The 109871-nt window shown below is 67.0% G+C and carries 110 protein-coding genes and 1 riboswitch (2 of these 111 running past the window's edge); of the genes, 51 read left to right on the forward strand and 59 right to left on the reverse strand.

The genetic code is table 11. The features are described from left to right. The 3 genes from sucC to mdh form a co-directional block, all read right to left on the reverse strand. Nucleotides 1–921 carry the 5' portion of an ADP-forming succinate--CoA ligase subunit beta gene (sucC, locus tag ACFO5X_RS21480; RefSeq protein WP_380721207.1) on the reverse strand. 273 nt of this gene lie to the left of the window's left edge, so 921 of the gene's 1194 nt are visible here — the first part of the coding sequence; the start codon lies at nucleotides 919–921; its stop codon lies beyond the left edge, outside the window. A 172-nt stretch (nucleotides 922–1093) separates the two neighbouring features. Beyond that, nucleotides 1094–2287: a hypothetical protein gene (locus ACFO5X_RS21485; protein ID WP_380721210.1), complete on the reverse strand. Its 1194-nt coding sequence runs from the start codon at nucleotides 2285–2287 to the stop codon at nucleotides 1094–1096. 75 nt (nucleotides 2288–2362) lie between these two features. Next, a complete protein-coding gene (gene mdh / locus ACFO5X_RS21490) occupies nucleotides 2363–3325 on the reverse strand; it encodes a malate dehydrogenase (RefSeq protein ID WP_380721213.1) in 963 nt (320 codons plus the stop codon). A gap of 171 nt (nucleotides 3326–3496) precedes the next feature. On the opposite strand from mdh, the gene ACFO5X_RS21495 reads away from it, so the two are divergent. Beyond that, the gene (locus tag ACFO5X_RS21495) at nucleotides 3497–4252 is read left to right on the forward strand and encodes a sulfite exporter TauE/SafE family protein (RefSeq protein WP_380721215.1); all 756 of its coding nucleotides are present in this window, start codon (nucleotides 3497–3499) and stop codon (nucleotides 4250–4252) included. A 12-nt stretch (nucleotides 4253–4264) separates the two neighbouring features. On the opposite strand, the gene ACFO5X_RS21500 is transcribed toward ACFO5X_RS21495, so the two are convergent. Next, nucleotides 4265–4582 (reverse strand): hypothetical protein, encoded by a 318-nt coding sequence (locus tag ACFO5X_RS21500; RefSeq protein WP_380721218.1) that lies wholly within the window; start codon nucleotides 4580–4582, stop codon nucleotides 4265–4267. Nucleotides 4583–4901: 319 nt separating this feature from the next. Between ACFO5X_RS21500 and ACFO5X_RS21505 the strand changes: the two genes are divergently transcribed. From ACFO5X_RS21505 to ACFO5X_RS21575, 15 genes are all read left to right on the forward strand, one after another. Continuing rightward, nucleotides 4902–5759 (forward strand): HpcH/HpaI aldolase/citrate lyase family protein, encoded by an 858-nt coding sequence (locus tag ACFO5X_RS21505; RefSeq protein ID WP_380721221.1) that lies wholly within the window; start codon nucleotides 4902–4904, stop codon nucleotides 5757–5759. A 6-nt stretch (nucleotides 5760–5765) separates the two neighbouring features. Further along, nucleotides 5766–6329 (forward strand): NnrU family protein, encoded by a 564-nt coding sequence (locus ACFO5X_RS21510; RefSeq protein ID WP_380721224.1) that lies wholly within the window; start codon nucleotides 5766–5768, stop codon nucleotides 6327–6329. Further along, entirely contained in the window at nucleotides 6326–6532 is a 207-nt protein-coding gene (locus ACFO5X_RS21515) for a DUF1737 domain-containing protein (protein WP_380721227.1), read from the forward strand. The genes ACFO5X_RS21510 and ACFO5X_RS21515 overlap by 4 nt, the downstream gene beginning before the upstream one ends. A gap of 1 nt (nucleotide 6533) precedes the next feature. Further along, a complete protein-coding gene (locus ACFO5X_RS21520; RefSeq protein ID WP_380721230.1) occupies nucleotides 6534–7565 on the forward strand; it encodes a MaoC family dehydratase in 1032 nt (343 codons plus the stop codon). A gap of 180 nt (nucleotides 7566–7745) precedes the next feature. Beyond that, on the forward strand, nucleotides 7746–8387 hold the full coding sequence (locus tag ACFO5X_RS21525; protein WP_380721233.1) for a TorF family putative porin: 642 nt from the start codon (nucleotides 7746–7748) through the stop codon (nucleotides 8385–8387). Between the two features lie 328 nt (nucleotides 8388–8715). Beyond that, the gene (sdhC, locus tag ACFO5X_RS21530; RefSeq protein ID WP_380721236.1) at nucleotides 8716–9105 is read left to right on the forward strand and encodes a succinate dehydrogenase, cytochrome b556 subunit; all 390 of its coding nucleotides are present in this window, start codon (nucleotides 8716–8718) and stop codon (nucleotides 9103–9105) included. Between the two features lie 11 nt (nucleotides 9106–9116). Continuing rightward, the gene (sdhD, locus tag ACFO5X_RS21535) at nucleotides 9117–9488 is read left to right on the forward strand and encodes a succinate dehydrogenase, hydrophobic membrane anchor protein (RefSeq protein WP_380721239.1); all 372 of its coding nucleotides are present in this window, start codon (nucleotides 9117–9119) and stop codon (nucleotides 9486–9488) included. A 17-nt stretch (nucleotides 9489–9505) separates the two neighbouring features. Next, nucleotides 9506–11311 carry a succinate dehydrogenase flavoprotein subunit gene (sdhA, locus tag ACFO5X_RS21540; protein ID WP_380721242.1) on the forward strand — a complete coding sequence of 602 codons (1806 nt, stop codon included), beginning with the start codon at nucleotides 9506–9508 and terminating at the stop codon, nucleotides 11309–11311. After that, nucleotides 11311–11640: a hypothetical protein gene (locus ACFO5X_RS21545; protein ID WP_380721245.1), complete on the forward strand. Its 330-nt coding sequence runs from the start codon at nucleotides 11311–11313 to the stop codon at nucleotides 11638–11640. The genes sdhA and ACFO5X_RS21545 overlap by 1 nt, the downstream gene beginning before the upstream one ends. A 10-nt stretch (nucleotides 11641–11650) precedes the next feature. Continuing rightward, on the forward strand, nucleotides 11651–12430 hold the full coding sequence (locus ACFO5X_RS21550) for a succinate dehydrogenase iron-sulfur subunit (protein WP_380721247.1): 780 nt from the start codon (nucleotides 11651–11653) through the stop codon (nucleotides 12428–12430). Further along, entirely contained in the window at nucleotides 12427–12948 is a 522-nt protein-coding gene (locus ACFO5X_RS21555) for a hypothetical protein (protein WP_380721250.1), read from the forward strand. Before ACFO5X_RS21550 ends, ACFO5X_RS21555 begins: the two co-directional genes overlap by 4 nt. A gap of 55 nt (nucleotides 12949–13003) precedes the next feature. Continuing rightward, nucleotides 13004–13444 (forward strand): hypothetical protein, encoded by a 441-nt coding sequence (locus ACFO5X_RS21560; protein ID WP_380721253.1) that lies wholly within the window; start codon nucleotides 13004–13006, stop codon nucleotides 13442–13444. A gap of 89 nt (nucleotides 13445–13533) precedes the next feature. Continuing rightward, nucleotides 13534–14682, forward strand: a complete 1149-nt coding sequence (locus ACFO5X_RS21565) for a WD40/YVTN/BNR-like repeat-containing protein (RefSeq protein ID WP_380721255.1) — start codon at nucleotides 13534–13536, stop codon at nucleotides 14680–14682. 60 nt (nucleotides 14683–14742) lie between these two features. Next, entirely contained in the window at nucleotides 14743–15588 is an 846-nt protein-coding gene (locus ACFO5X_RS21570) for an urea carboxylase-associated family protein (RefSeq protein ID WP_380721257.1), read from the forward strand. A gap of 242 nt (nucleotides 15589–15830) precedes the next feature. Beyond that, nucleotides 15831–16616, forward strand: a complete 786-nt coding sequence (locus ACFO5X_RS21575; RefSeq protein WP_380721260.1) for a VWA domain-containing protein — start codon at nucleotides 15831–15833, stop codon at nucleotides 16614–16616. A 55-nt stretch (nucleotides 16617–16671) separates the two neighbouring features. Here the strand turns inward: ACFO5X_RS21575 and ACFO5X_RS21580 are convergent, their stop codons facing one another. The 4 genes from ACFO5X_RS21580 to ACFO5X_RS21595 all read right to left on the reverse strand — a co-directional run bounded on the left by ACFO5X_RS21580 (nucleotide 16672) and on the right by ACFO5X_RS21595 (nucleotide 20223). Further along, the gene (locus ACFO5X_RS21580) at nucleotides 16672–17010 is read right to left on the reverse strand and encodes a hypothetical protein (RefSeq protein WP_380721263.1); all 339 of its coding nucleotides are present in this window, start codon (nucleotides 17008–17010) and stop codon (nucleotides 16672–16674) included. Between the two features lie 83 nt (nucleotides 17011–17093). Further along, nucleotides 17094–17798, reverse strand: coding sequence for a purine-nucleoside phosphorylase (gene deoD, locus ACFO5X_RS21585; RefSeq protein ID WP_380721265.1), 705 nt, complete (start codon nucleotides 17796–17798; stop codon nucleotides 17094–17096). A 13-nt stretch (nucleotides 17799–17811) separates the two neighbouring features. Beyond that, entirely contained in the window at nucleotides 17812–18141 is a 330-nt protein-coding gene (locus ACFO5X_RS21590) for an H-NS histone family protein (RefSeq protein ID WP_380722346.1), read from the reverse strand. A gap of 117 nt (nucleotides 18142–18258) precedes the next feature. Beyond that, the gene (locus ACFO5X_RS21595) at nucleotides 18259–20223 is read right to left on the reverse strand and encodes a methylmalonyl-CoA mutase family protein (protein ID WP_380721268.1); all 1965 of its coding nucleotides are present in this window, start codon (nucleotides 20221–20223) and stop codon (nucleotides 18259–18261) included. Between the two features lie 166 nt (nucleotides 20224–20389). On the opposite strand from ACFO5X_RS21595, the gene ACFO5X_RS21600 reads away from it, so the two are divergent. The 5 genes from ACFO5X_RS21600 to ACFO5X_RS21620 all read left to right on the forward strand — a co-directional run bounded on the left by ACFO5X_RS21600 (nucleotide 20390) and on the right by ACFO5X_RS21620 (nucleotide 26578). Further along, a complete protein-coding gene (locus ACFO5X_RS21600) occupies nucleotides 20390–21799 on the forward strand; it encodes a 1-acyl-sn-glycerol-3-phosphate acyltransferase (RefSeq protein ID WP_380721271.1) in 1410 nt (469 codons plus the stop codon). Nucleotides 21800–21911: 112 nt separating this feature from the next. Continuing rightward, nucleotides 21912–23198 (forward strand): crotonyl-CoA carboxylase/reductase, encoded by a 1287-nt coding sequence (gene ccrA, locus ACFO5X_RS21605; protein ID WP_380721274.1) that lies wholly within the window; start codon nucleotides 21912–21914, stop codon nucleotides 23196–23198. Between the two features lie 357 nt (nucleotides 23199–23555). Next, complete coding sequence (locus ACFO5X_RS21610) at nucleotides 23556–24275, forward strand: helix-turn-helix transcriptional regulator (RefSeq protein ID WP_380721277.1); 720 nt, start codon at nucleotides 23556–23558, stop codon at nucleotides 24273–24275. A gap of 93 nt (nucleotides 24276–24368) precedes the next feature. Next, nucleotides 24369–25004 carry an acyl-homoserine-lactone synthase gene (locus ACFO5X_RS21615; RefSeq protein ID WP_380721280.1) on the forward strand — a complete coding sequence of 212 codons (636 nt, stop codon included), beginning with the start codon at nucleotides 24369–24371 and terminating at the stop codon, nucleotides 25002–25004. Between the two features lie 47 nt (nucleotides 25005–25051). After that, complete coding sequence (locus ACFO5X_RS21620; protein WP_380721283.1) at nucleotides 25052–26578, forward strand: ATP-dependent DNA helicase; 1527 nt, start codon at nucleotides 25052–25054, stop codon at nucleotides 26576–26578. 9 nt (nucleotides 26579–26587) lie between these two features. On the opposite strand, the gene ACFO5X_RS21625 is transcribed toward ACFO5X_RS21620, so the two are convergent. The 9 genes from ACFO5X_RS21625 to ACFO5X_RS21665 all read right to left on the reverse strand — a co-directional run bounded on the left by ACFO5X_RS21625 (nucleotide 26588) and on the right by ACFO5X_RS21665 (nucleotide 34924). Beyond that, on the reverse strand, nucleotides 26588–27352 hold the full coding sequence (locus ACFO5X_RS21625; protein WP_380721285.1) for a TIGR02186 family protein: 765 nt from the start codon (nucleotides 27350–27352) through the stop codon (nucleotides 26588–26590). A 3-nt stretch (nucleotides 27353–27355) separates the two neighbouring features. Then, entirely contained in the window at nucleotides 27356–28282 is a 927-nt protein-coding gene (locus tag ACFO5X_RS21630) for a sulfite exporter TauE/SafE family protein (protein WP_380721288.1), read from the reverse strand. 105 nt (nucleotides 28283–28387) lie between these two features. Then, entirely contained in the window at nucleotides 28388–29353 is a 966-nt protein-coding gene (locus ACFO5X_RS21635) for an ABC transporter permease (RefSeq protein ID WP_380721291.1), read from the reverse strand. Beyond that, entirely contained in the window at nucleotides 29353–30447 is a 1095-nt protein-coding gene (locus tag ACFO5X_RS21640; RefSeq protein WP_380721294.1) for an ABC transporter permease, read from the reverse strand. The genes ACFO5X_RS21635 and ACFO5X_RS21640 overlap by 1 nt, the downstream gene beginning before the upstream one ends. 229 nt (nucleotides 30448–30676) lie before the next feature. Then, nucleotides 30677–32230, reverse strand: coding sequence for an ABC transporter ATP-binding protein (locus ACFO5X_RS21645; RefSeq protein ID WP_380721297.1), 1554 nt, complete (start codon nucleotides 32228–32230; stop codon nucleotides 30677–30679). A 2-nt stretch (nucleotides 32231–32232) separates the two neighbouring features. Next, complete coding sequence (locus tag ACFO5X_RS21650; protein WP_380721300.1) at nucleotides 32233–33231, reverse strand: BMP family lipoprotein; 999 nt, start codon at nucleotides 33229–33231, stop codon at nucleotides 32233–32235. A 139-nt stretch (nucleotides 33232–33370) separates the two neighbouring features. Further along, nucleotides 33371–33784 (reverse strand): GNAT family N-acetyltransferase, encoded by a 414-nt coding sequence (locus tag ACFO5X_RS21655; protein ID WP_380721303.1) that lies wholly within the window; start codon nucleotides 33782–33784, stop codon nucleotides 33371–33373. A 14-nt stretch (nucleotides 33785–33798) separates the two neighbouring features. Next, nucleotides 33799–34371, reverse strand: a complete 573-nt coding sequence (gene tsaB, locus ACFO5X_RS21660) for a tRNA (adenosine(37)-N6)-threonylcarbamoyltransferase complex dimerization subunit type 1 TsaB (protein ID WP_380721306.1) — start codon at nucleotides 34369–34371, stop codon at nucleotides 33799–33801. After that, a complete protein-coding gene (locus ACFO5X_RS21665) occupies nucleotides 34361–34924 on the reverse strand; it encodes a NifU family protein (RefSeq protein ID WP_380721309.1) in 564 nt (187 codons plus the stop codon). The genes tsaB and ACFO5X_RS21665 overlap by 11 nt, the downstream gene beginning before the upstream one ends. 118 nt (nucleotides 34925–35042) lie before the next feature. On the opposite strand from ACFO5X_RS21665, the gene ACFO5X_RS21670 reads away from it, so the two are divergent. Then, nucleotides 35043–35825, forward strand: coding sequence for a 2-keto-4-pentenoate hydratase (locus tag ACFO5X_RS21670; RefSeq protein WP_380721312.1), 783 nt, complete (start codon nucleotides 35043–35045; stop codon nucleotides 35823–35825). An 8-nt stretch (nucleotides 35826–35833) separates the two neighbouring features. Here the strand turns inward: ACFO5X_RS21670 and ACFO5X_RS21675 are convergent, their stop codons facing one another. The 6 genes from ACFO5X_RS21675 to gcvT all read right to left on the reverse strand — a co-directional run bounded on the left by ACFO5X_RS21675 (nucleotide 35834) and on the right by gcvT (nucleotide 42208). Beyond that, a complete protein-coding gene (locus tag ACFO5X_RS21675) occupies nucleotides 35834–36289 on the reverse strand; it encodes a universal stress protein (RefSeq protein WP_380721315.1) in 456 nt (151 codons plus the stop codon). 66 nt (nucleotides 36290–36355) lie between these two features. Beyond that, complete coding sequence (locus ACFO5X_RS21680) at nucleotides 36356–37396, reverse strand: hypothetical protein (RefSeq protein ID WP_380721318.1); 1041 nt, start codon at nucleotides 37394–37396, stop codon at nucleotides 36356–36358. Next, nucleotides 37397–40246, reverse strand: a complete 2850-nt coding sequence (gene gcvP, locus ACFO5X_RS21685; RefSeq protein ID WP_380721321.1) for an aminomethyl-transferring glycine dehydrogenase — start codon at nucleotides 40244–40246, stop codon at nucleotides 37397–37399. It abuts the gene before it with no gap. A gap of 102 nt (nucleotides 40247–40348) precedes the next feature. Further along, nucleotides 40349–40696: a VOC family protein gene (locus ACFO5X_RS21690; protein ID WP_380721324.1), complete on the reverse strand. Its 348-nt coding sequence runs from the start codon at nucleotides 40694–40696 to the stop codon at nucleotides 40349–40351. 4 nt (nucleotides 40697–40700) lie between these two features. Continuing rightward, the gene (gene gcvH / locus ACFO5X_RS21695) at nucleotides 40701–41063 is read right to left on the reverse strand and encodes a glycine cleavage system protein GcvH (protein WP_380721327.1); all 363 of its coding nucleotides are present in this window, start codon (nucleotides 41061–41063) and stop codon (nucleotides 40701–40703) included. A gap of 20 nt (nucleotides 41064–41083) precedes the next feature. Then, on the reverse strand, nucleotides 41084–42208 hold the full coding sequence (gcvT, locus tag ACFO5X_RS21700; RefSeq protein ID WP_380721330.1) for a glycine cleavage system aminomethyltransferase GcvT: 1125 nt from the start codon (nucleotides 42206–42208) through the stop codon (nucleotides 41084–41086). A gap of 158 nt (nucleotides 42209–42366) precedes the next feature. Then, a riboswitch (glycine riboswitch) is annotated at nucleotides 42367–42455 on the reverse strand. 179 nt (nucleotides 42456–42634) lie between these two features. Here gcvT and ACFO5X_RS21705 point away from each other — a divergent pair. From ACFO5X_RS21705 to ACFO5X_RS21715, 3 genes are all read left to right on the forward strand, one after another. Further along, the gene (locus ACFO5X_RS21705; RefSeq protein WP_380721333.1) at nucleotides 42635–44452 is read left to right on the forward strand and encodes an ABC transporter transmembrane domain-containing protein; all 1818 of its coding nucleotides are present in this window, start codon (nucleotides 42635–42637) and stop codon (nucleotides 44450–44452) included. A 102-nt stretch (nucleotides 44453–44554) separates the two neighbouring features. After that, nucleotides 44555–46435: an acyl-CoA synthetase gene (locus ACFO5X_RS21710; RefSeq protein WP_380721336.1), complete on the forward strand. Its 1881-nt coding sequence runs from the start codon at nucleotides 44555–44557 to the stop codon at nucleotides 46433–46435. Nucleotides 46436–46446: 11 nt separating this feature from the next. Continuing rightward, nucleotides 46447–47373 (forward strand): alpha/beta hydrolase, encoded by a 927-nt coding sequence (locus ACFO5X_RS21715; protein ID WP_380721339.1) that lies wholly within the window; start codon nucleotides 46447–46449, stop codon nucleotides 47371–47373. A gap of 148 nt (nucleotides 47374–47521) precedes the next feature. Here the strand turns inward: ACFO5X_RS21715 and ACFO5X_RS21720 are convergent, their stop codons facing one another. From ACFO5X_RS21720 to ACFO5X_RS21780, 13 genes are all read right to left on the reverse strand, one after another. Beyond that, nucleotides 47522–49867, reverse strand: coding sequence for a methyl-accepting chemotaxis protein (locus tag ACFO5X_RS21720; RefSeq protein ID WP_380721341.1), 2346 nt, complete (start codon nucleotides 49865–49867; stop codon nucleotides 47522–47524). Between the two features lie 70 nt (nucleotides 49868–49937). Further along, nucleotides 49938–50774: an alkaline phosphatase family protein gene (locus ACFO5X_RS21725; protein ID WP_380721344.1), complete on the reverse strand. Its 837-nt coding sequence runs from the start codon at nucleotides 50772–50774 to the stop codon at nucleotides 49938–49940. A 63-nt stretch (nucleotides 50775–50837) separates the two neighbouring features. Further along, a complete protein-coding gene (locus ACFO5X_RS21730; protein WP_380721347.1) occupies nucleotides 50838–51626 on the reverse strand; it encodes a DODA-type extradiol aromatic ring-opening family dioxygenase in 789 nt (262 codons plus the stop codon). Nucleotides 51627–51733: 107 nt separating this feature from the next. After that, a complete protein-coding gene (locus tag ACFO5X_RS21735; RefSeq protein ID WP_380721350.1) occupies nucleotides 51734–53371 on the reverse strand; it encodes an ABC transporter ATP-binding protein in 1638 nt (545 codons plus the stop codon). Then, nucleotides 53368–54186: an ABC transporter permease gene (locus ACFO5X_RS21740; RefSeq protein ID WP_380721353.1), complete on the reverse strand. Its 819-nt coding sequence runs from the start codon at nucleotides 54184–54186 to the stop codon at nucleotides 53368–53370. The genes ACFO5X_RS21735 and ACFO5X_RS21740 overlap by 4 nt, the downstream gene beginning before the upstream one ends. Before the next feature lie 145 nt (nucleotides 54187–54331). Beyond that, a complete protein-coding gene (locus ACFO5X_RS21745) occupies nucleotides 54332–55288 on the reverse strand; it encodes an ABC transporter permease (protein ID WP_380721356.1) in 957 nt (318 codons plus the stop codon). A 16-nt stretch (nucleotides 55289–55304) separates the two neighbouring features. After that, entirely contained in the window at nucleotides 55305–56894 is a 1590-nt protein-coding gene (locus tag ACFO5X_RS21750; RefSeq protein ID WP_380721358.1) for an ABC transporter substrate-binding protein, read from the reverse strand. A gap of 127 nt (nucleotides 56895–57021) precedes the next feature. Continuing rightward, on the reverse strand, nucleotides 57022–59010 hold the full coding sequence (locus tag ACFO5X_RS21755; protein ID WP_380721361.1) for a CocE/NonD family hydrolase: 1989 nt from the start codon (nucleotides 59008–59010) through the stop codon (nucleotides 57022–57024). Nucleotides 59011–59013: 3 nt separating this feature from the next. Further along, a complete protein-coding gene (locus ACFO5X_RS21760; RefSeq protein WP_380721364.1) occupies nucleotides 59014–60114 on the reverse strand; it encodes a DUF4147 domain-containing protein in 1101 nt (366 codons plus the stop codon). Continuing rightward, the gene (gene dtd / locus ACFO5X_RS21765) at nucleotides 60111–60548 is read right to left on the reverse strand and encodes a D-aminoacyl-tRNA deacylase (protein WP_380721367.1); all 438 of its coding nucleotides are present in this window, start codon (nucleotides 60546–60548) and stop codon (nucleotides 60111–60113) included. Before dtd ends, ACFO5X_RS21760 begins: the two co-directional genes overlap by 4 nt. Continuing rightward, nucleotides 60548–61216: a nitroreductase gene (locus tag ACFO5X_RS21770; RefSeq protein WP_380721370.1), complete on the reverse strand. Its 669-nt coding sequence runs from the start codon at nucleotides 61214–61216 to the stop codon at nucleotides 60548–60550. Before ACFO5X_RS21770 ends, dtd begins: the two co-directional genes overlap by 1 nt. A 57-nt stretch (nucleotides 61217–61273) precedes the next feature. Next, on the reverse strand, nucleotides 61274–62005 hold the full coding sequence (locus ACFO5X_RS21775; protein ID WP_380721373.1) for a metallophosphoesterase: 732 nt from the start codon (nucleotides 62003–62005) through the stop codon (nucleotides 61274–61276). Then, a complete protein-coding gene (locus ACFO5X_RS21780) occupies nucleotides 62002–63027 on the reverse strand; it encodes a LysR family transcriptional regulator (protein WP_380721376.1) in 1026 nt (341 codons plus the stop codon). The genes ACFO5X_RS21775 and ACFO5X_RS21780 overlap by 4 nt, the downstream gene beginning before the upstream one ends. A 138-nt stretch (nucleotides 63028–63165) precedes the next feature. On the opposite strand from ACFO5X_RS21780, the gene ACFO5X_RS21785 reads away from it, so the two are divergent. Together ACFO5X_RS21785 and ACFO5X_RS21790 are read left to right on the forward strand one after the other, a co-directional pair. Further along, entirely contained in the window at nucleotides 63166–63630 is a 465-nt protein-coding gene (locus ACFO5X_RS21785; RefSeq protein WP_380721379.1) for a dimethylsulfonioproprionate lyase family protein, read from the forward strand. Between the two features lie 29 nt (nucleotides 63631–63659). Continuing rightward, complete coding sequence (locus ACFO5X_RS21790; protein ID WP_380721382.1) at nucleotides 63660–64031, forward strand: hypothetical protein; 372 nt, start codon at nucleotides 63660–63662, stop codon at nucleotides 64029–64031. Nucleotides 64032–64072: 41 nt separating this feature from the next. On the opposite strand, the gene serA is transcribed toward ACFO5X_RS21790, so the two are convergent. From serA to ACFO5X_RS21805, 3 genes are all read right to left on the reverse strand, one after another. Beyond that, a complete protein-coding gene (gene serA / locus ACFO5X_RS21795; RefSeq protein ID WP_380721385.1) occupies nucleotides 64073–65671 on the reverse strand; it encodes a phosphoglycerate dehydrogenase in 1599 nt (532 codons plus the stop codon). Between the two features lie 94 nt (nucleotides 65672–65765). Beyond that, the gene (locus tag ACFO5X_RS21800; protein ID WP_380721389.1) at nucleotides 65766–66920 is read right to left on the reverse strand and encodes a phosphoserine transaminase; all 1155 of its coding nucleotides are present in this window, start codon (nucleotides 66918–66920) and stop codon (nucleotides 65766–65768) included. 222 nt (nucleotides 66921–67142) lie between these two features. Then, nucleotides 67143–68318, reverse strand: coding sequence for a MalY/PatB family protein (locus tag ACFO5X_RS21805; protein ID WP_380721392.1), 1176 nt, complete (start codon nucleotides 68316–68318; stop codon nucleotides 67143–67145). 103 nt (nucleotides 68319–68421) lie between these two features. On the opposite strand from ACFO5X_RS21805, the gene def (ACFO5X_RS21810) reads away from it, so the two are divergent. From def (ACFO5X_RS21810) to ACFO5X_RS21835, 6 genes are read left to right on the forward strand one after another with little or no spacing between them, the layout of a single operon-like run. Then, a complete protein-coding gene (gene def / locus ACFO5X_RS21810) occupies nucleotides 68422–68940 on the forward strand; it encodes a peptide deformylase (protein WP_380721394.1) in 519 nt (172 codons plus the stop codon). Between the two features lies 1 nt (nucleotide 68941). Then, nucleotides 68942–69439, forward strand: a complete 498-nt coding sequence (def, locus tag ACFO5X_RS21815; protein WP_380721397.1) for a peptide deformylase — start codon at nucleotides 68942–68944, stop codon at nucleotides 69437–69439. Continuing rightward, nucleotides 69436–69930 (forward strand): peptide deformylase, encoded by a 495-nt coding sequence (def, locus tag ACFO5X_RS21820; RefSeq protein WP_380721400.1) that lies wholly within the window; start codon nucleotides 69436–69438, stop codon nucleotides 69928–69930. Before def (ACFO5X_RS21815) ends, def (ACFO5X_RS21820) begins: the two co-directional genes overlap by 4 nt. Further along, nucleotides 69931–70836, forward strand: a complete 906-nt coding sequence (gene fmt, locus ACFO5X_RS21825; RefSeq protein ID WP_380721403.1) for a methionyl-tRNA formyltransferase — start codon at nucleotides 69931–69933, stop codon at nucleotides 70834–70836. It begins immediately after the preceding gene. A gap of 10 nt (nucleotides 70837–70846) precedes the next feature. Then, entirely contained in the window at nucleotides 70847–71083 is a 237-nt protein-coding gene (locus ACFO5X_RS21830) for a hypothetical protein (RefSeq protein WP_380721406.1), read from the forward strand. 10 nt (nucleotides 71084–71093) lie between these two features. Further along, nucleotides 71094–71333 (forward strand): GlsB/YeaQ/YmgE family stress response membrane protein, encoded by a 240-nt coding sequence (locus ACFO5X_RS21835; protein ID WP_380721408.1) that lies wholly within the window; start codon nucleotides 71094–71096, stop codon nucleotides 71331–71333. Between the two features lie 13 nt (nucleotides 71334–71346). Here the strand turns inward: ACFO5X_RS21835 and rnhA are convergent, their stop codons facing one another. From rnhA to ACFO5X_RS21860, 5 genes are all read right to left on the reverse strand, one after another. Continuing rightward, nucleotides 71347–71799, reverse strand: coding sequence for a ribonuclease HI (gene rnhA, locus ACFO5X_RS21840; protein ID WP_380721411.1), 453 nt, complete (start codon nucleotides 71797–71799; stop codon nucleotides 71347–71349). Further along, a complete protein-coding gene (locus ACFO5X_RS21845; RefSeq protein ID WP_380721414.1) occupies nucleotides 71792–72391 on the reverse strand; it encodes a class I SAM-dependent DNA methyltransferase in 600 nt (199 codons plus the stop codon). The genes rnhA and ACFO5X_RS21845 overlap by 8 nt, the downstream gene beginning before the upstream one ends. 4 nt (nucleotides 72392–72395) lie before the next feature. Beyond that, nucleotides 72396–73013 (reverse strand): LysE family translocator, encoded by a 618-nt coding sequence (locus tag ACFO5X_RS21850; RefSeq protein ID WP_380721416.1) that lies wholly within the window; start codon nucleotides 73011–73013, stop codon nucleotides 72396–72398. 167 nt (nucleotides 73014–73180) lie between these two features. After that, nucleotides 73181–74131 carry a 4-hydroxy-3-methylbut-2-enyl diphosphate reductase gene (ispH, locus tag ACFO5X_RS21855; RefSeq protein ID WP_380721419.1) on the reverse strand — a complete coding sequence of 317 codons (951 nt, stop codon included), beginning with the start codon at nucleotides 74129–74131 and terminating at the stop codon, nucleotides 73181–73183. A gap of 126 nt (nucleotides 74132–74257) precedes the next feature. After that, nucleotides 74258–74830 (reverse strand): LabA-like NYN domain-containing protein, encoded by a 573-nt coding sequence (locus ACFO5X_RS21860; protein WP_189681034.1) that lies wholly within the window; start codon nucleotides 74828–74830, stop codon nucleotides 74258–74260. Between the two features lie 120 nt (nucleotides 74831–74950). Here ACFO5X_RS21860 and folK point away from each other — a divergent pair, with 120 nt between their 5' ends. From folK to ACFO5X_RS21880, 4 genes are all read left to right on the forward strand, one after another. After that, nucleotides 74951–75532 carry a 2-amino-4-hydroxy-6-hydroxymethyldihydropteridine diphosphokinase gene (gene folK / locus ACFO5X_RS21865; RefSeq protein WP_380721422.1) on the forward strand — a complete coding sequence of 194 codons (582 nt, stop codon included), beginning with the start codon at nucleotides 74951–74953 and terminating at the stop codon, nucleotides 75530–75532. An 85-nt stretch (nucleotides 75533–75617) separates the two neighbouring features. Beyond that, nucleotides 75618–75971, forward strand: coding sequence for a DNA-directed RNA polymerase subunit omega (rpoZ, locus tag ACFO5X_RS21870; RefSeq protein WP_380721425.1), 354 nt, complete (start codon nucleotides 75618–75620; stop codon nucleotides 75969–75971). A gap of 28 nt (nucleotides 75972–75999) precedes the next feature. After that, nucleotides 76000–78132, forward strand: coding sequence for a RelA/SpoT family protein (locus tag ACFO5X_RS21875; protein WP_380721428.1), 2133 nt, complete (start codon nucleotides 76000–76002; stop codon nucleotides 78130–78132). A gap of 31 nt (nucleotides 78133–78163) precedes the next feature. Next, on the forward strand, nucleotides 78164–78817 hold the full coding sequence (locus ACFO5X_RS21880) for a DUF2062 domain-containing protein (protein WP_380721431.1): 654 nt from the start codon (nucleotides 78164–78166) through the stop codon (nucleotides 78815–78817). A gap of 7 nt (nucleotides 78818–78824) precedes the next feature. On the opposite strand, the gene rnc is transcribed toward ACFO5X_RS21880, so the two are convergent. From rnc to ACFO5X_RS21915, 7 genes are all read right to left on the reverse strand, one after another. Then, nucleotides 78825–79505, reverse strand: coding sequence for a ribonuclease III (gene rnc / locus ACFO5X_RS21885; RefSeq protein ID WP_380721434.1), 681 nt, complete (start codon nucleotides 79503–79505; stop codon nucleotides 78825–78827). Further along, entirely contained in the window at nucleotides 79502–80611 is a 1110-nt protein-coding gene (lepB, locus tag ACFO5X_RS21890; protein WP_380721437.1) for a signal peptidase I, read from the reverse strand. The genes rnc and lepB (ACFO5X_RS21890) overlap by 4 nt, the downstream gene beginning before the upstream one ends. Continuing rightward, the gene (gene lepB, locus ACFO5X_RS21895) at nucleotides 80608–81423 is read right to left on the reverse strand and encodes a signal peptidase I (RefSeq protein ID WP_380721439.1); all 816 of its coding nucleotides are present in this window, start codon (nucleotides 81421–81423) and stop codon (nucleotides 80608–80610) included. The genes lepB (ACFO5X_RS21890) and lepB (ACFO5X_RS21895) overlap by 4 nt, the downstream gene beginning before the upstream one ends. A gap of 80 nt (nucleotides 81424–81503) precedes the next feature. Further along, the gene (gene acpS, locus ACFO5X_RS21900) at nucleotides 81504–81911 is read right to left on the reverse strand and encodes a holo-ACP synthase (protein WP_380721442.1); all 408 of its coding nucleotides are present in this window, start codon (nucleotides 81909–81911) and stop codon (nucleotides 81504–81506) included. Nucleotides 81912–81922: 11 nt separating this feature from the next. Further along, nucleotides 81923–82558, reverse strand: a complete 636-nt coding sequence (locus ACFO5X_RS21905; protein ID WP_380721445.1) for a LysE family translocator — start codon at nucleotides 82556–82558, stop codon at nucleotides 81923–81925. Nucleotides 82559–82631: 73 nt separating this feature from the next. Then, nucleotides 82632–83381 (reverse strand): pyridoxine 5'-phosphate synthase, encoded by a 750-nt coding sequence (locus ACFO5X_RS21910; protein WP_380721448.1) that lies wholly within the window; start codon nucleotides 83379–83381, stop codon nucleotides 82632–82634. Between the two features lie 79 nt (nucleotides 83382–83460). Further along, nucleotides 83461–83808, reverse strand: coding sequence for a hypothetical protein (locus tag ACFO5X_RS21915; RefSeq protein ID WP_380721450.1), 348 nt, complete (start codon nucleotides 83806–83808; stop codon nucleotides 83461–83463). A 217-nt stretch (nucleotides 83809–84025) separates the two neighbouring features. On the opposite strand from ACFO5X_RS21915, the gene ACFO5X_RS21920 reads away from it, so the two are divergent. Continuing rightward, a complete protein-coding gene (locus ACFO5X_RS21920) occupies nucleotides 84026–85000 on the forward strand; it encodes a glutathione S-transferase family protein (protein ID WP_380721453.1) in 975 nt (324 codons plus the stop codon). On the opposite strand, the gene ACFO5X_RS21925 is transcribed toward ACFO5X_RS21920, so the two are convergent. Beyond that, the gene (locus ACFO5X_RS21925) at nucleotides 84997–85359 is read right to left on the reverse strand and encodes a response regulator transcription factor (protein ID WP_380721458.1); all 363 of its coding nucleotides are present in this window, start codon (nucleotides 85357–85359) and stop codon (nucleotides 84997–84999) included. The two genes, ACFO5X_RS21920 and ACFO5X_RS21925, sit on opposite strands and share 4 nt — an antisense overlap. Before the next feature lie 189 nt (nucleotides 85360–85548). Here ACFO5X_RS21925 and ACFO5X_RS21930 point away from each other — a divergent pair, with 189 nt between their 5' ends. From ACFO5X_RS21930 to ACFO5X_RS21945, 4 genes are read left to right on the forward strand one after another with little or no spacing between them, the layout of a single operon-like run. Then, nucleotides 85549–86511 (forward strand): threonine-phosphate decarboxylase, encoded by a 963-nt coding sequence (locus ACFO5X_RS21930; protein ID WP_380721462.1) that lies wholly within the window; start codon nucleotides 85549–85551, stop codon nucleotides 86509–86511. Then, nucleotides 86508–87434, forward strand: a complete 927-nt coding sequence (cbiB, locus tag ACFO5X_RS21935) for an adenosylcobinamide-phosphate synthase CbiB (protein WP_380721465.1) — start codon at nucleotides 86508–86510, stop codon at nucleotides 87432–87434. The genes ACFO5X_RS21930 and cbiB overlap by 4 nt, the downstream gene beginning before the upstream one ends. Before the next feature lie 23 nt (nucleotides 87435–87457). Beyond that, nucleotides 87458–88624, forward strand: a complete 1167-nt coding sequence (locus ACFO5X_RS21940; protein WP_380721468.1) for a lytic murein transglycosylase — start codon at nucleotides 87458–87460, stop codon at nucleotides 88622–88624. Nucleotides 88625–88645: 21 nt separating this feature from the next. After that, nucleotides 88646–89818: an MFS transporter gene (locus tag ACFO5X_RS21945; RefSeq protein WP_380721471.1), complete on the forward strand. Its 1173-nt coding sequence runs from the start codon at nucleotides 88646–88648 to the stop codon at nucleotides 89816–89818. A gap of 2 nt (nucleotides 89819–89820) precedes the next feature. On the opposite strand, the gene ACFO5X_RS21950 is transcribed toward ACFO5X_RS21945, so the two are convergent. Together ACFO5X_RS21950 and ACFO5X_RS21955 are read right to left on the reverse strand one after the other, a co-directional pair. Then, the gene (locus ACFO5X_RS21950; protein WP_380721474.1) at nucleotides 89821–93276 is read right to left on the reverse strand and encodes a chromosome segregation SMC family protein; all 3456 of its coding nucleotides are present in this window, start codon (nucleotides 93274–93276) and stop codon (nucleotides 89821–89823) included. 126 nt (nucleotides 93277–93402) lie between these two features. After that, nucleotides 93403–93807 (reverse strand): hypothetical protein, encoded by a 405-nt coding sequence (locus tag ACFO5X_RS21955; protein WP_380721477.1) that lies wholly within the window; start codon nucleotides 93805–93807, stop codon nucleotides 93403–93405. A gap of 104 nt (nucleotides 93808–93911) precedes the next feature. Here ACFO5X_RS21955 and ACFO5X_RS21960 point away from each other — a divergent pair, with 104 nt between their 5' ends. After that, nucleotides 93912–94682, forward strand: coding sequence for a FadR/GntR family transcriptional regulator (locus tag ACFO5X_RS21960; protein ID WP_380721483.1), 771 nt, complete (start codon nucleotides 93912–93914; stop codon nucleotides 94680–94682). A 27-nt stretch (nucleotides 94683–94709) separates the two neighbouring features. Here ACFO5X_RS21960 and prpE read toward each other — a convergent pair whose 3' ends face one another. Both prpE and ACFO5X_RS21970 read right to left on the reverse strand, forming a co-directional pair. Continuing rightward, nucleotides 94710–96602: a propionate-CoA ligase PrpE gene (gene prpE, locus ACFO5X_RS21965; protein ID WP_380721486.1), complete on the reverse strand. Its 1893-nt coding sequence runs from the start codon at nucleotides 96600–96602 to the stop codon at nucleotides 94710–94712. 385 nt (nucleotides 96603–96987) lie between these two features. Then, entirely contained in the window at nucleotides 96988–99225 is a 2238-nt protein-coding gene (locus ACFO5X_RS21970) for an NADP-dependent malic enzyme (RefSeq protein WP_380722348.1), read from the reverse strand. A 186-nt stretch (nucleotides 99226–99411) separates the two neighbouring features. Between ACFO5X_RS21970 and ACFO5X_RS21975 the strand changes: the two genes are divergently transcribed. The 6 genes from ACFO5X_RS21975 (at nucleotide 99412) to ACFO5X_RS22000 (ending at nucleotide 105122) form a co-directional block, all read left to right on the forward strand. Next, a complete protein-coding gene (locus ACFO5X_RS21975; RefSeq protein ID WP_380721489.1) occupies nucleotides 99412–100503 on the forward strand; it encodes a cupin domain-containing protein in 1092 nt (363 codons plus the stop codon). After that, a complete protein-coding gene (locus ACFO5X_RS21980) occupies nucleotides 100500–100892 on the forward strand; it encodes a cytidine deaminase (protein ID WP_380721492.1) in 393 nt (130 codons plus the stop codon). The genes ACFO5X_RS21975 and ACFO5X_RS21980 overlap by 4 nt, the downstream gene beginning before the upstream one ends. A 3-nt stretch (nucleotides 100893–100895) precedes the next feature. Further along, nucleotides 100896–102200 carry a thymidine phosphorylase gene (locus ACFO5X_RS21985; protein WP_380721495.1) on the forward strand — a complete coding sequence of 435 codons (1305 nt, stop codon included), beginning with the start codon at nucleotides 100896–100898 and terminating at the stop codon, nucleotides 102198–102200. After that, the gene (locus ACFO5X_RS21990; protein WP_380721498.1) at nucleotides 102200–103408 is read left to right on the forward strand and encodes a phosphopentomutase; all 1209 of its coding nucleotides are present in this window, start codon (nucleotides 102200–102202) and stop codon (nucleotides 103406–103408) included. The genes ACFO5X_RS21985 and ACFO5X_RS21990 overlap by 1 nt, the downstream gene beginning before the upstream one ends. A 73-nt stretch (nucleotides 103409–103481) precedes the next feature. Beyond that, nucleotides 103482–104114 (forward strand): uracil phosphoribosyltransferase, encoded by a 633-nt coding sequence (gene upp, locus ACFO5X_RS21995; protein ID WP_380721503.1) that lies wholly within the window; start codon nucleotides 103482–103484, stop codon nucleotides 104112–104114. A 66-nt stretch (nucleotides 104115–104180) separates the two neighbouring features. After that, nucleotides 104181–105122 (forward strand): hypothetical protein, encoded by a 942-nt coding sequence (locus ACFO5X_RS22000; RefSeq protein ID WP_380721508.1) that lies wholly within the window; start codon nucleotides 104181–104183, stop codon nucleotides 105120–105122. Nucleotides 105123–105126: 4 nt separating this feature from the next. Here ACFO5X_RS22000 and ACFO5X_RS22005 read toward each other — a convergent pair whose 3' ends face one another. Both ACFO5X_RS22005 and ACFO5X_RS22010 read right to left on the reverse strand, forming a co-directional pair. Then, a complete protein-coding gene (locus ACFO5X_RS22005) occupies nucleotides 105127–106140 on the reverse strand; it encodes a hypothetical protein (RefSeq protein WP_380721512.1) in 1014 nt (337 codons plus the stop codon). A gap of 181 nt (nucleotides 106141–106321) precedes the next feature. Continuing rightward, nucleotides 106322–106543, reverse strand: coding sequence for a hypothetical protein (locus ACFO5X_RS22010; RefSeq protein ID WP_380721514.1), 222 nt, complete (start codon nucleotides 106541–106543; stop codon nucleotides 106322–106324). Nucleotides 106544–106699: 156 nt separating this feature from the next. Here ACFO5X_RS22010 and ACFO5X_RS22015 point away from each other — a divergent pair, with 156 nt between their 5' ends. Further along, entirely contained in the window at nucleotides 106700–107650 is a 951-nt protein-coding gene (locus tag ACFO5X_RS22015; protein WP_380721517.1) for a LysR family transcriptional regulator, read from the forward strand. Here the strand turns inward: ACFO5X_RS22015 and ACFO5X_RS22020 are convergent. Further along, nucleotides 107625–109250: an AMP-binding protein gene (locus ACFO5X_RS22020; RefSeq protein ID WP_380721520.1), complete on the reverse strand. Its 1626-nt coding sequence runs from the start codon at nucleotides 109248–109250 to the stop codon at nucleotides 107625–107627. The two genes, ACFO5X_RS22015 and ACFO5X_RS22020, sit on opposite strands and share 26 nt — an antisense overlap. Before the next feature lie 75 nt (nucleotides 109251–109325). Between ACFO5X_RS22020 and ACFO5X_RS22025 the strand changes: the two genes are divergently transcribed. Continuing rightward, nucleotides 109326–109871 carry the 5' portion of a DMT family transporter gene (locus ACFO5X_RS22025; RefSeq protein WP_380721523.1) on the forward strand. 363 nt of this gene lie beyond the right edge of the window, so the window shows 546 of its 909 coding nt (coding positions 1–546); it begins with the start codon at nucleotides 109326–109328; its stop codon lies beyond the right edge, outside the window.

Raw genomic sequence — 109871 nt, forward strand, 5'->3', positions numbered from 1 at the left:
CTTCTCTTTGGTGGCGCCGCCGCCGACGTCGAGGAAGTTGGCGGGTTCGGCGCCGTAGAGCTTGATGATGTCCATCGTCGCCATCGCGAGGCCCGCGCCGTTGACCATGCAGCCGATCTCGCCATCGAGCGCGATGTAGTTCAGGTCATACTTGGAGGCTTCGAGTTCCTTCGGATCCTCTTCGGTGGTGTCGCGCAGCTCGGCGATGTCGGCGTGGCGATACATCGCGTTGCCGTCGAAGCTGACCTTGGCGTCGAGCACCTTGAGATCGCCGCCGTCGGTGACGATCAGCGGGTTGATCTCGAGCATCTCCATGTCTTTTTCCAGGAAGGCCTTGTAGAGCAGACCCATCAGCGTGACGCACTGCTTGACCTGCTTGCCGTCGAGGCCCAGCGAAAAGGCGATGCGGCGGCCGTGGAAGGGCTGGTAGCCGGTGGCCGGATCGACCGAGAAGGACAGGATTTTCTCGGGGGTCGAATGGGCCACGTCCTCGATATCCATGCCGCCCTCGGTGGAGGCGACGAAGGAGACGCGGCTGGTCTGGCGGTCAACGAGGAGGGCGAGGTAGAGTTCGCGTTCGATCCCCGAGCCGTCCTCGATGTAGATGCGGTTGACCTGCTTGCCGGCCGGGCCGGTCTGCTTGGTCACCAGGGTGCGGCCGAGCATCTTCTTGGCCTCTTCGGCGGCTTCCTCGACGGAGCGGGCCAGGCGCACGCCGCCCTTCTCGCCGGCGTCGGCCTCCTTGAAGGTGCCCTTGCCGCGGCCACCGGCGTGAATCTGCGCCTTGACCACCCAGAGCGGCCCGTCGAGCGCACCTGCGGCCGTCTTGGCCTCTTCCGCCTTCAGCACAACGCGGCCGTCCGAAACCGGAGCGCCGTAGCTGCGCAGAAGCGCTTTCGCCTGATATTCGTGGATGTTCATGAATTTTGGTCCCGTCGCAGTTGCGTTCGCCAGGGCTATAGCCACCCCGTTGACCGCTGGTTAAAGCAAAAAATGTCGAAAGTCAGGCGTTGCGCCAGAAAAACCCGGTTTTGTGATCACGGCCAGAAATGGTGTGATCACAAAGCCCGGAATTTGGCGGAATCGCGCCATCTCAGTTGAGCAGGAGCACATACAGCATTGATTCGCCGCGCATCAGAGAGGTGAACTCGCGCCAGTTCCAAGCGTTGGCGCGGGTGCCGCGTTCGGCGTAGGGGAGCAGGTCCTTGCCCTGGGCCCAGCCGACCAGATCGACCGGGATCGGCTCTTCCAGCAGCTTCTTCAGGTTGAGGCCCGCGCCACTTTTAAGGCGCCAGTAGGGAATCAGCTTGCGCCCTTCGAGCAGGTCTTCGGCGTCGGCCAGAACGGCCTGCCAGGCGGTCGCCACTTCGGCCGGGAGCGCGATGCCGAGCGCCGAGGTCTGGCGGGCGTTCGGGATCCATTCGGATTCGTTGTCGGTCTCGGCGTCGAGCCGGGCCCAGAACAGCCGGTTCAGGCGGATGGTTTCCAGCGCGTGGGCGCGGGTGGCGCGGGTGTGGTCGGCCTTGGGTTCCTGCCGCAGGGCGAGGAGCAGCGCGGCGACGGCGTCGACCTCATCCTCGAACATATAGGCCAGCGCGTTGACCGGGGGCGCGTCGCCCGCCACCTCCTGCATCGCCCTGGCAGCCTGGCCGACCTCGGCCACCGCGTCGCCGGGCGGGTAGGCCAGCACCAGTTCGGCGGCGGTGGAGAGCATGTGGGTATAGGCGTTGAGCCAGGCCGCGTCGGCGGTGTCGAAGCGGATGACGGGCGCGGCGGTCTGGTCGTTGTTGAAGCGGCGGGGCAGGACGGTGCCGGCGGCGATCTCGATCACGCCCTCGCCGGTGTCGCGCGCGCCGTTCATGTTCACGTCGAACCAGAGGTCGGCGAGATCGATGCGCAGGGCCACGGCGTCGCTGTCGGTGATGGTGTCGAGCGGGGTGCCGGCGGCTTCCATCCGGGCCAGCAGGTCGGCGGCGAGGGTTTCGACGAAATGCGGGTCGAAGGGTTCGGGTGTCGGGTTTTCGGCGACGGGCAGGCGCAGCACGGGCAGGTCCATGGTGCGGCCCGAGAGGCCGAGGCGCCAACGCAGTTGCAGCGCGGCCTCGATGGCGCCGAGGAAGCGGACGCCGCCGAGGGCGAAGCGCTGGGTGGCATCGGGCGCGGGCAAAGCAGCGAGGTCGGCCTCGACGGCGGCCAGGCCGCGGGAGGCGATGCTGGCCGAGATATCGTCCTGGGCCTGCGCCAGGCCGGGCAGCAGCAGGGCGATCATGCAGAGCAGACGGGTCATTCGGTCCTCCGGAAACGAAACAGGGCGCCCGTGGGGGGCGCCCTGCAATCCTAACCGGTTATGCCGGTGCGGTCATCAGGCCAGGGAGGAATCGATGCCCTTGCAGGCCTCGACAAGACCCTTCACCGCGTTGACCGAATGGTCGAACATCGCCTGTTCGTCCTTGGAGAGCTTGATGTCGATGACCTTTTCGACACCGCCGGCGCCGATCACGGTTGGCACGCCGACATACATGCCCTTGAGGCCCAGGGCGCCGTCGACATAGGCCGCACAGGGCAGGACGCGCTTCTGGTCCTTGAGATAGGCCTCGGCCATCTCGATCGCGCTGGTGGCGGGGGCGTAGAAGGCCGAGCCGGTCTTGAGCAGGCCGACGATCTCGGCGCCGCCGTCGCGGGTGCGCTGGATGATCGCGTCGAGCTTGTCCTGTGTGGTCCAGCCCATGCTGACCAAGTCGGGCAGCGGGATGCCGCCGACGGTGGAGTAGCGCGCAAGCGGCACCATCGTGTCGCCGTGGCCGCCGAGCACGAAGGCGGTGACGTCGCGCATCGAAACGCCGAATTCGACGGCGAGGAAGTGGCGGAAGCGGGCCGAGTCGAGCACGCCGGCCATGCCGCAGACCTTTTCGTGCGGCAGGCCCGAGAATTCGCGCAGCGCCCAGACCATCGCGTCGAGCGGGTTGGTGATGCAGATGACGAAGGCGTCGGGCGCGTGATCGCGGATGCCCTCGCCCACCGACTTCATGACCTTGAGGTTGATGCCCAGCAGGTCGTCCCGGCTCATCCCCGGCTTGCGCGGCACGCCGGCGGTGACGATGCAGACATCCGCGCCGGCGATGTCGGCGTAGGAGTTGGTGCCCTTGAGCACGGCGTCGAAGCCTTCCGCAGGGCCGGACTCGGCGATGTCGAGCGCCTTGCCCTGGGGGGTGCCTTCGGCGATGTCGAAGAGAACGACGTCGCCGAGTTCCTTGATCGCTGCGAGGTGCGCGAGCGTTCCGCCGATCTGTCCGGCGCCGATCAGGGCAATTTTGGGTCTGGCCATGGAATTTTCTCCGTCCCGATGAAATCCGCGCGTTGCGTAGATCGTTCCGACCCGGTGTGCAAGGGCGGGGTGCAGGCTTCTGCGGTGCAGCATAGGTCTGCACAGTCTCTGTCGCAAGTGCTGCAACTTCGTTAATGCTGCCCGAGGAAAATTCAAAAGCGGGGCGCGCGGGTGCTGGAACTGACCTGGAGCTTTTTTGCCGTCGCGGGCCCGGCGGTGGTTTTCGCGGGCATGTCCAAGGGTGGTTTCGGTGGCGGGGCGGGGTTTGTCGCCTCGCTGATTCTGGCGCTGCTTGTGGCGCCGGGGCTGGCGCTGGGCATCATGCTGCCGCTGCTGATGCTGATGGATCTGGCGACCATGCGGGCCTATTGGCGCAAGTGGAACAGCGGGGCGGCCCTGCTGCTGATCCTGGGCGCGCTGCCCGGGCTGGCGCTGGGAGGGTGGCTGTATCGCGTCGCCTCGCCCGATCTGTTCAAGCTGCTTATCGGAGTGATCGCCCTGGCCTTCGTGGCCTGGCAGGGAGCGCGCAAATACGGGCTGGTCCGCCCCGCGGCGCGGCCGATGCCGGCCTGGGGCGGGGCGATTGCAGGGGCCTTCGCGGGATTCACCAGCTTTGTGAGCCACGCGGGCGGACCGCCGGTGGCGATCTATCTTCTGTCGCGGCGGCTGCCCAAGACAGAGTTCCAGGCGACCACGGTGCTGGTGTTCTGGATCATAAATATCGTGAAGTTTCCGCCGTACCTTTATCTCGGGCTTTTCACCGCCGAGACGGCGAAGGCCAACCTGCTGCTGGCGCCCTTCGCCCTGCTCGGGGTCTGGCTGGGGGTGGTGGCCCATCGGCGGGTGCCGGAGCGGCTGTTCTTCGCGATCACCTATGTGCTGCTGACGCTGACCGGGACCAAGCTGATCTGGGACGCGCTGAGCTGAGCGCGCCCCGGTTCAGGCGTCGTTGCCCTTGGGCGGCGGACCTTCGGCCAGCGCCTCGAAGGACTGGCCCGAGGCGACGAGGCAGGTCAGCCCGGCGGGGGTGGTGACGGTGATCGTCCAGGTGCCGGTGTCGGTGGAAGCGAAGACCTCGACCACGGCGCCCTGGGCGCCGATGCCGATGCTCTGGCGCGACTCGCCATAGCCGTCGGCCAGGCGTTCGACCACGACGTCGCGCGGCGCGCAGTTTTGGGTCTGCTGGGCGCTGGACGGTGCGGCGGTCAGGGCCAGCAGGGTCAGCGCGATCGTGCTGTGGAACAGTGCTGTTTTCATGGGTCATACCCTTTTGCGAGGCTGTCCGCCCGGTCAGGCCCGCCGGAAACCCGGTGCGCCAGGGGACAGGCCGATGTTCACTCACGTCGAATCCGCTGTCCGTTTGCCCGCTGGCCTGAGCGGGCCGGCCCTTGAAGGTGGATACGGCGCGCCAAGCTTGCCCCTGCCATGCTGAGGAACGGTTAACGCCGCGCGCGACGCCGCGAATTTTATCCACTATCCGGTCTTGCAGGCGCGGGACGATTGCGACCATGCTGCGGCGCGGCGGATTCGGGGCAGGGCCCCGCCCGCCGGACGTCGCACAATCTGAGGAGCCCCGATGGACCCCCGCACCCGCCCCTGCCGTTCCGTTCTGTATATCCCCGGCTCGAAAGAGCGCGCGCTTGAGAAGGCCCGCAGCCTGGCCGCCGATGCGATCATCTTCGATCTGGAAGACGCGGTGACGCCCGAGGAGAAGGTGAATGCGCGGGCGACGCTGAAGGCCGAGCTGGAGAAGGGCGGGTTTGGCAACCGGCTGCGGATCGTGCGGATCAACGGGTTCGACACCGAATGGGGCCGCGACGATGCCGAGGCCGTGGCGGGGATGTCCGCCGACGCGGTGTTGCTGCCCAAGGTGGGGGGAACCGCCGATCTGGACGCGCTGGCCGAGATCACCGGCGATCTGCCGATCTGGGCGATGATGGAGACGCCTCGGGGGATGCTGAACGCCGCCGCCATCGCGGCGCATCCGATGCTGCAGGGCATGGTCATGGGCACCAACGACCTGGCCAAGGAACTGCAGACCCGGTTCCGCGCCGACCGCGAGCCGATGCTGACCGCGCTGGGCCTGTGCCTGCTGGCCGCCAAGGCCGAGGGGCGGGTCATCGTGGACGGGGTGTATAACGCGTATCTCGATGAAGAGGGCCTGAAGGCCGAGTGCGATCAGGGCCGCGACATGGGGTTCGACGGCAAGACGCTGATCCATCCGGCGCAGATCGCCGTAGCCAATGCGGCCTATTCGCCGTCCGAGGCCGAGGTCGATCTGGCCCGCCGCCAGATCGCCGCCTATGAGGAAACCCGCGCCTCGGGGCAGGGGGTTGCGGTGGTGGATGGACGCATCGTCGAAAACCTTCATGTTGCCACGGCCCGTGAAGTGCTGGCAAAAGCGGAGGCAATCGAGGCGATGCAAGCGGGGTAGGCCAGCATGGGGTTCGCACTTCTGATCATCGGGATCGCGCTCTGGTGGGGCGCGCATCTGTTCAAACGGCTGGCGCCGGCGCGCCGGGCCGCGATGGGCGACAAGGGGCGCGGGCCCGTGGCGCTGGCGCTGCTGGTGGCGCTGGTGTTGATCGTGCTGGGCTATCGCTGGGCCGATCTGATCCACCTGTGGTTCCCGCCGACCTGGCTGTGGCACGTCAACAACCTGCTGATGCTGCTTGCGGTCTGGACCTTCGGATCGAGCCAGATCCGGGGCGGCAAGGTCTGGCCAGCGACGAAGATCCGGCATCCGCAGCTGACTTCGGTCAAGATCTGGGCGGTGGCGCACCTGCTGGTGAACGGCGATCTGGCCTCGGTCGTGCTGTTCGGGGCGATGCTGGCCTGGGCGGTGGTCGAGGTGATCGCCATTAACCGCGCCGAACCGGTCTGGACGCCGCCACCGCCGGCGCCTGCGCGCAAGATCGTCGTGCTGGCGGTGATCACGGTGGTGGTCTATGCGCTGGTTGTCGGCATCCACATCTGGCTTGGAGTGAAACCTTTCCCGTCATGACCACGATCTATCGCCTGCTGACCGAGGACGATACCTCGGCCTTTTGCCACAAGGTGTCGGACGCCCTGTCGAAGGGGTGGACGCTGTATGGCACGCCGACCTATGCCTTCGATGCCGCGCGGGGCGTGATGCGCTGCGGGCAGGCGGTGACCAAGGATATCGACGCGCCCTACAGCCCCGAGATGAAACTGGGACAGCAGTAGAATGGCCAAGACGAACCCAGGACGTTTCTTCGAGGATTACCGCGTTGGGCAGGTGCTGACCCATGCCGTGCCGCGCACGGTGTCGGGGGGCGAGCGGGCGCTGTATCATGCGCTCTATCCGGCGCGGCATGCGCTGTATTCCTCGGACGCGTTCGCCCGGTCCTGCGGGCTGGCGGCGTCGCCGCTGGACGATCTGGCGGCCTTTCACATCGTCTTTGGCAAGACGGTCCCGGATGTATCGCTGAACGCCGTGGCCAATCTGGGCTATGCCGAGGGGCGCTGGCGGCTGCCGGTGATGGCGGGGGATACGCTGAATTCGGTGTCCGAGGTGATCGGGCTGAAGGAGAATTCGAACGGCAAGACCGGGGTGGTCTATGTGCGCACACGCGGGCTGAACCAGCGCGGCGAGACGGTGATGGACTATGTGCGCTGGGTGATGGTGCGCAAGAACGACCTGGACGCGCCCGCGCCCGAGGCGGTGGTGCCCGAGCTGGCCAAGGTCGTCGGGCCCGAGACGCTGGCGGTGCCCGAGGGGCTGGATTTCAGCGGCTACGATTTCGCGCTGGCGGGCGAGCCGCACCGGCTGGGCGATTATGCGGTGGGCGAGGTGATCGACCACGTGGACGGCGTGACCATCGAGGAAGCCGAGCACATGATCGCCACGCGGCTGTGGCAGAACACCGCCAAGGTGCATTTCGACGCCACCTTCCGCGAGGACGGCAAGCGGCTGATCTATGGCGGGCACGTGATCTCGATGGCGCGGGCGCTGTCGTTCAACGGGCTGGCCAATGCTCAGATGATCGTCGGGCTGAACGGCGGGGCCCATGCCAACCCCTGTTTCGCCGGGACGACGGTCAAGGCCTGGTCGGAGGTGCTGGATACCGCCGAAACCTCGGCCCCCGGTGTGGGCGCGATCCGGCTGCGCCTGGTCGCCACCTCGGACGGGTCGGTGGGGCAGCTGAAAGACGCGGGCGGGAAGTATCTGCCGGGCGTTCTGCTGGATCTCGATTACTGGGCGCTGATTCCGGTCTGAGACGATTCAATTGCTGTGACATTCTTGTCGCGGGTCGGGGGAAGTGTCGCAAAAACAGGCGATTGTCCCGCGTTTCCGGTATATTTTATCTCGCGGATGCCACCGCCGCACGTAGCCTCTTTCGCCAATGCCGGGCCGGCAGCTATTCCGAAACATACGCTACATATGAATGGGGAAAAAATGCGTAAATTTCTTGCGGCTTCCGTGCTGGCTTCCGGCCTCGCGGCGCCCGGTCTGGCGTCGGCCCAGGACCTGACCATCACCGGCGGTTTCAGCCTTGTGAGCCGCTATGTCTCGTCAGGCGTGGAGCAGACCACCGGCGCGGCCTTCCAGCCCTGGCTCGAAGCCGAATACCGCGGCCTGTATCTGAACCTCTGGGCCTCGAACACCGATGACCTGATCACCGGCAGCGACATCGAAGTCGACGTCACCATCGGCTATCGCGGCGAGGTCGGCAAGTTCAGCTATGACCTGGGCTATGTCCGCTATTACTACCGCAATCCGAGCGTGGACTGCTGCGGCGAGGCGTTTGTGTCCTTCGGCTATGCGGTCACCGACAGCCTGGCTCTGGGCCTGGCCTTCGCGCATGATCCGGTGGCGGATTACGTCGATAGCAGCTTCAACTTCGAATATGCGATCAACGACAAGTTCGGCGTGGCGGGCGAATACGGGTCGATTTCCAACGGTGGCCAGAAATACTGGAACATCGGCGCGACCTACGCGATCAACGACAACGTCGGGATCACCGGCGCCTGGCACGACAACGACATCAACGACGGGACCTTTGTCCTGTCGCTGGATACCAGCTTCAACATCCGCTGAGGCCTGGACCGATCCGGCCGCGCCCGAGGGCGCGGCCGTTTTCGCGCGGCCCGAGGGGCGCGCGGCGACTCACCCCCCACCTGACATCGCGATGCCGGCCGGAGCGCGCGCGGATGCGCCGCGAGCTGTGGCCTGCAGCCAGTAAATCGAACGATTTCAGTCGGATTCATTCGCCCGGTTTCAGTGATCACATGAAACGGGTGCGTGATCACATTTTGCCGCGAAAGTGACGGAACCGGCCAAAATACCACGGATTCCGGCCCGCGCCCCCCGTGACACTGGCGTAAAATGGGATAATAACGAGGCAGCCAACCGGAAAGGAGCCATCATGGCCGATGCAAATCCGGGCAATCGCCCGCTGTCGCCCTTCATGCTCGGGAAGTACTACCGGTTCCAGATCAACTCGATCACCTCGATCCTGACCCGGATCACCGGCAACGCCATGATCGTGACCGCGCTGCTGATCGCCTGGTGGCTGCTGGCCGCCTCGACCGGTTCGGATTACTTCGAGACGGCGAACTGGGTGCTGACGAGCCCCCTGGGCGATGTGATCCTGCTGCTGTCCACGCTGGGCCTCTGGTATCACGCGCTGGCCGGTGTCCGGCACCTGATCTGGGATCAGGGCTGGTGTCTGGAGATGGACGCCGCCGACCGGCTGAGCTGGATCGTCCTCATCGGCTCGGTCGTGCTGACCGTGCTGACCGTCATCGTCGTGTAAGGAGAGCCGCCATGCGTTACCTCACCGACCGCAAGCGCGCCGTGGGCCTCGGATCGGCCAAGTCCGGGACCGCGCATCACTGGTCGATGCAGATCAGCTCGGTTGCGCTGATCATCCTCGTGCCGTTGTTCGTCTTCACCTTCGGGTCGATCCTGGGGTCGTCCTATGAAGAGGTCGTGGCCTATTACGCGCAGCCGTTCCCGGCCATCGTTGCGGCGCTGACGCTGTGGGTGGGCATGGTCCACTTCAAGAACGGCGCGCAGATGGCGATCGACGACTATATCCACGGGGTCGCCGGCCGGCTGACCTTTATCCTGGTGACGTGCCTCGCCTATGCCATCGCGGCGACCGGCGTCTACGCCATCGCCAAACTCGCCCTTTAAAGACCGGAGCAACAGAAATGGCTGCTTACGCATATGAAACCCACGACTATGACGTTGTCGTGGTCGGCGCCGGCGGCGCGGGACTGCGGGCGACGCTGGGCATGGCCGAACAGGGCCTGCGCACCGCCTGCGTGACCAAGGTCTTTCCGACCCGCTCGCATACCGTGGCGGCACAGGGCGGCATCGCGGCCAGCCTGTCGAACATGGGGCCGGACAACTGGCAGTGGCACATGTACGACACCGTGAAGGGGTCGGACTGGCTGGGCGATACCGACGCGATGGAATACCTCGCGCGCGAGGCCCCCAAGGCGGTGTACGAGCTGGAGCACTATGGCGTTCCCTTCTCGCGGACCGAAGAGGGCAAGATCTATCAGCGGCCCTTCGGCGGGCACACCACCGAGTTCGGCGAAGGCCCCCCGGTGCAGCGCACCTGCGCGGCGGCGGACCGGACGGGGCACGCGATCCTGCACACGCTGTACGGCCAGAGCCTGAAGCAGAAGGCCGAGTTCTATGTCGAATATTTCGCCATCGATCTGATCATGAGCGAGGATGGCGCCTGCCAGGGTGTCGTCTGCTGGAAGCTCGACGATGGCACGATGCATGTGTTCAACGCCAAGATGACCGTGCTGGCGACCGGCGGCTATGGCCGGGCCTATTTCAGCGCGACCTCCGCCCATACCTGCACCGGTGACGGCGGCGGGATGGTGGCGCGGGCGGGGCTTGCGCTGCAGGACATGGAGTTCGTGCAGTTCCACCCGACGGGCATTTATGGCTCGGGCTGCCTGATCACCGAGGGCGCGCGGGGCGAGGGCGGATACCTGACCAACTCGGAAGGCGAGCGGTTCATGGAGCGCTATGCGCCGACCTACAAGGATCTGGCGCCGCGGGATTATGTGTCGCGTTCGATGACGCTGGAGATCCGCGAGGGGCGTGGCGTGGGCGAACATGGCGACCACATCCACCTGAACCTGAGCCACCTGCCGAAAGAGGCGCTGGCCGAGCGGCTGCCGGGGATTTCGGAAAGCGCCAAGATCTTCGCGGGCGTCGATGTGACCAAGGAGCCGATCCCGGTGCTGCCGACCGTGCATTACAACATGGGCGGCATTCCGACGAACTATTGGGGCGAAGTGATCAACCCGACCGCCGAGGATCCGAATGCGCAGGTGCCCGGGCTGATGGCGGTGGGCGAGGCGGGCTGTGCCTCGGTCCACGGCGCGAACCGTCTGGGCTCGAACTCGCTGATCGACCTGGTGGTCTTCGGCCGCGCCGCCGCGATCCGCGCCGGCAAGGTGGTGGACCGCGAGGCCAAGCCGGCGGTGCCGAACAAGGCGAGCATCGAAAAGGCCTTTGCCCGCTTCGACGCGCTGCGCAATGCCAAGGGCGGTGTGCCGACCGCCGAACTGCGGCTGGAGATGCAGCGCACGATGCAGGCCGACGCCGCGGTGTTCCGCGCCTCGAAGACGCTGGCCGAGGGGGTCGAGAAGATGGACGCCATCGCTGCCAAGCTGGACGACCTGCATGTCACCGACCGCAGCCTGATCTGGAACTCGGACCTGATGGAGACGCTGGAGCTGACCAACCTGATGCCGAACGCGCTGGCCACCATCGTTGGTGCCGAGGCGCGCAAGGAATCGCGCGGCGCCCATGCGCATGAGGATTACAGCGCCCGCGACGACGAGAACTGGCGCAAGCACACCATCGCCCATGTGGACGGCAACAAGGTGACGCTGAGCTATCGCGACGTGATCACGGAGCCGCTGACGACCGAGGCCGAGGGCGGCATCTCGATGAAGCAGATCGCTCCCAAGGCGCGGACGTTCTGATGCGCCGCGCGGTGCTTCTCGCGGCGGTTGCGCTGGGTCTGGGGGCCTGCGACGACATCGAGTCGCGGACCGATGCGGCCGGGCGCGACCTGGCCAGCCCGGTCGTGGCCGAGGTGGTGGGCACGCGGGTGCCGGGCATTCCGAAGGAAGCGGTGTCGCCCGCCATCGAGTGCATCGTCACCTATGCCCAGGCGATGGAAGTGCGCGAATTGGCCAAAGCCTCGGTCTCCGGGGTGAACGAGGCCATCGTGGTCATGGTCAACGACATCCTGCGGCGGCCGGAAACGGTTGCCTGCATCCGTCAAAAGGCCCCCGTGGCCAAAATCTAGGAGACGCGGAATGGTCCAATTTACCCTCCCCAAGAACTCCCGCCTGGTCACCGGCAAGACCTGGCCGAAGCCCGAGGGCGCCACCAATGTCCGCAAGTTCCAGATCTACCGCTGGAACCCGGATGAATCGTCCAACCCGCGTGTCGATACCTATTTCCTCGACATGGACAAATGCGGGCCGATGGTTCTGGACGCGCTGATCAAGATCAAGAACGAGATCGATCCGACGCTGACCTTCCGCCGGTCCTGCCGCGAGGGCATCTGCGGATCCTGCGCGATGAACATCGACGGGATCAACACGCTGGCCTGCATCTATGGCCTGGACGAGATCAAGGGCGACGTGCGCATCTACCCGCTGCCGCACATGCCGGTGGTCAAGGACCTGATCCCCGACCTGACGCTGTTCTATGCGCAGCACGCGAGCATCATGCCCTGGCTCGAGACCAAGACCAACCGCCCGGCGAAGGAATGGCGGCAGTCCATCGAGGACCGCAAGAAGCTGGACGGGCTGTATGAATGCGTGATGTGCGCCTCGTGCTCGACCTCCTGCCCGAGCTACTGGTGGAACGGCGACCGCTATCTGGGCCCCGCCGCGCTGCTGCACGCCTATCGCTGGATCATCGACAGCCGCGACGAGGCGACGGGCGAACGGCTGGACCAGCTTGAGGATCCGTTCAAGCTGTATCGCTGCCATACCATCATGAACTGCACCCGGACCTGCCCGAAGGGCCTGAACCCGGCCAAGGCGATCTCCGAGATCAAGAAGATGATGGTCGAACGGGCGGTATGATCCGCTATCGCGCCCATGCGCTGGCCCTGCTGGCGCTTTGGGCGCTGGCGGTCCTGCTGACGGGTTCGGTCTGGGGTATCTTCTACCCGCTGATCTTTCACGATCATCTGCACCCCGTTCTTTGGGGCGCCCTTGCAGTGGGGGCGGTTGCCGCCGCCTATCCTGCGAAACGGCTAGCGGCCCTGGTGCCGCAGGTCTGGCGGCCGGCCGCCGCCGCGCTGCTGGTTGCAATAGGAGGAACTGTCGGCCTCGTCTTTGCGGGCGATGCTCAGCGGAACCTGGCGATTGAGCAGTTTGGTCCGGATCGTTGGGTTCAGCAAAGCCTATTCCGCAGTCTGCGCAGCGCTCCGCGTGAGTATCAGTTCGCTCTCCATGCGGTGATGCTCAAGGATTGCATGGCCTATGGCTGGAGTTATCGCAGCCTGTCGCCCTATAAAATTCCCGAAAGGGCGGTTGCCAATGTGGTGCCTCCGGACTGGATTGCGCCCGGCACACGCTGTGGCCCCGCCGCAAACTGATTGCCAGAATCGCGGATCAGGACCAGCCTGCAAGGACGTCGAATCAGAGCCTTGCATGTCCAGAATCCTTCACGTCCTTGCCGCTGTCTTCCTTGGCCTCTCTTCCCCTGCCGCTGCGCAGGACTGGTCTTTCCTCTCTCCGCTCACCGCTTCAACGCTGGACGTTCAACCCGGCGACGGGGCGCCGATCCTGTTTGCGGATCATCCCGATCCGGGTGTCGCGAGCCTCAGCCTGATTTTCCACTATTTCGGCAACCGCGACGGCGGCAATGCGGTGATGCTGAACGTCGGGCTGTATCGGCGGTATTCGGACGGCTGGCACTTCGAGGGGCTGGTGCCGGTCTACGGGCAGGATCCGCGCGATCCGCTGTTTACCGCGGGGCAGGTCGATATCACCACCACCATGCCGGGGCCGAACGATCCGCGCTGCTGCCCGACGGTGCCGACCCGCTGGGCCATCGACGTGGAGACGCTGGCGGTGGGGCGGAGCCCGTGAGCGGGGGTGTGCCGCAGATACGTGGATATCAACTTAATATTGATCGCGGGATGGTCGGCTGGTAACCTCGGCGGCGAGGAGATCCTGACATGCGCGAATCCACCACCATCCTGATCGGCACCACCAAGGGTGCCTTCCTGCTGACCGGCACGGGCCGCACGGGCTGGCGCCTGACCGGCCCGCATTGCGACGGCTGGCCGATCAACCACGTCGTCGGCGACCCCGAGACCGGGAATTTGTGGGCCGGAGGCGGCGGAGAGTGGAGCGGCGCGGGGGTCTGGCGGTCGACGGATGGCGGCCAGAGCTGGACGGTGGCCAGGCTGTCGAAGGGGCAGATCGACGAATGGGCGGCGAATGACCCCGAGATGGCGGCCTTCATGAAGTGGGAGCCGGTCGAGACGAAATTCGACGGGCTGGCCGATTCGGTCTGGTCGCTGCACCATGCGCATGGGACGCTGTATGCCGGGACGCGGCCGGCGCAGCTGTTGATGAGCACGGATGGCGGCGCGACCTGGGAGAAGTCGGAATCGCTGGCGAATTTCCCGGATCGGGAGAACTGGAATCCCGGCGCGGCGGGGCTGGTGCTGCATTCGATCGTGAGCGACCCGGAGGATGCGCGGAAGATCTGGCTGGGCATCTCGTCCTCGGGGGTCTTCGCAACCGAGGATGGCGGCGAAAGCTGGGAGCGGCGCAACCGCATGTCGAACGCCGAGGCGCATCGGCACCATGATCACCCGGCCGCGCCGCGCGATGGCGAGACCGGGCATTGCGTGCACAACATTGCCCGCGCCCCGGAGCGCGATCTGCTGTATCAGCAGAACCACCACGGGGTGTTCCGGTCGGCGGACGGCGGACGCAGCTGGGACGATATCACCGAGGGGCTGCCGTCGACCTTCGGCTTTCCGATCGCGGTGCATCCGCGCGACGGGCAGACCGCCTGGGTGCTGCCGCTGAACGGCGACAGCCAGGGGCGGTTTCCGCCGGAGGCGCGCGCGGCGGTGTGGAAGACCACCGATGGCGGCGCGACCTGGACCGACAAGCGGGCGGGGCTGCCGCAGGAGAACTGCTTCTTCACGGTGCTGCGGCAGGCGATGGCGGTGGATGGCGACACGCCCGCAGGGCTGTATTTCGGGACCAATACCGGCAGCATCTTCGCCAGCTTCGACGAGGGAGAGAGCTGGGAGGAAATCGCGCAGCACCTGCCTACGGTGCTGGGTGTCGAGGTTCTGCAGCGCTGACCCCTTGATCGGCGGACCGGTGTGGGTTCCACTGCGGGTGACCCAAGGCAGGAGCAATACATGACCACGCCGCCCCCCGACGCCGACGCGCGCCGCGCCATCCGGCCGGTGATCTGCTATCCGAACGAGACGCTGCCGGCGCCGGATCTGGCGCTTTATGCCCGCGCGCGGGCGGGGGCGCGCAAAACCGGAGAGGTGCTGGTGTCACCGCGCGATGCGCGCTGTTTCGAAGTGCCGGCGGGGCATTTCTTTCGGATTTGCTCGGTCGAGGGGCCGCAGGTGGGCGATCTGAACCTGTGGAACGCGCGCGATCTGTCTGAGCGGTTCTATTCCGGCAAGACACGGGCGCTGCATGGCACGCATTTGACGACCGGGGAGCGGATGTGGTCGAGCTTTCCCAGTCTCAGGCCGATGGCGACGATCACCGGGGATACGCTGGGCTGGTATGGTATCGACGGCTTTGGCGGGTCGGTGCATGACGTGATCGGCACGCGCTGCGATCCCTATACCGGGAACCTGCTGGCCGGGAGCCAGTATCACCACTGCTGCCATTCCAACCTGACGCGGGCGCTGGCGTCGCATACCGGCATGGACCTGCACGCGGCCGAGCCGCATGTGCACGATGTGCTGAACGTCTTCATGTGCACCGGATTCACCCGCGATACGGGGCAGTATTTCATGAAGGCCAGCCCGGTGCGGCCGGGAGATCATCTGGAGTTTTTCGCCGAGATCGACCTGTTGGGCGGGCTCAGCGCCTGTCCGGGCGGGGATTGCAGCGCCGAGCATTCGAGCGATACCGCTGCCTGCTTTCCGCTGCTGGTCGAGGTCTTTGCCCCGGCGGAGGGGGCGCTGGACGGCTGGCAGCCGCCGAAGCGGAACGGATACGACCGGACGCATGGGGTCTGAGCGAATCGGGGTGGAGCGCGGTGCGCAGCCAGACGCCATATCGTTTCGCCAATGAGCACAGAGCGCCGAAAAATCAAGGATCGTCGTTCAGGATAACAGACAAAGGCCCCCTGCTTGCCATGATTTCGACAAATTTCAACATTTGGCGCGTCAAATCTGGTTAATTTTTGGTTACCGCGTGCTAACATGCAGCGGTCTGTAGCCTGATTGACAGGCACGACGGTTATTTTTTGGAGGGTAATATGATCAAAAAAACTATTGCGGCCGGGATCGTGGCGCTTGGCGCTCTGACCGGCACTTCGTCTCAGGCTGCGAACATCGACCTGGCGTTCATCATGGACTCGTCGGGCAGCGTTGGCTCGACCAACTACAATAACGCAATGGATTCTCTGGCGGCTGCCTTGAGCACCTACATCCCGGTCGGCGGAGCGAACACCTATCGTATCGGCGTGATCTCGTTCGCGTCCAACGCCCGTGTTGACGTGTTCAAGACGATCAGCACCGCGCAGGACCTTACGGATGTGGTGAATGCGGTCGATAACGCGTCGTTCATCGGCACCAACACCGATTATGAAGAGGCCTTCGATCTTGTCCGCACGACCTTCGGTTCGCTGGGCGACTCGAGCATCGTCAACATGATGACCGATGGCGAGCCCTGCTGCGTCAGTACCGCAAATGCGGATGCAGTCAGCGCGCGGAACGATCTCAAGGCCGCCGGATGGGATTCGCTGAGCTTCGAGTCGATCGGAAGTGGTGCGGACAACACCTTCCTCGCCAGCCTCGGGTTCGACACCAATGGCGATGGTGCGACCATCATCGGTGACGCCGGTCTGATCACCAACCCGCTGGATGATGCCTTCGTGCTTCAGGTCTCGGGCTTTGGTTCGGCCTATGATTCGGCGATCCAGCGCAAAGTGCAGAAGATCGTGGACCCGGATCCGATCCCGGTTCCGGCAGCCCTGCCGCTGCTGGCCGGTGGTCTGGCCATCTTCGGCTTTGTCGGCCGTCGCCGCCGTCAGGCTGCCTGACACTTACGGCCCTGCGAACAAGGAAAGGAGCCGCGGTTCGCGGCTCCTTTTTTTGTCACTTCTTCTCTAGAACGATCAGCTGTTTTTTCTCGTTGATCCAGATCGCCTTGGCGCTTTGCACCTGTGACTGTGTCAGCTTGTCGTGGCTGTCCGGCGCGGTTTCGGGGACATCCGCCGCGTCGGTCCAGATCCAGGCGCCGCAGGGCATGCGTTCGCCGCAGGCGGCGCTGCCGGCTGCCTGAAAGACTTCGACAGGCGACCCCTGCGGGCAGAGCACCAGCGTGACCATGCCGTTGGTGCCGCGTTCTTCGCACTGGCTGTCCTGGGCCAGCGCGGCGCCGGTTGCGCAAATCGCCAGAGCGGCGACGGGGAGAATCCGTGTTGTCAATTTCATGAAATTACCTCCTACCCAATCTGACAGGCAGCCTAGCACCATCGGGGCTGTGCGCAAACGGACTCGGGCCGGAGGCGCGGGTGTCAGGCGAAGGCGGCGGTGAGGGCGATTTCGACCATGTCGCCGAAGGACTGTTCGCGCTGGTTGGAGGGCAGGGCCTCGCCCGTCAGGAGGTGGTCGGAGACCGTCAGCACCGCCAGCGCGCGCCGGCAGTGGCGGGCGGCGAGGGTGTAGAGCTCTGCCGCCTCCATCTCGACGCCGAGGATGCCATGGCGGGTCATCTGTTCGTTCAGATCGGGGCGTTCGTCGTAGAAGGTGTCGGAGGAGTAGATGCCGCCGACGTGCAGCGGCGTTCCCTTCGCCTCGGCAGCCGTTACCGCGGCGCGCAGGAGCGACCAGTCGGCACAGGGGGCGAAGTGGAGTTCGCGGAACAGGCTGCTGGAGGGGGTGGCGACGGTGCTGGCGGTCATCGCGAGGATGACGTCGCGGACCTTGACGCGTTCCTGCATCGCGCCGCAGGAGCCGATGCGGATGAGCGTCTGCGCGCCGTAGTCGCGGATGAGCTCGTTTGCGTAGATCGAGAGGGAGGGCATTCCCATGCCCGATCCCTGGATTGTCACCGGGTGGCCGTTCCACATGCCGGTATAGCCCAGCATTCCACGGACTTCGTTGACCAGCCGGGGGCTGGTCAGGAAGGTTTCGGCGGCCCAGCGGGCCCGGTAGGGATCGCCCGGCATGAGAACCGTTTCGGCGATGTCTTCCGGGCGCGCCCCGATGTGAATGGTCATTGCAAGACCGGCCTTAGATTTCCAACGTCGACAGATCGGTGCCTTTGGCGATCGCGTCGTGGATCCACTGAGGTTTTCGGCCCATGCCGGTCCAAGTTTGTTTGGGGTCTGCAGGATTACGGTATTTCGGGCTGGATTTCGCGCGGCGGTCGCGGGCATTGCCACGTTTGTTTCCTGCCACGCCGAGTTCGCCCAGCGAAAAGCCGTATTTGGCGGCGGCTTCTTCAGCCGCTTTCAGCGCATCACGCCGCTCGCGCTCTTCAGCGGCGACCAGCTCTTTGTCGATGTCGTCGCGCAACTTCATCAGTTCCTTGCGCGACATACTCTGCAGATCCATTCTTATTTTTCCCTTATTTCCCTATTTGACGTTGATTAGCGTCAGTTTGTGACCGACATTGTGCCATTAGCCGATTTTTAGCCGATTTTTAGCCGATTTTCATGATCTAATTTGTGTCGGCTATTACGCGGCGATTAATTCTTGGTTAACGAGCGCTACGATATCCATCATGATTGTGTTTAGCTCGAAATCCTTCGGTGTGTAGACCCTGGCGACTCCGAGACCGGCGAGTTTCCGCGCATCGTCTTCGGGGATGATTCCGCCCACGATCAAGGGGATATGCCCCAGACCGGCCGTTTTCATTTTTTCCAGAACATCTTCGACAAGCGGAACGTGGCTGCCCGAGAGAATGGAAAGTCCGACGACATGGGCGTTTTCTTCTTTTGCCTTGTTAACAATTTCATCGGGAGTCATGCGGATGCCGTCATAGGTAATGTCCATTCCGCAATCGCGCGCCCGGCTTGCAATCTGTTCGGCGCCGTTTGAATGACCGTCGAGCCCGGGTTTGCCGACCAGGAATTTCAGGCGACGGCCGAGTTTGTCGCTGACGGTATCCACGGCGGCGCGCAGGTCGTCCAGACCTTCGGTGCGGTTGGAGGGCGAGCCCGAGACACCGGTGGGGCCGCGATAGGTGCCGAAGGCCTGGCGCATCACCTCGGCCCATTCGCCGGTGGTGGCCCCGGCCTTTGCGGCGGCGATGGAGGGCGCCATCACGTTGGCGCCGCTGCGGGCGGCCTCGCGCAGGGCGGTCAGCGCCTTCTGTACGGCGTCATTGTCGCGGGTCGCGCGCCAGTCGGTCAGGCGGTCGATCTGGTCCTGTTCGACAGCCGGGTCGACGACCATGATGCCGCCGTCGCCGGTCATCAGCGGCGAGGCTTCGGTCGTGGTGAACTTGTTGACGCCGACGACAGTGGTTTCGCCAGCCTCGATCCGGGAAAGGCGGTCGGAATTGCTCTCGACCAGGCGGGATTTCATGTATTCGATGGCCGAGACCGCGCCGCCCATGCTGTCGAGGTTCGCCAATTCCGAGCGCGCGCCTTCCTTCAATGCGGCGACTTTCGCGGCGACAACCGGGCTGCCGTCGAAGAGATCGCCGTATTCCAGCAGGTCGGTCTCGTAGGCGAGGATCTGCTGCATCCGCATCGACCATTGCTGATCCCAGGGGCGGGGCAGGCCCAGTGCCTCGTTCCAGGCGGGCAATTGCACAGCGCGGGCGCGGGCATTCTTCGAGAGCGTTACCGCGAGCATTTCCAGCAGGATGCGGTAGACGTTATTTTCGGGCTGCTGTTCGGTCAGGCCAAGGGAGTTGACCTGCACGCCGTAGCGGAAGCGGCGCATCTTTTCGTCGGCGATACCGTAGCGGGTTTCGCAGATCTCGTCCCAGAGTTCGACGAATGCGCGCATCTTGCACATCTCGGTGACGAAACGGATGCCCGCGTTGACGAAGAAGGAAATCCGGCCGACGAGCACCGGGAAATCCTGTTCCGGCACGCGGTCTTTCAGGGCGTCGAGCACGGCCTGGGCGGTGGCGAGGGCAAAGGCGAGTTCCTGTTCCGGCGTGGCGCCCGCCTCTTGCAGGTGATAGGAACAGACGTTCATCGGGTTCCATTTCGGAACGTTCGAATAGCAATATTCGGCCACGTCGGCGATCAGTTTCAGCGAGGGTTTCGGCGGGCAGATATAGGTGCCGCGGCTGAGGTATTCCTTGATGATGTCGTTCTGGACGGTGCCTTGCAGTTTCGTGATGTCGGCGCCCTGTTCCTCGGCCACCGCTATATAGAGGGCCAGCAGCCAGGGCGCGGTGGCGTTGATCGTCATCGAGGTGTTCATCTGTTCGAGGGGAATGTCCCTGAACAGGGTGCGCATGTCGCCGAGGTGCGAGACGGGCACGCCGACCTTGCCGACCTCGCCGCGGGCGAGGACATGGTCGCTGTCATAGCCGGTCTGGGTGGGCAGGTCGAAGGCCACCGAAAGCCCGGTCTGCCCCTTGGCGAGGTTGCTGCGGTAGAGGGCGTTCGAGGCCTGGGCGGTGGAATGCCCGGCGTAGGTGCGGATCAGCCAGGGTTTGTCCTTCTGGATCTCGGTCATCTGACGGCCTTTCGGTTGGGTAATAATATTGCGCTGAAAGCTTCTAAGCAGAAATGATCTGTAAATGTCAATTCGCTGCGCTGCGGCATGGACCGTGCGCGGCGAAAGCGTTCACTGGGTGAGCGATAAAGGTTTACGACGCCTGTCGGCCTTGCAACAAACGGATATGACCACGACCGTTGCCGTCCCTCTGTGGCTTTTCGTGCTGATCCTGCTTTTTGCGGGCGTCACCTTTGCTTCGCATTTCCTGTTTCCCTCGGTACGCTGGTTCTTCCGGCGGCGGCTGGAGCGGGTGGTGGCGCGGCTGAACCAGCGGCTGGAGCGGCCGATCCAGCCGTTCAAGCTGGCGCGGCGCTATGACATGATCCAGCGGCTGTTCTACGATCCGCAGGTGATGCAGGCGGTGGCGGATCACGCGAAAGCCGAGGGCGTTCCCGAGAACGTGGCGGCGGAACTGGCGCGGGATTATGCGCGCGAGATCGTGCCGTCGTTCAGCGCCTCGGCCTATTTCGGGGTGGCGATCCGGCTGGCGCGGTTTCTGTCGAATGCGCTGTACCGCGTCCGGCTGGGGCACTACGCGGACGAGGGGCTGAGCGGGATCGACCCGGACGCGACGGTGATCTTCGTGATGAACCACCGGTCGAACATGGATTACGTGCTGGTGACCTATCTCGCCGCCGAACGTTCGGCCCTGTCCTATGCGGTGGGGGAATGGGCGCAGGTCTGGCCGTTGTCGCGGCTGATCCGGGCAATGGGGGCCTATTTCATCCGGCGCAAGTCACGCAACGAGCTGTACCGGCGGGTGCTGGCGCGCTATGTGCAGCTGGCGACCGAGGCGGGGGTGACACAGGCGATGTTCCCCGAGGGCGGCCTGTCGCGGACCGGGGCGCTGATGGCGCCGAAGCTGGGGCTGCTGAAATACATCCTGGACGGCGTCGATCCGGCCCGGCGCGATGTGGTGTTCGTGCCGGTCGGGCTGAATTACGACCGGGTGCTGGAGGACAGGAACCTGATCGCCGCCGCGCGCGACCCGGCGCACCGGTTCGATGCGGGGCTGGGCGTGGTGGCCTGGAGCGCGCTGCGGCAGCTGTGGCTGCGGGTGACGGGGCGGTTTCACCGCTTCGGCTATGCCGCGGTGAGTTTCGGCGCGCCGCTGTCGCTGGCCAGGTTCCGGGCCGAGGCGGGGGTTGCGCCGGACGCGCTGGCGGCAGAGCTGATGCGGCGGATCGGGGCGATCGTGCCGGTGCTGCCGGTGCCGGTGGTGGCAGAGCTGCTGCTGCGGGAGGGGCCGCTGAACCGGGACGCGCTGGTTTCGGGGTTCACCGCGCTGACCGATGCGATGCCGGGCGCGCATGTGCATATCGCCCGCGACGACAATGCCTATGCCGTGGACTATGCGCTGCGGCTGCTGGCCGAACGGCGGCTGATCGTCGAGACGGAAGGGCGGTTTGCACCGGTGAGCGCGGAGCGGGCGGTGCTGGAGTTCTATGCCAATTCGATCCGGCATCTGCTGCCGGAAAGCGAAGCGCATCTTTCTGCGCCTGCGAAGGAAATTTCTGCAACTGCTGGGTCATAAAGTTTCAAGATCGCACGGTCATAATATTGCAATGTTGCGCGCAACCTCGTATCTCGGGCGAAACGCCGGCTGATTCTGCAGCGCGGCACCACAGCAATGGCAAGGAGGCCGCATGGCTTTGGACACGCATCCCGACATCGCGCCCTACGAGGCACCGGAGAAAGACCTGTACGAGATGGGAGAGATCCCGCCGCTGGGCTTTGTGCCGAAACAGATGTACGCCTGGGCGATCCGCAAGGAGCGGCATGGCGAGCCGGACACCGCCATGGTGCAGGAAGTCGTGGACGTGCCGACGCTGGACAGCAACGAGGTGCTGATCCTGGTGATGGCGGCGGGCGTGAACTATAACGGCGTCTGGGCTGCGCTTGGCAAGCCGATCAGCCCCTTCGATGGCCACAAGCAGCCCTATCACATCGCCGGCTCCGATGCCTCGGGCATCGTCTGGGCGGTGGGCGACAAGGTGAAGCGCTGGAAGGTGGGCGACGAGGTGGTCGTGCACTGCAACCAGGACGACGGCGACGACGAGGAATGCAACGGCGGCGATCCGATGTATTCGCCGAGCCAGCGCATCTGGGGATACGAGACGCCGGACGGATCCTTTGCCCAGTTCACGCGGGTACAAAGCCAGCAGCTGATGCCGCGGCCCAAGCACCTGACCTGGGAGGAATCGGCCTGCTATACGCTGACGCTGGCGACCGCCTACCGGATGCTGTTCGGCCATCCGCCGCATGACCTGCAGCCGGGCCAGAACGTGCTGGTATGGGGTGCCTCGGGCGGTCTGGGGTCCTATGCGATCCAGTTGATCAACACGGCGGGGGCGAATGCCATCGGCGTGATCAGCGACGAGAGCAAGCGGCAGTTCGTGCTGGATCTGGGCGCCAAGGGCGTGATCAACCGGAAGGACTTCAAGTGCTGGGGCCAGCTGCCCACGGTCAATACGCCGGAATACAACGAGTGGCTGAAAGAGGCGCGCAAGTTCGGCAAGGCGATCTGGGAGATCACCGGCAAGGGCGTCTCGGTCGACATGGTGTTCGAGCATCCCGGCGAGGCGACCTTCCCGGTGTCGTCGCTGGTGGTGAAGAAGGGCGGCATGGTGGTGATCTGCGCGGGGACAAGCGGATTCAACTGCACCTTCGACGTCCGTTACATGTGGATGCACCAGAAGCGCCTGCAGGGCAGCCATTTCGCGCACCTCAAGCAGGCCAGCGCGGCGAACAAGCTGATGGTCGAGCGGCGGCTGGATCCCTGCATGTCGGAGGTCTTTACCTGGGCCGACCTGCCGCAGGCGCATATGAAGATGCTGAAGAACGAGCACAAGCCCGGCAACATGTCGGTGCTGGTGCAGGCCCCGACCACGGGGCTGCGCACGCTGGAAGAGGCGCTCGACATGCGCCGCTGAGGCGCGAGCTGACCTGAAAGCGGAACCCGCGAATCGCCTGGCCGGTTCGCGGGTTTCTTCTTTTCTGGGACAGGCGACGGGTTATCAGACACTTGGTCTGGCGGGCCTCGCCATTTCTGGGGAAGTGAAAGCAGCGAATATTTACGCGGTTTCGGGCGTGTTATCGTTTTACTTAACGACTTGTTAATCCTTTCCGGGAGATTTTGGCCATGCAATGCGACTGGATACTCGACGTACTTGCAGACTTGAAATCCTTCGCCGTGGCCAATGACCTGTCGGCCCTGGCGGAACAACTGGAAGACACAACCTTGGTCGCGGCCGCGGAGATCGCGTCGCGGGCCGGACAAGTGCACGTGAATGGCGAACTCGGACAACCTGGATCAGATTCTTCGGCGATTGGAGCAAGCCAGCGCGCTTGAGGATCTTTTCAGGGTCGTCTACGCGATCCGGGACGTATTCGGCATCGACCACGTGGTCTATCACTGGGTCGATGCGAAGGGAGACCAATACGGCTGCGGCACCTATTCGCTGGCCTGGGCCGACCGCTATCTCGCGCGGAACTACATCCGCGTGGACCCGGTGGTAATAGGCTGTTTCCAGCGGTTTCACCCGGTTGACTGGAAACGGCTGGACTGGTCGTCGAAGGCGGCACGCGAGTTTCTGCTGGATGCGCATGAACACGGGGTTGGCAACCAGGGCTATTCGATTCCGATCCGGGGGCCGAATGGACAGTTCGCATTATTCACGGCCAATCACACCTGCGACGACGAGACCTGGGCCAGGTTGACGGAGCAGCACAGCCGCGATCTGATCCTGCTGGCGCATTTCATGAACCGGAAGGCGCTGGAGTTTGAGCCGAACCGCACGCCGGAGCAGTCGCGCCAATTGTCGCCACGGGAAATCGACGCGATGACCCTGCTGGCAATGGGCTATAGCCGCGCGCAGGTGGCCGAGACGCTGTCGATCTCGGAGCATACGCTGCGGGTCTATATCGAAAGCGCGCGCTTCAAGCTGGGCGCGCTGAACACGACCCATGCGGTGGCGCGGGCCATCGGTTTCGGATTGATCGTGGTCTGAACAAGGCGTTACCGCCCCGGCTGGCGGTTCCATCAGAGCTTAATCCAGCCTGCCTAATGGTCACTCCTTCTGCGCCAGATGGGAGTGACCGACATGCTGCGCTATCTTTATGCCGATCAGCTGGGTGACTTCCCGACGCTTGCGCATTCCATGTTCACCGACCGGGCAGACCAGTTTGCCCGCCGGATGGGCTGGCCGGTGACGGTGGATGCGCAGGGGGAGGAGCGCGACGTCTATGACAGCCTGAACCCGCTCTATGTGATCTGGGAACAGGCGGACGGCCTGCATGGCGGGTCGATGCGGTTTCTGCCGACGACGGGGCGGGTGATGGTCAACGATGTCTTCGCCGATCTGGCGGGTGGCGCGATTTCCAGCCCGCTGATCTGGGAGTGCACGCGGTTCTGTCTGGGGCAGGAGGCCGGTCCCCGGGTGGCGGCGGCGCTGATGCTGGGCGGGGGCGAAATCATGGCGCGCCTGGGGGTGCGCCATTTCGTGGGCGTGTTCGATGCGCGGATGGTGCGGATCTATCGCGCCATCGGCGCGAGCCCCGAGGTCCTGGGCAGCCGGGGCAGCGGGCGGGACCAGGTGAGCGTGGGTCTGTGGTCGTTCACCGAGGCGGCGCGGAATCGGGTGGCACGTCGGGCGCGGATTTCGCCCGAGCTGTCGCGCCTCTGGTTCGAGCGCAGTTTCGGAACGCCCAGACCGCTCGACCGACTGGCCGGTGCATGAGGGCAAGACCTCTGGCGGAGGGCGGCGCGCGCCTGTAGGGTCGCGCCATGTCTGCCCCGAGTGTGACCTTTTCCGACGACCAGGCCAGCGCTTACGACAGCGTGACCGATCTGCTTCGAAGCGTCGGCATCAATCTGGACGATGCGCTGCTGACCCCGCCGGCGGCCGCCGGGGGCGGGGTGATGGCGGTGATCGGCAAGGCGGGCTCCGGCAAGACGCTGCTGCTGGCCGAGCTTTACAAGGCGCTGGCGGCGGCGGGGGTCGATGTGGTGTCGGGCGACTGGGAGGGGCGCCGGCGGAAGGATCGCCGGACGCTGGCGATCCTTGCGCCGACGAACAAGGCGGCTTCGGTGCTGCGGCTGCGGGGCGTGCCGGCGACGACGATCCACCGGATCCTCTATACCCCCGTCTACGATCCGGAGTACGAGCGTGTTGCGGCCTGGCTGGCGGGCGAGGGCGAGCGGCCGACTGTCGAGGGTCTGACGGATCTTGCCCTGGACCGGGCCTTTGCCTTCTATCAGGGCAACAAGTCGATCCCCGGTGCGCTGGCGGCGGCGGGGCTGCGCGGGTCGGATTTCATCACCGGGTGGAAACGGCGGGAAGAGCCGTTGGACATCGGCTTTGTCGACGAAGCCTCGATGCTGGACGAGAAGCAGTTCGAGGATCTGAAGGAGATCTTTCCGACGCTGCTGCTGTTCGGGGATCCGGCGCAGCTTGCCCCGGTGAACCAGAGCGGTGGCATGGTCTTTGACAAGCTCGCCGCGCCACGCCGGCTGGAGCTTTCGCGAATCCACCGGCAGGAGGCGGGCAACCCGATCCTGGATCTCGCCCATGCGCTGGCAGATCCGGCGCTGGGGTATGAGGACTTCGAGCGGATGGTCGAGGCCACCTCGCGGCAGGACGACCGGGTGATCTGGGGTCAGCGGGTCGAGGTCGACCTGATGGCGCGCTCGCCCGTGCTGGTCTGGCGGAACGCGACTCGGATCCGGCTGATCAGTGCCTTTCGCAGCGTTCATGGCGCGCCCGAGGATGCGCTGCTGGAAGGCGAGCCGCTGATCTGCGACGGGATCGACCTGCCGGTGAAGCACCGCAAGAAGCGGCTGGATCTGGAGGCGCGCGGCCTGATCAAGGGCGCGCAGGTGATCTATCTGGGGCCGGGGCGCAAGCCGGGCTTTTCGCGGCTGCATGTCATTGGCGCGGAAGAGCCGCAGGTGTCGGCGGCGACGATCATCCAGATCGAGAAGCCGGACGAGGAAGAGCCGTTCATTCCTTTTGCCGCCGGCATGGGCGCGACCTTCGTGCACGGGGCGGCCTGCACCATCCACAAGGCGCAGGGGTCGCAGTGGGAGAACGTGCAGGTCTTTGCGCCCGATCTTTACGCCGCGGCGCGGGCGGGGCGCAGCGAGGCGGGGCAGCCGTTGTGGAAGCGTCTGGCCTATGTGGCGATCACCCGCGCCTCGGAGCGGCTGTATTGGGTGGTGCGCAACCGGCTGTCGAAGCCCAGCGGCGGCCTGCGGGTGGACGACCTGCGCAGCGGTCCGGCACCGCTGGTGCTGGAACGCGAGGACACCTGACGGCGCGGGTCAGTTCTGGCGCAGCAGGCGGAAGGCCTCGGACGCGCCGTAGCCGGCGGCAATGGCGATGGCCAGCGACATCAGGCCGTAGAGCAGGGCGTGTTCCCGCGAGAGGGTAAACAGCCAGCGTTCCATCCCCACCTTGTTGACGGCGATTGTGGTGCGGTAGCTGGAGACGACGCGGCCCTCGCGGGTCAGGAAGATGCGGGTCTCGTAATCGCCTTCGACCAGGTTCGCCGGCATCTTGATGGCGGTGCGGAACAGCGTCTGTTCGTCCAGCTCGACGTCGCCTTCGAGCAGCTGGTAGAGGCCCTGCCGTTCGCGGATGCGGATGACGGCATCGGTGAAGCTGGCCGCATCCGTGATGTTCATCGGGGCCCCGACCGAGCGGATCACGCGGTCGATGGTGATCTTCTGGCGGAGATCCTCGACATCGCGCAGCACCTCGCGGATCGGCCCGGTGGTGGCCACGGCATAGAAGCTGGGGGCGGCGTCGACCTCGACCGCGTCCTGGTTGATCCAGATGCCGTAGACCTTGGCCTTGCGGCGCACCTGGACCGGAGCCATCGGGCCGGTGACGGTGATCACGACCTGAAGCGGGTCGCCGTCGGGGATCGGTTCCTCGCGCTTCACGGCGCCGAAGATCAGAATTTCGGAGCCGTCAAAATTGGTGTTGATCGAGACATTGTCGCGCGAGAGGCCGAGCACGACCTCTTCGGCGGCGGCAGGCAGGGCGCCGAGCATCAGCAGGCAGGCAAGGAGCAGGGAACGCATGGCTCATTGCCCTCCCAGACGGGTGAGGGAGTAGAGTTCGGAGGGCATCAGCAGCAGTTCGAGCGCCAGCTTGCCGCAGACCGTCAGGACGAGCAGGGCGAGCAGGACGCGCAGCTGTTCGGCCTTGAGCTTCATCGCGAACTGGGTGCCGAACTGCGCGCCGATCACGCCGCCGAGCAGCAGCAGAACGGCAAGGACCGTGTCGACGGTCTGGTTGGTGATCGCGTGCAGCATGGTGGTGAAGGCGGCCACGAAGATGATCTGGAACAGCGAGGTGCCGACCACGACCTTGGTGGGCATCCCGAGCAGGTAGATCATCGCCGGAACCATGATGAAGCCGCCGCCGACCCCCATGACCGCCGCCAGCGCGCCGACGAAAAGGCCGATCAGCAGCGGTGGAAAGACCGAGATGTAGAGGCCCGAGGTGCGAAAGCGCATCTTGACCGGCATCGCGTAGATCCAGCTCTTGTGCCGGCGCGACGAGGGCTTGCGCGGGCCGATGGGCTTGCGCGACTTGCGGATCGCGTTGACGCTTTCGATGAACATCAGCAGGCCGACGATGCCGAGGAACAGCACGTAACAGAGCCGCACCATCAGATCGACCTGACCGATGCTCTTGAGGTAGTTGAACAGGATCACGCCGAAGCCGGAGCCGATCAGACCGCCGATCAGCAGCACCACGCCCATCTTCAGATCGACCGTCTTGCGCCTGAGATGCGCGAGGATCGCCGAAAAGGAGGAGGCGACGATCTGGTTGGCCGAGGTCGCGACGGCCACGGCAGGGGGGATGCCGACGAAGAACAGCAGCGGGGTGATCAGGAAGCCGCCGCCGACGCCGAACATGCCCGACAGGATGCCGACAAGCCCGCCCAGCCCCAGGATCAGGAAGGCGTTGACCGAGACCTCTGCGATGGGAAGGTAAATCTGCATGTCCGCTCCTTGCCCCCGTACCCTAAACCAATCAATACACGATGCACCCAGGTGGCCGACTGGACCGATGACCTGCCGGAATCTGGCAACACGCTGCCTGCTTCCTCAGCGCTCCTTCACATAGGGCTCGCCCCCGGCGCGGGGGGCGATGGCCTTGCCGACGAAGCCGGCGAGGATCACGACGGTCAGCACATAGGGCAGGGCGTCCATGGCCTGGACCGGGATCGTGATCTCGCCCAGGCGGATGTTCTGGTAGCGCAGCGCGATGGCCTGCAGGAAGCCGAACAGCAGGCAGGCCCACATCGCCTGCCAGGGCCGCCACTTGGCGAAGATCAGCGCGGCGAGCGCGATGAAGCCGCGCCCGGCGGTCATCTCCTTGACGAAGCCCGCCTGGAGCGCGGTCGAGAGATAGGCGCCGGCGATGCCGCAGAGCAGGCCGCAGATGGCCACGGCGGCAAAGCGCAGCCCGACCACCGAGACGCCGGCGGTATCGACGGCCGCCGGGTTCTCGCCCACCGCGCGCAGACGCAGGCCGAAGCGGGTGCGGTAGAGGATCCACCAGGTGGTGGGCACCGCTGCGACGGCGAGATAGACCAGGATCGAATGGCCCGAGATCAGCTCGGCATAGACGGGGCCGAGCACCGGCACGCCCGACAGGGCGTCGGCGAAGGGCAGGGTCAGGGCGTTGAACCGCGCCTCGGACCCGAGCGAGGGGGTGCGGCCGCCCTGGGCGAACCAGTCCTGCGCGATCAGCACGGTCATGCCCGAGGCGAGGAAGTTGATCGCCACGCCCGAGATCAGCTGGTTGCCGCGGAAGGTGATCGAGGCCAGCCCGTGCAGCCCCGAGAGCAGCATCGAGACGGCGATGCCGGCGAGCAGGCCCAGCCAGACCGATCCGGTGAGCGCCGCCGTGGCGGCGGCGAAGAAGGCGGCGGCCAGCATCTTGCCTTCGAGCCCGATGTCGAAGATGCCCGCGCGTTCCGAATAGAGGCCGGCGAGGCAGGCCAGCAGCAGCGGCGTGGCGAGGCGGACGGAGCTGTCGAGCACCTGGAGGACGGTGAGGAAATCCATCAGGACCGTCCCTTCCGGGCGGCGAGGAAGATCCGCTCAAGCGGCATCCGCACCATGTTGTCGAGCGCGCCGGTGAACAGGATCACCAGCGCCTGGATCACCGTGATCATCTCGCGCGGGATCTTGGTCCAGAGCGCCAGCTCGGCGCCGCCCTGGTAGAGAAAACCGAAGAGGATCGCGGCGAGGAAGACGCCGAAGGGATGGCTGCGCCCCATCAGCGCCACGGCGATGCCGATGAAGCCGGCGCCCTCGGTCGCGTTCATCACCAGCCGCTCGGCCTCGCCCATGACGTTGTTGATCGCCATGCAGCCGGCGAGCGCGCCCGAGATCAGCATGGTGACCAGAATGATCTTCACGCCCGAGATGCCGGCATAGCGGGCCGCCGGTTCGGACTGTCCGAAGGCGCGGATTTCATAACCGAGCCGCGTGCGCCAGATCAGCGCCCAGACCAGGACGCAGGCGGCGATGGCGACCAGCAGCGAGACATTGGCCGGCGCGGCATTCGAGAAGGAGATGCCGAGCGGCGCGAGCAGGTCGTGAAGGGTCGGCAGGTGCACCGTCTCGGGGAAACGCGCGCTGGCCGGATCCTGCGAGCCGCGCGGTTTCAGCAGGTTGACCAGCAGGTAGTTCAGCAGCGCGGCGGCGATGAAGTTGAACATGATCGTGGTGATCACGACGTGGCTGCCCCGCCTGGCCTGCAGCCAGGCGGGGATCAGCGCCCAGGCGGCGCCCATGATCGCGCCCGCGACGGTCGCGCCCAGGAGCGCGAGGCTCCAGTGCGGCCAGGGCACGTAGAGGCAGGCCAGCGCCACGCCCAGGCCGCCGAGCATCGCCTGCCCCTCGCCGCCGATGTTGAACAGGCGGGCGTGGAAGGCGACGGCGACGGCGAGGCCGGTGAACATGAAGTTGGTGGCGTAATAGAGCGTATAGCCCCAGGCATAGGTCGACCCGAGCGCGCCCTCGATCATCATTTTGACGGCAGCCACCGGATCCTCGCCGATGGCCAGGATCACCAGCGCCGAGAGGATCGCCGCCAGCACCAGCGAGATCAGCGGCACCAGCACGACCTCGGCCCATTTGGGCATCACGTCCATGTCCCGCGTCCCTCCGCTGTCGTTCCGGTGTCCCCTGCAGACGCGCCCTGCGGGCGCAAAGCCGCGCGGGGCGCGGCTGCCTCCGGCGGAGGGTATTTGGGAACCAGAGAAGGGGCGGAGCGCCGCGCTCTTCTCTTCTCTGGTTGCTTAAATACCTCGGGGGGTTCGGGGGGCAGCGCCCCCCGCGTCGGTCGGATCGCGCAGCGATCCGAAACCACGGCCCGCGCGCTCACGCCGCCGCCTCCGACACGCCGGCCATCAAGAGGCCCAGCTCCTTTTCGTCCGTCTGTCCGGGCAGCCGTTCGCCCATTATGCGCCCGTCGAACATCACCGCGATGCGGTCCGACAGCGACAGGATCTCGTCCAGTTCGACCGACACCAGCAGCACCGCCGCGCCCTGGTCGCGCAGGGCGACGATCTGCTTGTGGATGAATTCGATGGCGCCGATGTCGACGCCGCGGGTCGGCTGGCCGACCAGCAGCAGGTCGGGGTCGCGTTCGATTTCGCGGGCGACGACGATCTTCTGCTGGTTGCCGCCGGAGAAGTTCCTGGCGGCGAGCCAGGGGTCGGGCGGGCGGACATCGAAGCGTTGCATCTTGGCGGCGGTGTCGGCGCGCAGGGCGCGGTTGTTCATGAACAGCCCCGCGCGGTAGTCGGCGGCGTGGTGATAGCCGAAGGCGACGTTTTCCCAGGCGTGGAAGGCCATGATCAGCCCCTCGCGCTGGCGGTCTTCCGGCACATGGGCGATGCCGCGCGCCCGGCGCGACTGGCCGTCGGCGGCGGGCTCGAGCGCTTCGCCCTTCATCCGCAGCGTGCCGGTGGCCGCGCGCATGCCGCCGATCACCTCGAGCAGTTCGGACTGGCCGTTGCCGGCCACGCCGGCGATGCCGAGGATTTCGCCGGCGCGGACGTTCAGCGAGATGCCTTTGAGCCGTTCCACCCCGGCCTCGTCGATGACGCGCAGGTTCTCGACCTCGAGCACCGGCGCGCCGGGTTTTGCAGGTGCCTTGTCGACGCGCAGCAGCACCTTGCGGCCCACCATCAGCTCGGCCAGCTGTTCGGGCGAGGTCTCGGCGGTCTTCACCGTCGCGGTCATCTCGCCGCGGCGCATCACGCTCACCGTGTCGGTGATCTCCATGATCTCGCGCAGCTTGTGGGTGATGAGGATGATCGTCTTGCCCTCGGTGCGCAGCCGCCCGAGAATGCGGAACAGCTGGTCGGCCTCGGCGGGCGTCAGCACGCCGGTCGGCTCGTCCAGGATCAGGATCTCGGCGCGCCGATACAGCGCCTTGAGGATTTCGACCCGCTGCTGCTTGCCCACGCCGATCTCTTCGATCACCGCGTCGGGGTCGACATTCAGGCCGTATTCCCTTTCGAGCTTGACCAGTTCGGTGCGCGCCTTGGCCATCGAGCGGTTCAGCAGGGCGCCGTCCTCGGCGCCGAGGATGATGTTTTCGAGCACGGTGAAATTCTCGACCAGCTTGAAGTGCTGGAAGACCATGCCGATGCCGGCGGAGATGGCGGCCTGGCTGTCGGGGATCTCGGTCTTTTTGCCCTTGATGAAGATCTCGCCCCGGTCGGCCTTGTAGAAGCCGTAGAGGATGCTCATAAGCGTGGACTTGCCGGCGCCGTTCTCGCCGATGATGCCGTGGATGGTGCCGGGCATCACGCGGATCGAGATGTCCTTGTTGGCCTGTACCGGGCCGAAGGCCTTGGAGATGCCTTTCAGTTCGATGGCCGGAGCGGCGGTGTCCCGCCGCTCCGAAGGGGTCGCCCCGGTCATGCTCAGAAGCTCAGTGCCGGGCAGCTGTCGTTGGTGTAATAACTTTCGACGGTGAGCGAGCCGTCGATGATCTTGGCCTTGGCCTCTTCGACCTTGGCCTTCATGTCGTCGGTGATCAGGGAGGCGTTGTTCTCGTCCATCGCATAGCCGACGCCGTCGTCCTTGAGGCCCAGGGTGAAGACGCCGGTTTCGACGTTCTCGCCCGCCTTCATCGCGTCATAAACGGCCACGTCCACGCGCTTGAGCATCGAGGTCAGGACCTTGCCCGGGTGCAGGTGGTTCTGGTTGCTGTCGACGCCGATGGACAGGATGCCCTCGTCGGCGGCGGTCTGCAGCACGCCCACGCCGGTGCCGCCGGCGGCGGCATAGATCACGTCGGCGCCCTGGCTGATCTGGGCCTTGGTCAGTTCCGAGCCCTTGACCGGGTCGTTCCAGGCGGCCGGGGTGGTGCCGGTCATGTTGGCGACGATCTTGATGTCGGGGTTCACCGCCTTGGCGCCCTGGGAGTAACCGCAGCCGAAGTGGCGGATCAGCGGCACGTCCATGCCGCCGATGAAGCCGACGGTGCCGGACTTGGAGGCCATTGCGGCCAGCATGCCGACGAGGTAGCTGCCTTCATGTTCGGCGAAGGCGACCTGGCGGACGTTCGGCAGGTCGAGCCAGTTGACGTCGATCACCACGAATTTGGTGTCCGGATAGTCGGGCGCGACGGTGCTGAGCGGGTCGGCCATGGCGAAGCCCATGGTGACGATGGGGTTGGCGCCGGCCTCGGCGAAGCGGCGCAGGGCCTGTTCGCGCTGGGCTTCGGACTGGAGTTCGATCTCGCGGAAGGAGCCGCCGGTTTCCTTGGCCCAGCGTTCGGCGCCGTTGAAGGCGGCTTCGTTGAACGACTTGTCGAACTTGCCGCCGAGGTCGAAGATCAGCGCCGGTTCGGCGAGCGCCGCGCCCGCGGCGAGTGCGAGGCCGGCGGCAGCGCCGAGGAGCGTTTTCATCATGGTCATCGTGGTCTCCCGTTTTTTTCATTATGCGCGGGGGCGGCTTGCGCCGCCGGCCCGGTCGGTTGCGCCGAATGGGGCGATCTGACCCGATTAAGGCCGCAGCGGACCCATACGGTCAACCGGATTCTGTCGGGGAGGAGGGTTAAGCGCCGGGTTGCCCGAACGTAAGCGGGCAGCTCATCAGAATGGCATCGGCGGGCGGGGCGCCGCGGCGGTCGTAATAGCCCTTGCGGCGGCCGTCGGCGGTGTAGCCGCAGGAAAGATAGAGCGCCTGGGCCGGGGTGTTGTCGGCGGCGACTTCGAGCAGGGCGCGGGTGGCGCCCCGGTCGGCGGCCTGTCTGTGCCAGACCTCCATCAGCGCGCGGGCGAGGCCCTGGCGGCGGTGGTCGGGATGGGTGGCGATGGTGAGCAGTTCGGCCTCGTCCAGCAGGACGCGGACCAGCGCGAAGGCGCGGGTGTCGCCGGTGACGAAGACGCCCTTGGCGCTCATCAGCCCGGCGAATTCCGTCGCGCTCCAGGGGCGGTCGTCATAGGCGGCCTTGTGCAGGCGGGCCATGTCCTCGGGCGTCATCAATCGAGCAGGACCGGCGGCTTGTCCGACGAGGGCGCGGCGTCGGCTGGGCGGATGTAGAGCGGGGCGGGGGGAGGTGCCGGGTCGGGCCAGCGCAGGGCGGCGAGATGCGCGATGGATTCGGCGAGGGCTTGCGGGCCGGGGTCTTCGGGAAGGCCCTCGGGGCGGTCGATCTGTTCGGGGGCGGTGCCGGGGCGCGACAGGTAGATCTGATCGCGCGGTGCGGGGACGGCGACCGCACCTTCGGTGCCGAGCGCGTGGCGGCGGGCGGCGAAACCGTCGATCCCGTAGGCTGGGACGGCGAGCCCGAGGGCGAGACCGCGCGCAGCCGAGACGGAGATGCGGATGCCGGTGAAGTTGCCGGGGCCGGTGCCGACGCCGATGGCGTCGAGATCGCGCCATGTGAGGCCGCCTTCGGCGAGCACCTCTTCGAGGAGGCCCATCAGGCGTTCGGCCTGGCCCTTGCTCATCGCCTCGGCGCGGGCGGCGACGATGCGCCCATCCCGCAGCAAAGCGGCCGCGCAATGCGCGGCCGATGTGTCGAAAGCCAGGATTGTCGGGTCAGACGGCAACCGGCCGGACCTCGGTCACTTCGGGGATGTAGTGGCGCAGCAGGTTCTCGATGCCCATCTTGAGCGTCAGCGTCGAGGAGGGGCAGCCGGCGCAGGCGCCCTGCATGTGCAGGTAGACGACGCCGCGGTCGAAGCCGTGGAAAGTGATGTCGCCGCCGTCCTGGGCCACGGCGGGGCGTACGCGGGTGTCGAGCAGCTGCTTGATCTGGCCGACGATTTCGCCGTCTTCGCCGGAGTGCTCGGCATGGCCCGAGTCCATCTTCTGGCCTTCGCCCATGACCGGCTGGCCGGACTGGTAGTGTTCCATCACCGCGCCGAGGATGGCCGGTTTGATGTGGTCCCATTCGACCGAGTCGGATTTGGTCACGGTCACGAAGTCGTTGCCGAAGAACACCGCCTCGACCCCGTCGACCGCGAAGATGCGCTGGGCGAGCGGCGACTTGGCGCCGGCGTCGGGCGTCGGGAAGTCGGCGGTGCCGACCTCGAGCACGGTCTGGCCGGGCAGGAATTTCAGCGTTGCCGGATTCGGCGTGGATTCGGTCTGGATGAACATGATCGGGTTCCCTACGGTTCCACTCGGATATGCGCCTCGGCAGGCGGCAAGTCAAGGATTGGAACGGTTCTAATCTGGATCCGGCGGTGGCGCGCCTTGGGCAGAGGGGGAGAGTTTGATGGTGCAGGACAGGGGGCGGTTGGCGGGCGTCATTCTGGAGGCGCTGGACAACGGCGGCACTTTGACGCCGCCGAGCGAGGGCGATCCGGGGTTCGATCTGGCGGCGGCGACGGCGGTTTCGGCAGAGATCACCCGGCTGCGGCAGGCGCGGGGCGAGCGGATGGTCGGGCGCAAGATCGGCTTCACCAATCGCACGCTGTGGGAGGCCTACGGCGTACGCGCGCCGATATGGGGGCCGGTCTGGGACACCACCTGCGACGTGCTGGGGCAGCCTGTGTCGCTGTCCGGGCTGCGCGAGCCGAAGATCGAGCCAGAGATCATCTTTCACCTTGGCCGCGCGCCGGGGGCGGATCTGTCGGCGGAGGCGCTGCTGGACTGCGTGTCGGGCGTCGCCTTCGGGTTCGAGATCGTGCGGTCGCCCTATCCGGGCTGGAGGTTCCGCCCGGCCGATACGGTGGTCTGCGGGGCGCTGCATGGCGCGCTGCGGACCGGGCCGTTTCAACCCGTGACAGGGCCGCTGGGCCGGTTCGACGCGGTGCTGTCCTGCGATGGCGTCGAGGTCGCCCGTGGCGCGAGTTCGGATGTGATGGGGGACGGGCCGCTGGCGGCGCTGGCCCATCTGGTCGAAGTCCTGCGGCAGGAGGGCAACCCGCCGCTGGCGGCGGGCGAGATGGTGTCGACCGGGACGCTGACCAGCGCGATGGATGTCGCGCCGGGGCAGGTCTGGTCGGCACGGCTGGAGGGGCTGGAGCTGCCGGCGGCGGAGGTCACCTTCGTCTGAGGGTGGCCTCAGGTGATCGCTTCGAGCTTTTCCTTGGAAATATCGCCGGGCACGATGGTGACCGGGATAGGCAGCGAGCCGGACGAGCGGCTCATCTGCGTGACCAGCGGGCCGGGCCCCTTCTTGTCGGTTCCGGCGCCCAGCACCAGCACGCCGATCTCGGGGTCTTCGCGCACCTGGGCGAGGATTTCGGTCACCGGGTCGCCTTCGCGGATGATCAGTTCGGGGTCGACGCCCTGGCGGTCGCGCATCCATTTGGCGAAGACTTCGAAATGGGCCTGGATGCGCTCGCGCGCCTCGTCCCGCATGATGTCGCCGACGCCGATCCAGTGGTTGAATTCTTCGGGCGGGATCACCGAAAGGATCGCCACGCCGCCGCCGGTATGAGACGCCCGCATCGCTGCAAAGCGCATGGCGTTCAGGCATTCGCGGCTGTCGTCCAGCACCACGAGGAACTTGCGCATGATAGTCTCCCTTGTCCGCGCGGATCATGGCGCACAGGCCGGGGGCGCGCAATAGAAAGGCGCAGGTCAGAGACGCCGGGTCACGAAGCGCAGGCTGCGCCCGCCGAGCCAGCCGGCGATGGCGAGCAGAAATTGCAGAGCGGTGGCCCAGATCAGCAGGGCCGTCGTGAGCGCAATGTCCGTCAGGCGGACCAGCGCGCGGAAGACGCGCTGTTTGCCCAGCACGTCGAAGATCGCGCGGGTTTTGGGGCCGGCGACCTCCGAGACCCTGGCGAGCCGGGCGGCGTCTTCGGCGGTGTCGACGTGGCGCAGCAGCAGCACGCCGTCGCCGAGCGAGGTGTTGCCGGCGACGCGGGCGAGATCGGTGGACACCGCTTCGACCCGGGCGAGTTTGGCGGTGTCGAGCAGGTCGTCGAGCCGGGTGGTGCCGCGCAGATAGGGCAGGATCAGCGCCGGTTTCAGGTCGATGTCGGCCAAACGGTTGAGCAGGCGCAGGAATTCGGGCGTGACCGTGCCGAGGCGGCGGCCGATCCGCAGCACGGTGGCACCGGCCTTGACCGTGGTTGAGGTGCCGCCCGAGACGAGGATCGCCGCCGTCGCGCCGAGGCCGACCACGGCGAGGGTGACGTCGAGGCGGTCGATCTCCTCGCCGTTCCAGGCGGCGGTGCCCGCACGACGCAGGGCGTTGGCGTCGCCGAGGGGTGTCAGCTCGAACGGGATGCCGCAGGCGACCATCAGCCGGACCGAGGGGCAGGCGGCGATATCGGCCATGCAGAGGCCGCAGGTGCCGGCCTGGGGCAGCCAGCCGGTTTCACGCTCGCGCAGTGCCGCGATCTGGTCGGCCTGCGGCACCGGCAGGCCGACGTCGCCGGCCACCAGTTCCAGCGTTTCCAGGCGGTCGAGGTCTTCGGCCGCCAGCGCCAGCGCGACCTCGGCGGCCAGCCAGTCGGGCGTGACCTGCCGGGTCAGGGCGCGCTGGAGCGCGCGTTCGATCTGGGTTGCGCTTGCCTCGGCCAGGGGGTGGGCGAAGGGGCTCTGGGCCAGGGCCCAGAGCGTCAGCCCCAGCGACACCGCGACGGGCGTGAGCCGGAGCAGGAGGCGGATCACCTATTCGGCCGCGTCGGCATAGGCCTCCATCGGCGGGCAGGTGCAGGTCAGGTTGCGGTCGCCCCAGACGTTGTCGACGCGGTTGACCGGCGGCCAGTATTTGTCGACGCGGAAGGCGCCGGGCGGGAAGCAGCCCTGTTCGCGGGAGTAGGGGCGGTCCCAGTCCTTCACGAGGTCTTCCATCGTGTGGGGCGCGTTCTTGAGCGGGTTGTTGTCGCGGTCGATGCGGCCTTCCTCGATGTCCCGGATCTCGGCGCGGATCGCCAGCATGGCGGTGCAGAAGCGATCGAGTTCGGCCTTGGTTTCACTTTCCGTCGGCTCGATCATCAGGGTGCCCGCGACTGGCCAGCTCATAGTCGGGGCGTGGAAGCCATTGTCAATCAGGCGCTTGGCGATGTCGTCGACGGTCACACCGGCGCTTTCGGCGAAGGGGCGGGTGTCGATGATGCATTCATGCGCGACGCGCCCCTGCTTGCCGCGGTAGAGCACGTCGAAGGCGCCTTCGAGACGGCGGGCGATGTAGTTGGCGTTCAGGATCGCGACACGGGTGGCCTGGGTCAGCCCCTCGCCGCCCATCATCAGGCAGTAGGCCCAGCTGATCGGCAGCAGCGAGGGCGAGCCGAAGGGGGCCGAGCTGACCGGGCCTTCGGTGCCGCCTGTGGCGGGGTGGCCCGGCAGGTGGGGAACGAGGTGCGGCTTGACGCCGATCGGGCCCATGCCGGGGCCGCCGCCGCCGTGGGGGATGCAGAAGGTCTTGTGCAGGTTCAGGTGGCTGACGTCGCCGCCCAGATCGCCGGGGCGGGCGAGGCCGACCATCGCGTTCATGTTGGCGCCGTCGATATAGACCTGGCCGCCGTGGTCGTGGGTGATCCTGCAGACGTCCTTGACCGTTTCCTCGAACACGCCGTGGGTGGAGGGGTAGGTGATCATGCAGCCGGCGAGGTTATCGGCGTGCTGTTCGGCCTTGGCGCGGAAGTCGTCGAGGTCGATGTCGCCGGTGGCGGTGGATTTCACCGGCACCACCTTCCAGCCGACCATCTGCGCCGAGGCCGGGTTGGTGCCATGCGCCGAGGTGGGGATCAGGCAGATGTTGCGGTGGCCCTGGCCTTCGGCGCGGTGGTATGCGGCGATGGTCAGCAGGCCGGCGTATTCCCCCTGCGCGCCCGAGTTCGGCTGCATCGAAATGGCGGCATAGCCCGTGATCTCGCAAAGCTTGGCGCTGAGGTCGTCGATGAGTTCGCGGTAGCCTGCGGCCTGATCGGCCGGGACGAAGGGGTGCAACTGGCCGAATTCGGGCCAGGTGACGGGCATCATCTCGGCCGCCGAGTTGAGCTTCATCGTGCAGGAGCCGAGCGGGATCATCGCCCGGTCGAGCGCGAGGTCGCGGTCGGCGAGGCGGCGCATGTAGCGCATCATCTCGGTTTCGGCGCGGTTCATGTGGAAGATCGGGTGGGTCAGGTAGGGCGACTTGCGCACCAGCGCGTCGGGCAGGCGGTATTCCTGCGCGAAGTCGTCGTCCTTCATGATGATACCGAAGGCGCGCCATACCGCTTCGATGGTGGCGGGGCGGGTCAGTTCGTCCAGCGTGATGCCGACGCGGGTGTCGCCGACGCGGCGCAGGTTGACGCCTTCGCGGACGGCCGAAAGCAGGACGCCCTGTTGCAGCAGGCCGACGTCGACGGTGATGGTGTCGAAGAAGGCCTTGGGTTCGACCTTGAAGCCCGCCGCCTCGAGCCCGCGGGCCAGGCGCACGGTCTTGCGGTGGATGCGCTGGGCGATGGCGCGCAGGCCCTCGGGGCCGTGGAAGACCGCGTAGAAGGAAGCCATGACGGCCAGCAGCGCCTGCGCGGTGCAGACGTTCGACGTGGCCTTTTCGCGGCGGATGTGCTGTTCGCGGGTCTGGAGCGAGAGGCGGTAGGCGCGGTTGCCGTGGCTGTCGATGCTGACGCCGACAAGGCGGCCGGGCATCGAGCGGGCGTATTGCTGTTTCGTCGCCATATAGGCGGCGTGCGGGCCGCCATAGCCCATCGGCACGCCAAAGCGCTGGGTGGTGCCGACGGCGATGTCGGCGCCCATCGCGCCCGGTTCTTTCAGCAGGCAGAGCGCCAGCGGATCGGCCGAGACGACGCCGATGGCGCCGGCGCCGTGCAGCGAGGCGATTTCGTCGGCGAAGTCGCGCAGGTGGCCGTGGGTGCCCGGATACTGGAAGATCGCGCCAAACACCTTGCCGGCGTCCATGTCATCGGGAGAGCCGACGATCACCTCGATCCCCAGCGGGGCGGCGCGGGTCTGGATCACCGCGATGTTCTGCGGGTGGCAGTTCTCGTCCACGAAGAAGGCGGTGGCCTTGGTCTTGGCGACGCGCTGCGCCATCGTCATCGCCTCGGCGCAGGCGGTGCCTTCGTCAAGCAGCGAGGCGTTGGCGATTTCGAGCCCAGTCAGGTCGCTGACCATTGTCTGGTAGTTCAGCAGCGCCTCCAGCCGGCCCTGCGAGATTTCGGGCTGATAGGGGGTATAGGCGGTATACCAGGCGGGGTTTTCGAGGATGTTGCGCTGGATCGCCGGAGGGGTGACGGTGCCGTGATAGCCCTGGCCGATCAGCGAGGTCAGAACCTTGTTCTTCTTCGCCACCTGCTCCATGTGCCAGAGCAACCCGCGTTCGGACATCGGCTTGCCGAAGTCGAGCGGTTCGGCCTGCCGGATCGAGGCCGGCACCGTTTCGTCGATCAGCTGGTCGAGGTCACGCACCCCCAGAACCGCGAACATGTCCTCCATCTCGGCCGGGGAGGGGCCGATGTGACGGCGGTTGGCGAAATCGTAGGGCAGGTAGTCGGTGGGGGTGTAGGTCATGGCGAGTTTTCCATTTGTCCTTTGGATCGGCGATCCGCCGGTTCGGTTGCAGGTCGATCCTTCGGGTCTGGCAGGATCGCAAAAGCCCCGGCGGGGCGCAGGTCAGACGTGCGCGAGGACGTTGATCAGGGTTCCCGCGGGGTCGCGCAGGAAGAAGCGCCGCACGCCCCAGGGTTCGTCGACGGGGCCGTATTCCGGCCTGACGCCGGCCTTGCGGGCGCGGGCCAGCACGCCGTCCAGATCGTCGACCTCGATGGAGAGGGCGGGCACGGGTGTGCCGGAACCGCCCTCGGAGGCCAGCGAGAGCTGAACCGCCTGCTGTGCGCCGGTCAGTGTCACGATCCAGCCCATGTCCATCGCCGTGTCGAGGTCGAAGAGGTCGCGGTAGAACCCTGCGACCTCGCCCGGGGCGGATGCCTGGATGTTGGTGACGATGCGGCGCACGGCCATGGCGTCAGTCTCCGATGAAGTCCTTGTAGCCGGCTTCGTCCATGTAATCGTCCATCGGCGAGAGGTCCGAGGGCTTGATCTTGAAGAACCAGCCGTCGCCCATCGGGTCTTCGTTGACCTTGCCCGGGTTTTTCACCAGCGCGGCGTTGACCTCGACAATCTCGCCGTCGAGCGGGGCGAGGATGTCGGAGGCGGCCTTGACGCTTTCGATCACCACGATCTCGTCATCCTTGGTCACCTCGGTGCCTTCCTCGGGCAGCTCGACAAAGACGATATCGCCCAGCTGTTCGGCGGCATATTCGGTGATGCCGACGACGATCAGGTCGCCTTCCTCGAGCAGCCACTCGTGTTCTTCGGTGTATTTCATCCCTTGTCCCTCTTCCTTGACTAACGCTTGAAGCCGGCCGCCACGAAAGGCAGCTTTTCCACCACCGCCGGCAGGCGCTTGCCGCGCACTTCGCCGAACAGTCTCGTCCCCGGAGCGGCGAGCGCCGCCGGGACGTAGCCCATCGCCACCGGCGCGCCTACGGTCGGACCGAAGCCGCCCGAGGTGATGCGTCCGACGGGTTTGCCGTTCTCTTCCTTCTCGAAGAGTTCGACGCCTTCGCGCATCGGCGCGCGGCCTTCGGGGCGCAGGCCGACGCGCCGCCGTTCGGGGCCGTCGGCGAGCTGTGCCAGTACCGCCTCGGCGCCGGGGAAGCCGCCCTCGCGCGCGCCGCCGGTCCGGCGGACCTTCTGGATCGCCCAGGCGAGGCCGGCTTCGGCGGGCAGCGTGCCGCCGTCGATGTCGTGGCCGTAGAGGCAGAGCCCGGCCTCAAGCCGCAGGCTGTCGCGGGCGCCGAGGCCGATGGGCATCACGTCGTCATGGGCGAGCAGGCGGCGGGCCAGCGCCTCGGCCGCGTCCTCGGGGACGGAAATCTCGAACCCGTCTTCGCCGGTATAGCCCGAGCGGCTGATCCAGCATTCGGCGCCGTCGATCTCGGCCGTGGCCACGTCCATGAAGCGCATGCCCGTCACCACGGGCGCGAGTTCGGCCAGCACGGCCTCGGCCGCCGGCCCCTGGAGCGCGATCAACGCGCGGTCGGTCACGGGGGTGACCTTCACGTCGGGTTCCAAAGCCGCCTTCATATGGGCGATGTCGTCATCCTTGCAGGCGGCGTTGACCACGACGAAGAGGTGATCGCCCCGGTTGGCGAACATCAGGTCGTCGAGAATGCCGCCGTCGGGGTCGGTGAAGAGCCCATAGCGCTGGCGGTTCTCTTCCAGGTCCAACACATCCATCGGCACCAGCGTCTCGAAGGCGGTGGCGATGGTTTCGTAGTTTTCGCCCGACAGGATCACCTGACCCATGTGGCTGACATCGAACAGCCCCGCCTTGGCGCGGGTGTGCTGGTGTTCGGCCATGATCCCGGCCGGATACTGCACCGGCATGTCATAGCCGGCGAAGGGGACCATCCTGGCCCCGAGTTCAAGGTGCAGCGCGTGCAGCGGCGTCTTCAGCAAGTCGGTCATGACCAATCCAAAGCCAAGGCCGACATGATTCTCAAGGAAATCATCCGGCATCCCATTTCCCGGCGCGATATCGCGCGCGGCTCAAGATGCCCCCTCTGTCCTTTCGCCTGAGATCGTTATCCCTTCGGCGCCCCTTGCGGGGTCTCTCCAGAGTTCCGTTGCGAGATGCGGTCCTTTCGCCTGAGAGTTTCCGGGGCGGTTGCTCCTTCGGCACCGGCCTTGACGCCGGTTCTCCCACATTCGCGGAATCTGCGTAGCAGCGGCGCGGCACGGCATCAAGCCCCCACGTCGAGCGATGCGCGCGCGCCCCGAACACCGGCCGCTGCGGCATCCGGGCACGTCGGGCGCTGATGGGTTGACCCTTTTGCTGGCCGGGGCCATGAACGGGGCCAGACCGGGCGTTTGCCCGCCAGCACAGGACCTCGCATGGCACAGCCGCCGACCGCCCGTCCGCCCGTCGTCGCGCCCGGCGCGACCGAAGAGCGTGCGACCTCGCGCAATGTCGGCGGGCTGGAGGCACTGTGGCCCTTCGTGCGGCCCTATCGCGGGCTGGTCATCGCGGCGCTGCTGGCGCTGACCTTCACGGCGATGATCTCGCTGACGCTGCCGCTGGCGGTGCGCCGGGTGATCGACACCTTCCGCATCGAGGACGGCGGCCTGCTGGACCAGTATTTCCTGGCGGCGCTGGGCATCGCGGCGCTGCTGGCGGTTGGCACCGGGGTGCGCTACGCGCTGGTGACCAAGCTGGGAGAGCGGGTGGTCGCGGATATCCGCAAGGCGGTGTTCGACCGGGTGCTGGGCATGAGCCCGGCGTTCTATGAGAAGATCATGACCGGCGAGGTGCTGAGCCGGATCACCACGGATACCACGCTGATCCAGTCGGTGCTGGGGTCATCGGCGTCGATCGCGCTGCGCAACGTGCTGATCTTCCTGGGCGGGCTGGTGCTGATGCTGGCCACTTCGGCCAAGCTGACCGGCCTCGTGCTGTTGCTGGTGCCGCTGGTGATCGTGCCGATCCTGGTGCTGGGCCGCCGGTTGCGCAAGATCAGCCGCGAGAACCAGGACTGGATCGCTGCCTCGTCCGGGAATGCGTCCGAGACGCTGGGCGCGGTGCAGACGGTGCAGGCCTTCACCCATGAGGCGGCGAGCCGCGCGCAGTTCGACGAGATGACCGAGACGTCGTATGACGTGTCGATCCGGCGCATCCGGACGCGGGCGCTGATGACGGTGATCATCATCTTTCTCGTCTTCAGCGGCGTGGTCGGCGTGCTGTGGATCGGCGCGCGCGACGTGCGCGCCGGGGCGATGACCGAAGGGTCGCTGGTGCAGTTCGTCATCTATTCGGTGATGGTGGCCGGCGGGGTGGCGGCGCTGAGCGAGATCTGGGGCGAGTTGCAGCGGGCGGCGGGGGCGACAGAGCGGCTGATCGAGCTGTTGCAGGCGACCGACACCGTGCTGGACCCGGAGGCGCCGCAGCGGCTGGCCGAGCCGGTGCGGGGCGAGATCACCTTTGACGCGGTGGATTTCTCTTATCCGGCGCGGCCGGACATTCCGGCGCTGGAAGATTTTTCCCTGACCATCGCACCCGGTGAGACAGTGGCCTTCGTCGGCCCCTCGGGCGCGGGCAAGACGACGGTGATCCAGCTGATCCAGCGGTTCTACGATCCGACCGGGGGCCGCGTGCTGCTGGACGGGGTCGATCTGCGCGCGCTGATCCGCGACGACTTTCGCCGGCATCTGGCGATGGTGCCGCAGGATCCGGTGATCTTTGCCGCCACCGCGCGCGAGAACATCCGGTTCGGTCGTCCCGAGGCGAGCGATGCCGAAGTCGAGGACGCCGCCCGCGCCGCCGCCGCGCATGAGTTCATCAGCGCCCTGCCGGGCGGCTATGACGCCTATGTCGGCGAGCGCGGCGTGATGCTGTCGGGCGGGCAGAAGCAGCGGATCGCCATCGCCCGCGCCATCCTGCGCGACGCACCCGTCCTGCTGCTGGACGAAGCGACCAGCGCGCTGGACGCCGAGAGCGAGCGTGCGGTGCAGCAGGCGGTCGACCTGCTGGCCAAGGGGCGCACAACGCTGATCGTGGCGCACCGTCTGGCGACGGTGAAGAAGGCGGACCGGATCGTCGTGCTGGACCGGGGCCGCATCGTGTCGACGGGCACGCATGATGCGCTGGTGGCCGAGGGCGGGCTTTACGCCCGGCTGGCGCGGCTGCAGTTCACCGACGGGTTGGCAGCCGAGTAACGCTGGCGCGGCGTCAGGTCGGGCGGCGCTTGCGCGGAAACCGATTTCCTTCCATTCTCCCCTGAACAATATCGCCCCCAAGGGGCAGGGGAGGGAGACCAGATGTCCATCGTCACCAAGGCGGACCGCGACGCGATCGAGAACGAGATGCCCTGGGCCAAGCGTGACCTGCCGGTCACGCTGTACCAGATGCTGTCGCAGACCGCCGCGAAATATCCGCAGCACAAGGCTTTCAGCTACCAGCTGCTGTCAGGGCCGACCGACAAGGCCGAGACGATGACCTGGGCCGAGACGCTGCAGAAGGTGAATCAGGTCGCCAACCTGTTCCGCTCGCTGGGGATCGGCGAGACCGACGTGGTCGCCTATGTGCTGCCCAACTGCAACGAGACGCTGCTGACCCTGCTGGGCGGCGCGGTGGCGGGGATCGTGAACCCGATCAACCCGCTGCTGGAGCCGGAACAGATCGGCTCGATCCTGCGCGAGACCAAGGCCAAGGTCGTGGTGACGCTGCGCCCCTTCCCCAAGACCGATGTGGCCCAGAAGGTGGCCGAAGCGGTGCGTCATGCGCCCAGTGTGAAGACGGTTCTCGAAATCGATCTCAACCGCTATCTGACTCCGCCGAAATCCTGGATCGTGCCGATGATCCGGCCCAAGCTGTCGGGCGCGCGCCATGCCGATTACAAGAACTTCAACCGCGAGATGGCGCGCCAGCCCAAGACGCTGAGCTTTGCCGACAGCCCCGGCGACCGTATTGCCTTCTATTTCCATACCGGCGGCACGACGGGGATGCCCAAGGTGGCGCAGCATTTCTATTCGGGCGCGATCTACAATGGCTGGATCAGCAAGCGGCTGCTGTACACCGAGAAGGATTCGGTGATGTGCCCGCTGCCGCTGTTCCACGTCTTCGCCTGCTATCCCATCGTCATGGGCGCGCTGGCCTCGGGCGCGCATGTGGTCTTTCCGACGCCGCAGGGCTATCGCGGCGAGGGCGTCTTCGACAACTTCTGGAAGCTGTGCGAGCGCTGGAAGACCACCTTCATCATCACTGTGCCGACCGCCATCTCGGCCAAGATGCAGCGCCCGGTCAATGCCGACATCTCGACCGTGCAGAAGGCCTTTTCGGGGTCCGCGCCCCTGCCGGTGGAGCTGTTCAAGCGGTTCGAAGCGGCGACCGGCATCAACATCATCGAGGGCTACGGGCTGACCGAGGCGACCTGCGTGGTGTCCTGCAACCCGGTGGATGGCGAGAAGAAGATCGGCAGCGTGGGCATTCCCTTCCCCTATACGGACGTGAAGATCTACAAGGGCACCCCCGATGGGCCGGTGCTGGCCGAGACAGACGAGGTGGGCGAGATCTGCATCGCGAACCCGGGTGTCTATGCGGGCAACACCTATACCGAGACCGACAAGAACAAGGACCTCTATTACAAGACCTCCTACCTGCGCACCGGCGACCTGGGCCGGATCGACGCGGACGGCTATCTGTGGATCACCGGGCGGGCCAAGGATCTGATCATCCGCGGCGGGCACAACATCGACCCAGCCGAGATCGAGGAAGCGCTGCTGTCGCATCCGGCGGTGGCCTTTGCCGGCGCCATCGGCCAGCCGGACGCGCGCGCGGGCGAGCTGCCCTGCGCCTATGTGGAACTGGTCGCGGGCGCGAGCGTGACCGAGGAGGAGCTGCTGGAGCACTGCAAACGGCATGTGCACGAGCGGGCGGCGATGCCCAAGCACATGACGATCCTGCCCGAACTGCCCAAGACGGCCGTGGGCAAGGTCTTCAAGCCCGACCTGCGCAAGGATGCGATCACCCGGATCTACAACGAGGCGCTGGAGGCGGCGAAGGTGCAGGCGCGGGTCACGCGCGTGATCGACGACAAGAAGCGTGGCCTGGTGGCGCAGCTGGAGCGCAACGGCGCCGAAGAGGCCGATGTCGCGCGGGTTCTGGGCGATTTCACCCGGCCGTGGGAATGGGCCGCGTGAGGGAGGGGGCGATGCCGGATTACAGCCAGCTGATCGACGCCGAGACCTGGGACTTCATCCGGAAGACCGCCGCCGCCTATCCCGACGACGCGGTCGATCTGGATGTGAACGGGCAGCGCCGGGTCTACGACGCGATGTGCGAGGTCTTTTACCATGGACGCCCCGAAGGCGTGACGGTCGAGGACCGGGAGGTGGAGGGCGTGCCGGTGCGGGTCTATACCGCGGGCGAGCCGACCTGCACGGTGGTCTATGCCCATGGCGGCGGCTTCGTGGTGGGCGGGCTCGACAGTCACGACGATGTCTGCGCCGAGATCTGCGACCAGACCGGCTATCGCGTGGTGGCGGTCGATTACCGTCTGGCGCCCGAGCACAGGCACCCGGCGGCCTTTGACGACTGCTGGCGGGCGACGCAATGGGTCGAGCAGACCTTCGACCAGCCCATTGTGCTGGCCGGCGACAGCGCCGGCGGCAACCTGATGGCCTGCGTCGCCCATCACGCGCGCGGTCGGCTGCACAATGTGATCGGCCAGGTGCTGATCTACCCGGGGCTTGGCGGCGACGGGACGGGGGCCTCTTACAGCGAACATGCCAACGCGCCGATGCTGACGAAGGCGGATCTCGATTTCTATCGCGGCATCCGCACGGGCGGGACGGAGCCCAAGGGCGATCCGACCTATGCGCCGCTTCAGGACGACGATTTTTCCGATCTGCCGCGCACGGTGATCTTTACCGCCGAATGCGATCCGATCTCGAGCGACGGGCCGGTCTATGCCCGCAAGCTGCGGGAGGCGGATGTGCCGGTGCATCTGGTGAACGAGCCGGGGCTGGTGCACGGCTATCTGCGCGCGCGTCACATGTCGGCCCGCGCCGAGGCCAGTTTCGAACGCATCGTTCTGGCCATCGAGGCGCTGGGCCAGGGGCTCTGGGTACACGACTGAGGGGGCCGGACGGCTTCGGCGGGGCAGAGAGGTTGGTCCGGGCCCGGCGCGCGGTGTCTGGCGAGCCGCGCGTCGGGCCGGTGCAATCGCGTGTGGTCGGCGGGAAAAGGCCGGATCGGGCCGGCGCTGGCCTTCGGTAAGGCGCGCCTCAGGCCGCGGCCCGACGTCCGCCGTCTTCCGGCGCCACCTGGAAGAAGGTGAGCAGATCGCTCAGCCGGTGCGCCTGTTCCGCGAGGTCGCGGGCGGAACCGGCGCTGGTTTCGGCGATTCCCGCGTTCTGCTGGGTCATCCGCCCGATGTCGCCGATCCGGCGGTTGATCTCGGTCACGCCGGCGCTCTGTTCCTCGTTGGCGGCGGTGATCTCCTGCGTGGCCTCGGCGACGCCGGCAATGGCCTTGAGCACCTCGGACAGCACATCGCCGGTCTCGTTCACCAGATGCACCCCGTCGGCCACGTCGCGCAGGCTCTTCTCGATCAGGGTGCCGATGTCCTGCGCCGCCTCGGTCGCGCGCTGGGCGAGCTGGCGGACTTCCTGGGCGACCACGGCAAAGCCCTTGCCGGCGTCGCCGGCGCGTGCCGCCTCGACCCCGGCGTTCAGCGCCAGAAGGTTGGTCTGGAAGGAAATGTCGTCGATCACATCGATGATGTTCTTCACCTTCTGTGCGCTTTCGTCGATCTGCTGGATCGCGGTGACCGTGCGCCGCAGCGCCTCGCCACCCAGTTCGGCCCGGTCGGCGGCGAGTTTCGCCTGCGAGGCGACGCGGCGGGTGCTTTCGCTGTTGGCGGCGACCTTGGCGGAGAGGGTGGCGGTGGTTCCGTCCGTCTCGCGCAGGGCGTCGGCCTGGGCGGCGGTGCGGCGCGAGATCTCGCCCGAGCTGCCGGCGATGGCCTCGGTGCCCGAGACGATCGAGCGGGCAACGGAGTCGATGGCGACAACCGTCTCGCCCATCTTCTCGATGGTGATATTGGCGTTGGATTTCAGTTCGGCGAAGGCGCCCTCATAGCTGCCGCGCATCCGCGCCGACAGCTTGCCGCGCGCCATGGCGGCGAGCACCTGCGCGGTTTCGCCAAGCCCGCGTTCCACCGCCGCCATCACCTCGTTGATGCCTTGGGCCAGCTGGTCGAAGGCGGGGTCGTCGAAGGTGCCGGCGATGCGCGCGCTGAAATGGCCGGCGGTCGCCTGGCGGACAAGATCGCCGAATTCCGCGGCGAAGCGGCTGGCCGTGGCAGCCCGGTGCTGCGCCTCGCGCTGGCGTTCCATCGCTTCGGCGCGTCCCTGTTCGGCAAGTGCGGCCTGCTGTTCGGCGGTCTTGCGCTGCGCGTCGGCGGCCTGGCGATTGGAGCCGGCGATCTTTTCCAGCTCGATCTGGCGCAGGAAGGCGGTGCGCATCTCTTCGATGCTGTCGCGCAGGACGCCGACCTCGTCGGTCGAGCGCCAGTCGGGCGCCTTCACATTCAGTTCCCCCTTGAGCAGGGACTGCATGCAACCCGAGAGTTGCCGCAGACGGCGGCCGAAGCTGCGGTCGAGGCCGTGATAGGCGAGGAAGACGGCGAGCAGCAGCGCGGCCCCGGCGACGGAGAGCGAGATCGTCGCCATCTGGGCCGAGGTGCGCAGTGTGGCGATGCCATGGACCATGTCGTCGTGCACCAGTTCCTCGGCGCGGTCGGCGGCGGCGATAAATTCCTGAAAGGAAGTGTCGAATTGCGCTGTCGAGTCCCTCAGGGCCGCCGCCCGGGCCTGTGACCGGGAATACCGCTCTTTCGCGAGGTCGATCAGCGCCCCGACGTCGGCGACCAGCGGCTCGACCTGGCCGCCGAATTCGGGCGCGGCCGCCTGTAGCGCCGCCTGCGCCGCGGTAAAGGCGGCGATCGATTCGTCGATATCCTCGCCGGCATCGCCGCCCTGGATTTCCTCGAAGATCAGATGCCCGTGGGCCAGACGGAACCGCGCCTCGCCAGTCAGGTGCTGGGCCGCGGCCGAATCCGGCAGGATCGCAGCGAGCGCGCTGATTCCTTCGATCAGACCTTCGTAGAGTTCATCGAACTTTTCGTCCGCCGCGCTGCCGACACCCTGGCCGGCGCGCAACAGGTCAAGGCGGGCCGTCGCGGAGGCACGCAGCATGTCGAGCCCCTGCCGCACGGCCATGATCTGCTGGCGCACTTCCGGTGCGGTGGAGGCGATGAACCCGCCCTCGGCATTGGACGCGCCGTCGAGGATCGCGCCGATGTAGAACCCTGCCTGGTCCAGCATCTCGGCCACCCGGCCGGCATCGGAACCGCTGTCGGCCTCGAGCGCGAGGCGGGCGTAGGCGGCGTTCAGCTTGACCTCCATCGCGGCGTCGCCAAGGGGGGCCAGATGTTCGCCGACCTCCAGCCCGTTGTGGGTGACGCGGAGAAACGACCATGTCACCGCCGCGCCGCCAGCCAGCAGGATCATCGCAAAAACAGCGAAGACGGCCAGGATCTTGCGACCGGCGTTCAGGTTGTCGAGCATGGCGCACCTCGTCAGCGAATCGAGGTTTTATCGCGCAGGGCTCCTTAAGGGGGCGTGAATATCGCCCCGATCAGCCGAGGAATGGTTTCCCCTTCATGGTCTCGGGGATCGCCGCGCCGAGGCGCGACAGGATCGTGGGCGCCAGTTGAAGCTGGTCGATCACGGTTTCGGCCTTGGGTCCCTTGGCCGGACCGAAATAGTACATCGCGCTGTCCTGCTGCAGTTCGCCCGGCCCGCCGTGGTGGCCGCGGTCGTCCTGACCGTGATCGGCGGTGACGATCACCTCGTAGCCCATCGCGCGCCATTTCGGGATGAAGGGGGCCAGCATCTCGTCCAGCACGTAGCAGGCGTGATCCATCTCTTCGCAGTCGTGGAAGAAGCGGTGCCCCATGCTGTCGAGCGTGCAGCTGTGCAGGATGCCGTAGTTCAGCCCGTGCCGCGCGCAGAGCATGGTCAGCGTGGCGAAGAGATCGACGTCGGAGGGCGTCATCTGGTTGACCTGGCCATAGCCGGTCATGGTGTGGAAGCGGCCATGGTTGATGGTCGCGCTGTCGGGCTCGTCATATTCGATGTCGCGGACCAGATCGAAGGGGTGGCGGTTGAAGAACTGCGACCAGAAGGAATGGGTGACGGCCCCGGTGACTCCGCCCGCGCGGCGCACCTCTGAGAAGATGTCGGGCTGGGACAGGCGGAAGACGTTGCCGTTGCCGGTGCAGCCATGCACCTGCGGGCTGACGCCGGTGTGGATCGAGGCATAGCAGCTGGCCGAGGTGGAGGGCAGCACCGCGCGATGGCGGAAGACCTGCGCCTCGCCAGAGGCGACCCAGCCTTCGAGGTTGCCGAAGAGCCGGCGCCAGTTGCGCCATGGCACGCCGTCGATGATGATGAGAAGGAGTTTGTTGTCCATCTGCGCCTCCGCTGTTCCGCCCCAAGGAGACTTGGGGCGGAGCGGATTTGCAAGGCCGAAACGTCAGCTGAAGCGATAGCTCGACGCCGTCACGCCACCGCGGAGCATGACGTCGTGGTAGACCCGCTCGGCCTGCGCGTCCTCGGCCGCGCCGAGGGCGACGAAGAGCGGGACGAGGTGGTCTTCCTGGGCGTGGCAGACGCGGGCGTAGGGGGCGGTTTCCCAGTGTTCCAGTGCCTCGGTGCGTTTGGCGGCGGGCAGGGCGAGCGTCTGGTCGAGCCAGGCGTCGAAGGCTTCGGAGGGGACCTTCGCCTGAGGGCCGAACATGCGGAGGTTGTGGAAGCTGAGGCCCGAGCCGACGATCAGCACACCCTCGTCGCGCAGCGGCGCGAGGGCGCGGCCGATGGCGAAATGGGTGGCGGGGTCGTAGTCCTTGCGGATCGAGATCTGGTAGGTGGGCATGTCGGCCTCGGGCCAGATCACCGCCATCGGGGCGAAGGTGCCGTGGTCGAAGCCCTGCTGCGGGTCCAGACTTACCTTGTGGCCAGCTGATTTCAGCAGATCCGCCGTGCGCTGCGCCAGTTCTGGCGCGCCGGGGGCGGGGTATTTGATCTGATAGGTCTCGGGCGGGAAGCCGTAGTAGTCGTAGACCATCGGCGGGTTGGGCGAGGACATCACCGCGACCTCGTCGGTTTCCCAGTGGCCGGAGACCATCAGCACGGCCCTGGGTTTTTCCTGGCGCATCTCGACCAGCGAGGCTTCGAGATTGGCGAACATGCGGCGCATCTCGGGCAGCCAGGGCCAAGGGCCGCCGCCGTGCGAGATGAAATAGGTGGGCAGGGGGTGGGTCATGTCAGGCTCCCGCGGTATCGGATCGCCCCAAGGTAAGAGGTCGGGCCAGTCTTGCACAGGTCCGGCGTCGAACAGGGTCTGTGCATGGCTGCCGGAAAGCGCCGCGCTCAGTTCCCCGCGCTTTCCATCCGGCGGGAGTCGATGACCTCTTCCAGCCAGCCGAGCTTCATCTCGGGGACGGAGGACAGCAGCAGGTCGGTGTAGTCGTCGAAGGGCGGCGACAGCACGTCGGACTTGGAGCCGTAGCGCACGACCTTGCCGCGGTACATGACGGCAATGGAATCGGCTATGGCGCGGACTGTCGCAAGGTCGTGGGTGATGAAGAGATAGGCCACGTCCTCGATCTTCTGCAGGTTCAGCAGCAGCTTGAGGATACCGTCGGCGACCAGCGGGTCGAGCGCGGAGGTCACCTCGTCGCAGATGATCAGACGGGGCTTGGCGGCGAGGGCGCGGGCGATGCAGACGCGCTGTTTCTGGCCGCCCGAGAGCTCGGCCGGATAGCGGTCGATGAAGCCGGTGCCCATCTCGATCTCTTCCAGCAGCTCCTTGATGCGTTTGCGCTTGGCCTCGCCCTTCATGCCGAAATAGAATTCGAGCGGGCGGCCGATGATGGTGCCGACGGTCTGGCGCGGGTTCATCGCCACGTCGGCCATCTGGTAGATCATCTGCAACTCGCGCAGGTCGTCCTTGGGGCGGTGCTTCAGGTCGGGCGAGAGGGTGCGGCCGGCGAATTCGATGGTGCCGCCGGTCGGGGGCAGCAGGCCGGTGATGACGCGCGCGAGGGTCGACTTGCCGGAACCGGATTCGCCGACGACGGCGAGGGTCTGGCCGCCGTAGAGCTCGGCAGTCACGTCCTTCAGCACGTCAAAGTTGGTGCCCTTGTAGCGCGCGGTCACGTGGTTGACGCGCAGCACGGGGTCGCCCTTGGGCTGAACCTCTTCGTGGTCGATGGAGCGGACCGAGACCAGCGCCTTGGTATACTCCTCGCGCGGGGCGTTGATGATCTGGTCGGTCTCGCCGTATTCGACCGTATCGCCGTTGCGCAGGACCATGATGTGGTCGCTGACCTGTGCCACGACGGCGAGGTCGTGCGTGATGTAGAGCGCTGCCACGCCGGTGTCGCGGATCGCTTCCTTGATCGCGGCCAGAACGTCTATCTGGGTGGTCACGTCGAGCGCGGTGGTCGGTTCGTCGAAGATCACCAGATCGGGTTTCGGGCAGAGCGCCAGCGCGGTCATGCAGCGCTGCAGCTGGCCACCCGAGACCTGGTGAGGATAGCGGCGGCCGATCTTTTCGGGATCGGGCAGGCCGAGCTTCTCGAACAGCATGACGGCGCGCTTTTCGGCCTCGGACTTGCTCATCCGGCCGTGGCTGATCGCGCCTTCGGTGACCTGTTCCATCAGCTTCTTGGCCGGGTTGAACGAGGCAGCGGCGGATTGGGCGACGTAGGTGACCTCGGCGCCGCGCAGCTTGCGCAGGCCGCGAATGCCGCCCTTGAGGATGTCGCGGCCGTTGACCCAGACCTCGCCGCCGGTGATCTCTACCCCGCCGCGGCCGTAGCCGAGGGTGGAGAGGCCGATGGTCGATTTTCCGGCGCCGGATTCGCCGATCAGGCCGAGCACTTTGCCTTTTTCGAGGTCGAAGGAGACGCCATGCACGATCTCGATCTTCTTCGGCTTCTCGCCCGGCGGATAGACGGTGGCGCCGATCTTGAGGTTACGGACCTTTACCAGCGGTTCGGTCATCCGCGGCCTCCTTTCAGCGAGGTCGTGCGGTTCAGCACCCAGTCGGCGACGAGGTTCACCGAGATGGCGAGCGTGGCGATGGCGAAGGCGGGCCAGAGTGCGGCGGGGATGCCGTAGATGATCCCGTCCTTGTTCTCGCGCACGATGCCGCCCCAGTCGGCGAGCGGCGGCTGCACGCCGAGGCCGAGGAAGGAGAGGGTCGAGACGAAGAGCACCATGAAGATGAAGCGCAGGCCCATCTCGGCGACGAGCGGAGAGAGCGCGTTGGGCAGGATTTCGCGGAAGATCACCCAGGCATTGCCCTCGCCGCGCAGGCGGGCGGCCTCGACGTAATCCATCACGTTGATGTCCACGGCGACGGCCCGGGCGAGGCGGAAGACGCGGGTGGAGTCGAGCAAGCCCATGAGGACAATCAGCACCGGCACGGTCGCGGGCACGACGGTCAGCACCACGAGGGCGAGGATGAGCGAGGGGATGGCCATCATCAGGTCGACGAAGCGGGCGAGGAGCTGGTCGACCCAGCCGCCGATGACGGCGGCGAGGAAGCCCAGGACCGAACCGGTGACGAAGGAGAGGATGGTTGCGGCGACGGCGATGAAGATGGTCGTGCGCCCGCCGTAGATCATCCGGGTGAGCAGGTCGCGGCCGATGCTGTCGGTGCCGAGCAGGAATTCGGGGGAGGAGGGCAGCCAGATGTCATTGCTGACGATTTCGGACATGCCGTAGGGCGCGATCCAGGGGGCGAAGATGGCGGCCAGGAAGTAGAGGCCGGTGAAAAAGAGGCCGATCATGGCCGAGAGCGGGATGTTTTTCATGCGCACGTCTCTGGGTCAGGGGGGCTTGAACGGGGCAAGCCCCTGGCGGGGTGCGATCTGTCGCGCAGCGGAACCGGGCGCCGAACTCCGCAGTTTCCTTGCAGGAACCCGCTCTGTCCGGGCGAAGTGAGTTTGCTGTGCAAACTCACTTTGGATGCCTCAGTCTGGGGTTGGCGACGATGGACACGATGTCGGCCAGCATGTTCAGCCCGATGTAGATGGCCGCGAAGATGATGCCGCAGGCCAGAACCACGGGCACGTCGCGCTTGCTGACCGCATCGACCAGAAACTGGCCCATGCCGGGGTAGACGAAGACCACCTCGACCACGACGACGCCGACGACGAGATAGGCGAGGTTCAGCATCACCACGTTGACGATGGGGGCGATGGCGTTCGGGAAGGCGTGTTTCCAGATCACGTCGAAGCCGGAGAGGCCCTTGAGTTCGGCCGTTTCGATATAGGCCGACTGCATGACGTTCAGGATCGCGGCGCGGGTCATGCGCATCATGTGGGCCAGCACCACCATGGTCAGAACCGCGACCGGAAGGGCGATGGCGTTGAGCTTTTCGCCAAGCGTCATGGTGTCGGAGATGATCGCGTTGGTCGGGAACCAGCCGAGTTTCACGCCGACGAAGTAGATCAGCAGGTAGCCGAGCAGGAATTCGGGGATCGAGATCGAGGCGAGGGTGACGCCCGAGATCAGCTTGTCGGGCCAGCGGTCGCGGAAGCGGACGGCGAGCAGGCCGAGGAAGATCGCCAGGGGCACCGCGATGACGGCGGCCCAGAAGGCGAGGAAGATCGTGGTCGACAGCCGCTTGGCGACGGATTCCGAGATATCGAGCTTGTTGATGATCGAGGTGCCGAGGTCGCCGTGCAGGATGCCGCCGAGCCATTCGAAGTATCGTACGGGGGCGGGGCGGTTGAGGCCCATCTCCTCGCGCATGTTGGCCAGCGCGGTTTCGGTCGCGGACTGGCCCAGGACGGCCTGCGCCGCATCGCCGGGCAGCGCCTCGGTCAGCCCGAACAGCAGGACCGAGGTGGCCAGCAGGAGAAGGAGGCCCAGCGCGAGGCGCTGGACCACCAGTTTCAGGATCGGGTGCATCCCCCCACGCCCCGGATCAGGAGGCCAACCAAACGACCTGGCTGGCCCGGCCGCCCATGAGCTCGCCGGTGCCGTCGGCTTCCCAGCCCTGGATCTTGTCGCTGATGCCTTCGACGAAGTCGTTGAACATCGGGCAGATGAGGCCGCCTTCATCGCGGACCATGTAGGCCATCTTGGAATAGAGTTCCTTGCGCTTGGCCTGATCCAGCTCGGCTTTGGCCTCGTTCAGCAGCGCGTCGAAATCGGGGCGCTTGAACTTGGTGTCGTTCCAGTCGGCGGTGGACAGGTAGGCGGTGGAATACATCTGGTCCTGGACCGGCCGGCCGCCCCAGTAGGAGGCGCAGAACGGCTGCTTGTTCCAGACTTCCGACCAGTAGCCGTCGTTCGGCTCGCGCTTGATCTCGAGCGGGATGCCGGCGGCCTTGGCGGATTCCTGGAACAGCTGCGCTGCCTCGACCGCGCCGGGGAAGGCGCCATCGGCGGTGCGCAGGATGATGGGCGAGCCGTCGTGGCCGGATTTCTTGTAGTATTCGGCGGCCTTGGCGGGATCGTATTCCCGCTGCGGGATGCTGTCGTCGAACAGCGGATAGGCCGCGTTGATCGGGATGTCGTTGCCCACCGTGCCATAGCCGCGCAGGATCTTGTCGACCATCTCCTGCCGGTTGATCGCCAGCTTGAGCGCCATGCGCAGGTCGTTGTTGTCGAAGGGCGCGGTATCGCAGTGCATGATGAAGACATAGTGGCCCGGGCCGCTGACGTTCACCACCTTGACGCCCGGCGCACGGCCCAGCAGGCCGGCGACCTTGGGGTCGACGCGGTTCACGATATGCGCCTGGCCCGACTGCAGCGCCGCCATGCGGGCGGTCGGGTCGTTGATCACGATGATCTCGACCTCGTCGACGTGGCCGCGGCTGCTGTCCCAGTAGTTGGGGTTCTTCTTCCACAGGTGACGCACGCCGGGCTCGTTGGATTCGAGCATGTAGGCGCCGGTACCGATGCCCGCTCCCGGATCGTCCTTGCCGCCGTTGGGCTGGATCATCAGGTGGTAGTCGGCCATCAGATAGGGAAGGTCGGCGTTGGCGGCGGTCAGGGTGACGACGAAGTTGTCGCCATCGACCTTCATCGACTCGATGCCCTTCATGATGCCGAGGGCGCCAGACTGCGAGGCCTCGTCCGAGTGGCGCTGCATGGTCGCCAGCACGTCGTCGGGGGTCAGGTCCTTGCCGTTGTGGAACTGGACGCCCTTGCGGATCTTGAACATCCAGGTCTTGGCGTCGGGGGTCGATTCAACCGACTCGGCGAGGCGGTTGTCGATCTGGCCGTCCTTGGTCACGTCCACCAGGGTTTCGGCGAACTGGTTCAGGTTGTGGTAGGGCACCTGGCTGGCCGCGACGGCGGGATCGAGCGAGTTGGTGCTTTCGCCGCCCACCGAGCCGATCCGCAGGGTGCCGCCCTTGACCGGGCCGGCGGCGCGCGCCGCATCGGCGAACAGGGTGCCGGCCACCGTGGCGCTGACGCCGAGCGCCGCCGCCTTGCCCATGAAGTCGCGGCGGGTCATCTTCCCGGCGGTCACCTGGCTGGCGTAAAAGTCAAGTTGATTGGTCATCGAGTACTCCCGGTTAATCCTGCGCGTCTGCGGCGCCGTTTTTGTTGATTGATCAGTCAATGGTTGCGCATTTCGGCCCACCTCGCAAGTATTAAAGGGGGCATGCGATGCCGCTGCGCCGGCGGCATCAGATGTGATCTCGACCGATCTCCTCGCTGTGATCGCGTTCGTAGACGAGCGTGTCGTTTTCGAAGGCTTCAATTCGGGCGTGCAGGAAGAACCGGTCATTGTCGGCCTTCATTTCGCAAAAAGCCTCGGTGCGCAAACGGATTCCGTCCCGTTCCAGTTCGTCGGTCCAATGGCACCAGCCCCGCGCCGAGAGAGGATCGTCGGGGTGGATGGTCCAGCGCTCGCGGGCGATGGAGCCGTTGATGAGACCGTGATCGAGGTCGCGGTCCTTGCCGAAGTCGTCTTCGATCACCAGGCTGACGAGGCCGCTGCGCAGATCGGTTTCGATGCGCCGGACGTGATCGGGGGCGCGCAGGGTCTCGGTCTGCCAGGGCGATTCGGCGTCGGGCGGAGGGAAGGCGCATTCGTCGCCGGTGGCGGCGTCGCGGACGGGCAGGGCAAGATGGCCCTGGCTGAGGGTCAGCGCCGCCGCCTCGGGCGCGGGCCAGAGGAGCGGCCAGTAGGCGGTCGAGATCGCGACCCGCAGGCGGTGACCGGCGGGGAGGCGATAGGCGATGTGGTCGAGGTCGAGCGTGATTTCGACCGTCTCACCCGGGGTCAACACGTGCGGCGCGGCGTGGCTGTCGCGGTGGCTGAGGTTGAGCACGCCATAGGTGATGCGGGTCGAGGCGCCGTCGGGGTGGACGTGGTTCAGCCGCACCGCGATCTGCGCCTGGGTGCGGTCGGACCGGAGCGACAGCGTGAGGCGGGGCGCGCCGACGATATCGGTGTCGGTCGCCATCGGGGCGGTGTCGAAGCAGGCCGAGAGCGCGTCGTCGCCGCGCTGGTCGCCCGGCATTTCGGGGCCGAGCCAGATCGCGCAGTATTCGCCGCCCGCCATCCCGCAATGCTGAGGCGAGGCGACCGTCCGGTCGAGCGCGCCGGGTGCGGGGACGAGCCCTGTGTCGGTCAGGTGCCAGTCCTGCACCGGGAGGTGCGACGTGGCCCCGTCGTCCTCGGCGATCCAGCGGCCCGGGCGGTCGGTGTACCAGGCGGCGGGGCGGACGCCGTCCATCAGGTAGACGCGGTAATCGGGGTCATTCTCGACGCCGGTGTCGATGTCCTTGAGCCAGCGGTCCCACCAGCGCAGGGCTTCTTGCAGGAAGCCGATGCGCGGCTCGGGCACGGCGAAATGGGGGTATTTGTGGACCCAGGGGCCGACGATGCCCTTGGCGCCGGGCACCTGTTCGACCAGTTGCGGGACGGCGTTCTTGTAGGAATCGCCCCAGCCGCCGACTGCCAGCACCCTGGCCCTGAGCCGTGAGAAATCCTCGCAGACCGAGCCGTGGCGCCAATAGGCGTCGCGCCGCTGGTGGCGCAGCCAGAGGGCGGGCAGGAAGGGTTCGTTCTTCAGGCGGTCGAGCCACATCTCGCGCCAGTCGGGGCGCAGGGCGGGATCGGGCGCGCGGCTGGAATAGGACCACATCGTAGCGCCCCAGCCGAGGTTCTCGTTCAGCAGGCAGCCGCCCTTGTAGTGGATGTCGTCTGCATAGCGGTCGACGGTGGAGCAGAGCGTGATGATCGCCTTGAGCGGCTCGGGCTGCAGCGACGCGACCTGAAGCGAATTGAAGCCGCCCCAGCTGATCCCCATCATCCCGACGTTGCCGTTGCACCAGGGCTGCGCGGCAATCCAGTTGATCACCTCGACCGCGTCGTCGAGTTCCTGTTGGGTGTATTCGTCGGCCATCAGCCCCTGGCTGTCGCCGTTTCCGCGCATGTCGACGCGCAGGCAGGCATAGCCGCGTTTGGCGAAATAGGGGTGGGTCAGGGCGTCGCGTGCGCAGGTGCCGTCACGCTTGCGATAGGGCAGGTATTCGAGGATTGCCGGGACCGGATCGCTGCCGGCGTCCACCGGGCGCCAGAGGCGCACCGAAAGGCGGCAGCCGTCGGACAGGGTGATGCCGAGATCCGGCTGTTCCTCGATCTCGCGGAGGGTGTTGGGGCGCATCGTTCAATCCCTGACGGCGACAAGCAGATCCATCACATTTGTGCCGGTCGGTCCGGTGGTCAGAAGCGCCGCTTTGCGCTCCAGAAACGACCCGGAGTCGGCGTGGTTCAGCGCCGTGGCGGCGTCCGGTTCCCAGGTGCTGCCATCGACGATGCCGCCGGCGTCGTCGGTGGGGCCATCGCTGCCATCGGTGCCGCCGACCACGAGGGTGAGCCCTTGGGTGTCCGCGATCTCGCGCGCGAGCGCCAGGGCAAGGGCCTGGTTGCGCCCGCCCCGGCCGGGGTTGGCGGGGAGCCTGACGGTGGGCTCGCCGCCGAGGACGATGACGCCACGGGCCATGTCGCGCAGGCGCGGGCCCCAGTAGGCGGTGAGGCGGTGGAGGTCGTCGTGCAGCGCCTCCTGCGCGTCGAGGACGGGGAGGCCGCGGCGCCGGGCTTCGGCGGTGGCCGCGTCGCGGGCGATGGTGTTGGAGGCGATGATCCGGGCGGTGTAGTCGAAAGCAGGGTGTTCAGGCGCGGAGCCGATGCCGGAGCCGATCACCCCGAGGTCGTCGCCGGGAACGTCAGAGATCGCGAGGACGGTGACGGCGCGGCCGCGGAAGGCGGACAGCAGGCCGCCGCCCTTCACCCGGCTGATGCGCCGGCGTTCGGCGTTCATGGCGGTGATGTCCTTGCCGCTGGCGAGCAGCGCGCGGTTCAGTGCGGCGAGATCGTCAAGGGTCTTGCCGTGGACCAGATCCTCGGCCAGTGAAGAGGCGCCGCCGGAGACCAGCAGCAGGAGGTGCGAGCCGGGCGGCATGTCTTCGGTCGCCCTGCGCAGCGCCTGGCCGGCGGCGAGCGAGCGGGCGTCGGGGACGGGGTGGGCGGATTCCATCAGCTCGACGCCTTGCGGCAGGGTCGCGCCGTGGCCGTCCTTCGTCACCACCAGCGCGGGCACGTCGGGGAAGGCGTCATGCGCGGCGCGGGCCATTTCGGCGGCGGCCTTGCCGACGGCGAGGATGCCGTCGGGGCGGCTGGTCCCTTCGAGCGCCCGTTGAACGGCGGCATAGCCACCCACCGCATCGACGCCGGCGCGCCAGATCGCGAGGGCGTCCTCGCGGCTCATGCCTCGATCCAGATGGTCACCGGGCCGTCGTTGACGAGGCTGACCTTCATGTCGGCGCCGAAGCGGCCGGTGGCGACCGGGATGCCCTGTTCGGTCAGCGCGCGGGCGAAGTGGAGGTAAAGCCGTTCGCCCACGTCGGGCGGGGCGGCGGTGGAAAAGCCGGGGCGGTTGCCGCGCGAGGTATCGGCGGCCAGGGTGAACTGGCTGATGACCAGCGCCGCGCCGCGGATGTCGATGAGCGAGCGGTTCATCTTGTCGGCCTCGTCGCGGAAGATGCGCAGCTTGGCGATCTTGGCGGCGAGGGTTTCGGCCTGCGCCTCGGTGTCGCCGGTCATGGCGCAGACGAGGACCATGATGCCGGTGCCGACCTCGCCGATCACCGTGTCGTTCACCGCGACCGAGGCCTCGGTCACGCGTTGCACCAGCGCGCGCATCAGCCGCGCCAGTCCACGATATCGGCCACGGCGGCGCGTTCGGTGCGGAAGCCGTTGGCCGGGTGGTCGGGTTCAGCATAGCCGAAGGAGACGGCGCAGAGGATCAGCCGGTCGTCGGGAATGGCGAAGTAACGGTGCAGGAAGGGGGCATAGGAGGCCAGCGCGGCCTGGGGCACGGTGGCCACGCCCTGCGCCTGCGCGGCGAGGGTGAAGCCGGTGATGAAGCCACCGCAGTCGAGCGCGCCATAGGCGCCGAGTTCGGCCGGCGAGGAGACGATGGCGCAATGCGGTGCGCCGAAGAGGTCGAAGTTCCGCATCATCTGGGCGCGGGAGCCGTCGCGGTCGCCCTTTTCGACGCCGACCGCCTCGTAGAGTGCCCAGCCGCAGGTGCGGCGGCGGTCGAGATAGACGCCGGAATAGCCCGTCGGGAAGGGGAGATCGGGCGCGTGGGAGGCGGTGGCCATCTCGTCCTTGAGCGCAGCGCGGAAGGCGTCGGTTTCGGCGCCCGAGGTGATGGTCAGCTGCCAGGGCTGCGCGTTGCACCACGAGGGCACGCGCCGGGCGGTGGCGACGATCGCCTCGATTGTGGCGCGCGGCACCGGATCGGGTTTGAAGCCGCGGCAGGAAAAGCGCGCCGCCATCAGGGTGTCGAGTTCGTCTGCTGTCATCTGTGGTGCTCCTTGCCTGCGGCGGAAGATGCTTGGATGTGCGGCCAAGGGCAAGGGTCAGGGTGTGAGCATCAGGCGGCCGGACTGGTCGAGCAGCCAGGCGTCGGTGCCTTCGAAGACCACGGGATGGATCGGTCGGCCATAGCCAGCGCCGCCGTCGAGATTGACGCGGTTGCCATAGTGGAAGGGCAGGTCGATGGCGGTGTGGCCATGCACGACCAGCCAGGGATGCTGCCGGGTGTCGAGCAGGAAGGGGTCGCGGATCCAGATCAGGTCGTCCTCGGTCTGCTGGTCGAGCGGGCTGCCGGGCAGGATGCCGGCGTGCACGAAGAGCAGGTCGCCCGCCTCGATGTGGGTCGGGAGGGACTGGAGGAAGGCGCGGTGGGCGGCGGGCACGGCGGCGCGGGCCTCGGCCAGAACCTCGTCGCGGGGGCGGGTGTCGGCTTCGGGCACGCCGTAGGAGGCCAGCGTCGCCGCGCCGCCAAGGCGCGGGTGCAGCCAGTCGAGCGACTTGTTGCTGATGCGGCTGTCGGTGACGGTGCCGTCGTCGAGATAGCGGGTGAACATCCGGTCGTGGTTGCCCTTGACCGCGCGCCAGCGGCGGCCTTCGGCCATGCCTTCCATCACGCGGGCAATCACGCCGCGGCTGTCGGGGCCGCGATCCTCGAAATCGCCGAGGAAGACGATCTGCGCGTCGGGCCCGCCATCCGCCGCGATCCAGTCGAGCGCCTGATCGAGAAAGGCCGTCTGGCCGTGGGTGTCTCCGATGACGTAGATGGGGTCGCTCACGTCGCCTCCTGCGGTCCGCCTTGCGGATTACCTTGCACAGGCGCGGGGCGGGGTCCACCCGGAGCGATGGCATAGTCGAGCGGTTCGAGCAGGGCAGCGATTTCGCCGCGCATCCAGCGATGGGCGGGGGCGCTGGTCAGGCGTTTCTGCCAGACCATGCCGATCAGCGGCGTCGGCACCACCATGGGCGGCCAGAAGACGTCGAGACCGAGCGGCCTGGCAAGTTTGAGCGCGAGCTGGCCGGGCAGGAGGGCGATATGATCGCTTTCCGCCACCGCGCGGGCGACGCCGAAGAAGACCGGCATGGTCATGACGACGCGGCGTTTGCGGCCGACGGCGGCAAGCGCGGCGTCGCCCATCGCGTTGAGCTTGCCTTCGGGCGAAAAGAGAATGTGGCCGAGATCGCAGAAAAGGTCCATGGGGACGGTCCCGCCGGGCGACAGACCGGCGCCGGCCAGACGGGGGTGCCCGCTGCGGGCAATCACCGCGAAATCGGAGCGGAAGAGGGGCTGCCATTCGACCCAGGAGGGCCAATCCTCGGGTCTGGGGATCAGCGCGAGGTCGACCTTTCGGTTTTCGAGCGACTGGACGTAGTTGTCGGGCACCAGATCGACCAGCTGCATCCGCACGCCCGGGGCGATGCGTGACAGGCGCTCGGCCAGTTGCGGCATCAGCATCTCGGCAAAGAAGTCGCTGCCCGAGATGCGGAAGGTCTCGTTCGCCTGCGCCGGGTCGAAGTGCTGCGGGCCGGAGAGCAATGCGGCGAGGTCGTCGAGAGTGTCGCGCAGGGGCTGGGCGAGGGTGCGGGCATAGTCGGTCGGCACCATCTTCTGGCCCTGGCGGATGAACAGCGGGTCGTTCAGCGCGTGGCGCAGGCGGCCGAGCGCGGCGGAGACGGCGGGCTGGCTGAGGCCGACACGCGCGCCCGCCCGAACGGTCGAGCCCTCGGCCAGAAGCGCGTCGAGCACGCGGAGGAGGTTGAGGTCGAAGGCCGCGAAATTCATGGCGTCAATAATTATCATAATATCTATTCATTTCACACCCGTTCTTGCTGGTGGCAGAGTGGGGCCATTCCAAAACGACACGCCGCGACCGGCCCTGGCCTGAGGGACATCCTTTTCCGGGCCCGGGGCAGGTGTGTCCCACTCCTTGAGGACGTCATGACGCATCCGATTCTGGGGCCTGGTGCCATCGAATGGCTGGGCACCTGGTACTCCATCCTTCTGTCAGCCGAGGCCACCGGGGGCAGCCTGTCGGTGGTCGACAGCATCGGTGCACCGGACAGCGGCCCGCCGCGCCACGTCCATCACGATGCGGACGAAACCTTTGTTCTGCTGTCGGGCGCCTGCGACTTCTGGCTGGAGGGCGAGACCTTCAGGCGTGGGGCCGGCAGCACGGTGTTCGTGCCGCGCGGCAAAGAGCACACGTTCCGCGTGGTCGGCCCGGAGCCGTCGCGGCATCTGGTCCTGCTGACACCGGGCGGGTTCGAGGGATTCTTCGTCGAGATGGCGCGGAGAAAATACAGGATACCGCAGGATATGACAGAGGTGATACAGGTGGCGCAGGCCTACCGGATGGACTTTACCGGACCGCCACTGGCGGCCGAAACGGCGGGGGCCGCATAAAACAACAAACAACAGGGACACGGACTTAAATGAACAAGACAGCGCAGTATTTCATGAGTCTGGCCGTTCTGGCCGCACTGATCGGGATGATCTGGGGGCTGCATATGGCGATCTCGAAGGATCACCTGATGGCGCCGGCGCACGCGCATCTGAACCTGCTGGGCTGGGTCAGCTTCGCGATCTTCGCCTTTTACTATCATCTGGTGCCCGCAGCCGCCGACGGCGGGCTGGCGAAGCTGCATCTGGGGCTGGCCGTGGTGGGCCTCGTCCTGATGATCCCCGGCATCGCGCTGGCGATCAGCCGCGATTTCGAGCCGCTGGCGGCCATCGGCTCGATCCTGAGCTTCCTGTCGATGGTGACGTTCGGCCTGGTCGTGCTGCGCCACGGCCTGCGGCGGTAGGTTGCAAGGGGCAGGGCGGCGGACCGCCCTGCCCATCGTTCTCAGACGACGTCGAAGGCCAGCGGCTTGACCTGGCGGAACATGCCGGTGTCCTCGAGCTTTTTCAGCACCGGGGCGGGGACTGCTTCATCCACGTAGAGCAGGGCGATGGCCTCGCCGCCACGGGTGGAGCGGCCGAGGGTGAAGTTGGCGATGTTCACGCCGTTTTCGCCCAGGGTCTTGCCCAGCGTCCCGATGATGCCGGGCATGTCCTCGTTGGTGGTGTAGAGCATGTGGGCGCCGACCTCGGCGTCGATGTTGATGCCCTTGATCTGGATGAAGCGCGGCTTGCCGTCGCTGAAGACAGTCCCGGCGATGGAGCGTTCGCGCTTGTCCGTCACAACGGTGACCTTGATATAGCCGTCGAAGGCGCCGGACTTGTCCTGGTTGGTGGTCGAGATCTTGATGCCGCGTTCCTTGGCGACGACCGGGGCCGAGACCATGTTCACGTCGGGGTTGGCCTTTTTCATGATGCCCGCCACCACGCCGCAGTTCAGCGCGGCGAGGTTCATGGTCGAGACGGAGCCATCGTAGAGGATGTTGATCGCCTTAATCGGCTCGTCGGTCATCTGGCCGATGAAGTTGCCGAGGTGGCCGGCCAGCGTGACCCAGGGGCCCATGACCTTGGCCTCTTCGGCGGTCATCGACGGCATGTTGAGCGCGTTCTCGACCGCGCCGTCGAGCAGGTAGTTCGACATCTGCTCGGCGACCTGCAGCGCGACGTTTTCCTGCGCCTCGGTCGTGGCCGCGCCCAGGTGCGGGGTGCAGACGACGTTGGGCAGGTTGAACAGCGGGTTTTCGGTGGCGGGTTCGACAGAGAACACGTCGAAGGCCGCGCCGGCGACATGGCCGGATTTCAGCAGGTCGGCGAGCGCCTGTTCATCGACCAGACCGCCGCGGGCGCAGTTGATGATGCGCACGCCCTTCTTGGTCTTGGCGAGGTTTTCCTTCGAAAGGATGTTTCGGGTCTGGTCGGTCAGCGGAACGTGCAGGGTGATGAAGTCGGCACGCTTCAGCAGGTCGTCGAGGTTCTCGACCTTTTCGACGCCCATCTGGTCGGCCTTGTCCTGGCTGAGGAAGGGGTCATAGGCCACGACCTTCATCTTAAGGCCGCGCGCGCGGTCACAGACGATGCCGCCGATGTTGCCGGCGCCGATCACGCCCAGCGTCTTGCCGGTGAGTTCGACACCCATGAAGGCGTTCTTTTCCCACTTGCCGGCATGGGTGGAGGCCGAGGCCTCGGGGATCTGACGGGCGACGGCGAACATCAGCGCGATGGCGTGTTCGGCGGTGGTGATCATGTTGCCGAAGGGGGTGTTCATGACGATCACGCCCTTCTTGGAGGCGGCGTCCTTGTCGACGTTGTCGACGCCGATCCCGGCGCGGCCGATCACCTTGAGGCGAGTGGCCTTTTCGAGGATCGTCGGCGTCACCTTGGTGGCCGAGCGGATGGCGAGGCCGTCATAGTTGCCGATCACCTCGGCCAGCTTGTCCTTGTCCTTGCCGAGGTCGGGCTGGAAGTCGACCTCGATGCCGCGGTCCTTGAAGATCTGCACGGCGGCGTCGGAGAGTTTGTCGGAAATGAGTACGCGGGGGGCCATGGATGTGGTCCTTATGTGGGGGGAGAGCGGTGCGTGCCAAGCACGCACCCTACGGGCATTGGGTAGGGTGCGTGCTCTGCACGCACCGTGAAGGTCACGCGGCTTCGGTCAGCGCCTCGATCTCGGCCTGGAAGGCCCAGTCGATCCAGGGCATCAGCGCCTCGAGATCCGAGGTTTCGACCGTCGAGCCGCACCAGATCCGCAGGCCAGGAGGTGCGTCGCGGTAGGCGCCGGCGTCGTAGGCGACGTTCTCGGTCTCGAGCCGCTTGGCCACTGCCTTGGCGAAGGCGGCGCCGTCGGTGATGCGGGCATCGGTGAACTTAACGCAGACCGAGGTGGTCGAGCGGATGGCCGGATCGGCGGCCAGGAAGTCGATCCAGTCGTGGGCCTCGACGAAGGCCGAGACCGCCGCCGTGTTGGCTTCGGCGCGGGCGATCAGGCCCTTGAGCCCGCCGACCGAGCGCGCCCAGTCCAGCGCGACGAGATAGTCCTCGACCGCCATCATCGAGGGGGTGTTGATCGTCTCGCCCTTGAAGACGCCGTCGATCAGCTTGCCGCCCTTGGTGAGGCGGAAGATCTTGGGCAGCGGCCAGGCCGGTTTGTAGGTTTCCAGGCGTTCCACGGCGCGGGGGCTGAGGATCAGCATCCCGTGCGCGCCCTCGCCGCCGAGCACCTTCTGCCAGGAGAAGGTGGTCACGTCGAGCTTGTCCCAGGGCAGGTCCATAGCGAAGGCAGCCGAGGTGGCGTCGCAGAGGGTCAGGCCGGCGCGATCGGCCGGGATCGCGTCGCCGTTCGGGACGCGGACGCCCGAGGTGGTGCCGTTCCAGGTGAAGCAGACGTCACTGTCGAAATCGACGGTGGTGAGGTCCACGATCTCGCCATAGCCGGCGGTCTTGACCTTGGCGTCGAGCTTGAGTTGCTTGACCACGTCGGTGACCCAGCCTTCGCCGAAGCTTTCCCAGGCCAGCATCTCGACCGGGCGGGCGCCCAGCAGGTTCCACATCGCCATTTCAAAGGCGCCGGTGTCGGAGGCGGGGACGATGCCGATCCTGTAGTCGGCGGGCACGCCGAGGATGGCACGGGTTTCCTCGATCGCGGCCGAGAGCTTGGCCTTGCCGATGGACGCGCGATGCGACCGGCCGAGCGGGGCGTCGGCGAGCATGTCGAGGCGGAAATTGGGGATTTTGGCGCAGGGGCCAGAGGAGAACCGCGGATTGGCCGGCCGCGATACCGGTTTTTGCATAGCCATTTCAGCTACCCTTCCAGATAAGCGCCTCTCGTTGGGGAGAGGTGTCCCGCCGCCGCAGATATCGGGGCACGGGCGGTTCGGCAAGGGGCGAAAAGGAATGCTATGGAGGAGGTCTGCGGCAAAAGCGCGGAATTTGCTGGGGGGAGTTTCCGATAGGCGACGGCGGGCGCGCCGTGGCGCCCCCCTTTCGGTCCGGGGGGCGCCTTTGTCACGGGGCGTGGCCTATTGCAGGTCGGCGAAGGCCGCGCCCATGCGGGTGCAGGCCTCTTCGATGCGGGCGCGGGGGGTGGCGAAGTTGAAGCGCATGAAGCCTTCGCCGCCCAGGCCGAAGGTGGCGCCGTGGTTGACGGCGATCCGGGCCTCGGTCTGGATGCGGCGCGTCAGTTCCTCGCTGTCCATGCCGGTGTCGCGGAAATCCACCCAGGCGAGGTAGGTGCCTTCCAGCGGCATCGACCGCACGCCGGGAATGCCGTTCAGGGCCTTGTCGAGCAGGCGCCGGTTGCCGTCGAGATAGGTCATCAGATCGTCGACCCAGGCCGCGCCCTCGGGCGAATAGGCGGCGGTGGCGGTGTGCAGGCCGAAGGAATTCGGCGAAATGCCAAACGCCATCATCCGCTTTGCGAACCGCGCGCGCAGGTCGGGGTCGGCGATGATCACGTTGCCGATATGGCTGCCGGCGAGGTTGAAGGTCTTGGTCGTCGCGCTCATCATGATGAGGCGGTCCTCGATCCCCTCGATGGTGGCCATCGGGATATGCTTCTGTCCCGGCATCACCAGATCGTGGTGAATCTCGTCACTGACGAGGATCAGCTCGTGGCGGCGCGCGAAGGCGGCGACACCCTGGAGTTCCGCGCGGGTCCAGACGCGGCCGCCGGGATTGTGGGGCGAGCAGAGGATCAGCATCTTTTCGCGGCCGGTCATCTGCGCGTCCCAGGCGTCGAAGTCCATCTCGTAGCGGCCGTCGCGCAGGGCGAGCGGGCATTCGACGACCTCGCGCCCGGACTCGCGGATGACGCGGTAGAAGGCGTGGTAGACGGGGGAGAGCAGGACGACGCCGTCGCCGGGATTGGTGAAGGTGTCGACGCAGAGGCCGGTGCCGTTCACCAGCCCGTGGGTGGTGAAGATGCCGGCGGGATCGACAGCCCAGCCGTGGCGGGTCTGCATCCACCACTGGATCGCCTCCAGATAGGCCCGGTCATCGCCGAAATAGCCGTAGATGCCGGTCTCCATCAGCTTGCGCAGCGCCGCGTCCACTGCGGCCGGCGGGCGAAAGTCCATGTCGGCCACCCACATGGAAATCCCATCGTCGGGCGAGACGCCATAGAGCGCCTCCATCTTGTCCCATTTCGCCGAATGGCTGCCGCGGCGGTCGATGATCTCGTCGAACTTGCTGGTCATGTGGTCTCGCGTCCCGTTTTCCTTTTCGCGGCAAGCTACCCGCATAAGGGGCAGGCGCAAGGGGGGCGTTGCCAGAGCAGGAACGATCCCCTAAATCGGCAGCATGAAACGCGATATCTTGATCCATCCCGATCCCCGGCTGAAGAAGCTTTGCGATCCGGTCGCCGATATTTCGGACGATCTGCGCCGGCTGGCGGACGACATGCTGGAAACCATGTATGCGGCGCCGGGCATCGGCCTGGCCGCGCCGCAGGTCGGGGTGCTGTCGCGGCTGATCGTGCTGGACTGCGCGAAGGACGACAAGACCGCACCACGCCCGCTGGTCATGTTCAACCCGCGCGTCACGGCGTCGTCGGAGCGGATGAACACCTATGAGGAAGGCTGTCTGTCGATCCCCGAGGAATATGCCGACGTGACCCGTCCCGCCGAGGTGGAAGTGACCTGGATCAACCGTGACGGCAAAGAGGTCAGCGAAGGGTTCGGCGGGCTGTGGGCGACCTGCGTGCAGCACGAGATCGACCATCTGAACGGCAAGCTGTTCATCGACTACATCGGTCCGATGAAGCGGCAGCTGATCACACGGCGGATGCAGAAGCTGAAGCGCGACAGGGCGCGGGCCTGAGGTGGCGGTTCTGCCGATCCTCAAATGGCCCGATCCGCGGCTGTCGCAGCGCTGCGAGCCGGTGGACGACATCGGGGCGCAGGCGGGCCTGATCGCCGACATGTTCGAGACGATGTATGCCGCGCCGGGGCGCGGGCTGGCCGCGCCGCAGGTCGGGGTGATGTCGCGTCTCTTCGTGATGGATGTGACCTGGAAAGAGGGCGAGCGATCGCCCATGGTGATGATCAACCCGGTCATCATGGCGGCCGAGCGGGTGCCGGTGGTGATGGACGAGGGGTGTCTGTCGATCCCGGGCATCATGGTGCCGGTGGAACGGCCGGTGGCGGTGACGGTGCAGTGGACCTCGGAAACGGGGGAGATCCACATGGCCGATTTCGACGGCTTCGAGGCGCGCTGCATCCAGCATGAGTTCGATCATCTGAACGGGACGGTGACGCTGGATCGGGTGGCACCCGAGTTGCGCGCCGAGCTGGAGGCGCAATACGCGGAGGGCGCATGAGCGTGCGGCGCTGCCTGCCCTGGCCGGACGCGCGGCTGCGCACGGCGGCGGCGGATGTTGGTTCTGTCACCGACGAGATCCGCGCGATCTGGTCGGATATGATTGACACCATGGAGGCGATGCCGGGCGTCGGCCTTGCGGCGACGCAGATCGGGGTGATGCAGCGGCTGGCGGTGGTCGATGCCTCGGACAGCCGGGGCAAGGCGGTGCGCATGGCCAATCCCGAGGTGCTGCACGCCTCGGTCGAGCTGCGCCCGCATGAGGAGGCGAGTCCGAACCTGCCGGGCGTCTCGGCGGTGATCAAGCGGCCGCGGGCGGTGACGGTGCGGTTCCTGAATGCCGACGGCGAGATGGAAGAGCGCGATTTCGTCGGGCTCTGGGCGACCAGCGTGCAGCATCAGATCGACCATCTGGCCGGGCGGATGTATTTCGACCATCTTTCGAAGGTGAAGCGCGACATGCTGCTGCGCAAGGCGCGGAAGGCCGGCTGAATGCGTCTGATCTTCATGGGCACGCCCGATTTCTCGGTTCCGGTTCTCGATGCGCTGATCGCGGCCGGGCATGAGGTTGCGGCCGTCTATTGCCAGCCGCCGCGACCAGCGGGGCGGGGCAAGAAGGACCGGCCGTCGCCGGTGCAGGCGCGGGCCGAGGCGCTGGGGCTGGCGGTGCGCCATCCGGTGTCGCTGCGCACGCCCGAGGCGCAGGCGGAGTTTGCCGCGCTGGGGGCCGAGGTGGCCGTGGTCGTCGCCTATGGGCTGATCCTGCCGCAGGCGGTGCTGGATGCGCCGGCGCGGGGGTGCCTGAACATCCATGCGAGCCTGTTGCCACGCTGGCGCGGGGCGGCGCCGATCCAGCGGGCGATCATGGCGGGCGATGCCGAGACCGGCGTCTGCATCATGCAGATGGAGGCGGGGCTGGACACCGGGCCGGTGCTGCTGCGAGAGGCGCTGGCCATCGGGGCCGACGACACCGCCGCCGCGCTGCATGATCGGCTGTCGGCGCTGGGTGCGCGGCTGATCGTGGCGGCGCTGGAGCGGCTTGACACGCTGACACCGGAGCCGCAGCCCGAGGCGGGCGTGACCTATGCCGCAAAGATCGACAAGGCCGAGGCAAGGGTTGACTGGACGCGGCCGGCGGCCGAGGTCGACCGGCTGATCCGGAGCCTGTCGCCCTTTCCGGGCGCCTGGTGCGAGATCGGCGGAGAGCGGGTGAAGCTGCTGGAGTCGCGCGTGACCGAGGGGCAGGGCGCGCCCGGGACGGTGCTGGACGACCGGCTGGCCGTGGCCTGCGGCACGGGCGCGGTGCGCCTGACGCGCTTGCAACGGGCGGGGAAAGCGGCGCAGGATGGCGAGACCTTCCTGCGCGGCTGGCCGGTGAAGGCGGGCGCGCAACTTTAGGAGCGGGCGGATGTTCTTCACCCTGTTCGGCACCATCGCGATCGCGGGGATCATCGGCTATGTCTCGGAAAAGTCGGGCTGGACGCGGAACGGCTATCTGCCGTCGATCATCATCTGCATCGGCGGTGCGGTGCTGTTTCTCTTCATCCGCAAGATGTTCGGGATCGGCTTCCATTCGCCCGGCCTGAACGCCATCCTGTCGTCGGTGGGAGCGCTGGTCATCGTGCCCTTCCACTGGCGCAAGTGAGGAGACCGTCATGAGCAGCATAGTCATGCTGATCGTCATCGGCGCGGCGGCGGGGTTTCTGGCCACGCGGCTGATGCGGATCGAGGCCGACATTCCGACGACCATGTTCATCGGCATCTGCGGCGCGCTGATCGGCGGGCTGGTGCTGCGGGTGCTGATCACCGTGATGGGCGCGATGGCCGGTTTTGTCGGCGCGGTGCTGGGGTCGCTGGCGCTGATCTGGCTGTGGCAGAGATACCGCAAGCGCTAGGCCGCGCCGGGGATCAGCCCTTGAAGGGTTTCATGCCCTTGCGCGCCAGTTCGTCGGCGCGTTCGTTTTCCGGGTGGCCGGCGTGGCCCTTGACCCATTGCCATTTCACCTTGTGGCGGGCCTGCGCGGCGTCGAGGCGCTGCCAGAGTTCGGCGTTGGCGACCGGCTTTTTCGCTGCGTTCTTCCAGCCGTTCTTCTTCCAGCCGAAGATCCAGCCGGTGATGCCGTTCTTCACGTAGTTGCTGTCGGTCACGATGGTGATGGAGCTGGCGCGCTTCAGCGCCTCGAGCGCGCTGATCGCGGCCATCAGTTCCATGCGGTTGTTGGTGGTCTGGGCCTCGCCGCCGCAGAGCTCGCTTTCCTTCAGGATCGTGTCGTCCTGCATCGCGCGCAGCAGCACGCCCCAGCCGCCGGGGCCGGGATTGCCGGAGCAGGCTCCGTCGGTGTAGGCGAAAAGCTCAGGCATGGGCGGTCAGGGTGACGAAGGTCTCTTCGGCGCCGGCCAGCCCCGCGCCGTTGCCCCGCCGGGCGGACAGGACGGTGAAGCCGGCCTCGTTCAGCCGGGCGCGAAGCTCGTCCTCGGTGTAATAGGTGTAGAAGCGGCCGAGTCTGTCGCGGGCCTCGCCGGTGCCGAGTTTCATGCCCAGCATCAGGGCGCCCTTCGGTTTCAGCGCCTTGCGGATCCGGGCGAGGTGGCCGGGCAGGTCGGCGCGAGGGCTGTGCAGGAGGCTGAAGTTGGCCCAGATGCCGTCATAGACGTTCTCGGCGTCCAGCGCCTCGAAGGGTTCTATGCGCACATGCAGGCCGTAGCGGTCGAGCGCGAGGCGGGCCATCGCGGGTGTGGCATCGGAGGCCTCGGCCTGGTAGCCGGCGGCCGCGAAATCGGCGGCCCAGTGGCCGGGGCCGCAACCGTAGTCGAGGATTCGGCCGCCGTCGGGCACCAGCGCGAGGAATCTTTCGCGGTCGGCGCGCTGGTCGGTGTCCTTGGTGCGGGCGAAGCCGCGGGCATAGTCCTCGGCGGCCTGTTCGTAGACGGCGAGGGTCTGGGCGTCGGTCATGGCCTCAGGCCCGCTCGGTGGCGAGGCGGACGGCCAGCGCGGCGAAAGAGGCGGCGAAGGCGCGGCGCAGCCAGGTCATCGCGGTGGCGTTGCCGGTGATCCAGACGCGCACCGCGCCGGCGGCGAGGGCGTATCCCGTCATCACGGCGCCGGTCGTGGCGACAAAGCCGAGGCCGAGTTCCACCATCAGTGCGGTGGTGTTTTCGGCGCCGGCGGGAATGAACTGGGGCAGGAAGGCGACGAAGAAGATCGGTAGCTTGGGGTTCAGCAGGTTCAGCAGCACGCCGCGCCAGACGATGGTCAGGGCGCTGGTGCGGACTGCGCTGCCGTCGGCGCGAACGTCGAGGCTGCCCTTGCCGCGCAGGGTGGTCCAGGCCATCCAGAGCAGATAGGCGACGCCGGCGAACTTGACCGCCTGGAAGGCGAGGGCGGAGGTGTGCAGCAGGGCCGCCAGCCCGGCGAGGGCGGCCAGAAGGTGCAGGCCAGTGACCAGCGTGCAGCCCAGCGCGGCGAGCAGTCCGCGCCGGGCGCCGCCGCCCAGCGCGGTCGACAGCGTGTAGATCACGCCAATACCGGGCGCGAGACAGACGATCAGGGCGGTGAGCAGAAATTCGGCAGACATGAACGCTCCGGCGGCTGGTCGGGGCTAGTTGCCACGACGCAAGGGGCCGATCAAGCTCAAGGGGCGGGCGGGGAGGTTTTCCTTGCGCGATTTCCGGGCGCGGGTGTGGCGCTGCCGCTTTTCCTGAGGAAAAGCCTTTCCGGAGGCGGCGCAGGGTTGCAGCCGGGTCACGCTGTCTGGCGGAGGATCCGTGGCACCTTGAACTCGACGTTTTCGACGGCCGTCTCGATGTAGTCCATCGTCACGTCGAAGCGGTCCTTCAGCGCGTCGATGACCTCGTTGACCAGCGTCTCGGGGGCCGAGGCGCCGGCGGTCAGTCCGATGGCGCGGGCACCGTCGAGCGCGCGCCAGTCGATGTCACCGGCCCGCTGCACCAGCTGGGAATAGCCGCAGCCGGCACGCGCCGCGACCTCGACCAGGCGGCGGGAGTTGGAGGAATTCGGTGCGCCCACCACGAGCATGGCGTCGGCGCGGGGCGCGATGGACTTGACCGCTTCCTGCCGGTTGGTGGTGGCGTAGCAGATGTCTTCCTTGTGCGGGCCGACGATGGCTGGAAAGCGCGCCTGCAGGGCCTTCACGATCTCGGCCGTGTCGTCGATGCTGAGGGTGGTCTGGGTGACATAGGCGATGCGGGTGGGATCGCGCACGTCCACGGCGGCCACGTCATCGACGGTTTCGACCAGCAGCACGTCACCTTCGGGAAGCTGGCCCATGGTGCCGATGGTTTCGGGGTGGCCCTTGTGGCCGATCATGATCATCTGGAGACCGTTCTCGGCGTGACGCTGGGCCTCGATATGCACCTTGCTGACCAGCGGACAGGTGGCATCGACAAAGACCATGTTGCGGCGCTGCGCCTCGGCCGGGACCGATTTCGGCACGCCGTGGGCGGAGAAGATCACCGGGCGGTCGGGGGGGCAGTCGTCGAGTTCCTCCACGAAGACGGCGCCCTTGGCGCGCAGGCCGTCGACGACGAAGCGGTTGTGGACGATCTCGTGTCGCACATAGACGGGCGCGCCCCATTTCTCGAGCGCCATCTCGACAATCTTGATGGCGCGGTCGACGCCGGCGCAGAAGCCGCGCGGGGCGGCGAGATAGAGGGTCAGGGGCGGTTTCGTCATCGGGGTACCTCGCGGGCCAGAGCTAGGCATATGGGCGGGCGACGTCCAGTGCGAATGCCCAGCGGGCAGAAAAATGCCGTCCGAACGGCGGTTCGGACGGCATCGGATCGTACATCGCGGCACAGCCTACTTGGCGGCGGCGACCCGGGTATCGTCGGAAGAGGAGACGTCGCGCGGCGGGCGGCCGATCACCTCTTTCAGCTCTTCCAGTTCGATGAAGTTGTCGGCCTGGCGGCGCAGCTCGTCCGAGATCATCGGCGGCTGGCTGCGGATGGTCGAGACGACCGAGACGCGCACGCCCTGGCGCTGCAGGCTTTCGACCAGCGGGCGGAAGTCGCCATCGCCCGAGAACAACACAATGTGATCGACGCGCGGCGCGAGTTCCATCGCATCCACCGCGAGTTCGATGTCCATGTTGCCCTTGACCTTACGGCGGCCCATGCTGTCGGTGTATTCCTTGGCCGGTTTCGTCACCATCGTGAAGCCGTTGTAGTGCAGCCAGTCGACGAGGGGGCGAATCGGCGAGTATTCGTCGTTCTCCAGGAGGGCCGTGTAGTAGAATGCACGCAAAAGCTTGCCACGTCTCATGAATTCCTGTCGAAGGAGCTTGTAATCAATGTCGAACCCCAGCGCCTTGGCGGCGGCATACAGGTTCGATCCATCGATGAACAGCGCGAGCCGTTCGTCCTTGTAAAACATCAAATTGTCCTTCCGGTTTGCCGCTTCGCCGAGGTTCCGTGAGTGAAATAAAATTTCGGCGGGGCGTTTCGGATAAAATAAGTGAACTGGGTTCCGCTGCAAGTGTAAAGACTTCACGACATGGCGTCAAAATTGATCGGATTTGGGACAGAATATGTCGTCGGAATGGGCGGGAACCTGCCTTCCGAGGCGGGTTCCCCAGCGGCAACGCTGGGTGCGGCGCTGCGGGAACTGAGCGCTGTAGGCATGGTGATTCGGGCGGTCAGCCGGTTCTATGCGACCCCCTGTTTTCCGGCCGGAGCCGGGCCGGATTACGTCAACGCCGCGGTGCGTGTGCGGGCCCCCGGCGGGCCGGAGGAGACGCTGGCCGCGCTGCATGGGGTCGAGGCCGAATTTGGCCGTGTTCGCAAGGCCCGATGGGCCGGGCGGACCCTGGATCTGGACCTGTTCGCGGCGGGGGCTCTGGTGGTGCCCGACGCGGCCACGCAGACCGCCTGGCGCGACCTGCCGCCAGAGGAACAGGCGCGGCGCGCACCGGAGCGGCTGATCCTGCCGCATCCGCGCCTGCAGGACCGGGGTTTTGCCCTGATCCCGATGCGCGACGTGGCGCCGGACTGGGTGCATCCGCTGCTGGGTCAAAGTGTCACCGCCCTTTGCGCGGCGCTGCCGGAGCAAGAAATCGCGGCGATCCGGCCATTGTGATCGCGCACAAGCCTTGTCATCCTTGCGTTTCGCGGTTAGGTAGCGGGCTTCCGTCAGGACCGACAACTGTTTCAGGAGCGATGCGATGGCCCGCGTGACCGTGGAAGACTGCGTGGACAAGGTACCGAACCGGTTCGAGCTGGTGATGCTGGCCGCACACCGTGCGCGCGAGATCGCCGCCGGTGCCGGACTTACCATTGACCGCGACAACGACAAGAATCCGGTCGTCGCCCTGCGCGAGATTGCCGACGAGACCCAGCGGGCCGACGACCTGCGCGAGCGTCTGATCGAAAGCAACCAGAGCCAGATCGAAGTCGACGAACCCGAAGAGGATTCGATGGCCCTGCTGATGGGAGCCGAGTCGGACAAGCCGGTCGACGACGACATGTCCGAAGAGAAACTGCTGCGCGCGCTCATGGAGGCCCAAGGCCAGGGTTGAGTGCGCCGTACCATGGGGTGCGGACCGGATGATCTCTGCGGATGACCTGATCGAGCTGGTCCGCAACTACAATCCCAAGACAAACGCCCAGCGTCTGGCCGAAGCCTATGCGTTCGGCGCAAAGATGCATGAAGGGCAGTTCCGTCATTCGGGCGAGCCCTATTTCAGCCATCCGGTGGCCGTTGCGGCGATTCTGACCGAACAGCGGCTGGACGACGCGACGATCATCACGGCGCTGCTGCACGACACCATCGAGGACACCAAGGCGTCGTTCTCGGAGGTGGAAAAGCGGTTCGGACCCGAGGTGGCGGGGCTGGTGGATGGCGTCACCAAGCTGACCAATCTGCAGCTCTCCAGCGTCGAGACCAAGCAGGCCGAGAACTTCCGCAAGCTGTTCATGGCGATGTCCAAGGACCTGCGGGTGATCCTGGTCAAGCTGGCCGACCGGCTGCACAACATGCGAACCATCAAGTCGATGCGCCCGGACAAGCAGGTGCAGAAGGCGCGCGAGACGATGGATATCTTCGCGCCACTGGCGGGCCGCATGGGCATGCAATGGATGCGCGAGGAGCTGGAGGATCTGTCGTTCCGAGTGCTGAACCCCGAGGGGCGGCAGTCGATCATCCGGCGGTTCATCATGTTGCAGCGGGAATCGGGTGACGTGATCCCGCGCATCACCGGCGACATGCGCAAGGAGCTGGAGAAGGCAGGGATCGAGGCCGAGGTCTTTGGCCGCGCGAAGAAGCCCTATTCGATCTGGCGCAAGATGCAGGAGAAGGACCAGGGCTTTTCCCGGCTGTCGGATATCTACGGGTTCCGCATCATAACCGGGTCGGAAGAGGACTGTTACCGCGTTCTGGGCGTCATCCACCGCCGCTGGCGCGCGGTGCCGGGGCGGTTCAAGGACTACATCAGCCAGCCCAAGACCAACGGATACCGGTCGATCCACGCCACCGTCTCGGGTCGGGATGGCAAGCGGGTCGAGGTTCAGATCCGCACGCATCAGATGAACGACGTGGCCGAGACGGGGGTGGCGGCGCATTGGTCCTATCGCGACGGCGTGCGATCGGAGAACCCCTTTGCGGTCGATCCCGCGAAGTGGATCAGCTCGCTGACCGAGCAGTTCGACGCCGAGGAGGATCACGAGGATTTCCTCGAGGCGGTCAAGCTCGAGATGTATTCCGATCAGGTGTTCTGCTTCACGCCCAAGGGCGACGTGGTGAAGCTGCCGCGGGGGGCGACGCCGATCGACTTTGCCTATGCGATCCACACCCGCATCGGATCGGCCTGCGTGGGTGCCAAGATCGACGGGATCCGGGTGCCGCTGTGGACGCGGCTCAAGAACGGCCAGTCGGTCGAGGTGATCACGGCCGAGGGGCAGACACCGCAGGTCAGCTGGCTGGACATCGCGACCACGGGCAAGGCGCGCACGGCGATCCGGCGGGCGCTGCGGGTCATCGACCGCGAGCGGTTCATCAAGCTTGGCCACGAACTGGCACGGTCGGCCTTCGAGCATGTCGGGCGCAAGGCGACGGACAAGGTGCTGGAGACAGCCTCAAAGCATCTGCGGCTGTCGAGCGCCGACGAGCTGCTGGCGCGGCTCGGGAGCGCGGAGCTGACCAGTCACGAGATCGTGCAGGCGGTCTATCCCGAACTGGCGCGCGACGAGGGCGAGAAGGTGCCGCTGCGCCGCGCGGTGATCGGCCTGCAGCCCGGTCAGAGCTTCGAGCGGGCGCCGTGCTGCCGGCCGCTGCCGGGCGAGCGGATCGTCGGGATCACCTTTCGCGGCAAAGGCGTCGTCGTCCATGCCATCGACTGCGAGCGGCTGTCGGAATACGAGGAACAGCCCGAGCGCTGGATCGACCTGCACTGGCACTCGGGCACGCACCCGGCCGCCTATGAGGTGCGCATTGACATCACGATCGGCAACGATGCGGGGGTACTGGGACGAATTTGCACATTGATCGGAGAGAAGAAGGCCAATATCTCCAATCTGGAGTTCGTGGACCGCAAGCCGGATTTCTATCGCCTCATGATCGACGTCGAAATGCGGGATGTGGAACAACTTCACTCCTTATTGCTGACACTGGAAGCCGATAGCGATGTTGCCGCAGTTGAACGCTTTCGAGAAAAATCGCAGGCGCGCCCGCGCGTCAGTTAAAGAGTAACCCGCGACCACGAAGGACCCGCTCTTGGTTTTCAGACGCCGTGACCGACGCTCTTTCCTGCGCACGATCGCGGATTTTCTGTATCCCCGCGGGGGCTGGCTGCGTGCCTTCCATTATGTGAAGCATCGCGTTCGCCGGCTGCCGGATACGCCCGAGCGTATCGCGCGCGGCATCTTCGCCGGGGTCTTCACCACCTTCACGCCGTTTTACGGGCTGCATTTCATCGTCGCCGCGATCATCGCGAGATGCGTGCGGGGCAATATCTTTGCCGCGCTGATGGCGACGTTCTTCGGCAATCCGCTGACCTATGTGCCGATTGGTGTCATCTCGCTCAAGACCGGCTACTGGCTGCTGGGGACGCGGTTCGACGAGGTCAAGCACCGGTCGTTCCTGGGCAAGTTCGTGGATGCGGGCGCGGATCTGAAGAGCAACTTCTTCGCGCTGTTCACCGAGCGGACGGCGGATTGGACCGGGCTGAACATCTTCTATCACGAGGTGTTCTTTCCCTACATGATCGGCGGGCTGATCCCCGGCCTCATCGCCGGGGCGGTCTGCTATTACTTCAGCCTGCCGCTGATCCGCGCCTACAAGAACCGGCGCAAGGGGGCGATCAAGAAGAAGTTCGCGGCGATCCGGGAGAAGGCGGCCAAGGCCGATCTGACCCGCAAGGCGGACTGAGCGGTATTTACGCGCCCAGGAGGTTCAGCAGCGCGGCGGCCGCAGCCTGTTCGGCCTGGCGTTTGGAGGTCGCCGAGGCGCGCGCCTCGGTGCCATCGGCGAGGCGGGCGGCGATGACGAAGACCGGCGCGTGATCGGGGCCGGTGCGCGAGACGGCCTCGTAGGTCGGCGGGGTCTGGCCGCGGGCCTGAAGCCATTCCTGCAGGACGGTCTTGGAATCGCGGGCGTCGGCCTCGACGCTGGCGATGCGGGCGCCCCAGAGTCGCAGGATCATCCTGCGGGCGGGTTCCATTCCGCCGTCGCGGTAGACGGCGGCGATCACCGCCTCCATTGCGTCTCCCAGCAGGGCGATCTTGCGCCGGCCGCCCGACATCATTTCGGACCGGCCGAGTTTCAGCACGGCACCGACATCGACCTCGCGCGCGACTTCGGCGCAGGTTTCCTTGCGCACCAGCGCGTTGAAGCGCGGGGCGAGCTGGCCTTCGGTGGCGGACTTGTCGTGGTCGAGCAGGGCGTCGGCCATCACCAGCCCCAGCACCCGGTCGCCAAGGAATTCGAGGCGCTGGTTGTCGGTGCGGGTAGCGGAGGAGACCGAGCCGTGGGTCAGCGCGCGGACCAGAAGCTCGGGCCGCTGGAACTGATAGCCCAGTCGCTGTTCGAATGCGCGCATGTCGGCGGATAGTTTCATTGCACCCTCCGGAAGAAGCGGTCGCCGCGCAGGGCGGTCAGGTTGAACCACGGGCCGTCCGAGACGGACCAGGCGACCAGCGCGGCGCGGCCGATCAGGGCCTCGGCGGGCACGAAGCCGAGCCCGCCGCCCGACTGGGGGATCCGGCTGTCGCTGGAATTGTCGCGGTTGTCTCCCAGCAGGAACAGGTGGCCGGCGGGTACGTCATAGGGGGCGGTGTCGTCGAACAGCTGGGTGCCGGTGTCGAGTACGTGGATCAGGCGGCCTTCGGGCAGGCGTTCGGCCAGCAGCATCTTGTCGCAGGGCTGGCCGGCGGCGACGGGTGCATTGGCGCAGAGCGGCATGGAGCCCCAGCGGCGTTGCATCGGTTCGGAGAAGGTTCCAAGCGGTTCGGCCGGAAGGGCGGCGCCGTCGATATTCACCACGCCGCCGGTCAGTTGCAGGTCTTCTCCGGGCAGGCCGATCAGCCGTTTGACATAGGCGGCGCCGGTCACCGGGTGGCGGAAGACCAGAACGTCGCCACGGTCCGGGAGCTGCGTGCCGAACCGGTCGCCGGGACCGCAGAGGCCGAAGCAGGGCCAGCCGTAGGCGAGCGTGTCGGCCAGCATGTAGTCACCCGGGAGCAGGCCGGGTTCCATGCTGTTGGAGGGGATGGTGAAGGGTTCGTAGCGGGCGACGACGGCGAGGAGCAGAAGTGTCAGCACGAATGCGGCGCGGCTGGAGCGCGGGTTCGCGGTGTCCCGCGCGGCCTTGTCCCGGCTGCGGGCGAACATCAGCCAGAGCGTCATGATGGCGCCCAAGCCGGGGATCAGCGAGATCAGCACGACCCAGCCGGAGTGGCCCAGATCGTGCAGGCGCCGCACCATCAGCGCGGGCCAGGGCACCCAGACCAGCACCAGGAGGACGCGGGCATAGGGATAGGTCACGCCGCGCGCGGAGAGGTGAGTGTCGAGCAAGACCAGCGCGCCTGTCGCCAGGAGGGCGGCGAGCAGGAACCAGTTCAGCTCGGGCCGGGTGGCCCGGCCGTGGAAGTCGAAGGCCAGACGCAGGGCGCGGCGCAGTGCCGTCAGCGGGCCTGCGGCCGGACGCCGGCGCCTTGCGGTCATCGGATCGCTTTGAAGAACCTGTCGCTGCGCCATGTCCAGAAATACAGCATCGAGCGACCGGCGGAGGAGAACATGATGCGGTCGGCGCGGCCGATCAGGTTTTCGTAGGGCACGAAGCCGACGCCGCCCGCGGTCTGCGCCACGCGGCTGTCGGTCGAATTGTCGCGGTTGTCGCCCATGAAGAAGTAATGCTTGTCCGGCACCACGAAGACACCCGTGTTGTCCAGCGACTGGGTGCCGACGTTCAGGATCTCATGGGTCACGCCGCCCGGCAGCGTTTCGATGAAGCGCTCTTTCTCGCAGATCGCACCCAGCCCGACCGCGCCATTGGCGCAGATCGGCGTGGAGCCCTGCGGGCCCTGGCGTTCCATCACCTCGTCGAAGGTGCCGTCCGCTTTTATCTCAACCGGGACGTCATTGATGATCAGCCGCCCGTCGGTGACCTGGATGCGGTCGCCGGGCAGGCCGATCAGCCGCTTGATGAAGTCGTCGCCGGTGACCGGGTGGCGGAACACGACGACATCGCCGCGCTTGGGCTCGCTGCCCAGAATGCGGGAATTATCCGAGCGCATCCAGCCGCAGAGATCGGCGGCGTCGATGCCGACGAAGGGAATGCTGGGGCAGGAGGCGTAGGAGTAGCCGTAGCTCATCTTGTTGACGAAGACGAAATCGCCGATCAGCAGCGTTTCCTTCATCGAGCCGGAGGGGATCCAGAAGGGCTGGAAGAAGATCGTGCGGAACAGACCGGCGATCAAAAGGGCATAGACGATGGTCTTGATCGTTTCGACAACACCGTTGCGCACTTCGCCCATGACCTGCCCTTTTCTTAGGTATCCTGCCTGCGCGCTTCATGCGACCGGGGGCGCGTGAAGTCAAGTTGCGCCGGTTGCCCTTACCGGTCGGGCAGCGGGCGCGCCTCGATCACCACCATCGCCTGGGCCCAGGGGTGATCGTCGGTGAGGGTGACATGCACGATGGCCTCGTGTCCCGGGGGGGTCATGGCGTCGAGCCGTTCGCGCGCCCAGCCCGTCAGGTGCATGACGGGCTGGCCGGTGCGCAGGTTGGTCACGGCCATGTCCTTCCAGGCGATGCCCATGCGCAGGCCGGTGCCGAGCGCCTTGGAGCAGGCCTCTTTCGCGGCCCAGCGCTTGGCGTAGGTGCCGGCGGTGTCGCGGCGGCGTTCGGCCTTGCGCTGTTCGATGTCGGTGAACACGCGGTTGCGGAAGCGGTCGCCGAAGCGGTCGAGGACGCCCTGAATGCGGTCGATATTGGCCAGATCGGTGCCGATGCCCAGAATCACGAGTGCAGTCCTCAGCGGGCCAGGGCCGAGCGGATCAGCCCGAAGCCTGCGGCGGCGAAGAGACCGGCGACGACGCCGTCGACCCAGCGGCGCACGCGGCGGTAGCCGGCCATCATGCGGGGGCGCGAGAAGAGCACGGCCCAGGTCATGGCGTTCAGGGTGCCGATCATGGCGCACATCACCGTGGCGACCGCAACCGCGCCGATGCCCTGCTCGGCGCCCATGCCGACCGAGAGGGCGGCCATCCAAGCGAAGACTGCCTTGGGGTTGGAAAGGTTGAGCAGGATGCCGCGCAGGAACCAGCGGCCGGGCGGAATGTCGGGCGTCTGCATCGGGCCGGGCCGCAGCGCGGCGCGGCCGGTCTGCCAGGCGAGCCAGAGCAGGTAGGCGCCACCTGCGAGTTTCAGCACCATCAGCGCCATCAGCGAGCCTTGCAGGACCGCGCCCAGCCCGAAGGCGGCCAGCACCCCCCAGAAGGCGAGGCCGAGCGACAGCCCGGCGGCGAAGGTCAGGGCTGTCGGCAGGCCGCGGGTCAGGGCGACGCTGGCGGTGGCGAGGTTCGCCGGCCCCGGCGAGGAGGCGACCACGACGAAGGCCGCGGCGATTGCGCCGAGGTTGGTGAGATCAAGTCCGGTTCCGCCAATCATGTCCGTCGCTCCGAGTGTCCTGTGGATGGTATAGGCGCGCGGCGCGCGGCCACCAATCCCTTTCACGCCGGCTTCAGGCCCGCGCCTCGTCCATCAGGCGGCGCATTTCGGCGATGGCCGGGGTCAGGCCGCGGAAGATTGCCTCGCCGATCAGGAAGTGCCCGATGTTCAGCTCGCGCACCTCGGGGAAGGCGGCGACCGGCTGGACCGTGTCATAGGTCAGGCCGTGGCCGGCGTGGACCTCGAGCCCGAGGGAATGGGCAAAGGTGGACATGTCGCGCAGGCGGGCGAGTTCGGCGTCCCGTTCGGCGAAATGGCCCTCGGCGTGGGCGTCGCAATAGGCGCCGGTGTGCAGTTCGATGACCTCGGCCCCGATGCGGTGCGCGGCCTCGATCTGGCGCTGGTCAGCGGCGATGAAGATCGATACACGGCAGCCGGCCTCGCGCAGGGGGGCGATGAAATGGGCGAGTTTGTTTTCCTCGCGCGCGACTTCGAGGCCGCCCTCGGTGGTGCGTTCCTCGCGTTTTTCGGGGACGATGCAGACGGCGTGCGGCTTGTGGCGCAGGGCGATGGCCTGCATTTCGGAAGTGGCCGCCATCTCGAAGTTGAGCGGGATGGTCAGCACCTCCATCAGCCCGTCGATATCGGCGTCGGAGATGTGGCGGCGGTCTTCGCGCAGGTGGGCGGTGATGCCGTCGGCGCCGGCCTCCTGCGCCAGTTTGGCTGCGCGCAGCGGGTCGGGATAGGCGCCGCCGCGGGCGTTGCGCACGGTGGCGACGTGGTCGATGTTCACGCCAAGGCGCAGGGGATGGGGGAACGACACGGGCGACTCCTTCAAGGCGGCTTTGCCCGGAAGCTAGACGATTGCGCAGCGGACGCAATCCGGTCGGTCGGTTCTGGCCTTAGCGGGGCAGGTAGGCCACGGGCGCGCCGGGGTCGCGGTAGAAGTCGAGCGGCGCGGCGTCATGCGCGTGGGTGAGGCGCTTGAACTCGAACCGCATTTCTTCGCCCTCGGCCTCGGAGGCGACGATCAGGCATTGCGACAGGTGGTTCGCCCCGTCGTAGAGATCGACCAGGCCGCGCAGATGCGGGGCGTCGGCGGTGGCAACGGAAAAGCCGTTCTTCCAGAGCGCGAGCACGGGATAGATGTCGTCGCCCACATGCACCCGCAGGCGGCTGGCCTTGCGCAGGGCCGCGATGCGGGCCGCTTCCATGCCTTCGCGTACTTCCTTGGACAAAAACGTGGTCATCGCACAGCACTCCCCCAAGCCCCGATTCAGAAGGATGAACCAGGCGAGGTCAAAATCAAGCTTTCAGTTAGCGACATATTGTTTCGGAAACATGACGGCTGACGAATTTGGCGTGGCGATTGTGCGTCTGAGCAGGGTCGATGCGCGCCCCTGCCGGTGGGTCGGGGCGCGAATTGCCCTATGTTGTAAGGGGAAACCGAATTGAGGAATGGATGACATGGGACTTCTGGTCGACGGCAAATGGCAGGACAAATGGTATGACACCAAATCGACCGGCGGAGAGTTCAAACGGTCCGAAGCGCATTTCCGCAACTGGGTGACGGCCGATGGCAGCCCCGGCCCGTCGGGCGAGGGCGGCTTCAAGGCCGAATCGGGGCGATATCATCTGTACGTCTCCTATGCCTGTCCCTGGGCGCACCGGACGCTGATCTTTCGCGCGCTGAAGGGGCTGGCGCCGCATATCTCGGTGAGTGTGGTGCATCCCGAGATGCTGGAACACGGCTGGACCTTCGACACCGATTTCGACGGCGCAACGGGGGACGACCTGTTCGGGCTGGACTATCTCTATCAGGTCTATCTGCGCGACATGCCGGACATGACCGGCCGGGTGACCGTGCCGGTGTTGTGGGACAAGGCACAGGGCAAGATCGTGTCGAACGAAAGCTCCGAGATCATCCGCATGTTCAACTCGGCCTTTGACGGCATCGCCGGGGACACGCAGGATTTCTGGCCTGTCGCGCTGCGCCCGGCGATCGAGCCGATCAATTCGCGCATCTACGACACGGTGAATAACGGGGTCTACAAGGCAGGGTTCGCGACCTCGCAGGACGCCTACGACAAGGCGGTCGTTCCGCTGTTCGAGACGCTGGATTGGCTGGAAGAGCATCTCGCCGAGAACCGCTATTTGATGGGCGATGCGCTGACAGAGGCGGATTGGCGGTTGTTCACCACGCTGATCCGCTTCGATCCGGTGTATCACACGCATTTCAAATGCAACCGGCGGCGGATTGTCGATTATCCGAACCTGTGGGGGTATACACGCGAGCTGTATCAGTGGCCGGGAGTCTCCGAGACGGTCCACCTGGATCATATCGTGCGGCATTATCATTACAGCCACGACAACATTAACCCGAACCGGATCATTCCGATCAATCCGGTGCTGGACTACGACGCCCCGCACGGGCGGGGTTAGTGGGGCAGGGCGTAATGCTCGACCATTGCCGCCAGATCTTCGGGCGGCGTCGCGCTCTGGACATAGGCGCAGGCGTTCGACGAATGGGCGAAGATCGAGCCGTCCGAGAAGAAGGTGGTGTTGGTGACGAAGATCACCCGCATTTCGGGGCGGCGGTAATTTGCAAAGTCGGAGACCGCCAGCGCGCTGCCCTCTTCCAGCACAAGGTCGAGCACCATGATCTGGAAGTTGTCGCTGCGCAGGGCGGCGATAGCTTCTTCCTGACCGTGGGCCAGAGTGACTATGGCGCCCTGGCGCTGGAGGTGGCGCTTCCATACCAGTCCGAGTTCGCGCCTGCTTTCGACGATGAGGATATGCATGTTTCTAATCCGGCACCCGCTGAGGAAGTGAACCATCCCTTAACGGTGGGCGCTTATCCTTGATCCGTCGAAGTCGTTAACAAACCGTTAATATCGTCGAGCGGGAAGCCTCTCCGGAGAGGTTGCTTGCGATTCAGGCGCGTTTCCGCTTGAACCGGGCAGATCATGCACTTTGAGGAGGTTGCGATCATGCCCGCAGACCGCACGCCATCTCCCATGCCGGCCCGCGACCATGGCGGCGGGCTGGATGCCGCCGTGGCGCGCTTTGGCGGAGCGCGCGGCGACTGGCTGGATCTGTCGACCGGGATCAATCCGCGGCCCTATCCTGTGACCGGCTTTGCCCCATCCGACTGGACCGCGCTGCCCGATGCGCGGGCGCAGGCGCGGTTGGAGGCGGCGGCGCGCGGGTTCTGGCGGGTGCCGGCGGGGGCGAGTGTGCTGTCCGCACCCGGCGCCTCGGCGCTGATCGCGCGGATGCCGCTGCTGGCCACCGCGGGGCGTGTGCGGATCGAAGGGCCGACCTACAACGAACACGCGGCGGCCTTTGCCGGGCAGGGCTGGACCGTTGTCACCGAAGGGGCCGCCGAGGCGCGGGTTCTGGTGCATCCGAACAACCCGGACGGGCGGCTGTGGAGTGAGGCGGACGCGGATGCCGCGCTGACCGTGATCGACGAGAGCTTTTGCGACGTGATGCCTGCGCGGTCGCTGGTTCATCTTGCCGAACGTCCCGGCATCGTCGTGCTGAAGAGTTTCGGCAAGTTCTGGGGTCTGGCCGGGCTGCGCCTGGGCTTTGCCATTGCAAGGCCCGAGACGGTGGCACAGCTGGCCGAGATGCTGGGGCCCTGGCCGGTGTCGGGTCCGGCGCTGCGGCTGGGGGCGGCGGCGCTGACCAATCCGGCCTGGGCCGAGGACACGCGGGCGCGGCTGGCGGCCGACGCGGAGCGGCTGGACGGGCTGATGCAAAGGCAGGGTGCCGAGGTGGTTGGGGGCACGGATCTGTTTCGCCTCTACCGGGTCGGCAGCGCGCAGGACTGGCAGGACCGGCTGGCCCGCCATCAGGTGTGGACGCGCATCTTTCCCTGGTCGGCGACCCATATCCGCCTTGGCCTGCCCGATGGCGAGGGCTGGGCGCAGCTGGAACAGGCATTGTGACCACGGCCGCGACGCTGACTCTGGCGCTGTTGCTGGACGCGGTGTTGGGCGAGCCGCGCTGGCTGTGGTCGCGGCTGCCGCATCCGGCGGTTCTGATGGGGCGCGCGGTGGGCTGGCTGGACCGGCAGCTGAACCGGGGCGGCGCGCGGCGGCTGCGGGGAGTCCTTGCGCTGGTGCTGCTGGTGCTGGGCGCGCTGGCGGTGGGCGGGGCGCTGTCGCGGCTGGGACCGGTGGCGGAGGTGGTGGTCGCCGCGATCCTGCTGGCGCAGCGGTCGCTGGCCGAGCATGTCGCTGCCGTGGCGGATGGTCTTCGCCTGTCGGTGGGTGAGGGGCGGCGGGCGGTGGCGCGGATCGTCAGCCGCGATACCGCCGCGATAGGCGAATCCGAGGTGGCCCGCGCCGCGCTGGAGAGCGCGGCCGAGAACCTGTCGGACGGGGTGATCGCGCCGGCCTTCTGGTTTCTGGTCGGTGGTCTGCCGGGCCTGCTGGTCTACAAGGTGGTAAACACCGCCGACAGCATGATCGGCTATCGCAACGCGCGCTACGAGCAGTTTGGCTGGGCCTCGGCCCGGATGGACGATCTGCTGAACCTGCTGCCCGCGCGGCTGACGGGGGCGATCATCGCGCTGCTGGGCGGCGTCGCCGGCGACTGGCGCGGCATCGTCGCCGATGCGCGCCGCCACCGGTCGCCCAATGCCGGCTGGCCCGAGGCGGCGATGTCGCGCGCGCTGGGCGTCGCGTTGGCGGGGCCGCGCAGCTATGACGGGCAGATGCGCGATCTGGCCTGGGTCAACGGGGCCGGGCAGCGCGCGATCGGCGCGGAGGAGATCGAGGCGGGCGTGGCGATGCTGTGGTCGGTCTGGCGCGTGACCTTGATTTTCTGCGCTCTGGCGGCGACTACTGCGGCGTTGCTGCTGGTGTGACCTTGGTATCGGGACCCTTTCTCATGCGTTTTCCTTCCCTTCTCTGCCTTGCCCTGATGGTGGCAGGTTCGGCCTCGGCCCAATGTGGCGGATCGTTTTCCGAATTTGTCGGCGGGCTGAAGGCCGAAGCCGTCGCCAAGGGCCATGCGCCGGGCAAGGTCGACGCCTTTTTCCGCAGCGCCGCGCAGGATCCGAAGGTGCTGAAGGCGGATCGCGCGCAGGGGGTCTTCCAGAAGCCGTTCACCGAATTCGCCCGCCGCCTGATCTCGCAAAGCCGGCTGGACCGGGGCAAGGCGAACGCGGGGAAATACGATGCCGTCTTCGACCGGATCGAAGCGGAGTATGGTGTGTCGCGCGGTGTTCTGCTGGCCTTCTGGGCATTCGAGACGGATTACGGCGCTGTGCAGGGCGATTTCAACACTTTGAACGCGCTGGTCACGCTGGCGCATGACTGCCGCCGCCCCGAGCTGTTCCGCCCGCAGATCTTCGCGGCGCTGACGCTGTATGAACATGGCGATTTCGATCCGGCGACGACGACGGGCGCCTGGGCCGGGGAAATCGGCATGGTGCAGATGCTGCCGGCCGACATCCTGGAAAACGGCGTCGATGGCGATGGCGACGGGCATGTGCGGCTGAAGACTTCGGCGCCCGATGCGCTGCTGTCGGGGGGCAAGATGCTGGCGGGTCTGGGCTGGCGCAAGGGCGAGCCCTGGCTGCAGGAAGTGGTGCTGCCCGCCGGGTTCGACTGGTCGCTGACCGGGTTGCAGGAGACGCGCGCCGTGGCCGACTGGGCGGCGCTGGGCGTGCGGGCGCGGGATGGTGCGCTGGCGCAGGGGCTGACCGGATCGGTTATCATCCCCGAGGGGCACAAGGGGCCGGCGTTTCTGGCCTATCCGAATTTCCGGGTCTACTTCGAGTGGAACCAGAGCTTTGTCTACGTGCTGACCGCCGCCTATTTCGCCACCCGGCTGGAAGGCGCGCCGGTGTTTGACGCCCGTAGCCCCGAGGCCGGGCTGGCCGGGGAACAGATGAAGAGCTTGCAGCAGAAGCTGGTGGCGCGCGGGCATGACGTGGGCGCGGTCGACGGCATCCTGGGCCAGAAGACCCGCGATGCCGTGCGGGTGGAGCAGGCCCGGCTGGGCCTGGTGGTGGACGGGTGGCCGACCCCCGACCTGCTGGCGCGGCTCTAGCATGACGCGGAGGCCCGGCCCGTGCTGACCAACCGCTGGGCCGTGCTGGCGCTGCTGTTCCTGGTCCGGGCGGGCATGGGCGTGCAGTTTCAGGTGGTGCCCAGCCTTGCGCCGCTGGTGATCGAGCGGTTTGCGGTCAGCCTTGCCGAGATCGGCCTTCTGATCGGCATCTATCAGGCGCCGGGAATCTTTCTGTCGCTGCCCGGCGGTGCGCTGGCCCGGCGGTTCGGGGACAAGCCGGTGGTTCTGGTGGGTCTTGCGCTGATGGTGGCGGGCGGGCTGTTGATGCTGGCCGCGCCGGGCTGGCACCTCTACCTCGCGGGAAGGATTGTCGCGGGGGCGGGGGCCATCGTGATGAACGTGCTGATGACCAAGATGGTCGCCGACTGGTTCAGCGGGCGCGAGCTGAACACGGCGATGGCGATCTTCGTCAATTCCTGGCCCTGCGGGATCGCCCTGGCGCTGGTCGTGCTGCCACCGCTGGCGGCGGCGGGGGGCTTGAGCGCCGCGATGGTGGCCGCGACGGTCTATTGCGCGGCGGCATTTGTGGGGACGGCGCTGCTCTATTCCGCGCCGGAGACGGCACCCCGGGCGACCGTCTCCGCCTCGGGCTGGCCCGAGGGCCGGGTGATTTTCGCGGTTCTGGTCGCGGCGGTGGTCTGGGGCCTGTATAACACGGGGCTGTCGGTGGTGTTTTCCTTCGGGCCGCTGATGATGGCCGAGCGGGGGTATTCGATCGTCGAGGGCAGCGCGCTGACCAGTCTGGTGCTGTGGGTCGCGACGCTGTCGATCCCGCTGGGCGGGTTTCTGGCAGACCGGAGCGGACGGCCGGGCGTGGTGATGGCGGTCAGCCTGGCGGGGTTCGCCCTGGCGCTGGTCATCGCGCCGCGCACCGAGGCGGTGATGGCGGCCTTCCTGGTGATGGGGCTAATCGGCGGTCTGGCGGCGGGTCCGGTGATGAGCCTGGCGGCGTCGGTGCTGACGCCACAGACGCGGGCCAGCGGGATGGGCATCTTCTTTACCCTCTATTACGTCTTCCTGATGGGCGCGCCCTGGCTGGCCGGGCTGCTGGCCACGGCGGTGGGGACAGCGCGCATCGCCTTTGACGCGGGGGCAGCCGCGCTGGTTCTGGCCTTTCCGGTCTGGGGCGCCTTCGTGCTGTTGCGGCGGGTGGCCCTGCGCACGGCGGGCTAGGGTCAGGCGACCAGCGCCTCGGCCTTCTTGAGGTCGACCGAGACCAGCTGGCTGACGCCCTGTTCCTGCATCGTCACGCCGAACAGCCGGTCCATCCGGCTCATCGTCACGGCGTGGTGGGTGATGATCAGGAAGCGCGTCGCGGTCTGGCGGCACATCTCGTCCAGCAGGTCGCAGAAGCGGGTCACGTTGGCGTCGTCCAGCGGCGCGTCGACCTCGTCGAGGACGCAGATCGGGGCGGGGTTGGCGAGGAAGACCGCGAAGATCAGCGCCATGGCGGTCAGCGTCTGTTCGCCCCCCGAGAGCAGCGAGAGGGTCGACAGCTTCTTGCCCGGCGGCTGGCACATGATTTCCAGCCCGGCTTCGAGCGGGTCGTCGCTTTCGACCATCACCAGATTGGCCTCGCCGCCGCCGAAGAGGTGGCGGAACAGCATGGCGAAATTCGAATTCACCTGTTCGAAGGCGGTCAGCAGCCGCTCGCGGCCTTCGCGGTTCAGGCTGGCGATGCCGGCGCGCAGGGTGCGGATGGCCTCTTCGAGATCGGCCTTTTCGTGGGCCAGCGTGTCGTGTTCGGTCTGGACCTCTTTCGCGTCTTCCTCGGCACGCAGGTTCACCGCGCCCAGGGCGTCGCGCTGGCGCTTGTGGCGGTTGACCTCGGCCTCGAGCGTTTCGGCGTCGGGGATGTGGTCGGGGTCGGCCCCAAGCTGGGTGAGCAGCTGGTTGGGGGTCAGCTGGTGATCCTCGGCGATGCGCTCGGCGGCCTGGGCGACGCTGTCGCGGGCGGCTTCGGCGCGGACGGCGGCGGCGGCGCGGGCCTCGCGCGCCTCGGAGGCCAGACGTTCGGCGTCGCGTTCGGCTTGGCTGGCGGTGCGCAGGGCAGCGTCGCCGACGGAGAGCGCATCGCTGGCCTTGGCCTTGCGGGTCTCGGCTTCGGCGATCCGCTCTGACAGGACCTCGCGCTGTTCGGCGAGGGCGGCGGGGACGTCGGAGGCGATCTGAAGCTCCTCCTCGGACTCTTCCTTGCGCGCCTCGAGTTCGGCGATGCGCTTGCCGGCGGTTTCGAGCCGGTGGCGCCAGCCGCTGAGTTCCTTGGTGACTTCCTGGCTGCGCCTGGTGCGCGCCTCGCCCTCGCGGCGGATTTCGTCATGGGCCGAGCGGCGGGTCAGCATGGTGATCCGCGCCGCCTCGACCGTCTGGCGGATGTCGTCGATGCGGGCGCGGGCGGTGGCGAGATCGCCGAGGTCGGCCATCGCGGCCTCGGCTTCCTTGACCTGGGTACGCGCGGCCAGCGAATCCTCCTGATGGCGGCTGACCGCCAGCCCGAGGTTTTCGAGCCGGCCCTGGGCGAGGTTGCGCTCGGCCTCGGCGCGGCTGAGGGCGCGGGCGGTGTCGGCGACGGCCTGATCGGCGCGGCGCCGTGCGTCGCGGGCGCGCTTGTCGGCCTCGGTGCGTTCGGCAAGCTGGCGGATCAGCATCTCGTGCGCGGCGCGGGCGCCGTCGACCCGGGCTTCGACCTGGGCCGATTCCTGTTTCAGCGCCTCCAGCCGGTTCAGCTGTTGCAGGCGCATCGCCGCGGCGCTGGGTGCGTCCTCGGCGTTGGAGCGGAAGCCGTCCCAGCGCCAGAGGTCGCCCTCATCCGAGACCAGCCGCTGACCGGGCAGCAGCGCGGCTTGCAATTCGGCGCCACGGTCGGCGTCGACCAGGCCGATCTGGGCGATCCGCCGCACCAGAGCGAAGGGCCCCGAGACGAAGAGCGAGAGCGGTTTCACCCCCGGCGGCAGCGGCTGGATCACCTTGTAGTCGTCCAGCGTGGCCCAGCCGGAGTCGCCGTCTTCGTCGGCGAGCGGGGCGCGCAGATCGTCGGCCAGCGCGGCACCGAGCGCCTTTTCATAGCCCGGTGTCACCTTCATCAGGTCGAGCACCTGGCCGCTTTCGGCGGTGTCGCGGTCGAGCAGTTTGACCAGCGCGGTCAGTTCGGCGCGCAGCGCGCCGGCCTCGCCCTCGGCCTCGGAGCGCTGGGCGCGCGCCTCGGCTTCGCGGGCCTGGGTGTCGGCGCGGGCGGCGTCGGCCTGGGCGAGGTCGTCTTCGGCCTCGGCGGCGGCTTCCTGGGCTTCGGTCTCGGCTGCGCGGGCCTCTTCGAAGGCGGCGCTGGCGGTGGCGAGCGCGGCGCGCGATTCCTCGACAGCGGTGCGCGCCTTGGCGGCCTCGCCCTCGGCGCGGGCCAGCATCTTGTGGCTGTCGTCGAGCAGGCGCTGCGCTGACTGGTGGCGGGCCGAGAGGCGTGCGACGTCTTCGGTTTCCTCGGACAGCATCGCTTCGCGGTCGCGCAGCACGCTGGCGGCCTCCGCCGAGGCCTCGGCGGCGATGGCCAGCCTGTCATCGTGGCCTTCGCCGGCCTTGGCCAGCTCGCGCGCTTCCCATTCGAGGCGCTGCAGGGTGTCGCCGGCATCCTTGTTCAGGCCGCTTTCGCGGTCGATGTCGCGGGCGAGCTGGGCGACGCGGCCGGTCAGCGTGTCGATGGTCTGGCGGGCGCGTGTTTCCTGATCGGTCAGGGCGTCGCGTTCGACCGAGAGGCGTTGCAGCACGGCGGCGGCGATCGCCTCCTCCTCGCGCAGCGAGGGCAGGGCGCTTTCGGCGGCGGTGCGGGCCTTGATCGCCTGCTGGGCCGCCGCTTCGGCGCGGGCGGCTTCGGTGGTGCGGTCACGCAGGGCGGTTTCGGCGGCAGAGCGCAGGTCGTCGGCCTCGCGCCAGCGGCGGTAGAGCAGGAGACCTTCGGCCAGGCGCAGCGCCTCGCCGATCTCGCGGTAGCGGGCGGCCTGCCGGGCCTGCCGCGCGAGTTGTCCGAGCTGCTGGGCCAGCTGTTCGAGCACGTCGTCGACGCGGGAGAGGTTGGCCTCGGCGCCGTTCAGTTTCAGCTCGGCCTCGTGGCGGCGCTGGTAGAGGCCGGAGATGCCGGCGGCCTCTTCCAGGATGCGGCGGCGGGCCTGCGGGCGGGCGTTGATCAGCTCGCTGATCTGGCCCTGGCGGACCAGCGCCGGGGAATGCGCGCCGGTCGAGGCGTCGGCGAACAGCATCTGGATATCGCGCGCGCGCACGTCCTTGGCGTTGGCCTTGTAGGCCGAACCGACGTCGCGAGTGATCCGGCGCACCACTTCGAGCTGGTCGGAATCGTTGAAGCCGGCGGGGGCGAGGCGTTCGCTGTTGTCGAGAACGAGGCTGACTTCGGCGAAGTTGCGCGCGGGCCGGGTGGCGGCGCCGGCGAAGATCACATCCTCCATCCCGCCGCCGCGCATGGCGGTGGGGCGGTTTTCGCCCATCACCCAGCGCAGCGCCTCGAGCAGGTTGGACTTGCCGCAGCCATTGGGCCCGACAACACCGGTCAGCCCCTCGGCGATCACCAGCTCGGTGGGATCGACGAAGCTTTTGAAGCCGCTCAGTCTTAGTCTGTCGAAGCGCAAGGATTGGCCCGGTTGATTCCCTCAGAGACAGAGATCTTGGGCGCTGTGCCCCGGCGCGTCAACGCATTTGCCGCTGCATATCGGCGGATCGGCGGAATTATCCACAAGATATCGCGTTTGCAGGAGTCAGAACGGAGTGCATTCGAATTCGCGCCAGGTCATGCCGAGGCGGGGGTTCGCCCATTGCGGAATGTCGGTGCAGCTGTAGCTGACCGGTGTCAGCAGGGGGCGCCAGTCGGGCGGTCTGTCCTTGCAGGCGAGCCGCCCCAGCGCCAGCGCCTGATCGCCGCGCACCTCGGTCACGAGGCAGCCGCTGACCTGTTCCATCGCAAAGGCGGCCCGGGCGCGGATCGGGCCGAAGCGGGGGGCGTACTGGCTGTTGACGCGGAGCGCCTCGGCCAGATCGCCGCGCACGCGCACGTCGAAGACCGAACCCGCCACGGTGACGCGCGTTGCGGGCAGGCCGCGGAAATGCGGGCCGGCGGTGTTGCAGGCGGCGAGGAGGGCGAGGACAGGCAGGGCGGGGCGCATCGGACGATCCTGCGCCGGTTGTGGTTAACATCCGGTTACCTCACGAGGCATGGACGCATGGGGCACCATGGTCCTATAAATGCGACCAGCCCAGAGTTGTGACCATGCCCTTCGAGAAAGTTCAGCCCGAGAAGATTTCCACCTCGGTCGTGCGGCAGATCGAGCTGCTGATCCTGCGCGGCATCCTGCGGCCGGGCGAGCGGCTGCCATCCGAGCGCGAACTGTCCGAGCGGCTGGGCGTGTCGCGCCCGTCGCTGCGCGAGGCGGTGGCGGAGTTGCAGGCGCAGGGCCTGCTGACTTCGCGCGCCGGGTCGGGCATCTATGTGGCCGAGGTGCTGGGGTCGGCCTTTTCGCCGGCGCTGCAACGGCTGTTCGCGAGCCACGACGAGGCGGTCTTCGACTATATCGCCTTCCGTCGCGATATCGAGGCGATGGCGGCGGAACGCGCCGCGCGGCTGGCCTCGGACGGCGACCTCATGGTGATCCAGACGATCTTCGACAAGATGGCCGCGGGGGTGCAGCGCCGCAATTCGGAGGAAGAGGCGCGGCTGGACGCGCAGTTCCACAGCGCGATCATCGAGGCGAGCCACAATGTGGTCATGCTGCACATGATGCGGTCGATGTACGATCTGCTGCGCGCGGGGGTCTTCTATAACCGGCAGGTGATGTTCAAGCAGCGCACCAGCCGCGCGGCCCTGCTGGACCAGCATCGCGCCATCAACGATGCGCTGCAGGCGCGCGATCCCGAGGCGGCGGTGGCGGCGGTCCGGGCGCATATGAGCTATGTGGAGCAGGCCCTGACCGATCACCGCCGGGCCGAGCGCAACGAGATCATCGCCCGGCAGCGGCTGGAGCACGAACAGAGCCTGCGGTGAGGGGAAGGGGCGGGGCCGCCCCTTCGGTCAGGGTTTCGCGTAGCCGATGGTTTGCAGCGACTCGCGGATTTCGTCCAGGATGGCCGGGTCGTCGATGGTCGCCGGCATCTTGAACTCCTGATTGTCGGCGATCTTGACCATGGTCGCGCGCAGGATCTTGCCCGAGCGAGTCTTGGGCAGGCGGTCGACCACCACGGCCAGCTTGAAAGCGGCGACCGGGCCGATCTTGTCGCGCACCAGCTGGACGCATTCCTTGCAGATCTCGTCGTGCGGACGGTTCACGCCCTTGGTCAGGATGACGAAGCCGACAGGGGCCTGGCCCTTGAGGTCGTCCGAGACGCCAATGACGGCGCATTCGGCGACATCGGGGTGCGAGGCAAGCACCTCTTCCATCGCGCCGGTCGAGAGACGGTGGCCGGCGACGTTGATGACGTCATCGGTGCGGGCCATGATGTAGAGATAGCCGTCTTCGTCGATCATCCCGGCGTCGCCCGTCTCGTAATAGCCGGGGAAGGTGGTGAGATAGGATTTCCTGAACCGCTCCTCGGCGTTCCAGAGGGTCGGCAGCGTGCCCGGGGGCAGCGGCAGCTTGACCGCGATGGCGCCGAGTTCGCCCGGCTTCATCTGTCGGCCGCCCTCGTCGAGGATCTGCACGTCATAGCCCGGCATCGCAACCGAGGGCGAGCCGATCTTGACCGGCAGCGCCTCGAGCCCGACGGGGTTTGCGGCAATGGACCAGCCGGTTTCGGTCTGCCACCAGTGGTCGATCACCGGGCGGTCGAGCACGCGCTGGGCCCATTCGATGGTGTCCGGGTCGGCGCGTTCGCCGGCGAGGTAGAGCACCTTGAAGTTGGAGAGGTCGTATTTCTTGACGAATTCGCCCTTTGGATCCTCGCGCTTGACGGCGCGGATGGCGGTGGGGGCGGTGAAGAAGGACTTGACCTTGTGCTCGGCGATGACCCGCCAGAAGGTGCCGGCGTCGGGAGTGCCGACGGGCTTGCCCTCGAAGACGATGGTGGTGTTGCCATGCACCAGCGGGCCGTAGCAGATGTAGGAATGGCCGACGACCCAGCCCACGTCCGAGGCGGCCCAGAACACGTCGCCGGGATCGACGTTGTAGATGTTCTTCATCGACCAGTTCAGCGCGACGAGGTGGCCGCCGGTGGGGCGCACCACGCCCTTGGGCGCGCCGGTGGTGCCCGAGGTGTAGAGGATATAGGCCGGGTGGCTGCCTTCGACCGGGACGCAGTCGGCGGGTTCGACGCCATATTGGAAGGCATGCCAGTCGACGTCGCGGCCTTCGATCAGTTTGGCGACTTCCTGTTCGCGCTGGAAGATCACGCAGAACTCGGGCTTGTGTTTCGCCTGCTCGATGGCGCCGTCCAGGAGGGGTTTGTAATGGACGACGCGGCCCGGTTCGAGACCGCAGGACGCGGCGATGATCGCCTTGGGCTGGCAGTCGTCGATACGCACGGCGAGTTCGTTCGCGGCAAAACCGCCGAAGACCACCGAGTGAACGGCGCCGATGCGCGAACAGGCGAGCATGGCTTCGAGCGCCTCGGGGACCATCGGCATGTAGATGATGACGCGGTCGCCCTTCTCGATGCCCTTTGCACGCAATGCCCCGGCCAGCGAGGCCACGCGGTTCTTGAGTTCGGCGAAGGTGATCTTGTGGACGGTGCCGGTGACCGGGCTGTCGTGGATGATCGCCACCTGGGCGCCGCGGCCGTTTTCGACGTGCCGGTCAACGGCGTTCCAGCAGGTGTTGACCAGACCGTCGTCGAACCAGGTGTAGAGCGGCGCGCGGCTGTCGTTCAGGGCGCGGGATGGGAAGCGGTCCCAGTCGATGGCTTTGGCCGCGTCGAGCCAGAAAGCTTCGGGATCCGCCTTCCAGGCCGCGTAAACGCTTTTGTAACTCATATGTCCCTCCTCCTGACAAATCGCTTTTCGGCGTTGATGCGGCGCGCGCTTCTTCCGCGCAAGGGCTGAACCTGCGCCGCGTTGCCGCTGTTTGCGCCAACAGGGTGAGAATGTCGCGCCATTCCTGACGCTTGGGCAGGCAATTTCCCTGCAATCGTCCGGCCATGATTCAAAAGCGACACATGTGTCGGAAATTTACCTGCCGGTGATTCGCTGGCGGGATACCTGCGCTGAGAGGGTGCCAATGGCATCTCTTGCTTTCACAGGGGGAGCGCCCGGGATCGGGCGAAAACCGAACCCCCGTTTGGCGGCGGAACAGCCGAAGAAGTAACCTCCAACTGTTTCCCTCGCCGCCGCGTGGCTGAACCCCACGCGGCGGTTTTGCTTATCCGTATTGTGCCACCGGTGTGCCGGCGATGGCAGCCATGTTGAGCAGGCCGCGCGCGGTGATCGAGGACGAGACGATGTGCGCCTTGTTGCCCATCCCCATCAGGATCGGGCCGACCTCGAGCCCGCCGGCGCGCATTTTGAGGATGTTGCGCACGCCGCTGGCCGCGTCGGCATGGGCGAAGACCAGCACGTTGGCCGCGCCCTCCATCCGGCTGTTCGGGAAGATCCGCGCGCGCAGTTCGGGATCGAGCGCACTGTCGACGTTCATCTCGCCTTCGTAGACGAAGCCGCGCGGTTCGGAGTCCAGCAGGGCGAGCGCGTCGCGCACGCGCTGACCCGAGCTTTCGGTCTGGTTGCCGAATTGCGACTGCGAACACATCGCGACCTTGGGCTCCAGCCCGAAGCGGCGGACGTGGCGGGCGGCGCCGATGGCGATCAGGGCCAGCTGTTCCGGCGAGGGGGCATGGTTGACATGCGTGTCGGCGATGAACAGCGGGCCGTCTTCCAGGATCATCAGGCTGAGCGCGCCCTGCGGATGCAGGCCGCCCGTGCCCAGCACCTGCGTGACGTAGTTCAGGTGCCAGCGGTATTCGCCGAAGGTGCCGCAGATCATGCTGTCGGCGTCGCCGCGATGCACCATGATGGCGCCGATGGCGGTGGTATTGGTGCGCATGACCGCCTTGGCGAGATCGGGCGTGACCCCGCGCCGTTGCATGACTTCGTGGTAGGAGGACCAATAGTCGTAATACCGGGGGTCGTTCTCGGGGTTGACCAGTTCGAAATCCCGGCCCGGGCGGACGTCGAGCCCGAAACGTTCGCAGCGCTGTTCGATCACCTCGGGCCGGCCGATCAGGATCGGGGTCTCGGTGGTTTCCTCCAGGATCGCCTGGGCCGCACGCAGGACGCGCTCGTCCTCGCCCTCGGTGAAGACGATCCTGCGCGAGGCGGCGCGGGCGGCGTCGAAGACCGGGCGCATGAGCAGGGCCGAGCGGAAGACCGTCTGTTTCAGCTTCGCGGCATAGGCGTCCAGATCCTCGATGGGTCGGGTGGCCACGCCGGTTTCCATTGCGGCGCGCGCGACCGAGGTGGACACCACCGCCATGAGGCGTGGGTCGAAGGGCTTGGGGATCAGATAGTCGGCGCCGAAGGTCAGCTGTTCGCCCCGATAGGCGGCCGCCGCCTCGGCGCTGGTGGTGGCGCGGGCCAGCTGGGCGATGCCGTCGATGCAGGCGATCTCCATCTCGTCGTTGATCTCGGTCGCGCCCACGTCCAGCGCGCCGCGGAAGATGAAGGGGAAGCAGAGGACGTTGTTGACCTGGTTTGGGAAATCGCTGCGCCCGGTGGCGATGATCGCATCGGGCGCGGCCTCGCGCGCGAGGTCGGGCAGGATTTCGGGCGTCGGATTGGCCAGGGCAAAGATCACCGGGCGGGAGGCCATCTGGCGCACCATGTCGGGGGTCAGCACGCCGGGGCCCGACAGGCCGAGGAAGAGGTCGGCGCCACCGATCACCTCGGCCAGGGTGCGCTTGTCGGTCTTCTGCGCGAAGGCGGCCTTTTGCGGGTTCATGTCCTCAGCACGGCCTTCGTAGACCACGCCGTGGATGTCGCAGAGCCAGACGTTCTCGCGCCGCACGCCGAGCTTGAGCAGCATGTTGAGGCAGGCGATGCCCGCCGCGCCGCCGCCGGTGGAGACGACCTTGACGTCCTCGAAGGCCTTGTTCGCGACGAAGAGCGCGTTCTTGGCCGCGGCTCCGACCACGATGGCGGTGCCGTGCTGGTCGTCGTGGAAGACGGGAATGTTCATCCGCTCGCGGCAGAGCTTTTCGACGATGAAGCAGTCGGGCGCCTTGATGTCTTCGAGGTTGATCGCGCCGAAGGTCGGTTCGAGAGAGCAGACGATCTCGGCCAGTTTCACCGGGTCGGATTCGTTCAACTCGATGTCGAAGCAGTCGATGCCGGCGAATTTCTTGAAGAGGACGGCCTTGCCTTCCATCACCGGCTTGGAGGCGAGCGCGCCGATGTTGCCAAGCCCGAGGACGGCGGTGCCGTTCGACACGACGCCGACCAAATTGCCGCGCGTGGTGTAGCGGGCGGCGTTGGCGGGATCGGCCTTGATCTCCAGGCAGGCCTCGGCGACGCCGGGCGAATAGGCGCGGGCCAGATCGCGGCCGTTGGCCAGCGGCTTGGTGGCGCGGATCTCGAGCTTTCCGGGCTTGGGAAACTCGTGATACATGAGCGCGGCCTGGCGCGTGTTCTGGCTTTCCGTCACGGCTGTTTCCCCTCTTCGCGAATATAGTTCAGCGTTAAACTATCTCCTGCCCGGAGGACAGGGAACTTTTTGAATCCGTTGTCCGCCGGGCCGTTCTTGCTATTTTTCCTGCGCCCGGTCACTATTTTTCGACAAGCGGAGTTGAGTGTCATGAGCGATACCATAGCCGAGATACGGCTGCCCACGGAAGAATTGCGCGACGATATCCCCTTTTATACGAAAACCCTGGGGATGCGGCTGGACATGATCTATCCGGCCGACGATCCGTCGACCGCGGTCTTCTCGGGGCACGGGCTGCGGCTGCGGATCGAGAAGGGCGCGCCCGAGGCGCCGGGCACGCTGCGGATCCTGACGGAAGACCCCGAGGGCTTTGCCAAGGGGCAGCGCGTTCTGGTGGCGCCGAACGGCACGCGGGTCGAGATCGAGGAGCGCCATCCGCCGGTGGTCATGCCCCGGACCGAGCACGCCTTTGTTGTGCGCCGGCTGGCCGATCAGGCGCCCTGGATCATCGGGCGGGCGGGGATGCAGTATCGCGACCTGATCCCCTCTCGGCTGGGCGGGTCGATCATCGCCAGTCACATCCGCATCCCGGACGGCGGGCCGGTGCCGGACATGGTGCATTATCACAAGGTCGGCTTTCAGCTGATCTTCTGCGTCAACGGCTGGGTGGACGTGGTTTATGAAGACCAAGGACCGAAGATGCGGCTGACGCCGGGGGATTGCTTCATCCAGCCGCCGGAGATCCGGCACCGTGTGCTGGAGGCCAGCGACAATGTGCAGGTGATCGAGATCGGCGTGCCGGCCGAGCATGTAACCGAGATCGACCACGACATGACGCTGCCGACCCCGCACCTGCGCCCCGAGCGGGAATGGCAGGGCCAGCGGTTCGTCTACAACACGGCGGCGGGCGCCGAGTGGGCACCGTTCCGCCTGCCGGGCTTTGTCGCGCGTGATACCACGATTGCCGCCAATACCAGGGGCGTGGCCGGGGTCATGGTGGTGCGCAGGGGCGAGGGTGCGCCGCAATGGGCGGTGCACGACACCGACATCCTGTTCACCTACGTGATGGAGGGGGATGTGACGCTGGAGGGCGAGGGCAAGGACCCATACCGGCTGACCAAGGGCGATGCCTTCGTGATCCCGCCGGGGATGAAGACGCGGCTGTCCGAGGCGAGCGGTGACTTGGAGCTTCTGGAGGTCAGCCTGCCGGGGACATTCAAAACGGAGGTAATCGCGTCATGACCCTGCGGGATGCCGCCATCGCCGTGCGCGAGAATGCCCATGCGCCCTATTCCAACTTCAAGGTGGGCGCGGCGATCCGCGCGGCCTCGGGGACCGTCTATGTCGGCTGCAATGTCGAGAATGTCGCCTATCCCGAGGGCACCTGTGCCGAGGCCGGGGCCATCGCAGCGATGTGCGCGGCGGGCGAGTATGAGATTGCCGAGGTCTATGTGATCGCGGCCTCGCCCTCTCCCGTGCCGCCCTGCGGCGGCTGCCGGCAGAAGCTGGCGGAATTCGGGAAGAGTGCGGTGCCGGTGACGCTGGCCACGACCGCGGGGGCGGAACTGGCGACCAGCATCGGTGCGCTGTTGCCGGGCGCCTTTGGCGCGGGCCACATGGAAGGCAGCTGACTTTTGGATGCCCGGACGATCATCACCAAGCTTCGGCGTCACGAGGTGCCGACGACCGACGAATTGCGCTGGTTCGCGCAAGGTCTGGCGGATCGCAGCGTAAGCGACGCGCAGGCCGGGGCATTTGCCATGGCGGTCTGCATGGGGAGCCTGGGGACCGAGGGTCGCGCCGCGCTGACGCTGGCGATGCGCGACAGCGGGCAAGTGATGCGCTGGCGGCTGCCGGGGCCGGTCATCGACAAGCATTCGACCGGCGGCGTGGGAGACTGCGTTTCGCTGGTCCTCGCGCCGGCGCTGGCGGCTTGCGGCGGCTATGTCCCGATGATCTCGGGGCGCGGACTGGGGCACACCGGGGGGACGCTGGACAAGCTCGAGTCGATCCCCGGCTTTGCGACCATGCTGGGCCGCGAGCGGCTGAGCGAGGTGGTGGCGAAGACCGGCTGCGCCATCGTCGGGGCGACGGCGGATATCGCGCCTGCCGACAAGCGGCTTTATGCGATCCGGGACGTCACCGCGACGGTTGAAAGCCTCGATCTGATCACCGCGTCGATCCTGTCGAAGAAGCTGGCGGCCAGCCCGGATGCGCTGGTGCTGGACGTCAAGGTCGGCTCGGGCGCCTTCATGAAGTCGCCGGAGGAGGCCCGGGCGCTGGCGGTGGCCCTGACCGAGACGGCGACGGCTGCGGGCTGCAAGACAACGGCGGTGATCAGCGACATGAGCCAGCCGCTGGTGCCGGCGCTGGGCAATGCGCTGGAGGTTGCGGAGGTGATGAAGGTGCTGACCGGCGAGGCGTCGGGCCCGCTGGTGCAGATCTGCGTGGCGCTGGGCGGTGTGCTGCTGGCCGATGCGGGGATGGCGGCGGATGTTCAAGAGGGCGCCGACCGGGTCGCGGCGACGCTGAGCAGCGGGCAGGCGGCCGAGCGGTTCGGGCGCATGGTGGCCGCGCAGGGCGGGCCGCTGCGATTCGTGCAGGACTGGGCGCGCTTCCTGCCCGAGGCGAATGTGATCCGCGAGGTGGCCGCGCCGCGTGCGGGCCATGTCGCGGCGATCGACGGCGAGGCACTGGGGCTGGCGGTGGTGGCGCTGGGCGGCGGGCGGCAGGTGGAAAGCGATGTCATCAACCCCGCGGTCGGGCTGAGCGGGCTGGTGCGGCTGGGCGAGAAGGTCGCCAAGGGCCAGCCGCTGGTACAGATCCATGCCGCGCGCGAGGACAGCGCGCTGGCGGCGGAACGCGCCGTGCTGAGGGCGATCACCCTGTCGGAGGAGGCACCGGTGCTGCCCGACCTGATCCGCGAGCGGATCGGCTGATGGCGCGGGCCTTCCTTGTGGTGATGGACAGCGTCGGCATCGGCGGCGCGCCGGATGCCGGGCGGTTCTTCAATGGCGCGGTGCCGGATACCGGGGCCAATACGCTGGGCCATATCGCGCAGGCCTGTGCCGGGGGCCGGGCCGAGGCGGGGCGCAGCGGGCCGTTGCGCGTGCCCAACCTCGCGGCGCTGGGGCTGGGCAAGGCGGTGCGGCTGGCCTCGAAGCTGGACATCGGGCTGACGGGGCCGGTGACGGGGCGGTGGGGCGCGGCGACAGAGCAGTCGCCGGGCAAGGATACTCCCTCGGGTCACTGGGAACTGGCCGGGCTGGTGGTGCCCTGGGACTGGACCTATTTCCCCGACACCGTGCCGGCCTTTCCGGAGGATCTGGCGCGACGCGCGGCCGAGGCGGCGGGGAGCGAGGGTATTCTGGGCAACTGCCACGCCTCGGGGACCGAGATCATCGCGCGGCTTGGGGCCGAGCACATGCGGAGCGGCTGGCCGATCTGCTATACCTCGGCCGACAGCGTGTTTCAGATCGCCGCGCATGAGCAGAGCTTTGGCCTCGACCGCCTGTATGCGATGTGCGAGGCGCTGGCGCCGCATCTGCACGCGATGAAGGTCGGCCGGGTGATCGCGCGGCCCTTCACCGGATCGCCCGAGGCCGGGTTCACCCGCACGACGAACCGGCACGACTATGCGATCCGCCCGCCGGCACCGGTGCTGACGAACTGGGTGCAGGACGCGGGCCGCCGGGTGCATGCGGTGGGCAAGATCGGCGACATCTTCTCGATGGAGGGGATAGACACCCTGTCCAAGGGCGGCGATGCGGAGCTGATGGATCACCTCGCGCGGCTGGTGGACGAAGCGGAGGAGGGCAGCCTGACCTTCGCCAATTTCGTCGAGTTCGACAGCCTTTATGGTCACCGACGCGACGTTTCGGGCTATGCCCGTGCGCTGGAATGGTTCGATGCGCGCATCGGCGCGCTGGTGGAGCGGCTGCGGCCGGGCGATCTGATGGTGCTGACTGCAGATCATGGCAACGATCCAAGCTGGACCGGCAGCGATCACACGCGCGAACGGGTGCCGGTGCTGTGCGCGGGCGTCGGGGCGGGGTCAGTCGGGCAGGTCGGTTTCACCGATGTCGCGGCGAGCATCGCCGCGCATCTGGGCGTGGCGGAGCGGGGGCCGGGGCGGAGTTTTCTCTAGCCGGTCGGCAGGGCGCTTGCCCTTCCTCCGCGAGCGGCCCAAAAGGAAACGGAGCTGGAAACGGAGCGCTGCCATGGCCGAACATCTGACCGTCGTCAATCACCCGCTGGTGCAGCACAAGCTGACCCTCATGCGTGACAAGGAGACGCCGACCGCGGTCTTCCGGCAGCTGCTGCGCGAGATCACCCAGCTGTTGCTCTATGAGGTCACCCGCGAACTGCCGATGACGAAGAAGCCCATCGAGACCCCGCTGGAGGAGATGGATTCGCCGACGCTGGCGGGCAAGAAGCTGGCGCTGGTGTCGATCCTGCGGGCGGGCAACGGGATGCTGGACGGCGCGCTGGAGCTGATCCCCTCGGCCCGCGTCGGCTTTGTCGGGCTGTATCGCGACGAGGAGACGCTGCAGCCGGTGCAGTATTACTTCAAGGTGCCCGAAGCGCTGGAGGACCGGCTGGTGATCGCGGTCGATCCGATGCTGGCGACCGGCAATTCCTCGGCCGCCGCGGTCAAGCTGCTGAAGGATGCGGGCGCGAAGGACATCCGGTTCCTCTGTCTTCTGGCCGCGCCGGAAGGGGTCGCGCGGATGAAGGAGGCGCACCCGGATGTGCAGATCGTCACCGCCTCGCTGGACCGGGGGCTGAACAAGAAGGGCTATATCATGCCCGGGCTCGGAGACGCGGGCGACCGGATGTTCGGCACGAAATAGCCCCGGCCGGGCTTTACTCATTGGGGGAATCGGGCCATCCTGCGCTATATTTCGTAGGGGGATAGCATGCGGGCGGCAAGTGTTGTGGGGATGTGGCTTTTCGCGGCTGCGCTGACCGCGGGCGCCGGCATGGGGCAAGCGGCGGGCAACCCACCGGGGCCGGCCGAAATTCCGCCGTCCTCCTATTCCGAGCGACAGTATGTCGACAGCCGCGGCTGTGTGTTCATCCGTGCCGGGATTGGCGGCGTGGTGACATGGGTGCCGCAGGTGGACCGCAGCCGCGCGCCGGTCTGTGGCCGGGTGCCGTCGCTGAAGGTTGTTGTCGGGGTGCAGAAACCGGTGGCGCGGCGGGTCGTCGTCGCGGCGCCGGCGCTGCGGGTGGTGCCGCAGCATGTGTATGAGGACCGGCAGAACACGCGGAATGTGGCGGTGCCGAAGGGCTATCGTCCGGTGTGGAAAGACGACCGGCTGAACCCGCACCGCGCCGAGCGGACGCTGGCGCCGAGCCTGGCGGTGGCAGTGCCGGCGCCGCCCAAGGGGTATCGCGGGGCCTGGCAGGACGGGCGGCTGAACACGCGGCGGGCGCAGGGCACGGCGGCGGGCGAGGCGGCGATGGGGGCGATCTGGACCGACGAGCTGCCGCGCCGGTTGCAGCCGGGGCCGCCGCCCGCGCGGGTGGTGACGGCGACGAACAACGCCCGCAACGGACGGTCGCCCTATTGGGAGCCGCCGGTGGTGGCGCGGCTGTCCACCCGGTCGGCCGTGGATGCGCCGCCGCCTGCAAAAGCCAGGCCGACCTATGTGCGGGTGGCGACCTATGCGGCGGCGGAGGAGGCGCGCGGCGTGGCCGAGGCGCTGGCGCGGAGCGGGCTGACGATGCGGCTGGGCAAGACCGGGGCGGGCGCCAGCGTGGTGCTGGCCGGACCCTATGCCGGACCGGCCGAGGCACAGGCGGCGCTGGCGGCGGTGCGGCGGGCCGGATACCGGCAGGCGGCGGTGATGCGCTGAGCGGTCAGCCGCCGCAGACGTTCTGAACCTGCACCCAGTCGCGGTCTTTGAGCACCGGGGGCGGCGACTGGCCCGCCATCGGATCGGCCTCGATCAGGCCGATCACCGATTCACCCGTGATGTCGAGCGCCATTGCATAGGGGCGCGATGGCACCTCGGCCTCGGCGAAGGCGGTGAGAAGGGTGTCGTCGGGGATCGCGGGGCGCGGTGCGGCGAGCACCTGTTCGGCGTAGCTGTCGAGCATGTCGCGGCTGACCTCGCCGGTGGTCAGCAGGCGGAAGGTTGCGGGCAGGCCGCCGGCGGCCAGCAAGTCGCCCAGCGGATCGTTCAGGGTGGCGCGGCTGCGCTCGGCCAGGACATAGCCGGCGGCGACTGCGGGGTCTTCGAAGTCCTCGACCAGCGCCTTGTTCAGCAGGACGATGGAGCCCGGCAGGTTCAGGCTGGAGCGGACACCGGCGGGCAATACGACGATCTGGCGCACGCCGGTGCGGCGGGCGAGCCGGGCCAGCGCGGGGGCGCTGGCGGTGGTGCGGCAGGCCCGGCCCGCGACCCGTTCCAGCCGCGCGAGCAGGGCCTCGCCGATCTCCATCCGCTTGACCATGGGCACCACGTCGAGCGCGTGACGACGCATCGCACCGGGCAGCCAGAAGACCAGCAGCCCGATGACCAGGGCCGAGACCGCCAGCGTGCCGACCAGCCGCAGGCGGCCGGGGCGGGGGCGGGCGCGGTCGACGGCGAGGCGGAGCCGTTCCAGTGCGGCGATCATCTCGGTCTCGCCTTCCGCCAGTTCCAGCGTCTCGTCGGGATCGCCGTCGGGGTGGAAGATCGCGGGCAGGTCGCCGGGGTTCTCGCGCTCGATGGCGGCGAGGGACCAGTGGGCAAGCGCCTGGTTGTGGAAATCGGAGATCGTCAGCGTGGCGTCGCCGAGGGATACCACCACCTCGCGGCGCTGGGCGTCGCGGGCGGGCCGCCAGAGGCCGGCGGCCTCGAGTCGCTGGTATTTCGTCAAAGCGGTCATGTCTGGCAGGTCTGCCCGGGCCTTATGTTTTGGGCAAGGTAGCACGGGGCGCAGGGCCGGGGCAAATGGCTTGAGAATCGGTGTCCCAGCTGGGACGGGGGGTCAAGCATCTGAAATCAGGTGATTTTCGTCGAGTGACGTTTTTGGGGGCGGTGCGGGCACTGCCGGGATTCGTTGCCCCTCAGTGGCGGCCGGAGAGGTAGAACATCGCTTCGATCACGGATTCACCGCAGGAGAACCCATCGGGGTGCATGTCCATCAGGCCAAGCGCGAAGTCGCGGCGGTCCTGTTCGGCGGTCCAGGCATCGGCGGCGTCGCTGGGCGGGCTCTCGGTCGCGCGGGCGGGAAGCGGCGGCAACCACGTTGGCGGGCGGAAGCGGAAGAAGAAGGCGGCGGCGGTCATGGCGGGGATCCTTGTGCAGGGTGGCGTTGCAGGGATGATCGCGCGACTCGGGCCGTTGTGGTATCCGCAGAGACATTGAGCGGCTCTTCAGGGATGAAGAGCCGCCTCGGGCGGCAACGGACGGACATTCAGGGCCCATTGCGGGGGGATTGCACCATGACGGGCGCATTCGACGACTGGTCCGGCCTGCGGGTGTTCCTGGCTGTCCTGCGCTGCGGGTCTACGCTGGCCGCCTCGCGCGACCTCGGGATGTCGCAGCCGACCGTGACCCGGCGGATCGACGCGCTGGAGCACAGCCTGTCGCTGAAGCTGTTCGAGCGGGATACGCGGGGCTTTCGCCCGACGCGGGACGCCCTGCGCCTGCAGCCGCTGGCCGAGGCGGTGGAACAGGCGATGGCGGCGTTTGTCGACGGCGCGACGGCGGCGCGCCAGACGATGCTGGAGCCGATCCGCATCACGGCGCCCCGGCTCAACTTCTCGCCGCTGTTCACCGCGATCCTGGCCGAGTTCAGCGCCCAGCACCCGGGAGTCCGCTTTGGTCTGATCTCGTCCTATGCGCTGCTTGACCTTGCCGGAGGAGAGGCGGACGTCGCCATCCGGATCGCGCGGCGGATCAGCGACGAGCGGCTGATCTGTTCGAAGCTGACGGATGTGACCTCGACGCTGTTTGCCTCGCGCGGCTATGCCGAGACCCGTGGGCTGCCCCGGTCCGAGCGCGACTTTGCCGGGCATTCCTTTGTGGTCTACGATCCGTCACCCAGCCCGGACGGGCTGAACGCCTGGCTGATGAAGCGGATTTCGCCCGATCAGATCGTGTCGCGCAGCCAGGATGCGGAATCGGTCTGTGCGGCCATCGCGGCGGGGCTGGGCATCGGTCCGGTGCCGACCTCGCTGGCGGTGGATTATCCGGCGATGATGCCCTGCTTTCCGCCGCCTCAGGAGGTGACGGTTCATTCGTGGCTGTGCATCGCCCAGGACGCCTGGCGGCGGCCGGAGGTGAAGGCCTTTGCCGCCTTCTTTGCGCCGCGCTTTCGCGAGGGCTATGCCGCGCACAAGGCCGAGGGCGAGCGCCGGTGGGCGCTTACGATCCCTTCGCGATCTTCCTGAGTTCGAATTTCTGGATCTTGCCGGTGGAGGTTTTCGGCAACTCCTGGAAGACGACGGCCTTGGGGGTCTTGAAGCCGGCGAGGTGCTGGCGGCAGTAGGTCATGAGGGCGGCGGCATCCGCTGTTGCGCCGGGTTTCAGTTCGACAAAGGCGCAGGGGACTTCGCCCCATTTCTCGTCCGGCTTGGCCACCACGGCGGCGAGGTTCACGTCGGGGTGGCCCATGAGCACGCCCTCGACCTCGACCGAGGAAATGTTCTCGCCGCCCGAGATGATGATGTCCTTGGCGCGGTCGGAGATCTGGATGTAGCCGTCGGGATGCTGGACCGCGATGTCGCCCGAGCGGAAGTAGCCGCCCTTGAAGGCGTCGGCGGTCGCCTCGGGGTTCTTGTAATAGCCTTTCATCACGCCATTGCCGCGGATCGCGATTTCGCCCTGGGTCTTGCCGTCCATCGGGACCTGCGCGCCGGTGTCGTCCACCACGGTGATATGTTCGAAGATCGGCATGGCGACGCCCTGGCGGGCCTTGATCGCGGCGCGTTCAGACCCGCGCAGGCCTTCCCATTGCGCGCCCCAGGTGCATTCGGTAGCGGGGCCGTAGGTCTCGGTCAGGCCGTAGACCTGGGTGATGTTGAAGCCCATCGGTTCGATCTTGGCGAGCGTCGCTGGGGCGGGGGGCGCGCCGGCGGTGAAAACCTCGACGGTCTGATCGAAGCTGCGGCGCTGGTCGGGCGGCGCGTTGATCAGCATGTTGAGCACGATGGGCGCGCCGCCGAAATGGGTCACGCCCTCGTCGGCGATGGCGTCGAAGATGGCCGGGGCGGTGATGTCGCGGCAGCAGACCAGCCGGCCGCCGACCATCGGCATCATCCAGGTGTGGCACCAGCCGTTGCAGTGAAACAGCGGCACGATGGTAAGGTAGCGGGGCCGGAGCACCATGCGCCAGCTGATCACCTGACCCATCGCGTTCAGGTAGGCGCCGCGGTGGTGATAGACGACGCCCTTGGGCCGGCCCGTGGTGCCGGAGGTGTAGTTGAGCGCGATGCTTTCCCATTCGTCCTGCGGCATGATCCAGTCGAAGGCGGGGTCGGCGGCGGCGAGCATGTCCTCGTAGGTCGGGTGGCGTGTGGTGGCGGGGTGGCCGCCGTGGGCGTCGGGCACCTCGACCAGGAGCGGTTTGGGGGCATCCATCTGAGCGATGGCGGCCTCGGCGAGGGGGATGAACTGGGTATCGGCGAGCACCACCTTCGCGCCGCCATGGTCGAGGATATAGGAGACGGTGTCGGTTTCGAGCCGCGTGTTGATCGTGTTGAGGATCGCGCCGCAGGCAGGCACGCCGAAATGCGCCTCGGCCTGGGCGGGCAGGTTGGGGATGAGGGTGGCCACCACGTTGCCGGGTTTCACGCCTTTCGCGGCAAGCGCGGACGCGAGGCGGGTCACGCGGTCGGTATATTCCGCGTAGGTCTTGCGATGGGGGCCGTAGACGACGGCAAGTTCGTCCGGATAGATGCGCGCAGCGCGGCGCAGGGCCGAGAGCGGAGTCAGCGGGACGTAATTTGCGCGCGTACGCTCCAGCCCCGTCTCGTCTGCCATCCAGCCCATCGCACCCTCTCCCAAAATCTGCCGATGTCGTAATGAGGCCAGATATTGCGCCGGGGCCGGTGCAAAGAAAAGCCCATGAATACCGATACGAATGGACAGACCCTGCAGGCCGCGCTGCTGATGGTGGCGGCGATGGCGATCATCGGGGTGATCGACAATTACATCGCGCGGCTGGCCGGAGAGATCGGCCTGTGGCAGTTCCATTTCACCCGGGGGCTGATGACCGTGCCGCTGGTGACGCTGATGTCGCTGGCCGGCTTCGGGACGATGCGGCCGCTGCGGCCCTGGCGGGTGGTGCTGCGCAGCCTGCTCGCCGCGACGGCGATGCTGTGCTACTTCGGCGCGCTGGGGCTGCTGCCGATCGCGCAGGTGCTGGCGGGGCTATATACCTCGCCCATCTTCATCGTGGTGATCACCGGGCTGTTCCTGCGGGTGCGGATCGGGCCCTGGCGGGTGCTGGCGGTGGCGATCGGCTTTGCGGGGACGCTGTTCGTGCTGCAGCCCGATCCGGCGAACTTCCGGCTGGCGATCCTGCTGCCGGTGGCGGGCGGGCTGTTCTATGCGCTGAGCGCCATCGCCACGCGCAGCCTCTGCGCGGGCGAGAGCACGGTGGTGCTGCTG

Origin of the sequence: Seohaeicola nanhaiensis (genome assembly GCF_042654245.1) — a bacterium.
GTDB classification, from domain to species: domain Bacteria; phylum Pseudomonadota; class Alphaproteobacteria; order Rhodobacterales; family Rhodobacteraceae; genus Seohaeicola_A; species Seohaeicola_A nanhaiensis.

What these genes read in the sequence shown, in the direction of transcription:
- ACFO5X_RS21485 (WP_380721210.1), bottom strand. Translation starts at nt 2,287, where the DNA reads ATGACCCGTCTGCTCTGCATGATCGCCCTGCTGCTGCCCGGCCTGGCG.
- mdh (WP_380721213.1), bottom strand. Translation starts at nt 3,325, where the DNA reads ATGGCCAGACCCAAAATTGCCCTGATCGGCGCCGGACAGATCGGCGGA.
- ACFO5X_RS21500 (WP_380721218.1), bottom strand. Translation starts at nt 4,582, where the DNA reads ATGAAAACAGCACTGTTCCACAGCACGATCGCGCTGACCCTGCTGGCC.
- ACFO5X_RS21505 (WP_380721221.1), top strand. Translation starts at nt 4,902, where the DNA reads ATGGACCCCCGCACCCGCCCCTGCCGTTCCGTTCTGTATATCCCCGGC.
- ACFO5X_RS21510 (WP_380721224.1), top strand. Translation starts at nt 5,766, where the DNA reads ATGGGGTTCGCACTTCTGATCATCGGGATCGCGCTCTGGTGGGGCGCG.
- ACFO5X_RS21515 (WP_380721227.1), top strand. Translation starts at nt 6,326, where the DNA reads ATGACCACGATCTATCGCCTGCTGACCGAGGACGATACCTCGGCCTTT.
- ACFO5X_RS21520 (WP_380721230.1), top strand. Translation starts at nt 6,534, where the DNA reads ATGGCCAAGACGAACCCAGGACGTTTCTTCGAGGATTACCGCGTTGGG.
- ACFO5X_RS21525 (WP_380721233.1), top strand. Translation starts at nt 7,746, where the DNA reads ATGCGTAAATTTCTTGCGGCTTCCGTGCTGGCTTCCGGCCTCGCGGCG.
- sdhC (WP_380721236.1), top strand. Translation starts at nt 8,716, where the DNA reads ATGGCCGATGCAAATCCGGGCAATCGCCCGCTGTCGCCCTTCATGCTC.
- sdhD (WP_380721239.1), top strand. Translation starts at nt 9,117, where the DNA reads ATGCGTTACCTCACCGACCGCAAGCGCGCCGTGGGCCTCGGATCGGCC.
- sdhA (WP_380721242.1), top strand. Translation starts at nt 9,506, where the DNA reads ATGGCTGCTTACGCATATGAAACCCACGACTATGACGTTGTCGTGGTC.
- ACFO5X_RS21545 (WP_380721245.1), top strand. Translation starts at nt 11,311, where the DNA reads ATGCGCCGCGCGGTGCTTCTCGCGGCGGTTGCGCTGGGTCTGGGGGCC.
- ACFO5X_RS21550 (WP_380721247.1), top strand. Translation starts at nt 11,651, where the DNA reads ATGGTCCAATTTACCCTCCCCAAGAACTCCCGCCTGGTCACCGGCAAG.
- ACFO5X_RS21555 (WP_380721250.1), top strand. Translation starts at nt 12,427, where the DNA reads ATGATCCGCTATCGCGCCCATGCGCTGGCCCTGCTGGCGCTTTGGGCG.
- ACFO5X_RS21560 (WP_380721253.1), top strand. Translation starts at nt 13,004, where the DNA reads ATGTCCAGAATCCTTCACGTCCTTGCCGCTGTCTTCCTTGGCCTCTCT.
- ACFO5X_RS21565 (WP_380721255.1), top strand. Translation starts at nt 13,534, where the DNA reads ATGCGCGAATCCACCACCATCCTGATCGGCACCACCAAGGGTGCCTTC.
- ACFO5X_RS21570 (WP_380721257.1), top strand. Translation starts at nt 14,743, where the DNA reads ATGACCACGCCGCCCCCCGACGCCGACGCGCGCCGCGCCATCCGGCCG.
- ACFO5X_RS21575 (WP_380721260.1), top strand. Translation starts at nt 15,831, where the DNA reads ATGATCAAAAAAACTATTGCGGCCGGGATCGTGGCGCTTGGCGCTCTG.
- ACFO5X_RS21580 (WP_380721263.1), bottom strand. Translation starts at nt 17,010, where the DNA reads ATGAAATTGACAACACGGATTCTCCCCGTCGCCGCTCTGGCGATTTGC.
- deoD (WP_380721265.1), bottom strand. Translation starts at nt 17,798, where the DNA reads ATGACCATTCACATCGGGGCGCGCCCGGAAGACATCGCCGAAACGGTT.
- ACFO5X_RS21595 (WP_380721268.1), bottom strand. Translation starts at nt 20,223, where the DNA reads ATGACCGAGATCCAGAAGGACAAACCCTGGCTGATCCGCACCTACGCC.
- ACFO5X_RS21600 (WP_380721271.1), top strand. Translation starts at nt 20,390, where the DNA reads ATGACCACGACCGTTGCCGTCCCTCTGTGGCTTTTCGTGCTGATCCTG.
- ccrA (WP_380721274.1), top strand. Translation starts at nt 21,912, where the DNA reads ATGGCTTTGGACACGCATCCCGACATCGCGCCCTACGAGGCACCGGAG.
- ACFO5X_RS21610 (WP_380721277.1), top strand. Translation starts at nt 23,556, where the DNA reads ATGGCGAACTCGGACAACCTGGATCAGATTCTTCGGCGATTGGAGCAA.
- ACFO5X_RS21615 (WP_380721280.1), top strand. Translation starts at nt 24,369, where the DNA reads ATGCTGCGCTATCTTTATGCCGATCAGCTGGGTGACTTCCCGACGCTT.
- ACFO5X_RS21620 (WP_380721283.1), top strand. Translation starts at nt 25,052, where the DNA reads ATGTCTGCCCCGAGTGTGACCTTTTCCGACGACCAGGCCAGCGCTTAC.
- ACFO5X_RS21625 (WP_380721285.1), bottom strand. Translation starts at nt 27,352, where the DNA reads ATGCGTTCCCTGCTCCTTGCCTGCCTGCTGATGCTCGGCGCCCTGCCT.
- ACFO5X_RS21630 (WP_380721288.1), bottom strand. Translation starts at nt 28,282, where the DNA reads ATGCAGATTTACCTTCCCATCGCAGAGGTCTCGGTCAACGCCTTCCTG.
- ACFO5X_RS21635 (WP_380721291.1), bottom strand. Translation starts at nt 29,353, where the DNA reads ATGGATTTCCTCACCGTCCTCCAGGTGCTCGACAGCTCCGTCCGCCTC.
- ACFO5X_RS21640 (WP_380721294.1), bottom strand. Translation starts at nt 30,447, where the DNA reads ATGGACGTGATGCCCAAATGGGCCGAGGTCGTGCTGGTGCCGCTGATC.
- ACFO5X_RS21645 (WP_380721297.1), bottom strand. Translation starts at nt 32,230, where the DNA reads ATGACCGGGGCGACCCCTTCGGAGCGGCGGGACACCGCCGCTCCGGCC.
- ACFO5X_RS21650 (WP_380721300.1), bottom strand. Translation starts at nt 33,231, where the DNA reads ATGACCATGATGAAAACGCTCCTCGGCGCTGCCGCCGGCCTCGCACTC.
- ACFO5X_RS21655 (WP_380721303.1), bottom strand. Translation starts at nt 33,784, where the DNA reads ATGGCCCGCCTGCACAAGGCCGCCTATGACGACCGCCCCTGGAGCGCG.
- ACFO5X_RS21665 (WP_380721309.1), bottom strand. Translation starts at nt 34,924, where the DNA reads ATGTTCATCCAGACCGAATCCACGCCGAATCCGGCAACGCTGAAATTC.
- ACFO5X_RS21670 (WP_380721312.1), top strand. Translation starts at nt 35,043, where the DNA reads ATGGTGCAGGACAGGGGGCGGTTGGCGGGCGTCATTCTGGAGGCGCTG.
- ACFO5X_RS21675 (WP_380721315.1), bottom strand. Translation starts at nt 36,289, where the DNA reads ATGCGCAAGTTCCTCGTGGTGCTGGACGACAGCCGCGAATGCCTGAAC.
- gcvP (WP_380721321.1), bottom strand. Translation starts at nt 40,246, where the DNA reads ATGACCTACACCCCCACCGACTACCTGCCCTACGATTTCGCCAACCGC.
- ACFO5X_RS21690 (WP_380721324.1), bottom strand. Translation starts at nt 40,696, where the DNA reads ATGGCCGTGCGCCGCATCGTCACCAACATCCAGGCATCCGCCCCGGGC.
- gcvH (WP_380721327.1), bottom strand. Translation starts at nt 41,063, where the DNA reads ATGAAATACACCGAAGAACACGAGTGGCTGCTCGAGGAAGGCGACCTG.
- gcvT (WP_380721330.1), bottom strand. Translation starts at nt 42,208, where the DNA reads ATGACCGACTTGCTGAAGACGCCGCTGCACGCGCTGCACCTTGAACTC.
- ACFO5X_RS21705 (WP_380721333.1), top strand. Translation starts at nt 42,635, where the DNA reads ATGGCACAGCCGCCGACCGCCCGTCCGCCCGTCGTCGCGCCCGGCGCG.
- ACFO5X_RS21710 (WP_380721336.1), top strand. Translation starts at nt 44,555, where the DNA reads ATGTCCATCGTCACCAAGGCGGACCGCGACGCGATCGAGAACGAGATG.
- ACFO5X_RS21715 (WP_380721339.1), top strand. Translation starts at nt 46,447, where the DNA reads ATGCCGGATTACAGCCAGCTGATCGACGCCGAGACCTGGGACTTCATC.
- ACFO5X_RS21720 (WP_380721341.1), bottom strand. Translation starts at nt 49,867, where the DNA reads ATGCTCGACAACCTGAACGCCGGTCGCAAGATCCTGGCCGTCTTCGCT.
- ACFO5X_RS21725 (WP_380721344.1), bottom strand. Translation starts at nt 50,774, where the DNA reads ATGGACAACAAACTCCTTCTCATCATCATCGACGGCGTGCCATGGCGC.
- ACFO5X_RS21730 (WP_380721347.1), bottom strand. Translation starts at nt 51,626, where the DNA reads ATGACCCACCCCCTGCCCACCTATTTCATCTCGCACGGCGGCGGCCCT.
- ACFO5X_RS21735 (WP_380721350.1), bottom strand. Translation starts at nt 53,371, where the DNA reads ATGACCGAACCGCTGGTAAAGGTCCGTAACCTCAAGATCGGCGCCACC.
- ACFO5X_RS21740 (WP_380721353.1), bottom strand. Translation starts at nt 54,186, where the DNA reads ATGAAAAACATCCCGCTCTCGGCCATGATCGGCCTCTTTTTCACCGGC.
- ACFO5X_RS21745 (WP_380721356.1), bottom strand. Translation starts at nt 55,288, where the DNA reads ATGCACCCGATCCTGAAACTGGTGGTCCAGCGCCTCGCGCTGGGCCTC.
- ACFO5X_RS21750 (WP_380721358.1), bottom strand. Translation starts at nt 56,894, where the DNA reads ATGACCAATCAACTTGACTTTTACGCCAGCCAGGTGACCGCCGGGAAG.
- ACFO5X_RS21755 (WP_380721361.1), bottom strand. Translation starts at nt 59,010, where the DNA reads ATGCGCCCCAACACCCTCCGCGAGATCGAGGAACAGCCGGATCTCGGC.
- ACFO5X_RS21760 (WP_380721364.1), bottom strand. Translation starts at nt 60,114, where the DNA reads ATGAGCCGCGAGGACGCCCTCGCGATCTGGCGCGCCGGCGTCGATGCG.
- dtd (WP_380721367.1), bottom strand. Translation starts at nt 60,548, where the DNA reads ATGCGCGCGCTGGTGCAACGCGTGACCGAGGCCTCGGTCGCGGTGAAC.
- ACFO5X_RS21770 (WP_380721370.1), bottom strand. Translation starts at nt 61,216, where the DNA reads ATGACAGCAGACGAACTCGACACCCTGATGGCGGCGCGCTTTTCCTGC.
- ACFO5X_RS21780 (WP_380721376.1), bottom strand. Translation starts at nt 63,027, where the DNA reads ATGATAATTATTGACGCCATGAATTTCGCGGCCTTCGACCTCAACCTC.
- ACFO5X_RS21785 (WP_380721379.1), top strand. Translation starts at nt 63,166, where the DNA reads ATGACGCATCCGATTCTGGGGCCTGGTGCCATCGAATGGCTGGGCACC.
- ACFO5X_RS21790 (WP_380721382.1), top strand. Translation starts at nt 63,660, where the DNA reads ATGAACAAGACAGCGCAGTATTTCATGAGTCTGGCCGTTCTGGCCGCA.
- serA (WP_380721385.1), bottom strand. Translation starts at nt 65,671, where the DNA reads ATGGCCCCCCGCGTACTCATTTCCGACAAACTCTCCGACGCCGCCGTG.
- ACFO5X_RS21800 (WP_380721389.1), bottom strand. Translation starts at nt 66,920, where the DNA reads ATGGCTATGCAAAAACCGGTATCGCGGCCGGCCAATCCGCGGTTCTCC.
- ACFO5X_RS21805 (WP_380721392.1), bottom strand. Translation starts at nt 68,318, where the DNA reads ATGACCAGCAAGTTCGACGAGATCATCGACCGCCGCGGCAGCCATTCG.
- def (WP_380721394.1), top strand. Translation starts at nt 68,422, where the DNA reads ATGAAACGCGATATCTTGATCCATCCCGATCCCCGGCTGAAGAAGCTT.
- def (WP_380721400.1), top strand. Translation starts at nt 69,436, where the DNA reads ATGAGCGTGCGGCGCTGCCTGCCCTGGCCGGACGCGCGGCTGCGCACG.
- fmt (WP_380721403.1), top strand. Translation starts at nt 69,931, where the DNA reads ATGCGTCTGATCTTCATGGGCACGCCCGATTTCTCGGTTCCGGTTCTC.
- ACFO5X_RS21830 (WP_380721406.1), top strand. Translation starts at nt 70,847, where the DNA reads ATGTTCTTCACCCTGTTCGGCACCATCGCGATCGCGGGGATCATCGGC.
- ACFO5X_RS21835 (WP_380721408.1), top strand. Translation starts at nt 71,094, where the DNA reads ATGAGCAGCATAGTCATGCTGATCGTCATCGGCGCGGCGGCGGGGTTT.
- rnhA (WP_380721411.1), bottom strand. Translation starts at nt 71,799, where the DNA reads ATGCCTGAGCTTTTCGCCTACACCGACGGAGCCTGCTCCGGCAATCCC.
- ACFO5X_RS21845 (WP_380721414.1), bottom strand. Translation starts at nt 72,391, where the DNA reads ATGACCGACGCCCAGACCCTCGCCGTCTACGAACAGGCCGCCGAGGAC.
- ACFO5X_RS21850 (WP_380721416.1), bottom strand. Translation starts at nt 73,013, where the DNA reads ATGTCTGCCGAATTTCTGCTCACCGCCCTGATCGTCTGTCTCGCGCCC.
- ispH (WP_380721419.1), bottom strand. Translation starts at nt 74,131, where the DNA reads ATGACGAAACCGCCCCTGACCCTCTATCTCGCCGCCCCGCGCGGCTTC.
- ACFO5X_RS21860 (WP_189681034.1), bottom strand. Translation starts at nt 74,830, where the DNA reads ATGTTTTACAAGGACGAACGGCTCGCGCTGTTCATCGATGGATCGAAC.
- folK (WP_380721422.1), top strand. Translation starts at nt 74,951, where the DNA reads ATGGCGTCAAAATTGATCGGATTTGGGACAGAATATGTCGTCGGAATG.
- rpoZ (WP_380721425.1), top strand. Translation starts at nt 75,618, where the DNA reads ATGGCCCGCGTGACCGTGGAAGACTGCGTGGACAAGGTACCGAACCGG.
- ACFO5X_RS21875 (WP_380721428.1), top strand. Translation starts at nt 76,000, where the DNA reads ATGATCTCTGCGGATGACCTGATCGAGCTGGTCCGCAACTACAATCCC.
- rnc (WP_380721434.1), bottom strand. Translation starts at nt 79,505, where the DNA reads ATGAAACTATCCGCCGACATGCGCGCATTCGAACAGCGACTGGGCTAT.
- lepB (WP_380721437.1), bottom strand. Translation starts at nt 80,611, where the DNA reads ATGACCGCAAGGCGCCGGCGTCCGGCCGCAGGCCCGCTGACGGCACTG.
- lepB (WP_380721439.1), bottom strand. Translation starts at nt 81,423, where the DNA reads ATGGGCGAAGTGCGCAACGGTGTTGTCGAAACGATCAAGACCATCGTC.
- ACFO5X_RS21905 (WP_380721445.1), bottom strand. Translation starts at nt 82,558, where the DNA reads ATGATTGGCGGAACCGGACTTGATCTCACCAACCTCGGCGCAATCGCC.
- ACFO5X_RS21915 (WP_380721450.1), bottom strand. Translation starts at nt 83,808, where the DNA reads ATGACCACGTTTTTGTCCAAGGAAGTACGCGAAGGCATGGAAGCGGCC.
- ACFO5X_RS21920 (WP_380721453.1), top strand. Translation starts at nt 84,026, where the DNA reads ATGGGACTTCTGGTCGACGGCAAATGGCAGGACAAATGGTATGACACC.
- ACFO5X_RS21925 (WP_380721458.1), bottom strand. Translation starts at nt 85,359, where the DNA reads ATGCATATCCTCATCGTCGAAAGCAGGCGCGAACTCGGACTGGTATGG.
- ACFO5X_RS21930 (WP_380721462.1), top strand. Translation starts at nt 85,549, where the DNA reads ATGCCCGCAGACCGCACGCCATCTCCCATGCCGGCCCGCGACCATGGC.
- ACFO5X_RS21940 (WP_380721468.1), top strand. Translation starts at nt 87,458, where the DNA reads ATGCGTTTTCCTTCCCTTCTCTGCCTTGCCCTGATGGTGGCAGGTTCG.
- ACFO5X_RS21955 (WP_380721477.1), bottom strand. Translation starts at nt 93,807, where the DNA reads ATGCGCCCCGCCCTGCCTGTCCTCGCCCTCCTCGCCGCCTGCAACACC.
- ACFO5X_RS21960 (WP_380721483.1), top strand. Translation starts at nt 93,912, where the DNA reads ATGCCCTTCGAGAAAGTTCAGCCCGAGAAGATTTCCACCTCGGTCGTG.
- prpE (WP_380721486.1), bottom strand. Translation starts at nt 96,602, where the DNA reads ATGAGTTACAAAAGCGTTTACGCGGCCTGGAAGGCGGATCCCGAAGCT.
- ACFO5X_RS21970 (WP_380722348.1), bottom strand. Translation starts at nt 99,225, where the DNA reads ATGTATCACGAGTTTCCCAAGCCCGGAAAGCTCGAGATCCGCGCCACC.
- ACFO5X_RS21975 (WP_380721489.1), top strand. Translation starts at nt 99,412, where the DNA reads ATGAGCGATACCATAGCCGAGATACGGCTGCCCACGGAAGAATTGCGC.
- ACFO5X_RS21980 (WP_380721492.1), top strand. Translation starts at nt 100,500, where the DNA reads ATGACCCTGCGGGATGCCGCCATCGCCGTGCGCGAGAATGCCCATGCG.
- ACFO5X_RS21990 (WP_380721498.1), top strand. Translation starts at nt 102,200, where the DNA reads ATGGCGCGGGCCTTCCTTGTGGTGATGGACAGCGTCGGCATCGGCGGC.
- upp (WP_380721503.1), top strand. Translation starts at nt 103,482, where the DNA reads ATGGCCGAACATCTGACCGTCGTCAATCACCCGCTGGTGCAGCACAAG.
- ACFO5X_RS22000 (WP_380721508.1), top strand. Translation starts at nt 104,181, where the DNA reads ATGCGGGCGGCAAGTGTTGTGGGGATGTGGCTTTTCGCGGCTGCGCTG.
- ACFO5X_RS22005 (WP_380721512.1), bottom strand. Translation starts at nt 106,140, where the DNA reads ATGACCGCTTTGACGAAATACCAGCGACTCGAGGCCGCCGGCCTCTGG.
- ACFO5X_RS22010 (WP_380721514.1), bottom strand. Translation starts at nt 106,543, where the DNA reads ATGACCGCCGCCGCCTTCTTCTTCCGCTTCCGCCCGCCAACGTGGTTG.
- ACFO5X_RS22015 (WP_380721517.1), top strand. Translation starts at nt 106,700, where the DNA reads ATGACGGGCGCATTCGACGACTGGTCCGGCCTGCGGGTGTTCCTGGCT.
- ACFO5X_RS22020 (WP_380721520.1), bottom strand. Translation starts at nt 109,250, where the DNA reads ATGGGCTGGATGGCAGACGAGACGGGGCTGGAGCGTACGCGCGCAAAT.